The 108,803-nt window shown below is 71.3% G+C and carries 116 protein-coding genes (1 of these 116 only partly in view); 58 read left to right on the top strand and 58 right to left on the bottom strand.

The genetic code is table 11. From position 1 onward, the window contains the following. From HCU73_RS06865 to HCU73_RS06855, 3 genes are all read left to right on the top strand, one after another. Window positions 1–512: the final stretch of an FAD-dependent oxidoreductase gene (locus tag HCU73_RS06865; protein WP_168622688.1), read on the top strand. 790 nt of this gene lie to the left of the window's left edge; only the last 512 of its 1,302 coding nucleotides appear in the window; its start codon lies off the left edge, out of view; its stop codon occupies window positions 510–512. A 184-nt stretch (window positions 513–696) separates the two neighbouring features. Beyond that, window positions 697–1,938, top strand: coding sequence for a DegT/DnrJ/EryC1/StrS family aminotransferase (locus HCU73_RS06860; protein WP_239025472.1), 1,242 nt, complete (start codon window positions 697–699; stop codon window positions 1,936–1,938). Between the two features lie 159 nt (window positions 1,939–2,097). Then, window positions 2,098–3,465 (top strand): aminotransferase, encoded by a 1,368-nt coding sequence (locus tag HCU73_RS06855; protein ID WP_168622687.1) that lies wholly within the window; start codon window positions 2,098–2,100, stop codon window positions 3,463–3,465. A gap of 73 nt (window positions 3,466–3,538) precedes the next feature. On the opposite strand, the gene xseA is transcribed toward HCU73_RS06855, so the two are convergent. Together xseA and HCU73_RS06845 are read right to left on the bottom strand one after the other, a co-directional pair. Then, window positions 3,539–5,098, bottom strand: coding sequence for an exodeoxyribonuclease VII large subunit (gene xseA, locus HCU73_RS06850; protein ID WP_168622686.1), 1,560 nt, complete (start codon window positions 5,096–5,098; stop codon window positions 3,539–3,541). Between the two features lie 4 nt (window positions 5,099–5,102). Next, window positions 5,103–5,333, bottom strand: a complete 231-nt coding sequence (locus HCU73_RS06845; RefSeq protein WP_168622685.1) for a hypothetical protein — start codon at window positions 5,331–5,333, stop codon at window positions 5,103–5,105. A gap of 60 nt (window positions 5,334–5,393) precedes the next feature. Here HCU73_RS06845 and purD point away from each other — a divergent pair, with 60 nt between their 5' ends. Further along, window positions 5,394–6,656, top strand: a complete 1,263-nt coding sequence (purD, locus tag HCU73_RS06840) for a phosphoribosylamine--glycine ligase (RefSeq protein WP_168622684.1) — start codon at window positions 5,394–5,396, stop codon at window positions 6,654–6,656. 73 nt (window positions 6,657–6,729) lie between these two features. On the opposite strand, the gene HCU73_RS06835 is transcribed toward purD, so the two are convergent. Next, window positions 6,730–7,413 (bottom strand): D-lyxose/D-mannose family sugar isomerase, encoded by a 684-nt coding sequence (locus HCU73_RS06835; RefSeq protein WP_168622683.1) that lies wholly within the window; start codon window positions 7,411–7,413, stop codon window positions 6,730–6,732. A 151-nt stretch (window positions 7,414–7,564) separates the two neighbouring features. On the opposite strand from HCU73_RS06835, the gene HCU73_RS06830 reads away from it, so the two are divergent. Then, complete coding sequence (locus HCU73_RS06830) at window positions 7,565–9,547, top strand: monovalent cation:proton antiporter-2 (CPA2) family protein (RefSeq protein WP_168622682.1); 1,983 nt, start codon at window positions 7,565–7,567, stop codon at window positions 9,545–9,547. Window positions 9,548–9,589: 42 nt separating this feature from the next. Here the strand turns inward: HCU73_RS06830 and HCU73_RS06825 are convergent, their stop codons facing one another. From HCU73_RS06825 to HCU73_RS06800, 6 genes are all read right to left on the bottom strand, one after another. Then, window positions 9,590–9,862, bottom strand: coding sequence for a glycine zipper 2TM domain-containing protein (locus HCU73_RS06825; protein ID WP_168622681.1), 273 nt, complete (start codon window positions 9,860–9,862; stop codon window positions 9,590–9,592). A 123-nt stretch (window positions 9,863–9,985) separates the two neighbouring features. Next, window positions 9,986–10,498 carry a CarD family transcriptional regulator gene (locus HCU73_RS06820; protein WP_168622680.1) on the bottom strand — a complete coding sequence of 171 codons (513 nt, stop codon included), beginning with the start codon at window positions 10,496–10,498 and terminating at the stop codon, window positions 9,986–9,988. Between the two features lie 281 nt (window positions 10,499–10,779). Then, complete coding sequence (gene fdxA, locus HCU73_RS06815) at window positions 10,780–11,115, bottom strand: ferredoxin FdxA (RefSeq protein WP_168622679.1); 336 nt, start codon at window positions 11,113–11,115, stop codon at window positions 10,780–10,782. A 146-nt stretch (window positions 11,116–11,261) separates the two neighbouring features. Then, window positions 11,262–11,630, bottom strand: a complete 369-nt coding sequence (locus tag HCU73_RS06810) for an RNA-binding S4 domain-containing protein (protein ID WP_168623241.1) — start codon at window positions 11,628–11,630, stop codon at window positions 11,262–11,264. Further along, window positions 11,627–14,518, bottom strand: coding sequence for a helicase-related protein (locus tag HCU73_RS06805; RefSeq protein WP_168622678.1), 2,892 nt, complete (start codon window positions 14,516–14,518; stop codon window positions 11,627–11,629). The genes HCU73_RS06810 and HCU73_RS06805 overlap by 4 nt, the downstream gene beginning before the upstream one ends. Window positions 14,519–14,570: 52 nt before the next feature. Then, window positions 14,571–15,128, bottom strand: a complete 558-nt coding sequence (locus tag HCU73_RS06800) for a tetratricopeptide repeat protein (RefSeq protein WP_168622677.1) — start codon at window positions 15,126–15,128, stop codon at window positions 14,571–14,573. Between the two features lie 90 nt (window positions 15,129–15,218). On the opposite strand from HCU73_RS06800, the gene HCU73_RS06795 reads away from it, so the two are divergent. Both HCU73_RS06795 and HCU73_RS06790 read left to right on the top strand, forming a co-directional pair. Continuing rightward, window positions 15,219–15,509: an SCP2 sterol-binding domain-containing protein gene (locus HCU73_RS06795; RefSeq protein WP_168622676.1), complete on the top strand. Its 291-nt coding sequence runs from the start codon at window positions 15,219–15,221 to the stop codon at window positions 15,507–15,509. Next, entirely contained in the window at window positions 15,509–16,459 is a 951-nt protein-coding gene (locus HCU73_RS06790; protein WP_168622675.1) for an alpha/beta fold hydrolase, read from the top strand. The genes HCU73_RS06795 and HCU73_RS06790 overlap by 1 nt, the downstream gene beginning before the upstream one ends. A gap of 6 nt (window positions 16,460–16,465) precedes the next feature. Here the strand turns inward: HCU73_RS06790 and HCU73_RS06785 are convergent, their stop codons facing one another. After that, a complete protein-coding gene (locus HCU73_RS06785; protein ID WP_168622674.1) occupies window positions 16,466–17,149 on the bottom strand; it encodes an ABC transporter ATP-binding protein in 684 nt (227 codons plus the stop codon). Further along, window positions 17,142–18,431 carry a lipoprotein-releasing ABC transporter permease subunit gene (locus tag HCU73_RS06780; RefSeq protein WP_168622673.1) on the bottom strand — a complete coding sequence of 430 codons (1,290 nt, stop codon included), beginning with the start codon at window positions 18,429–18,431 and terminating at the stop codon, window positions 17,142–17,144. The genes HCU73_RS06785 and HCU73_RS06780 overlap by 8 nt, the downstream gene beginning before the upstream one ends. A gap of 141 nt (window positions 18,432–18,572) precedes the next feature. Here HCU73_RS06780 and HCU73_RS06775 point away from each other — a divergent pair, with 141 nt between their 5' ends. Continuing rightward, entirely contained in the window at window positions 18,573–19,700 is a 1,128-nt protein-coding gene (locus HCU73_RS06775; RefSeq protein ID WP_168622672.1) for a beta-ketoacyl-ACP synthase III, read from the top strand. A gap of 35 nt (window positions 19,701–19,735) precedes the next feature. Here HCU73_RS06775 and HCU73_RS06770 read toward each other — a convergent pair whose 3' ends face one another. Beyond that, the gene (locus HCU73_RS06770) at window positions 19,736–20,209 is read right to left on the bottom strand and encodes a hypothetical protein (RefSeq protein WP_168622671.1); all 474 of its coding nucleotides are present in this window, start codon (window positions 20,207–20,209) and stop codon (window positions 19,736–19,738) included. An 87-nt stretch (window positions 20,210–20,296) separates the two neighbouring features. Here HCU73_RS06770 and HCU73_RS06765 point away from each other — a divergent pair, with 87 nt between their 5' ends. Beyond that, window positions 20,297–20,887, top strand: a complete 591-nt coding sequence (locus tag HCU73_RS06765; RefSeq protein ID WP_168622670.1) for a thymidine kinase — start codon at window positions 20,297–20,299, stop codon at window positions 20,885–20,887. An 84-nt stretch (window positions 20,888–20,971) separates the two neighbouring features. Here HCU73_RS06765 and HCU73_RS06760 read toward each other — a convergent pair whose 3' ends face one another. From HCU73_RS06760 to HCU73_RS06745, 4 genes are read right to left on the bottom strand one after another with little or no spacing between them, the layout of a single operon-like run. Beyond that, window positions 20,972–21,919, bottom strand: coding sequence for a 2-hydroxyacid dehydrogenase (locus HCU73_RS06760; RefSeq protein WP_168623240.1), 948 nt, complete (start codon window positions 21,917–21,919; stop codon window positions 20,972–20,974). After that, window positions 21,916–22,257 (bottom strand): tRNA-binding protein, encoded by a 342-nt coding sequence (locus tag HCU73_RS06755; RefSeq protein WP_168622669.1) that lies wholly within the window; start codon window positions 22,255–22,257, stop codon window positions 21,916–21,918. The genes HCU73_RS06760 and HCU73_RS06755 overlap by 4 nt, the downstream gene beginning before the upstream one ends. Continuing rightward, window positions 22,254–23,066: a pyrroline-5-carboxylate reductase gene (proC, locus tag HCU73_RS06750; RefSeq protein ID WP_168622668.1), complete on the bottom strand. Its 813-nt coding sequence runs from the start codon at window positions 23,064–23,066 to the stop codon at window positions 22,254–22,256. The genes HCU73_RS06755 and proC overlap by 4 nt, the downstream gene beginning before the upstream one ends. A gap of 31 nt (window positions 23,067–23,097) precedes the next feature. Continuing rightward, on the bottom strand, window positions 23,098–23,601 hold the full coding sequence (locus HCU73_RS06745) for a type III secretion system chaperone family protein (protein WP_168622667.1): 504 nt from the start codon (window positions 23,599–23,601) through the stop codon (window positions 23,098–23,100). 317 nt (window positions 23,602–23,918) lie between these two features. Between HCU73_RS06745 and HCU73_RS18910 the strand changes: the two genes are divergently transcribed. Then, on the top strand, window positions 23,919–24,569 hold the full coding sequence (locus tag HCU73_RS18910) for an REP-associated tyrosine transposase (RefSeq protein ID WP_420853574.1): 651 nt from the start codon (window positions 23,919–23,921) through the stop codon (window positions 24,567–24,569). Here the strand turns inward: HCU73_RS18910 and HCU73_RS06740 are convergent. Together HCU73_RS06740 and HCU73_RS06735 are read right to left on the bottom strand one after the other, a co-directional pair. Continuing rightward, on the bottom strand, window positions 24,478–25,071 hold the full coding sequence (locus tag HCU73_RS06740) for a DUF2726 domain-containing protein (protein WP_168622666.1): 594 nt from the start codon (window positions 25,069–25,071) through the stop codon (window positions 24,478–24,480). The two genes, HCU73_RS18910 and HCU73_RS06740, sit on opposite strands and share 92 nt — an antisense overlap. 113 nt (window positions 25,072–25,184) lie before the next feature. Then, window positions 25,185–25,433 (bottom strand): accessory factor UbiK family protein, encoded by a 249-nt coding sequence (locus tag HCU73_RS06735; RefSeq protein ID WP_168622665.1) that lies wholly within the window; start codon window positions 25,431–25,433, stop codon window positions 25,185–25,187. A gap of 118 nt (window positions 25,434–25,551) precedes the next feature. Here HCU73_RS06735 and lgt point away from each other — a divergent pair, with 118 nt between their 5' ends. The 4 genes from lgt (at window position 25,552) to HCU73_RS18815 (ending at window position 28,728) form a co-directional block, all read left to right on the top strand. Further along, window positions 25,552–26,463 (top strand): prolipoprotein diacylglyceryl transferase, encoded by a 912-nt coding sequence (gene lgt, locus HCU73_RS06730; RefSeq protein WP_168622664.1) that lies wholly within the window; start codon window positions 25,552–25,554, stop codon window positions 26,461–26,463. Then, complete coding sequence (locus HCU73_RS06725) at window positions 26,460–27,536, top strand: class I SAM-dependent methyltransferase (protein ID WP_168622663.1); 1,077 nt, start codon at window positions 26,460–26,462, stop codon at window positions 27,534–27,536. Before lgt ends, HCU73_RS06725 begins: the two co-directional genes overlap by 4 nt. Before the next feature lie 8 nt (window positions 27,537–27,544). Next, the gene (gene pgeF / locus HCU73_RS06720) at window positions 27,545–28,300 is read left to right on the top strand and encodes a peptidoglycan editing factor PgeF (RefSeq protein ID WP_168623239.1); all 756 of its coding nucleotides are present in this window, start codon (window positions 27,545–27,547) and stop codon (window positions 28,298–28,300) included. 296 nt (window positions 28,301–28,596) lie between these two features. Continuing rightward, entirely contained in the window at window positions 28,597–28,728 is a 132-nt protein-coding gene (locus HCU73_RS18815; protein WP_275403009.1) for a hypothetical protein, read from the top strand. A gap of 77 nt (window positions 28,729–28,805) precedes the next feature. On the opposite strand, the gene HCU73_RS06715 is transcribed toward HCU73_RS18815, so the two are convergent. Then, entirely contained in the window at window positions 28,806–30,851 is a 2,046-nt protein-coding gene (locus tag HCU73_RS06715; protein ID WP_168622662.1) for a sulfotransferase family protein, read from the bottom strand. A 20-nt stretch (window positions 30,852–30,871) separates the two neighbouring features. Then, complete coding sequence (locus HCU73_RS06710) at window positions 30,872–31,372, bottom strand: Lrp/AsnC family transcriptional regulator (RefSeq protein ID WP_168622661.1); 501 nt, start codon at window positions 31,370–31,372, stop codon at window positions 30,872–30,874. Between the two features lie 209 nt (window positions 31,373–31,581). Between HCU73_RS06710 and trxB the strand changes: the two genes are divergently transcribed. Next, window positions 31,582–32,577 carry a thioredoxin-disulfide reductase gene (trxB, locus tag HCU73_RS06705; protein WP_168622660.1) on the top strand — a complete coding sequence of 332 codons (996 nt, stop codon included), beginning with the start codon at window positions 31,582–31,584 and terminating at the stop codon, window positions 32,575–32,577. A gap of 7 nt (window positions 32,578–32,584) precedes the next feature. Here trxB and HCU73_RS06700 read toward each other — a convergent pair whose 3' ends face one another. Next, entirely contained in the window at window positions 32,585–33,784 is a 1,200-nt protein-coding gene (locus tag HCU73_RS06700; protein WP_168622659.1) for a hypothetical protein, read from the bottom strand. Window positions 33,785–33,861: 77 nt separating this feature from the next. Here HCU73_RS06700 and HCU73_RS06695 point away from each other — a divergent pair, with 77 nt between their 5' ends. Beyond that, a complete protein-coding gene (locus HCU73_RS06695) occupies window positions 33,862–35,928 on the top strand; it encodes a bifunctional sulfate adenylyltransferase/adenylylsulfate kinase (RefSeq protein WP_168622658.1) in 2,067 nt (688 codons plus the stop codon). Between the two features lie 198 nt (window positions 35,929–36,126). Here HCU73_RS06695 and HCU73_RS06690 read toward each other — a convergent pair whose 3' ends face one another. Then, window positions 36,127–37,593, bottom strand: coding sequence for an MORN repeat-containing protein (locus tag HCU73_RS06690; protein ID WP_168623238.1), 1,467 nt, complete (start codon window positions 37,591–37,593; stop codon window positions 36,127–36,129). 195 nt (window positions 37,594–37,788) lie between these two features. Between HCU73_RS06690 and HCU73_RS06685 the strand changes: the two genes are divergently transcribed. Beyond that, window positions 37,789–39,456 carry an NAD+ synthase gene (locus tag HCU73_RS06685; protein WP_168622657.1) on the top strand — a complete coding sequence of 556 codons (1,668 nt, stop codon included), beginning with the start codon at window positions 37,789–37,791 and terminating at the stop codon, window positions 39,454–39,456. A 69-nt stretch (window positions 39,457–39,525) separates the two neighbouring features. Here the strand turns inward: HCU73_RS06685 and HCU73_RS06680 are convergent, their stop codons facing one another. Together HCU73_RS06680 and HCU73_RS06675 are read right to left on the bottom strand one after the other, a co-directional pair. Then, window positions 39,526–39,753 (bottom strand): DUF1150 family protein, encoded by a 228-nt coding sequence (locus tag HCU73_RS06680; RefSeq protein ID WP_168622656.1) that lies wholly within the window; start codon window positions 39,751–39,753, stop codon window positions 39,526–39,528. A 15-nt stretch (window positions 39,754–39,768) separates the two neighbouring features. Further along, on the bottom strand, window positions 39,769–40,191 hold the full coding sequence (locus tag HCU73_RS06675; protein ID WP_168622655.1) for an Hsp20 family protein: 423 nt from the start codon (window positions 40,189–40,191) through the stop codon (window positions 39,769–39,771). 186 nt (window positions 40,192–40,377) lie between these two features. Here HCU73_RS06675 and HCU73_RS06670 point away from each other — a divergent pair, with 186 nt between their 5' ends. The 3 genes from HCU73_RS06670 (at window position 40,378) to HCU73_RS06660 (ending at window position 42,229) form a co-directional block, all read left to right on the top strand. Continuing rightward, window positions 40,378–40,605, top strand: a complete 228-nt coding sequence (locus HCU73_RS06670; protein ID WP_168622654.1) for a YdcH family protein — start codon at window positions 40,378–40,380, stop codon at window positions 40,603–40,605. A gap of 72 nt (window positions 40,606–40,677) precedes the next feature. Next, the gene (gene purE / locus HCU73_RS06665) at window positions 40,678–41,166 is read left to right on the top strand and encodes a 5-(carboxyamino)imidazole ribonucleotide mutase (protein ID WP_168622653.1); all 489 of its coding nucleotides are present in this window, start codon (window positions 40,678–40,680) and stop codon (window positions 41,164–41,166) included. Further along, window positions 41,159–42,229 carry a 5-(carboxyamino)imidazole ribonucleotide synthase gene (locus HCU73_RS06660; RefSeq protein WP_168622652.1) on the top strand — a complete coding sequence of 357 codons (1,071 nt, stop codon included), beginning with the start codon at window positions 41,159–41,161 and terminating at the stop codon, window positions 42,227–42,229. Before purE ends, HCU73_RS06660 begins: the two co-directional genes overlap by 8 nt. 112 nt (window positions 42,230–42,341) lie before the next feature. Here HCU73_RS06660 and HCU73_RS06655 read toward each other — a convergent pair whose 3' ends face one another. Then, on the bottom strand, window positions 42,342–43,073 hold the full coding sequence (locus tag HCU73_RS06655; protein ID WP_168622651.1) for an esterase/lipase family protein: 732 nt from the start codon (window positions 43,071–43,073) through the stop codon (window positions 42,342–42,344). 78 nt (window positions 43,074–43,151) lie between these two features. Between HCU73_RS06655 and HCU73_RS06650 the strand changes: the two genes are divergently transcribed. After that, entirely contained in the window at window positions 43,152–43,598 is a 447-nt protein-coding gene (locus tag HCU73_RS06650) for an NUDIX domain-containing protein (protein ID WP_168622650.1), read from the top strand. Here HCU73_RS06650 and HCU73_RS06645 read toward each other — a convergent pair. From HCU73_RS06645 to HCU73_RS06630, 4 genes are read right to left on the bottom strand one after another with little or no spacing between them, the layout of a single operon-like run. Beyond that, on the bottom strand, window positions 43,568–44,434 hold the full coding sequence (locus HCU73_RS06645) for a DMT family transporter (protein WP_168622649.1): 867 nt from the start codon (window positions 44,432–44,434) through the stop codon (window positions 43,568–43,570). The genes HCU73_RS06650 and HCU73_RS06645 overlap by 31 nt on opposite strands. Beyond that, complete coding sequence (locus HCU73_RS06640) at window positions 44,431–45,564, bottom strand: alpha-D-ribose 1-methylphosphonate 5-triphosphate diphosphatase (RefSeq protein WP_168622648.1); 1,134 nt, start codon at window positions 45,562–45,564, stop codon at window positions 44,431–44,433. Before HCU73_RS06640 ends, HCU73_RS06645 begins: the two co-directional genes overlap by 4 nt. After that, a complete protein-coding gene (locus HCU73_RS06635) occupies window positions 45,557–46,513 on the bottom strand; it encodes an NAD(P)-dependent oxidoreductase (RefSeq protein WP_338052010.1) in 957 nt (318 codons plus the stop codon). Before HCU73_RS06635 ends, HCU73_RS06640 begins: the two co-directional genes overlap by 8 nt. Then, the gene (locus HCU73_RS06630) at window positions 46,470–47,612 is read right to left on the bottom strand and encodes a DUF8173 domain-containing protein (protein ID WP_168622646.1); all 1,143 of its coding nucleotides are present in this window, start codon (window positions 47,610–47,612) and stop codon (window positions 46,470–46,472) included. Before HCU73_RS06630 ends, HCU73_RS06635 begins: the two co-directional genes overlap by 44 nt. 148 nt (window positions 47,613–47,760) lie before the next feature. On the opposite strand from HCU73_RS06630, the gene HCU73_RS06625 reads away from it, so the two are divergent. After that, entirely contained in the window at window positions 47,761–48,153 is a 393-nt protein-coding gene (locus tag HCU73_RS06625; RefSeq protein WP_168622645.1) for an ACT domain-containing protein, read from the top strand. Window positions 48,154–48,207: 54 nt separating this feature from the next. Here HCU73_RS06625 and groL read toward each other — a convergent pair whose 3' ends face one another. Continuing rightward, on the bottom strand, window positions 48,208–49,839 hold the full coding sequence (gene groL, locus HCU73_RS06620; protein WP_168622644.1) for a chaperonin GroEL: 1,632 nt from the start codon (window positions 49,837–49,839) through the stop codon (window positions 48,208–48,210). A gap of 55 nt (window positions 49,840–49,894) precedes the next feature. Next, window positions 49,895–50,206 carry a co-chaperone GroES gene (locus HCU73_RS06615; protein WP_168622643.1) on the bottom strand — a complete coding sequence of 104 codons (312 nt, stop codon included), beginning with the start codon at window positions 50,204–50,206 and terminating at the stop codon, window positions 49,895–49,897. Window positions 50,207–50,442: 236 nt separating this feature from the next. On the opposite strand from HCU73_RS06615, the gene HCU73_RS06610 reads away from it, so the two are divergent. The 7 genes from HCU73_RS06610 to HCU73_RS06580 all read left to right on the top strand — a co-directional run bounded on the left by HCU73_RS06610 (window position 50,443) and on the right by HCU73_RS06580 (window position 57,781). Further along, window positions 50,443–52,326, top strand: coding sequence for a Hint domain-containing protein (locus tag HCU73_RS06610; protein WP_168622642.1), 1,884 nt, complete (start codon window positions 50,443–50,445; stop codon window positions 52,324–52,326). Window positions 52,327–52,427: 101 nt separating this feature from the next. After that, complete coding sequence (locus tag HCU73_RS06605; RefSeq protein ID WP_168622641.1) at window positions 52,428–53,351, top strand: manganese-dependent inorganic pyrophosphatase; 924 nt, start codon at window positions 52,428–52,430, stop codon at window positions 53,349–53,351. A gap of 410 nt (window positions 53,352–53,761) precedes the next feature. Continuing rightward, entirely contained in the window at window positions 53,762–54,634 is an 873-nt protein-coding gene (locus tag HCU73_RS06600) for a TIGR01459 family HAD-type hydrolase (protein ID WP_168622640.1), read from the top strand. Window positions 54,635–54,878: 244 nt separating this feature from the next. Then, entirely contained in the window at window positions 54,879–55,322 is a 444-nt protein-coding gene (locus HCU73_RS06595; RefSeq protein WP_168622639.1) for a MaoC family dehydratase, read from the top strand. Window positions 55,323–55,368: 46 nt separating this feature from the next. Beyond that, entirely contained in the window at window positions 55,369–56,295 is a 927-nt protein-coding gene (locus tag HCU73_RS06590) for a bifunctional riboflavin kinase/FAD synthetase (RefSeq protein ID WP_168622638.1), read from the top strand. Continuing rightward, window positions 56,292–56,738 carry a YcgN family cysteine cluster protein gene (locus tag HCU73_RS06585; protein WP_168622637.1) on the top strand — a complete coding sequence of 149 codons (447 nt, stop codon included), beginning with the start codon at window positions 56,292–56,294 and terminating at the stop codon, window positions 56,736–56,738. Before HCU73_RS06590 ends, HCU73_RS06585 begins: the two co-directional genes overlap by 4 nt. Then, complete coding sequence (locus HCU73_RS06580) at window positions 56,735–57,781, top strand: beta-eliminating lyase-related protein (RefSeq protein WP_168622636.1); 1,047 nt, start codon at window positions 56,735–56,737, stop codon at window positions 57,779–57,781. The genes HCU73_RS06585 and HCU73_RS06580 overlap by 4 nt, the downstream gene beginning before the upstream one ends. 72 nt (window positions 57,782–57,853) lie before the next feature. On the opposite strand, the gene HCU73_RS06575 is transcribed toward HCU73_RS06580, so the two are convergent. Both HCU73_RS06575 and HCU73_RS06570 read right to left on the bottom strand, forming a co-directional pair. Continuing rightward, on the bottom strand, window positions 57,854–58,621 hold the full coding sequence (locus tag HCU73_RS06575; RefSeq protein WP_168622635.1) for an alpha/beta fold hydrolase: 768 nt from the start codon (window positions 58,619–58,621) through the stop codon (window positions 57,854–57,856). Further along, window positions 58,618–59,220 (bottom strand): 2-hydroxychromene-2-carboxylate isomerase, encoded by a 603-nt coding sequence (locus HCU73_RS06570; protein ID WP_168622634.1) that lies wholly within the window; start codon window positions 59,218–59,220, stop codon window positions 58,618–58,620. The genes HCU73_RS06575 and HCU73_RS06570 overlap by 4 nt, the downstream gene beginning before the upstream one ends. 113 nt (window positions 59,221–59,333) lie before the next feature. On the opposite strand from HCU73_RS06570, the gene HCU73_RS06565 reads away from it, so the two are divergent. Further along, a complete protein-coding gene (locus HCU73_RS06565) occupies window positions 59,334–60,362 on the top strand; it encodes a ribose-phosphate pyrophosphokinase (RefSeq protein ID WP_168622633.1) in 1,029 nt (342 codons plus the stop codon). Between the two features lie 43 nt (window positions 60,363–60,405). Here the strand turns inward: HCU73_RS06565 and HCU73_RS06560 are convergent, their stop codons facing one another. The 6 genes from HCU73_RS06560 to HCU73_RS06535 form a co-directional block, all read right to left on the bottom strand. Next, window positions 60,406–60,756, bottom strand: coding sequence for an H-type lectin domain-containing protein (locus HCU73_RS06560; RefSeq protein WP_168623237.1), 351 nt, complete (start codon window positions 60,754–60,756; stop codon window positions 60,406–60,408). Between the two features lie 156 nt (window positions 60,757–60,912). Beyond that, the gene (locus HCU73_RS06555; protein ID WP_168622632.1) at window positions 60,913–61,329 is read right to left on the bottom strand and encodes a F0F1 ATP synthase subunit epsilon; all 417 of its coding nucleotides are present in this window, start codon (window positions 61,327–61,329) and stop codon (window positions 60,913–60,915) included. Between the two features lie 10 nt (window positions 61,330–61,339). Then, a complete protein-coding gene (gene atpD, locus HCU73_RS06550; protein WP_168622631.1) occupies window positions 61,340–62,764 on the bottom strand; it encodes a F0F1 ATP synthase subunit beta in 1,425 nt (474 codons plus the stop codon). 18 nt (window positions 62,765–62,782) lie between these two features. Then, window positions 62,783–63,661, bottom strand: a complete 879-nt coding sequence (locus HCU73_RS06545; RefSeq protein ID WP_168622630.1) for a F0F1 ATP synthase subunit gamma — start codon at window positions 63,659–63,661, stop codon at window positions 62,783–62,785. Between the two features lie 12 nt (window positions 63,662–63,673). Further along, window positions 63,674–65,212 (bottom strand): F0F1 ATP synthase subunit alpha, encoded by a 1,539-nt coding sequence (atpA, locus tag HCU73_RS06540; RefSeq protein ID WP_168622629.1) that lies wholly within the window; start codon window positions 65,210–65,212, stop codon window positions 63,674–63,676. Window position 65,213: 1 nt separating this feature from the next. After that, a complete protein-coding gene (locus HCU73_RS06535) occupies window positions 65,214–65,774 on the bottom strand; it encodes a F0F1 ATP synthase subunit delta (RefSeq protein WP_168622628.1) in 561 nt (186 codons plus the stop codon). A 386-nt stretch (window positions 65,775–66,160) separates the two neighbouring features. On the opposite strand from HCU73_RS06535, the gene HCU73_RS06530 reads away from it, so the two are divergent. After that, a complete protein-coding gene (locus HCU73_RS06530) occupies window positions 66,161–66,946 on the top strand; it encodes a hypothetical protein (RefSeq protein WP_168622627.1) in 786 nt (261 codons plus the stop codon). Window positions 66,947–66,950: 4 nt separating this feature from the next. Here the strand turns inward: HCU73_RS06530 and HCU73_RS06525 are convergent, their stop codons facing one another. Next, complete coding sequence (locus tag HCU73_RS06525; protein ID WP_168623236.1) at window positions 66,951–67,703, bottom strand: class I SAM-dependent methyltransferase; 753 nt, start codon at window positions 67,701–67,703, stop codon at window positions 66,951–66,953. 68 nt (window positions 67,704–67,771) lie between these two features. Here HCU73_RS06525 and gloB point away from each other — a divergent pair, with 68 nt between their 5' ends. The 3 genes from gloB to HCU73_RS06510 all read left to right on the top strand — a co-directional run bounded on the left by gloB (window position 67,772) and on the right by HCU73_RS06510 (window position 72,091). Then, complete coding sequence (gloB, locus tag HCU73_RS06520; RefSeq protein ID WP_168622626.1) at window positions 67,772–68,554, top strand: hydroxyacylglutathione hydrolase; 783 nt, start codon at window positions 67,772–67,774, stop codon at window positions 68,552–68,554. A gap of 196 nt (window positions 68,555–68,750) precedes the next feature. After that, the gene (clpA, locus tag HCU73_RS06515) at window positions 68,751–71,087 is read left to right on the top strand and encodes an ATP-dependent Clp protease ATP-binding subunit ClpA (RefSeq protein WP_168622625.1); all 2,337 of its coding nucleotides are present in this window, start codon (window positions 68,751–68,753) and stop codon (window positions 71,085–71,087) included. 56 nt (window positions 71,088–71,143) lie between these two features. Continuing rightward, entirely contained in the window at window positions 71,144–72,091 is a 948-nt protein-coding gene (locus HCU73_RS06510) for a M23 family metallopeptidase (protein WP_338052061.1), read from the top strand. A 4-nt stretch (window positions 72,092–72,095) separates the two neighbouring features. Here the strand turns inward: HCU73_RS06510 and HCU73_RS06505 are convergent, their stop codons facing one another. From HCU73_RS06505 to HCU73_RS06495, 3 genes are all read right to left on the bottom strand, one after another. Next, window positions 72,096–74,054 (bottom strand): peptidoglycan -binding protein, encoded by a 1,959-nt coding sequence (locus HCU73_RS06505; protein ID WP_168622623.1) that lies wholly within the window; start codon window positions 74,052–74,054, stop codon window positions 72,096–72,098. Window positions 74,055–74,060: 6 nt separating this feature from the next. Next, window positions 74,061–75,302 (bottom strand): biopolymer transporter ExbB, encoded by a 1,242-nt coding sequence (locus HCU73_RS06500; RefSeq protein ID WP_168622622.1) that lies wholly within the window; start codon window positions 75,300–75,302, stop codon window positions 74,061–74,063. A gap of 82 nt (window positions 75,303–75,384) precedes the next feature. Beyond that, entirely contained in the window at window positions 75,385–75,924 is a 540-nt protein-coding gene (locus tag HCU73_RS06495) for a gamma-glutamylcyclotransferase (protein ID WP_168622621.1), read from the bottom strand. Between the two features lie 86 nt (window positions 75,925–76,010). Here HCU73_RS06495 and HCU73_RS06490 point away from each other — a divergent pair, with 86 nt between their 5' ends. Then, entirely contained in the window at window positions 76,011–77,012 is a 1,002-nt protein-coding gene (locus HCU73_RS06490) for a DUF2125 domain-containing protein (RefSeq protein WP_168622620.1), read from the top strand. Window positions 77,013–77,015: 3 nt separating this feature from the next. Here HCU73_RS06490 and HCU73_RS06485 read toward each other — a convergent pair whose 3' ends face one another. The 4 genes from HCU73_RS06485 to HCU73_RS06470 all read right to left on the bottom strand — a co-directional run bounded on the left by HCU73_RS06485 (window position 77,016) and on the right by HCU73_RS06470 (window position 82,320). Next, window positions 77,016–78,047, bottom strand: a complete 1,032-nt coding sequence (locus HCU73_RS06485; protein WP_168622619.1) for an extensin family protein — start codon at window positions 78,045–78,047, stop codon at window positions 77,016–77,018. Further along, complete coding sequence (locus HCU73_RS06480; RefSeq protein WP_168622618.1) at window positions 78,044–78,979, bottom strand: prephenate/arogenate dehydrogenase family protein; 936 nt, start codon at window positions 78,977–78,979, stop codon at window positions 78,044–78,046. The genes HCU73_RS06485 and HCU73_RS06480 overlap by 4 nt, the downstream gene beginning before the upstream one ends. Then, window positions 78,976–80,061, bottom strand: coding sequence for a histidinol-phosphate transaminase (hisC, locus tag HCU73_RS06475; protein ID WP_168622617.1), 1,086 nt, complete (start codon window positions 80,059–80,061; stop codon window positions 78,976–78,978). The genes HCU73_RS06480 and hisC overlap by 4 nt, the downstream gene beginning before the upstream one ends. Window positions 80,062–80,127: 66 nt before the next feature. Beyond that, a complete protein-coding gene (locus tag HCU73_RS06470; RefSeq protein WP_168622616.1) occupies window positions 80,128–82,320 on the bottom strand; it encodes a primosomal protein N' in 2,193 nt (730 codons plus the stop codon). Between the two features lie 75 nt (window positions 82,321–82,395). Here HCU73_RS06470 and fsa point away from each other — a divergent pair, with 75 nt between their 5' ends. Genes fsa through HCU73_RS06450 form a run of 4 tightly spaced genes read left to right on the top strand, consistent with a single transcriptional unit; the run spans window position 82,396 to window position 85,507 of the window. Continuing rightward, a complete protein-coding gene (fsa, locus tag HCU73_RS06465) occupies window positions 82,396–83,049 on the top strand; it encodes a fructose-6-phosphate aldolase (protein WP_168622615.1) in 654 nt (217 codons plus the stop codon). 52 nt (window positions 83,050–83,101) lie between these two features. Continuing rightward, window positions 83,102–83,833: a DUF484 family protein gene (locus HCU73_RS06460; protein ID WP_168622614.1), complete on the top strand. Its 732-nt coding sequence runs from the start codon at window positions 83,102–83,104 to the stop codon at window positions 83,831–83,833. A gap of 1 nt (window position 83,834) precedes the next feature. Further along, window positions 83,835–84,758, top strand: a complete 924-nt coding sequence (locus tag HCU73_RS06455; protein WP_168622613.1) for a tyrosine recombinase XerC — start codon at window positions 83,835–83,837, stop codon at window positions 84,756–84,758. A 59-nt stretch (window positions 84,759–84,817) separates the two neighbouring features. Continuing rightward, window positions 84,818–85,507, top strand: coding sequence for a CDP-alcohol phosphatidyltransferase family protein (locus tag HCU73_RS06450; protein ID WP_168622612.1), 690 nt, complete (start codon window positions 84,818–84,820; stop codon window positions 85,505–85,507). A gap of 9 nt (window positions 85,508–85,516) precedes the next feature. On the opposite strand, the gene HCU73_RS06445 is transcribed toward HCU73_RS06450, so the two are convergent. After that, window positions 85,517–86,311 (bottom strand): inositol monophosphatase family protein, encoded by a 795-nt coding sequence (locus tag HCU73_RS06445; RefSeq protein ID WP_168622611.1) that lies wholly within the window; start codon window positions 86,309–86,311, stop codon window positions 85,517–85,519. Window positions 86,312–86,456: 145 nt separating this feature from the next. Continuing rightward, a complete protein-coding gene (locus HCU73_RS06440) occupies window positions 86,457–87,365 on the bottom strand; it encodes a LysR family transcriptional regulator (protein WP_168622610.1) in 909 nt (302 codons plus the stop codon). 93 nt (window positions 87,366–87,458) lie between these two features. On the opposite strand from HCU73_RS06440, the gene metF reads away from it, so the two are divergent. The 6 genes from metF to HCU73_RS06410 all read left to right on the top strand — a co-directional run bounded on the left by metF (window position 87,459) and on the right by HCU73_RS06410 (window position 93,317). Next, window positions 87,459–88,325, top strand: coding sequence for a methylenetetrahydrofolate reductase [NAD(P)H] (gene metF, locus HCU73_RS06435; protein ID WP_168622609.1), 867 nt, complete (start codon window positions 87,459–87,461; stop codon window positions 88,323–88,325). Between the two features lie 109 nt (window positions 88,326–88,434). Beyond that, a complete protein-coding gene (locus tag HCU73_RS06430; protein ID WP_168622608.1) occupies window positions 88,435–89,625 on the top strand; it encodes an aspartate aminotransferase family protein in 1,191 nt (396 codons plus the stop codon). Between the two features lie 126 nt (window positions 89,626–89,751). Next, the gene (gene argF, locus HCU73_RS06425) at window positions 89,752–90,678 is read left to right on the top strand and encodes an ornithine carbamoyltransferase (protein ID WP_168622607.1); all 927 of its coding nucleotides are present in this window, start codon (window positions 89,752–89,754) and stop codon (window positions 90,676–90,678) included. Window positions 90,679–90,688: 10 nt separating this feature from the next. Further along, window positions 90,689–91,642 (top strand): alpha/beta hydrolase, encoded by a 954-nt coding sequence (locus tag HCU73_RS06420; RefSeq protein WP_168622606.1) that lies wholly within the window; start codon window positions 90,689–90,691, stop codon window positions 91,640–91,642. Then, on the top strand, window positions 91,639–92,577 hold the full coding sequence (locus HCU73_RS06415) for a DMT family transporter (protein ID WP_168622605.1): 939 nt from the start codon (window positions 91,639–91,641) through the stop codon (window positions 92,575–92,577). Before HCU73_RS06420 ends, HCU73_RS06415 begins: the two co-directional genes overlap by 4 nt. 122 nt (window positions 92,578–92,699) lie before the next feature. Then, window positions 92,700–93,317 carry a GcrA family cell cycle regulator gene (locus HCU73_RS06410; RefSeq protein WP_168622604.1) on the top strand — a complete coding sequence of 206 codons (618 nt, stop codon included), beginning with the start codon at window positions 92,700–92,702 and terminating at the stop codon, window positions 93,315–93,317. 64 nt (window positions 93,318–93,381) lie between these two features. Here the strand turns inward: HCU73_RS06410 and HCU73_RS06405 are convergent, their stop codons facing one another. After that, complete coding sequence (locus tag HCU73_RS06405) at window positions 93,382–94,200, bottom strand: hypothetical protein (RefSeq protein WP_168622603.1); 819 nt, start codon at window positions 94,198–94,200, stop codon at window positions 93,382–93,384. Beyond that, on the bottom strand, window positions 94,187–94,654 hold the full coding sequence (locus tag HCU73_RS06400; RefSeq protein WP_168622602.1) for an ABA4-like family protein: 468 nt from the start codon (window positions 94,652–94,654) through the stop codon (window positions 94,187–94,189). Before HCU73_RS06400 ends, HCU73_RS06405 begins: the two co-directional genes overlap by 14 nt. Before the next feature lie 100 nt (window positions 94,655–94,754). Between HCU73_RS06400 and HCU73_RS06395 the strand changes: the two genes are divergently transcribed. Beyond that, window positions 94,755–95,426 carry a TetR/AcrR family transcriptional regulator gene (locus HCU73_RS06395; RefSeq protein ID WP_168622601.1) on the top strand — a complete coding sequence of 224 codons (672 nt, stop codon included), beginning with the start codon at window positions 94,755–94,757 and terminating at the stop codon, window positions 95,424–95,426. Here HCU73_RS06395 and HCU73_RS06390 read toward each other — a convergent pair. Continuing rightward, window positions 95,392–95,877 carry a transglycosylase SLT domain-containing protein gene (locus tag HCU73_RS06390; RefSeq protein WP_168622600.1) on the bottom strand — a complete coding sequence of 162 codons (486 nt, stop codon included), beginning with the start codon at window positions 95,875–95,877 and terminating at the stop codon, window positions 95,392–95,394. The genes HCU73_RS06395 and HCU73_RS06390 overlap by 35 nt on opposite strands. A 14-nt stretch (window positions 95,878–95,891) precedes the next feature. Further along, window positions 95,892–97,886, bottom strand: coding sequence for an AsmA family protein (locus HCU73_RS06385; protein WP_168622599.1), 1,995 nt, complete (start codon window positions 97,884–97,886; stop codon window positions 95,892–95,894). A gap of 114 nt (window positions 97,887–98,000) precedes the next feature. Between HCU73_RS06385 and rimO the strand changes: the two genes are divergently transcribed. Both rimO and cutA read left to right on the top strand, forming a co-directional pair. Beyond that, a complete protein-coding gene (rimO, locus tag HCU73_RS06380) occupies window positions 98,001–99,368 on the top strand; it encodes a 30S ribosomal protein S12 methylthiotransferase RimO (protein WP_210730526.1) in 1,368 nt (455 codons plus the stop codon). 32 nt (window positions 99,369–99,400) lie between these two features. Further along, the gene (gene cutA / locus HCU73_RS06375; RefSeq protein ID WP_168622598.1) at window positions 99,401–99,706 is read left to right on the top strand and encodes a divalent-cation tolerance protein CutA; all 306 of its coding nucleotides are present in this window, start codon (window positions 99,401–99,403) and stop codon (window positions 99,704–99,706) included. A gap of 6 nt (window positions 99,707–99,712) precedes the next feature. Here cutA and HCU73_RS06370 read toward each other — a convergent pair whose 3' ends face one another. From HCU73_RS06370 to HCU73_RS06360, 3 genes are all read right to left on the bottom strand, one after another. Beyond that, on the bottom strand, window positions 99,713–100,000 hold the full coding sequence (locus HCU73_RS06370) for a DUF6455 family protein (RefSeq protein ID WP_168622597.1): 288 nt from the start codon (window positions 99,998–100,000) through the stop codon (window positions 99,713–99,715). Then, window positions 99,997–100,251, bottom strand: a complete 255-nt coding sequence (locus tag HCU73_RS06365; RefSeq protein WP_168622596.1) for a DUF6455 family protein — start codon at window positions 100,249–100,251, stop codon at window positions 99,997–99,999. Before HCU73_RS06365 ends, HCU73_RS06370 begins: the two co-directional genes overlap by 4 nt. Window positions 100,252–100,337: 86 nt before the next feature. Further along, window positions 100,338–101,054, bottom strand: coding sequence for a M48 family metallopeptidase (locus HCU73_RS06360; protein WP_168622595.1), 717 nt, complete (start codon window positions 101,052–101,054; stop codon window positions 100,338–100,340). Window positions 101,055–101,176: 122 nt separating this feature from the next. On the opposite strand from HCU73_RS06360, the gene HCU73_RS06355 reads away from it, so the two are divergent. Then, complete coding sequence (locus HCU73_RS06355; protein ID WP_168622594.1) at window positions 101,177–101,569, top strand: thiol-disulfide oxidoreductase DCC family protein; 393 nt, start codon at window positions 101,177–101,179, stop codon at window positions 101,567–101,569. 10 nt (window positions 101,570–101,579) lie between these two features. Then, the gene (locus HCU73_RS06350; RefSeq protein WP_168622593.1) at window positions 101,580–101,822 is read left to right on the top strand and encodes a hypothetical protein; all 243 of its coding nucleotides are present in this window, start codon (window positions 101,580–101,582) and stop codon (window positions 101,820–101,822) included. Here HCU73_RS06350 and HCU73_RS06345 read toward each other — a convergent pair. Beyond that, window positions 101,819–102,076, bottom strand: a complete 258-nt coding sequence (locus tag HCU73_RS06345; RefSeq protein WP_168622592.1) for a DUF167 domain-containing protein — start codon at window positions 102,074–102,076, stop codon at window positions 101,819–101,821. The genes HCU73_RS06350 and HCU73_RS06345 overlap by 4 nt on opposite strands. A gap of 101 nt (window positions 102,077–102,177) precedes the next feature. Between HCU73_RS06345 and HCU73_RS06340 the strand changes: the two genes are divergently transcribed. The 7 genes from HCU73_RS06340 to HCU73_RS06310 all read left to right on the top strand — a co-directional run bounded on the left by HCU73_RS06340 (window position 102,178) and on the right by HCU73_RS06310 (window position 107,216). Further along, on the top strand, window positions 102,178–103,284 hold the full coding sequence (locus tag HCU73_RS06340) for a class II histone deacetylase (RefSeq protein ID WP_168622591.1): 1,107 nt from the start codon (window positions 102,178–102,180) through the stop codon (window positions 103,282–103,284). 84 nt (window positions 103,285–103,368) lie between these two features. Beyond that, window positions 103,369–104,070: a CoA transferase subunit A gene (locus HCU73_RS06335; RefSeq protein ID WP_168622590.1), complete on the top strand. Its 702-nt coding sequence runs from the start codon at window positions 103,369–103,371 to the stop codon at window positions 104,068–104,070. Between the two features lie 58 nt (window positions 104,071–104,128). After that, window positions 104,129–105,121 (top strand): GSCFA domain-containing protein, encoded by a 993-nt coding sequence (locus HCU73_RS06330; protein WP_210730525.1) that lies wholly within the window; start codon window positions 104,129–104,131, stop codon window positions 105,119–105,121. Further along, complete coding sequence (locus HCU73_RS06325; RefSeq protein ID WP_168622588.1) at window positions 105,118–105,924, top strand: hypothetical protein; 807 nt, start codon at window positions 105,118–105,120, stop codon at window positions 105,922–105,924. Before HCU73_RS06330 ends, HCU73_RS06325 begins: the two co-directional genes overlap by 4 nt. 5 nt (window positions 105,925–105,929) lie before the next feature. Next, window positions 105,930–106,553 (top strand): CoA transferase subunit B, encoded by a 624-nt coding sequence (locus tag HCU73_RS06320; RefSeq protein ID WP_168622587.1) that lies wholly within the window; start codon window positions 105,930–105,932, stop codon window positions 106,551–106,553. Next, a complete protein-coding gene (locus tag HCU73_RS06315) occupies window positions 106,546–106,938 on the top strand; it encodes an acyl-CoA thioesterase (RefSeq protein WP_168622586.1) in 393 nt (130 codons plus the stop codon). The genes HCU73_RS06320 and HCU73_RS06315 overlap by 8 nt, the downstream gene beginning before the upstream one ends. Further along, entirely contained in the window at window positions 106,935–107,216 is a 282-nt protein-coding gene (locus HCU73_RS06310) for a GNAT family N-acetyltransferase (RefSeq protein ID WP_168622585.1), read from the top strand. Before HCU73_RS06315 ends, HCU73_RS06310 begins: the two co-directional genes overlap by 4 nt. Window positions 107,217–107,220: 4 nt before the next feature. Here the strand turns inward: HCU73_RS06310 and HCU73_RS06305 are convergent, their stop codons facing one another. After that, window positions 107,221–108,075: a lytic transglycosylase domain-containing protein gene (locus HCU73_RS06305; RefSeq protein ID WP_168622584.1), complete on the bottom strand. Its 855-nt coding sequence runs from the start codon at window positions 108,073–108,075 to the stop codon at window positions 107,221–107,223. 252 nt (window positions 108,076–108,327) lie between these two features. On the opposite strand from HCU73_RS06305, the gene HCU73_RS06300 reads away from it, so the two are divergent. After that, window positions 108,328–108,570, top strand: a complete 243-nt coding sequence (locus tag HCU73_RS06300) for a hypothetical protein (protein WP_168622583.1) — start codon at window positions 108,328–108,330, stop codon at window positions 108,568–108,570. Window positions 108,571–108,803: the final 233 nt, after the last annotated feature.

The following is a 108,803-nucleotide window of genomic DNA, read 5'->3' as shown; positions in this document are numbered from 1 at the left end:
TCATCGCCGCGACCGAGCCCCTGTCCGACCGCTGGCAGGACGTGCTGGCCGAGGACATCGCGGTGTCGGACAGCAAGTTCGTGGTGAACTATTACCGCTTCTCGGCCGACCGCCGGTTCCTGTTCGGCGGCCGCGAAAGCTATGGCCTCGGCTTCCCGCGCGACATCGCGGGGCCGCTGGTCGCCCGGATGCAGCGGCTGTTCCCGCAGCTGGGCGGCGTGGGCGTCGACCATGTCTGGGGCGGCTCGCTCGGGATCACCATGACGCGGCTGCCGCACGTGGTGCGGGTGGCGCCCAACATCCTGTCGGGGGCGGGGTTCTCGGGGCATGGCGTGGCGCTGTCGGGGATGGCGGGCCGCGTGATGGCCGAGGCCGTGATGGGGCAGGAAGACGGGCTGGCGAGTTTCGAGGCGCTGCCGGTGCCGCGCTTTCCGGGCGGCACGGCGCTGCGCGCGCCGCTCCTGACGCTGGCGATGACCTGGTACGCGCTGCGCGACCGGCTGGGGGTCTGAGGCCAGACGCCGGCCACCGGGAAGATGCCGAAAACCCGAGTTTTTCGGCGCGGAAAACTCGAGTTTTCCGCGCCCCGCCGCATCCCGCCGCACGAAGCTTTCGTGACACCGGCACAGCGCGCTGGATTCCCCGCGCTTAACAGGATAAGATTCTTGAAAGACTAGATTTCAAAAAGGTGAAACCATGGCGAGCAACATGGCCACGGCCCCCGCCCCGAACGTCTACGACGCGGAACCGATCCCCGAGGCCGCCCGGGCCGAGATCGACCGCCTGCTGCAGTCGGGCGACCTGTTCCGCTACACCGCCCCCGCAGACGCGCCCGTGGCTCTGCTGGAGCGCGAATTCGCCGACCTGATGGGCGCGAAATACGCGCTGGCCGTCTCGTCCTGCTCGGCCGCGATCTTCCTGTCGCTGCGCGCGCTGGACCTGGCGCCCGGCGCCCGCGTGCTGATCCCGGCCTTCACCTTCGCCGCCGTGCCCTCGGCCGTCGTCCACGCCTTCTGCCAGCCGGTGCTGGCCGAGGTCGGCGAGAACTACCGCATCGACATGGCCGATTTCGAGGCCAAGCTCGACGACGGCATCGAGGCCGTCATCATCAGCCACATGCGCGGCCACACCAGCGACATGGACGCCATCATGGCGCTCTGCGACGCCCGCGGCATCCCCGTGATCGAGGACGCGGCCCATTCGCTCGGCACCCTCTGGCACGGCCGCAAGATCGGGACCATCGGCAAGATCGGCTGCTTCTCGTTCCAGTCCTACAAGATGGTGAACGCGGGCGAGGGCGGCATCCTGATCACCGACGACGCCGACCTGGTGGCGCGTGCGGTCATCATGTCGGGTGCCTACGAGCACAACTGGAAGAAGCACAAGGGCCCCGAGGGGCAGAACGACCCCGAGCTGGCGCTGGCCTTCGCGCGCTGGCAGAACCGGCTGCCGCTCTACAACATGCGGCTGCAGAACCTGTCTGCCGCGGTGATCCGCCCGCAGCTGCCCGAGCTGGAACGGCGCGTGCGCGACGGCCTGAAGAACCACGACTACGTGGCCGACCTCCTGAACGCGACGCCCTGGCTGCACGTGCCCCCGCCGCTGGCACCCGAGACCCGCGCGCCGGACTCGATCCAGTTCAACCTCGTGGGTTTCGAGACCGACGCCGAGGCCCGCGCCTTCGCCGCCGCCGCCGAGGCGCGCGGCGTCAAGGTGCAGATCTTCGGCCTGTCCACCGACAACGCGCGCGCCTTCTGGAACTGGCAGTTCATCCCGGGCGACCGGCCCGACCTGCCGCAGACCCGCGCGATGCTGATGCGCGCCTGCGACGTGCGCCTGCCCGTGCGGCTGACCAAGCCCGAGCTCGACGTGATCGCCGACGCGCTGATCGCGGCCGCCGAGGACGTGAAGGGCGAGACCCGCGCCTACGGGACCTGATCCGCACGTCTTTCAGAAGACCTGGCCGCGGGCAGAGTTTTCAGGAAAACTCTGCCCGCTTCGCATTTCTGACGATGGCCGCAGTCACTTCGCCGGCCCCGATTGCAGCGGCGCCTCCGCCCGTCTAGCCTGCGCGCCAGACCCGAACAGGAGACCGCCATGAAGGACCACGCCCCGAATTCCTGGGAAGCCCGCGCCGAGGCGCATTCCCTCTACGGTTTCACCGACCTGCCCTCGGTCCGCGAGCGCGGCACCGTGGTGCTGACCCATGGCGAGGGGCCCTACGTCGTCGACACCAACGGCAAGCGGTACCTCGACGCCAACGCCGGCCTTTGGAACATGATCGCGGGCTTCGACCACAAGGGGCTGGCCGAGGCCGCCAAGGCGCAATACGACCGGTTCCCGGGCTACCACGCCTTTTTCGGCCGGATGTCGGACCAGACCGTCGCGCTGTCCGAGAAGCTGGTCGAGGTCTCGCCCTTCCCCCGCGGCAAGGTGTTCTACACCAACTCGGGGTCCGAGGCGAACGACACCATGGTCAAGATGCTGTGGTTCCTGAACCGCGCCGAGGACCGGCCGCAGGCGCGCAAGATCCTGACCCGCTGGAACGGCTACCACGGCGTCACCGTGGTCTCGGCCTCGATGACCGGCAAACCCTACAACAGCGTGTTCGGCCTCCCGCTGGAGGGCTTCCTCCACCTCGGCTGCCCGCATTACTGGCGCTACGGCGCGGAGGGCGAGACCGAGGCGGAGTTCACCGCGCGGCTGGCGCAGGAGCTGGAGGACGTCATCGCGCGCGAAGGCGCTGACACCATCGCGGGCTTCTTCGCGGAACCGGTGATGGGCGCGGGCGGCGTGATCCCGCCCAGCGCGGGGTATTTCCAGGCGATCCAGCCGATCCTGAAGAAGCACGGAATTCCCCTGATCGCCGACGAGGTGATCTGCGGCTTCGGGCGCACCGGCAACACCTGGGGCTGCCAGACCTACGACTTCGTGCCCGACGCCATCATCTCGTCCAAGGCGCTGACGGCGGGGTATTTCCCGATGGGCGCGGTGATCCTCGGCCCCGAGCTGACCGACCGGCTGCAGGCGGCCATCGACCCGATCGAGGAGTTCCCGCACGGCTTCACGGCGTCCGGCCACCCGGTCGGCTGCGCGGTGGCGCTCAAGGCCATCGACGTGGTGATGAACGAGGGGCTTATGGACATGGTCCGCGCCGGCGCCCCGCGGATGGAGGCGGGGCTGCGCGAGATCGCCAAGCACCCCAACATCGGCGAGCTGCGCGGCATCGGCTACATGTGGGCGCTGGAGGCCGTGAAGAACCGCGAGGGCAAGGTGCCCTTCGACGGCAAGCTGTCGGTATCCGAGCGGATCGCCAACACCTGCACCGACCACGGGCTGATCTGCCGTCCGCTGGGGCAGTCGATCGTGCTGTGCCCGCCCTTCACCCTGACCGACGCGCAGATGGACGAGATGTTCGAGAAGCTGGACGCGGCGCTGAGGAAGGTGTTCGCCGAGGTGGGGTGAGGTAGCGCCGCGGGGGGCCAGCCCCCCGCACCCCCCGGAGTATTTTTGAAGCAAAGATGAGGGGGGGGGGTGGTCAGAAGAGGCTGCCCTGCCCCGGTTCGCTGGGGCCGCTCTGGCGTTTCGGGGCGGGGCGCGGCGTGGCGCCCGTGGGGGTGACCGCGAGCTTGCCGTCGGCGAACTCGATCTCGAGCGCGGCGTGGGTTTCGGCCTCAGTCTTGCGGGTCAGGACGGCCTCGCCGGCGCGGACGACGGCGTAGCCGCGGCGGAGGGTTTCGGTGTAGCCGAGCGTCTGGTGCAGCCGGTCGAGCGCGGCGAGGCGGTCGCGGCGGGCGGCAAGGCCGGTCTCGGCCACCCGGGCGAAGCGGGCCGACAGGTCGTCGAGCCGGGCGCGGGCGTCCGCGAGGCGGCGCTGTTGCCGGGCGGGGTCGAGCCGCCGGTCGAGCGCCGCAAGATCGCGCCGGCCCTGCCGCACCAGCCCCTGCAGCGCGGCGGGGCTGAGCCGCGCCGCCCCCTGCCCCAGCGCAAGGCGTTTCCTGCCCACCGCGCGGTCCAGCGCCGGGGCCAGCCGCGCCGCGGCGCCGTCGAGGCGGCCGCGCGCCGTCGCCGCCCGGTGGCGCAGCGCGGGCGCGAGGCCGGCCGCGGCGAGGTCGAGGCGCTGGCGGGCCTGGTCGAGCAGGCTCTCGGGCCGGGGCAGCGCGCGGGAGAGGTCGGCAAGGCGCTGCCGCCGGCGGTCCAGCGCCTGCGTCATCCCGCGGGTCAGGATGCCGTCCTGCGTGCGGAGCCAGTTCAGCAGGTCCAGCCGCACCGGCACCGCCTTTTCGGCCGCCGCCGTCGGCGTGGGCGCGCGCCAGTCGGCGGCGTGGTCGATCAGCGTGGTGTCGGTCTCGTGGCCCACCGCCGAGATCAGGGGGATCGCGCTGTCGGCGGCGGCGCGGACCACGATCTCCTCGTTGAAGCCCCAGAGGTCCTCGAGCGACCCGCCGCCGCGGGCGACGATGAGCAGGTCCGGCCGCGGGATGCGCCCGCCCTCGGGCAGCGCGTTGAAGCCGCGGATGGCGCGGGCGACCTCGGGGGCGCAGTTGGCGCCCTGCACCGCGACCGGCCAGATCAGGACGCGGCGCGGGAAGCGGTCGCGCAGGCGGTGCAGGATGTCGCGGATGACGGCGCCGGACGGCGAGGTGACGACGCCGATCACCTCGGGCAGGAACGGCAGGCGTTTCTTGCGGCCGGCGTCGAACAGCCCCTCGGCGGCCAGCATCGCCCGGCGTTTTTCCAGCATCGCCATCAGGGCGCCAGCGCCGGCGGGGCGCAGGTCCTCGATCACCAGCTGGTATTTCGACTGGCCGGGGAAGGTTGTGAGGCGGCCGGTGGCGATCACCTCCATCCCCTCCTCGGGCGGGTGGGCGAGGCGGGTGGCGGTGCCCTTCCAGATCACGGCCGCCAGAACGCTGCGGTCGTCCTTGAGGTCGAGGTAGACATGGCCCGAGCGCGGCATCGACAGGCGGCCGACCTCGCCCCGCACGCGGACATGGGAAAAGCCGCTCTCGATGGCGCGCTTTACGGCGCCCGAGATCTCCGAGACGGTGAATTCGGGGGCGTTGCCGGGGCCGGCGTCCTCGATCAGGTCGTCCATGCGCTCAGCGGCCCTTGCGGCGTTCGCGCAGCAGGTCCCAGCCGGCGGCCAGCACGGCGACGCCGAGGACGGCGAAGATCAGCGGCGGCGCCTGCATCCGGCCCGTCGCCTGCAGCAGCGCGAAGGCGGCCAGCGCGAGCAGGGCCACCGCGAAGAGCGCCACGGCCGTCGTGACCGAGCCCGCGCTGGACCGCGCAAAGGCCCCGAGGCGTGACGAAGGGTCCGGGTTGCGCATGTTGTGCCTGCCTCTGCCGCTTTGTATTGCGGGGGCAGACTAGCAAGCCGGGAGACCCGCGTGAATATCCTGATCCTCGGTGGCGGCGGGCGCGAACACGCGCTGGCCTGGGCGGTGCTGCAGAACCCCAAGTGCGACCGGCTGATCGTGGCGCCGGGCAATGCCGGGATCGACCAGATCGCGGAATGCGCCGACCTCGACGTCACCGATGGCGAGGCCGTGGTGGGCTTCGCGGTGGAGGAATCGATCGACTTCGTCATCGTCGGGCCCGAGGCGCCGCTGGCCGCCGGGGTGTCGGATGCGCTGGTGGCAGCGGGGATCCTGGTGTTCGGCCCCTCGGCCGAGGCCGCGCGGCTGGAGGCGTCGAAGGGCTTCACCAAGGAGATCTGCGACGCCTGCGGCGCGCCCACGGCGGGCTGGGCGCGGTTCACCGACGCGGCGGCCGCCAGGGCCCATGTCCGGGCCGCGGGCGCGCCCATCGTGGTCAAGGCCGACGGGCTGGCGGCCGGCAAGGGCGTGGTCGTGGCGATGACGGTCGCCGAGGCGGAGGCCGCCATCGACGAGATGTTCGGCGGCGCCTTTGGCGCAGCCGGCGCCGAGGTGGTGATCGAGGAGTTCATGGCCGGCGAGGAGGCGTCGTTCTTCGTGCTGTCGGACGGCGAGACGGTGCTGCCCATCGGCACCGCGCAGGACCACAAGCGCATCGGCGAGGGCGACACCGGGCCGAACACGGGCGGCATGGGGGCCTATTCGCCCGCGCCCGTGCTGACCGACGCGGTGGCCACGGCGGCGCTGGAGCGGATCGTCAAGCCGACCGTGGCCGAGATGGCGCGGCGGGGGACACCGTTCCGGGGCGTGCTCTATGCCGGGCTGATGATCGCGGACGGGCAGCCGCGGCTGGTGGAATACAACGTCCGCTTCGGCGACCCGGAATGCCAGGTGCTGATGATGCGGCTGGGGGGGCAGGCGCTGGACCTGATGCTGGCCTGCGCCGAGGGGCGGCTGGCCGAGATGCAGGTGACCTGGGCCGACGACCACGCGCTGACCGTGGTGATGGCGGCAAAGGGGTATCCGGGCAGCTATGCCAAGGGGTCCGAGATCCGGGGCCTCGAGGGGCTGCCCGAGGATTCGCACCACATGGTGTTCCACGCCGGGACGGTCGTCACCGAGGGCACCCTGCGGGCCAACGGCGGGCGGGTGCTGAACGTCACCGCCCGGGGCGAGAGCCTGCAGGAGGCGCGGGACCGGGCCTACGGGATGGTCGAGGCGATCGACTGGCCCGAGGGGGTCTTTCGCCGGGATATCGGGTGGCGGGCGCTCTAGCGCGTTTTCCTCAAGGAAAACGCACGGGAAACCTCGAGGTTTCCCATGCGGAAAACCCGGGTTTTCCGCTCCGCTACAGCCAGCGCGCGTAGTCCGACACCAAGAGGTGCGTCGGCGCCACGTCCTCCTCGATGGCGGCGAAGCGGCCGATGGGCTCGCGGAACCAGTTGTCGGTCTCGTCGTCGTTGACGGTCGACACCTCGCCGATCAGCACATCGCCCCCCTCGCCCCAGAAGGCGTGCCAGTCGCCGGGCATCAGCGTCACGCTTTCCCCGGGCGCCAGCCTGAGCACGTCGCCGGGTGCGAAGTCCCGCGCGATGCCGTCGCACATCACGCGCCCGCCCGCATCGCCGTCGAAGGAGCCGTCGGGCGCCGAGCCGTAGAGCTCCACCGCCAGCGTCGCGCCGCCGCGGTTGATGATGTCCTCGGCCTTGAGGTAGTGCCGGTGCATCGGCGACAGCTGGTTCTTCTTGGAGATCAGCAGCTTCTCGGCATAGCACATGCCCCCGCCCCGCTGCAGGTCGGCCAGCCGGCCGTTGCGCAGCGTGAACAGGAACAGCCCCATCTCGGCATAGCGCCCCTGCCCGTAATCGGTGATGTCCCAGCCCATGCGCCCGTCGATGATGGCGCGGGCCGCGTCCTTGCGGGCCAGCATGTCGTCGGGTGTCCAGTAGGCGAAGGGCGGCAGCACGAAGCCGAAGGCGGCCATGAAGGCCTCTGCCTCCGCCATGATTGCGTTGATCTCCGACCGTTTCATCGCCCGTGACCTCCTGAGGCTGACGGCCCAGTTGCGCCGATTCCGGGGTGCGGCTCAAGGGGCTCGCGCACCCTGCCGCACGGGGCTGGGCATGGACGCCCCGGGAACGGCCCCCTAGGGTGGGGACGGACACCCATCACGCGGAGCCGCCATGGAAGGCATCCTTCTGCAGGCCACCATCTACCTGACCGCCATGGTCATCGCCGTGCCGTTGTCGGTGCGCTTCGGCCTCGGGTCGGTGCTGGGCTACCTGATCGCGGGCATCGCCATCGGGCCGGTGCTGGGTCTGGTCGGGTCCGAGGCCGCGGACCTGCAGCATTACGCCGAGTTCGGCGTCGTCCTGATGCTGTTCCTGATCGGGCTGGAACTCGACCCCAAGGGCCTGTGGGAGATGCGGCGCAAGCTGTTCGGGCTGGGCGGCGCGCAGATCGTCGTGACCATCGCGGTGCTTGCGGCGGGCGCCGTGGCGATCGGCCTGCCCCTGCCGCTGGCCGTCGCCATCGGCATGACGCTGGCCCTGTCCTCCACCGCCATCGTGCTCAAGACGCTGAACGAAAAGCAGCTGATGCAGACGAACGGCGGGCGCTCGGCATTTTCGGTGCTGCTGACCCAGGACATCGCCGTGATCCCCTTCCTCGCGCTCCTGCCGCTGCTGGCCAGCGCCGCGGTGTTCCCCCGCTTTGCCCAGGACGGCTCGATCCAGCGCCACGCCGAGGAGGACGCCCACCACGCCATCTCGCTGGTCGAGGGGCTGCCCGCCTGGGGCGTGACCCTCGTCACCCTCGGGGCCGTCGCCGCCGTGATCCTCGCCGGGCGTTACCTGTCGCCGCACCTGTTCCGCTTCATCCACATGTCGCGGCTGCGCGAGATGTATACGGCCGTGGCGCTGGTGATCGTGGTCGCCATCGCGGTGCTGATGATCCTCGTCGGCCTCAGCCCCGCGCTGGGGGCCTTCGTCGCCGGCGTGGTGCTGGCCAACTCCGAGTTCAAGCACGAGCTCGAGGCCAACATCGAGCCCTTCAAGGGCCTGCTCCTCGGCCTGTTCTTCATCACCGTGGGCGCCGGCATCAGCTTTGGCACGCTGTTCGCCAACCCCGTGCTGATCCTCGGTCTGACCCTTGCGGTGATGGTGCTGAAGGGGCTCGTGCTCCTCGGCATCACGCTCGCCTTCGGGCTCAGGGGCGGGGACCGCTGGCTGTTCACCCTCGGGCTCGCGCAGGCCGGCGAATTCGGCTTCGTTCTGATCGCCTTCGGGGTGCAGCAGCTGGTGTTCCCCGACCGGGTGGCCGAGATCCTGCTCCTCATCATCGCGCTGTCGATGCTGCTGACGCCGCTCAGCTTCATCGCGTCCGACTACCTGCGCAAGCGGCTGGTCGAGGCGCCCGAGACGCCGGAGCCCGACGAGATCGCCGAGGAGGCGCCGATCATCATCGCCGGCATCGGGCGCTTCGGGCAGGTGGTGATGCGGATGGTGCAGGCGTCGGGCTTTCGCACCGTGGTGCTGGACAGCGACCTTGCCACGATCCAGCTGATGCGGCGCTTCGGCTTCCACGGCTATTTCGGCGACCCGACCCGGCCCGAGCTTCTGGCCGCGGCGGGGCTGGACACGGCGCGGGTGCTGGTGGTGGCGGTGGACGACCGCAAGGCGGCGGTGAACCTTGTGCGCTACGCCCGCAAGCTCCGCCCCGACCTGTCGATCACCGCCCGCGCGCAGGACCGGCTGCATGTCTACGAGCTGTACGAGGCCGGCGCCGACCACATCGTGCGCGAGATGTTCGACTCGAGCCTGCGCGCGGCGCGCTACGTGCTGGAGGACATGGGCCTCAGCGACTACGAGGCGCACGAGCTGGAGATGGCCTTCTACCGCCACGACCGGCAGACCCTGCGGGAACTGGCCGAGCTGTGGAAGCCCGGCGTGCCGGTGACCGAGAACGAGGCCTATGTCGCCCGGGCCCGGGAGCTGAACGCGAACGTGGAACTGGCGCTGGTGTCGCAGCTGGACGAGATGGCCCGCACCGCGGCCGAGCCGGGGGCGGAGGCCGCGCCACCGCGCCGGCCGGGCGACGCGGGTGCGCTCCGCGGCACGATGGACAGCCGCGTGCCGCCGCGCCGGCCGGGCGGGCGGGAGGCCTGAGGCAAGGCCCGCGCCCACCGGGCACGGGCCGCGCGGGCGGTGTCAGCGGCAGGGTGCCGTGTAGTAGCCGCCGCGCCCGTCGGCGTAGGCGCATTCGCGGGTGGTCTGGTTCTGGGCGATGACAGAACCCGCGGCGGCGCCGCCGATGACGGCCACGGCCGTCCACTGCGGGTTCGCGTCGGTCAGTTCCGCGATGGCAAGGCCGGTGGCGCCGCCGACGACGGCGCCGAGCGCCGCCTGGTTCTGCGGCGTCGGCTGGCAGGCCGCGAGGGCAAGCGCGGCCGTGAACAGGGCGGCGGTGATCTTGAGCTTCATGGTCAATCCTTCGTCAATGCCGGCCGGGGGCCGGCGCATCTGGGTCAGGTCCCGGGGGCGAGCATAACAGAAAACCCGCCGCACCAAAGGTACGGCGGGCCATACTTTCTGACGCAGGCGGGATTACGCCGCGCGGGCGGTCAGGACGGCGTCGACCTGTTTCTGGGCGCCGGCCTCGTCCATGCCCTTGACGGCGGCCAGCTCGCGGGTCAGCCGCTCCAGCGCGGCCTCGTAGAGCTGGCGCTCGGAATAGGACTGCTCGCGCTGGTCGTCGGCCCGGTGCAGGTCGCGGACCACCTCGGCGATCGAGATCAGGTCGCCCGAGTTGATCTTCTGCTCGTATTCCTGCGCGCGGCGGGACCACATGGCGCGCTTGACCCGGGCCTTGCCCTTGAGCGTGTCCATCGCCTTCGACACGATGTCGGGAGAGGACAGCGACCGCATGCCCACCTCGGCCGCCTTGGCGGTCGGGACGCGCAGCGTCATCTTGTCCTTCTCGAAGGAGATCACGAAGAGTTCCAGCTTGAGGCCAGCGATTTCCTGCTCCTCGATCGACACGATCTTGCCGACCCCGTGGGCGGGGTAGACGACATAATCATTGGGGCTGAACTCTTGCGACTTCCGGGCCTTCGTCATTCCTGGTTCCTTTCCTTCCCCCGGTCACACGCGACAAAAAGGGCCCGCGGAAAACGGATGTTTTCCACCAGGGCTTTGCGGTCGCGTTGAGAACCGGGCAGGTTGGCAGACCTGCTGTTGGGTGCCGACAGACAGATTACAGTGCCCAATACATAGCACAGGCCGCACCTCATTTCCAGATGCGTGCCATGCAGCAGGCCCAAACCCCTGCATTTGCAGACGTCAGCCGTGCAGGATGCTGCCCCGCAGCGGCCCGCGGGCCGCGAATCGGGGGCCTTGGATCAGCCGCCCTCGCCGGCGGCCTCCGAGAAGACGTCCATCTTGCCGGGCTTGCCGTCATTGGCGTCGGCGTCCGGCAGCGGGTCCTTCTTGGTGATGATGACCGGCCACAGCTCCGAGTACTTGCGGTTGAACTCGACCCATTTCTCCATGTCCGGCTCGGTGTCGGGCCGGATCGCGTCGGCGGGGCACTCGGGCTCGCAGACGCCGCAGTCGATGCACTCGTCGGGGTGGATCACCAGCATGTTCTCGCCCTCGTAGAAACAGTCCACGGGGCAGACCTCCACGCAATCGGTGTATTTGCAGGCGATGCAATTCTCCGTCACGACGTAGGTCATCGGTCATCCTCGGCTGGTCGGTCTGTCAGTCTGTCTGCTACAGGGCGGGCAAGGCCAGTGCAAGACCGGGCCCGCCCCTTGATCTGTCATCCAAGTGTAAACTTGAGTTGACACATTTCAAGCGGATTCTCTGCGGCGTTTTCGCCTTATGCGGGCCCGTCCTCGGGGTCGCGCAGCGCGTCGAGCGCGCGACGGTCCTTTTTCGTCGGGCGCGGGCCGGTGCGCGGGGTCTCGGGGGCCTCCGGCGGCGTCAGGTCCTCGTAGAGCGCCTGCGCCTCGGGCGCGGGGCCGCGGCGGGTGGCCAGCGCCAAGATGCGGATCACGCGGATGCGCCCGCCCTGGGCGAAGGTCAGCACGTCGCCCGGCCCCACCGCCGTCGCGGGCTTGACCGCGCGGGCCGCGTTGACCCGGACCTGCCCGTCGGCGACCAGCCGGGTGGCGAGGCTGCGCGTCTTGAAGAAACGCGCCTGCCAGAGCCACTTGTCCAGCCGGTCGGTGGGGCGAGGGTCGGTCAGCGCTTGTCCCTGAGGCCGGCCAGCGCCTGGGCGAAGGGGTTGTCGGGGTCGATCCGGTCCTTCTTCTCGGGCCGTGCCGAGAAGCTCCGCGGGGTCTCCTCGCGCGGGGGCTTGCCGCCCTTGCCGCGGCTGGGCTTGCCGCCCTTGCCGCGCGGCTTGCCCTCGTCCTGGCGCGGGCCGTCGCCGCGGGCCTTCTGGCCCTCGCCGCGGGGCTTGCCGCCCTCGGCCCGGCGCGGGCCGCGGTTGCCGCCGCCCTGCCGCCGCGGTGCCCAGGTGAAGGTGTAGAACACCTCCATCTCGGCGGGCGCGGCCTCGGCCGGCGCGGGGCCTTCCTCCTCGGCCGGCGCGTCGGCCTCGGCGGGCGCATCCGCCACGACCTCGGGCGCAGCCGCCGCTTCCGGCGCCTCGGCCGTCTCCAGCCCGGTGGGCGGGGCCGAGTCGATCACCGTCTCGTCGACCGTTTCCGGCGCGTCCGTCGCCGCGGGCTCGGCCGCCGGTGCCGGGGCCGCCTTGACCTTGGCCCGCTCGCCGCGCTCGGCGCGGTAGCCGAGGCCGCCCATCAGGTCGGCAAACTGCTCCAGCGTCAGGCCGGTGATCGACAGCATGTCCGCCGTCGCCTCGAAGCCGCCGCGCGTGTCCTTGGACCGCAGCATGTCGGCCAGCCGCTCCAGCATGTCGATGCGGATCGCGCGGGCCGCGGCGGGCCGGTAGCCCGACATCGCGTAGTAGCCCTGCGGCTGCTGCGCGTCGTGGGGGATCGTCACGAGGCCCGGCGGCGGGCTTTCGGGGAACGCGTCCAGCCCCTGCCACAGCCCCCACAGCACCAGCCGCAGCCGCGTCGGCGCGGGCTTGAGCAGCAGCGGCTGGAAGATCGTGAACTGCCCGAAGCGCACGCCATGCTTGCGCAACAGCCCGCGGGCGTCCTGGTCCAGCGCCTTGATGTCGTCGGCGATCTCGGCCCGCGGCACGATGCCGAAGCCCTCGAGCAGCCGGAACGCCACCCCGCGCGCCAGCCCCGTGATCGCCTCGTCGCGCGACAGCGCGAGCAGCGGCTCGAACTGGGCCGCGATGCGGCGGTCGATGAAATGCTGCAGCCGGCGCTGCACCTTGGTGATGACCTCGGGGCCGGCCTCATCGTCGGCGAAGGCCTCGGCCGTCGGCTTGAGCGGGTCGTCGCCCTTGACCAGCTTGCCCACGGCCTGGTCGCCCCACATCAGCCCGCCCTGCTCGGTCAGGTCGAACTCGGTGTCGGGGGCGTTGTAGAACCGGTCGGCCCGCAGGTGGAACTCGGGGCGGAGCGCGGCCATCGCGGCCTGCCGCAGGGTCTTGGCCTCGTCCGGGCTCGCCGTCTTGTCCTGGCGGAAGCGGAAGCCCTCGATCCGGCCGAGGACTTGCCCCTCGACCGTCACCTCACCCTTGTCGTTCACGTCGGCCACAAGGCTCTCCTTCTGTTTCAACCGGCGGAGCAGGACGCTGGTCCGCCGGTCGACAAATCGCTGTGTCAGCGCGCCGTGCAGCGCGTCGGACAGGCGGTCTTCTACGGCACGGGTCGCGCCGCGCCAATGGGCAACATCGTCCACCCAGCCCTCGCGCTGGGCGACGTAGGTCCAGGTGCGGATATAGGCGAGACGTTTCGACAATGTGTCGATGTCGCCCTCGCTGCGGTCGATCCGCTTGACCTGGCGGGCGAGCCAGTCGTCGGGCACCCGGCCGAGGTCGTGCAGGAACTCGAAGATCCGGCCCAGCAGCTCGGCGTGCTCGGTGTGGCTGATGCCGCGGAAGTCGGGGATGCGGCAGACGTCCCACAACAGCCGCACGTCGCGCGCCGATTGCAGCCGTCCGGTGACATCGTCGCGCCCCGAGATGGTCTTGAGCGCCATCAGGTCGTCGGCCTCCCGCGCGCGGGTGAGCCACTCGTCGTCGGTCGGCGCCTCGAGCGAGGCGATCAGCCGCCCGGCCGAGCCGAAGTCGAGCTCGGCGTTGCGCCACTGCAGCTTGCGCACGGGGGCAAAGCGGTGCTCCTGGATCGCCTGGGCGAGGTCGTCGGGCAGCGGCGGCGCCTCGCCGGTCACGCCGAAGCTGCCGTCCTGGGTGTAGCGCCCGGCGCGGCCGGCGATCTGGGCCAGCTCGTTCGGCTGCAGGTCGCGCATCCGGCGGCCGTCGAACTTGCGCAGGCCGGAAAAGGCGACGTGCCGGATGTCGAGGTTCAGGCCCATGCCGATGGCGTCGGTCGCCACCAGCACGTCCACGTCGCCGTTCTGGTACAGCTCCACCTGCGCGTTGCGGGTGCGGGGGGACAGCGCGCCCATCACCACCGCCGCCCCGCCCTTCTGGCGCCGGAGAAGCTCCGCGGTGGCGTAGAGATTTTCGACCGAAAAGCCCACGATGGCGCTGCGGGGCGGCATCCGGCTGATCTTTTTCGAGCCTGTATACACAAGCTGTGAATATCTCTCCCGGCTCAGGAACTGCGCCCGCGGCACCAGCGCGGCGATGGCGTTGCGCATGGTGGCCGCCCCGAGGAACAGGGTTTCGTGCAGACCGCGGGCATGGAGCAGCCGGTCGGTGAACACGTGCCCCCGCTCGGGGTCGGCGCAGAGCTGGATCTCGTCCACGGCCAGGAAATCGGCGCCGATGCCCACCGGCATCGCCTCGACCGTGCAGACCCAGTACTGGGTCCGCTCGGGGACAATCCGCTCCTCGCCCGTCACCAGCGCCACCACCGAGGGGCCGCGCAGGCCGACGATCCGGTCATAGACCTCGCGCGCCAGCAGCCGCAGCGGCAGGCCGATCACGCCGGTGCGGTGGGCCAGCATCCGTTCGATGGCGTAATGGGTCTTGCCGGTGTTGGTCGGGCCCAGAACCGCGGCGATGCGGCCCTTGCCGGTCATGCTGCCGTCCATCCTCGGGGCCCCCGTCCCCTCGCCCGCAGGCAGCCGTGCGTCAGAGCGCCTGGCCGCCCAGCGCCCGCTCGATCCGGGCCACGGCCTCGTTTATTTCTTCGCGGTGGGGATGTATAGCCTGCGCCGCCCGGAACGCCTCCAGCGCGCGCTCGGGCTCGCCCATCTCCTCCAGCATGAAGCCCAGGCCCGTCAGCGCCCCGAAATGCCGCGGCTCCAGCGCCAGGACGCGCTGGATGTCGGCGATCGAGGGGCCGTAGCGATTCGACTGGAAGAACAGGGTGGCCCGCGCGTTCCAGCCCTCGGCGAAGTCCGGGGCGTGGTCGGTCAGCGCGGTGAGGTGCTGGTAGGCGTCGTCCATCTCGCCCGCCGCCAGCGCCTCGCGGCCACGGTCGAGCAGGTAATCCGCCGAGGCCGAGCCCGAGCGCGACCACAGCATCAGGAGTTCCTCCTCGACCACCTGCCAGTTGCGCAGGTCGGGCTGGGCCAGCCGGTCGAGCAGCTCGTCGGCGCGTGCGGAATGCTGTGCCGAGGCAAGTAAGGGAACCCCGCAGAGGAGTGCCGCAAGGGCATTGTTGTGAAGGGCGCGCAGGAACCTCATGTTGGGCAAGCTAGCATGTTCGCGCGGGGGGTCCATATCAATCCCGTGCGAGCGTTCCGGGACATGGATTGGGAAAGGAAACGAGGCGATATGAGCGTGATTGATGCGGCGGTTGCGGCCCTGTCGGAGAAGCTGTCGGACGGCTTCGACGGGTCGGTCAAGTTCGTCATCTCCGGCGAGGGCGCGGTGATGGTCGACGGCGGCGGCGTGCGCGCCGCGACCGAGGACGACGAGGCCGACGTGACGATGACGGCCGATGTCGACACCTTCCAGGGCATCCTGTCGGGCGACGTGAACCCGACCACCGCCTTCATGACCGGCCGGCTCAAGCTCGACGGCGACATGGGCACGGCGATGAAGCTCGGATCGGTGCTGGGCTGATGCAGGCCGCCGCGCGCCCCCTCCCGGCCCTCGAGCCCGCGCCCTTCTTCGACGACGTCGCCGAGGGGCCCGAGGGCGCGCGCGCCTGGTGGGTCGAGAGCGCGGACCGCACCCGGCTGCGGTTCGCGGTCTGGCCGGGCGGGGCGCGGGGCACCGTGCTCCTGTTCCCGGGCCGCACCGAGTATTGCGAGAAATACGGGCGCGTCGCGGCCGAGTTCGCGGCGGCGGGCTATGGCATGGTGGCCTTCGACTGGCGCGGCCAGGGGCTGGCCGACCGGCCGCAGCACCGCCGCGACATGGGCCACGTGGTCAGCTTCGACGAGTACCGCGAGGACGTGGCGGCGTTTCGCGCCGCGCTCGACACGCTCGACCTGCCCCGGCCCTGGTACCTGATCGGCCATTCGATGGGCGGCGCCATCGGCCTGCGCGCGCTGCACGACGGGCTGCCGGTCGTCGCCGCGGCCTTCACCGGGCCGATGTGGGGCATCCAGATGACCCCGTTCCTCAAGTCGATCTCGGGGATCGTGCTGGGGCTGGCCGGGCCGCTGGGCTTCGGCCGCAGCTTCGCGCCGACCACCGGCCCCTACGTGCCGATGGAGTTCGACGACAACCCGCTGACCACCGACCGCGACCAGTTCGACTACATGTCGCGGCAGATGCGCGCCTACCCCGAGCTGACGCTGGGCGGCCCCTCGACGCTCTGGGTGCGCGCCGCGCTGCGCGAGACCGAGGCGCTGATGCGCCGGCCCGCCCCCGACCTGCCGGCGCTGGGCATCGTCGGCAGCCGCGAGAAGATCGTCGAACCCGGTGCGGTGGCGCAGCGGATGCAGCGCTGGCCGCGCGGGCGCCTGCTGGTCATCGAGGGCGCCGAGCACGAGGTGCTGATGGAAAGCCCCGCCCGGCGGCGGCAGACCCTCGACGCGATCCTGGCGCTGTTCGCCGACGCCTGAGCGGGCTCAGCCCGGCACCAGCCGCCCCGCCTCCAGCCGCACGACCCGGTCCATCCGGGCCGCGAGGTCGAGGTTGTGGGTGGCGATCAGCGCCGACAGCCCGGTCTCGCGCACCAGCCCCATCAGCGTGCCGAACACCGTGTCCGAGGTCGCGGGGTCGAGGTTGCCGGTGGGCTCGTCGGCCAGCAGCAGGCGCGGCGCGTTCGCCAGCGCCCGGCAGAAGGCGACGCGCTGCTGCTCGCCCCCCGACAGGGCCGCGGGCCGATGGTCGGTGCGCGCCGCAAGGCCGACGGCGGACAGCAGCGCCACCGCGCGCGCCTCGGCCTCGGCCGGCCCGGCACCGTTGGCCAGCTGCGGCAGCACGATGTTCTCGGCCGCGGTGAACTCGGGCAGCAGGTGGTGGAACTGGTAGACGAACCCCACCATCCCCCGCCGCGCCGCCGTGCGGGCCCGGTCGGAGGCCGCAGACAGGTCCTGGCCGCCGATCTCCACCCGCCCTGCGTCGGGCGTGTCCAGCAGACCCGCGATGTGCAGGAGCGTGGACTTGCCCGCCCCCGAGGGCGCCACCAGCGCGACCACCTCGCCCGCCGCCAGCGTCAGGTCGGCGCCGCGCAGCACCCGCACCTCGTTCGGCCGGCCCAGCTTGTAGCCCTTTTCGATCCCCGTCAGGCGCAGCACCGTCTCACTCATAGCGCAGCGCCTCGACCGGGTTCATCCGCGCCGCCCGCCGCGCCGGGAAGATCGTCACGACGAAGCTGAGGCCCAGCGACAGGGCGACGGCCGACAGCACGTCGCCCGCCTCGAGCCGCGCCGGCAGCCGCGAGATCAGCCGGATCGAGGGGTCCCAGACCCCGCCGCCGGCGATGAAGTTCACGAACTCGAAGATCGGGTCGATCCAGATCGCGAAGGCGCAGCCCAGCGCCACGCCCGCGATGGTGCCCGCCACCCCGATGGAGGACCCGCAGAGGAAGAACACCCGCAGGACCGAGCCTTCGGACAGGCCCATGGTCCGCAGGATGCCGATGTCGCGCGACTTGTTCTTCACCAGCATGATCAGGCCCGACACGATGTTCAGCGTGGCGATCAGCACGAGGATCGACAGGATGATGAACATGATGTTGTCCTCCATCTGCAGCGCCTGGAGGAAGGCGCCCGAGCTGTCCCGCCAGGTCCAGACCGACACGTCGCCCGCGGCCATCAGGACGGGCAGCACCATGCCGTCGACCGCCTCGGGGTCGTCGAGGAACACCTCGATCTCGTCGGCCACCCCGTCGCGGTTGAAGTAGCTCTGCGCCTCGGCGAAGGGCATGTAGACGCGCACCCGGTCGATGTCCCAGCGCCCGACCTGGAAGATGTAGACCACCTCGTAGGCCGACACCCGCGGCGAGGTGCCGAAGGGCGTGCGCGCCCCGTCGGGCGAGATCAGCCGCACCCGGTCGCCGACCGACAGGCCCAGCTCGCGCGCGACCCCCATGCCGATGGCCACGCCCTCGCCCTCGCCGAAGCGGGCCAGGTCGCCCATGGCGGCCTCGGGCTCGGCCACCAGCGGAACGGTGGCAAGGTCCGCCGCCTCGATCCCGATCACCTCGACGCCCGCATTGCGGCCGGCGTTGGTGGCCATCACCTGCCCGCGGATCACGGCGGCCGCATGGGCCACGCCCGGCACCGCGGCGACCGCGGCGGCGGCGGCCTCGTAGTCCTCGAAGCTGCGGTCGCTGCGGCCCGCGTCGTCCACCTCGATGCGGTCGTAGACGCTGATGTGCGGGTTCGCGCCCAGGATCGTGCCGACGAACTCGTGCCGGAACCCCGACCGCACCGCCAGGGTGGCGATCAGGGCGGCGACGGCCAGCATGATGCCGAGGAAGCTGATCACCGTCATGGTGCTGACCCCGCCCTCGGCGCGGCGGGCGCGCAGGTAGCGCCAGGCGATCATCAGCTCGAAACGGGCAAACGGCGGGGGGGTGCGGGTCACGCCGGGGTCTCCTCTGCGGTCCGGGGGCACCGTGGCGAGTTTGCCGCCCCTGTCAAGCCGCGCCCGGGCCGTGACGCAGGGGCGCGGCTTGACCTCTGCGCGGTTTCACGCGCAAGTGACGCGACGTAGGGGGAGAGTGAGATGCATCAGCCCGCCATCACCGGAACCGGGGTCTTCACCCCGTCGCAGGTCATCACCAACGACGAGCTGGTCGCGGCCTTCAACGCCTATGCCGACCGCTGGAACGCGGACCATGCCGCCGCCATCGCCGCCGGCGCGGCCGAGCCGATGCAGCATTCCTCGGCCGAGTTCATCGTCGCGGCCTCGGGGATCGAACGGCGCTACGTGCTCGACAAGTCGGGCGTGCTCGACCCCGCGGTGATGCACCCCTGGCTGCCCGAGCGCCGCGACGAGGAGCCGGGCGTGATGGCCGAGATGGGCGTCGACGCCTGCCGCCAGGCGCTGGCCATGGCCGGGGTCGAGGGCGCGGAGGTCGACCTGATCCTCTGCGCCGCGTCGAACCACGAGCGCGCCTACCCGGCGATCGCGGTGGAGATCCAGCAGCTCCTCGGGGCGGGCGGCTTCGCCTTCGACATGAACGTCGCCTGTTCGTCGGCCACCTTCGGCATTCAGGCCGCCGCCGACATGATCCGGGCGGGATCTGCGCGCAAGGCGCTGGTCGTCAGCCCCGAGATCTGTTCGGCGCACCTGGAATGGCGCGACCGCGACTGCCACTTCATCTTCGGCGACGTGGCGACCGCGGTTTTGATCGAGCGCGAGGAGGACGCGACCGGCCCCCGCTTCACCATCCGCTCCACCCGCTGCGCGACGCAGTTCTCGAACAACATCCGCAACAACAACGGCTTCCTCCGCCGGACGCGGCCGGGCCACATGGAGGACCGGCGCGACATGCAGTTCATGCAGAACGGGCGCAAGGTGTTCAAGGAGGTGCTGCCGCTGGTCTCGGCCCATATCGCGGCGCACATGGAGGCCGAGGGCGTGGCCGCGGCCGACCTGAAACGGCTGTGGCTGCACCAGGCCAACAAGACGATGAACGACTACATCGGCAAGAAGGTGCTGGGCCGCGAGCCGCTGCCCGGCGAGCAGCCGAACATCCTGCAGGACTATGCCAACACCTCGTCGGCGGGGTCGATCATCGCCTTCGCCCAGCATTCGGCCGACATGACCGACGGGCAGATGGGGCTGATCTGCTCCTTCGGGGCGGGGTATTCGGTGGGCTCGGTGATCGTGGAGCGGCGGCTGGGGTGATCCGTGGCCGGTGCGCCTGAAGGCGCGCCATGGCCTCACCCCGCGCTGTCGGCCTCGAGGCGCAGCTTCATCTCGACCAGCACCTTCTGCAGCTCCAGCGTCTCCTCCAGTAGACGCCGCGCCTCGTTGACCGAGATGATGCCGTCGCCGATGGCGCTGTGATACTCGGCCATCAGGATCGCGAAGCGCTGGCTGAGCGCGATCACATGGCCGTTGACGCCGCGCTCGTCCGCGCCCCTGGGCGCGTTGCGCCGGTCGCGGCCATGGGCGATCTGCCCGCCGTTCAGCTCGGCCAGCGCGGCGGTGACATGGGGAAAGCTCGCCGCCGCCTCGAGCGCGGCCACTGCGTCGACCGGCATGAAGCGGTCGGCGTGGTCGCCGTCCTCGGAGAAGTAGCGCCCGAGCGTCGCCTTGGACCGCCCGGTCAGCGCGCAGGCCGCGGCATAGCCCACGTCCTTGATCAGCCGCTCGGTGTGCCGCTTGAGGTAGAGTTTCGCCGCGTCGCCCATGCCGCCCCCGCCGTTTTCCCCAGCAAACGCGGTTTGCCGCGCGCGGTCAATCTTGCCCGTCCCGCGGGGCTGGGGCAGAACCGGGCCATGGCCAAGCTCTACTTCCACTACTCGACGATGAACGCGGGGAAATCGACCCTGCTGCTGCAAGCCTCCTACAACTACATCGAGCGGGGGATGCGGACCTACCTGCTGACCGCCGATTTCGACGACCGCGCGGGGCCGGGCCGGATCGCCAGCCGCATCGGGATCGACGCCGAGGCGGATACCTACACGCAAGGCACCGACCTGTTCGCCAAGATCGCCGCGCGACTGGAGGCCGGGCCCTGCGCCTGCGTGCTGGTGGACGAGGCGCAGTGGATGACGCGCGAGCAGGTCTGGCAGCTGGCGCGTGTGGTCGACGACCTGGACGTGCCGGTGATGTGCTACGGGCTGCGCGTGGATTTCCGGGGCGAGCTGTTCCCCGGGTCGGCGGCGCTGCTGGCGCTGGCCGACGAGATGCGCGAGGTGCGCACGATCTGCCATTGCGGGAAGAAGGCGACCATGGTGATCCGGGTGGACGCCGCGGGCCGCGCGCTGACCGAGGGGGCGCAGATCGAGGTGGGGGGGAACGACCGTTACGTATCGCTCTGCCGGCGGCATTTCCGCGAGGCGACGGGGGATCGGAGTCTTTCGTAGGGATCGCCGCCTTTGGCGGCGACCCGCCGGGGGGCCAGCCCCCCGGACCCCCCGGAGTATTTTCGAAGCAAAGATGAGGGGGGGTCAGACCCTGTTGGGGAGGGCTTTCCCCTCGGCGAAGGCGATGCAGTTGGCAAGCGCCATCCGGCCCATGGCTTCGCGGACCTCGAGCGCGGCGGTGCCGAGGTGGGGGAGAAGGGTGACGTTCTCCATCCGCATGAGCGCCGCGGGGACCTGCGGCTCGAACTCGTAGACGTCGAGGCCCGCGCCGGCGATCGTGCCCGCTTCAAGGGCCGCGACCAGTGCCGCCTCGTCCACCACGTCGCCGCGGGAGATGTTGACGAAGATGGCGTGGGGCCGCATCGCCGCGAACTCGGGCGCGCCCATCAGGTGGTGGGTGTCCGCGCCGCCGGGGGTGGCCAGCACCACGATGTCGGCGGCGGCGAGCGCGGCGGGAAGGTCCATCTGCTCGGCGGGGAAATCCATCGCTTTCGGCGAGCGGTTGGCGTAGACGATGCGGCAGCCGAAGCCATGGTGGCAGCGCCGGGCGATGGCCTGCCCGATGCGGCCCATGCCGACGATGCAGACCGTCTTGCCCGAGACGTGGAGGCCCAGCATCTGGGTCGGGTGCCAGCCGGTCCATTGGCCCGCGCGCAGCATCCGCTCGCCCTCGCCGGCGCGCCGCGCGGTCATCAGGATCAGGGTCAGCGCGATGTCGGCGGTGGCGTCGGTGACGGCGCCCGGCGTGTTGGTGACCTCGAGGCCGGCCGCGCGGGCGGCGGCGACGTCGATGTGGTTGTAGCCGACGCCGAAGTTGGCCAGCAGCCGTGCCCGCGGCGACGGGACGGCGGCGAAGGCGGGGGCGCGGAAGGCGTCGCCCAGCGTGGGCAGGATCAGGTCGTGGTCCTGCAGGGCGGCGACGCATTCGGCGTGGTCCATCGGCGTCGTGACCGGCCGGCAGGTGACGGCGAAGCGGGCCTCGGCCTCGGCCATCACGGCCTTGGGCAGGGGGCGGGAGATCAGGAGGCTCAGCACATCTTTTCTCCGTTCGGGACGGGATGGTCGGGGGCGATCAGCACGACGCGGCCGTTTTCGTCGTGCAGGCCGAGGACGAGGGCCTCGGACATGAAGGGGCCGATCTGGCGCGGGGGAAAGTTCACCACGCCCAGCACCTGCCGGCCGACGAGCGCCTCGGGCGCGTAGTGGGCAGTGATCTGGGCCGAGCTTTTCCGGGTGCCGATGTCGGGGCCGTAGTCGACCCAGAGCTTGATCGCGGGCTTGCGCGCCTCGGGGAAGGGTTCGGCGCGGATCACGGTGCCGACGCGGATGTCGACCTTGAGGAAGTCGTCGAAGCCGATGGTGTCGCTCATCCGCGCAGCTCCCGGCTGCGGCGGGTGGCGGCGGCGACGGTGGCGCGCATCAGCGGCATCAGGCCGGTGCCCGCGTCCATCAGCACGCCGAGGCCGGCCTGCGTGGTGCCGTTGGGCGAGGTCACGTTGATGCGCAGCTGTTCAGGGGTCTCGCCCGCCTGTTCGGCGAGCGCGCCGGCGCCCGCGACGGTTGCCTTGGCGAGCTGCATGGCCAGCGCGGGGGGCAGCCCCTCGGCCTCGCCCGCCGCGGCGAGCGCGTCGATCATGTAGAAGATGTAGGCGGGGCCGGAGCCCGAGACGCCGGTGACGGCGTCGATCTGGTCCTCGGTCTCCAGCCGGACGACCTGGCCGATGGCGCTGAGCAGGCTTTCGGCGGTGTCGAGGTCGGCGGCCGTCGCCGCGCCGTTACCGATGATCGCGGTGATCCCCTTGCCCACGGCGGCGGGCGTGTTGGGCATGGAGCGCACGACGCGGGTGCCCGCGCCGAAGGCCGCCTCGTAGGCCGCGATGGGGGTGCCGGCCGCGACCGACAGGACCAGCGTGCCGCCGCCGCCGAAGCCCGCCACCTGCGGCAGCGCGGCCTGCATCATCTGCGGCTTGACCGCGATCATCAGGACGGCGGGGGCGTCGGGCAGCGCCGCGTTCACCGACACGCCCTGCGCGCGCAGCCAGTCGGAGGGGTGGGGGTCGATCACGTGCACCGCTGCGGGGTCCAGCCCGCGCTTCAGCCAGCCCTCCAGCATGGCCGATCCCATCTTGCCGCAGCCCAGCATCACCAGCCCGCGGCGCGAGATATCCTCGAACCCCATCGCGTCCCCCGTTTCGTTCCGGGGGCGGAGGTTAGGCGCGGCCGTAGCTCTCCGCAATGGCGACCTGCAGCGCGTCGGCGGGCGTGCGGCCGCCCCAGCAGGCAAGCTGGAAGGCGGGGTAGTAGCGCTCGGAGGCGAGCACGGCGGTTTCCACCATGCAGGCGATCTGGTCGGGGCTGGCGAGCTGCTCGCCGGCCAGCACGAGGCCGTAGCGGTAGACCATCAGCTTCTGCGCGGGCCAGTAGGTGAAGGCGCCGGCCCAGCAGCGGTCGTTGGCGAGGTTGAGCGTCTCGTAGAGGGTCGGCAGCGTGTCGGCCGGCGGCTCCATGTCGAAGGTGCAGATCATCCGCAGCGTCTCGTCGTAGGCCGACCAGGCGAGCGTGACCGAGTAGGTGCGCCACTGCCCCTCGATCGCCATGGCGATCTGGTCATCGGCGATGCGGTCGAAATCCCAGTCGTGGTGGCTCGCCAGCGTCTCCACGATGTCGATGGGATGCAGGTCCTCGATGTCCAGATACTGCTCGGAATGCGACATTGCCCAGGCCTCATGTTGTGGCAGCCGTGCGGGCCTTGGGTCACTGTCCAAGACGCCCGCTATTGGCTGGGTGTCTTTCAATTGGGTGGGGAAGGATGTCCCTCACCTACGAAATATGGTGCGGCGGTTGGGCCTTTCTGTAAAGCAGTATTTTTGTGACCGAAAGGCGGGCGTCCGCGAGAAAACGGGGTATCCACAAGATATCGCGGTTTGGGCGAAACGGCCCACAGGCGGCTGTGGGGTGCCGCGCTGGGGCCCGGCGATGGCCCGTGGCGGCGTAAACCATGCCTTAACCAAGTGGGGGCAGGCTGGCGGGCATGTCGTGCTCTGTCAGCCCCAGCCTGCCCGGCGCCACCCTCTTCTTAACCGCCGCCCTGGCCCGGCGCGGGGCCGACACGCTGACCCGGCAAGTCGAGGCGCTGCGGGTCGCGCTGCGGCAGACCATGGCCGAGCGCCCGTTCGTCATCGACGCGGGCGTGGTGCTGCCCGATCATGTGCACATGATCTGGACACTGCCCGCGGGCGACAGCGATTATGCTACGCGGTGGGACATGATCCAGTCCCGGTTCCTCGCCGCCTTGCCCGAGGGGCGGGCGGCGGGGCTCTGGCGCCCCGGGGTCAGGGCCCGGCGGGTGGAGGACGCGGCGGGGCGGGACAGGCTGACGCGATGGTGCTGGACCGACCCGGTGCGCCACGGGCTGGTGTCGGACCCGTTCGACTGGCCGCAGTCCTCGATCCACCGGGACGGGGTGCGGGGGATGGACGTGGGCGGCGGCCGGCGCAACCCTGCCCAGGGGGGTGAGCCGGCGCACCCCGTGGCGACGACCGACCGCACAGACGTGTCGGCCGGTCGATTTGCACCGCCCGCGTGCGACGCTACTCGGCCGCCAGAGACGACGCTGCCCCGAGGTGGCGCCGCAGAAGCTGGGCCTGTTCCTCCGAAAGCCCCTGCTGGTCGATCTCGATGAAGGGCAAGCCGGCCGAGCGGCAGGCAGCCCGCTTGATGGCATCCCTCTTTTCCGCGTCGCCACGGAAGTGCCCGGAGCCATGGTATTCCAGGGCCACTTTCGGGGTCCAATCCCGGTCCACGATCAGGAAATCCAGCCGCTTGGCATTGATCTGGTTGAACGTGCTCTGGCGAACCGAGCGATCGGCCTCGCGGGCGTCCACCCTGATCACTTCTCCGAGGGCAACCTGTGCAAAGAGGCGATAATCGCCGCCGACCTGCCGGATGAGCGTCTCGACCGAGGTGAAGACCCGGCGTTCAGACGCGTTCAGGAGCGGTTCGAGGCGCGTGCGAACCTGCCCCGTCAGGAGCGGCTCGGACCCGCGCCCCGCCTTGCCGGGCGCTTTGGATCTGCGCTTCTTCCGCCCCTGGACGGCCGCAAGAAAGGCAAGCAGGAGGATGACGACCCCCGCCACGGCAACAGGTGCGAAACCGGGCAAGGGGAACGCGGGGGAATCAAACATGGGCACCTCCGTACGAAACCGCACGCAGGACTGCCGACAGATCTGGGAACGCTCGGGAAAAACCCGGGACGAAAGTAGGGCGCCGGCGCAAGCCTCGGGCGCACCCTACCCCGTCACGCCCCCGTCTTGCCCTCCAGCGCCGCGAGGCGTGCCTTCAGGGCCTCGTTCTCCTCGCGGGCCTTCTGGGCCATGGCGCGGACCGCCTCGAACTCGTCGCGGGTCACGAAATCGCGGTCGGCGAGCCAGCGGTCCATCATGGACTTCATCGCCGTCTCGGCCTCTTGCTTGGCGCCCTGCGCCACGCCCATCGCGTTGGTCATCAGCTGGCTGATGTCTTCCATGATCTTGTTGCGCGTCTGCATGGGCTGGCTCCTCGGCTGTCGGACCGGATATGGCCCCCGCACCGGCCCGGATCAAGGTTGACTTCGCCGCAGGCCCCGCCCACCCATGGCCGCGACCGACCGATGCCGGACCCGAGCCATGCCCTTCGCCATCCCCTTTCCCGATCTCAGCCCCGAGATCTTCACCCTCACCATCGGCAACTTCCAGTTCGCCCTGCGCTGGTACGCGGTGGCCTATATCGCGGGGCTCGTCGCGGGGTGGTGGCTCATCGTGCAGGCGGTCAAGCGCCCCGCCCTCTGGCCCGGCGACAGCGCGCCGATGCGCCCCGAACAGGTCGAGGGCCTGCTGACGGCGGTGGTGCTGGGCGTCATCCTCGGCGGGCGGCTGGGCTTCGTGCTGTTCTACCAGCCCGGCTACTACCTGCAGAACCCCGCCGAGATCCTGCGGATCTGGCAGGGCGGCATGGCGTTTCACGGCGGTCTGATCGGGGTCGCGGTGGCGGCCTTCCTCTTCTGCCGCATGAACCGCATCCCGCCGCTGCAGGTGGCCGACGCCATGGCGATGGTGGTGGCCATCGGCCTCGGCCTCGGGCGGCTCGCCAATTTCGTCAACGCCGAGCTCTGGGGCCGGCCGACCGACCTGCCCTGGGGCGTGATCTTCCCGGGCGAGGCGGCGCAGGCCTGCCGCGGGCCGGTGGGCATCGTGATGACCGACCTCGGCGAGATGTGCGCGCGCCACCCCTCGCAGCTCTACCAGGCGGGGCTCGAAGGGCTCCTGATGGGCGCCGTGCTCCTGTGGCTGGCCTGGGCGCGCGGCTGGCTGAAAACGCCGGGGGCGCTGACGGGGATGTTCTTCACGATCTACGGCCTCGCCCGCTTCGCCGTGGAGTTTGTCCGCCAGCCGGACGCGCAGTTCGTGGGGCCGGACAACCCGGTCGGCTTCGCCCTCGCCCTGTCGCCGTCCCTCGGCCTGACCATGGGCCAGCTCCTGTCGCTGCCGATGATCGCGCTGGGGCTCTGGCTCGTGGTGACGCGGCGGCGCGCGGCATGACGGCGCTGAAGGACCGGCTCCTCGCCCGCATCGCCCGGACCGGGCCGATGACGGTGGCCGACTACATGGCGGACTGCCTGCTGCACCCGGCGCACGGCTACTACGCCACCCGTGATCCGCTGGGGGCCGGGGGCGACTTCATCACCGCCCCCGAGATCAGCCAGATGTTCGGGGAACTCGTCGGCCTCTGGCTCGCGCAGGTCTGGATGGATCAGGGCGCGCCGGCGCAGGTCGTGCTGGCGGAGCTGGGGCCCGGGCGCGGCACGCTGATGGCCGATGCGCTTCGGGCGACGCGGGGCGTGCCGGGCTTCCACGCGGCGCTGCGGCTGCACCTTGTCGAGGCCTCGCCGACGCTCAGGGCAGCGCAGGCCGATCGGCTGGCCGCCCATGCGCCGAGATTTCACGACAGCGTGGCCGACCTGCCCGACGGGCCGCTGTTCCTGATCGCCAACGAGTTCTTCGACGCCCTGCCCATCCGCCAGTTCCTGAAGGCCCGCGGCGCCGACTGGTCCGAGCGGATGATCGGCGCGGACGGCGGCCGGCTGGTCTGGGGCCTGGCGCCGCCGGCCCCGGTGGCGATGCTGGCCCACAGGGCGGCCAGCGTGACCGAGGGCCAGATCGTCGAGACCTGCGCGCCGGCCGAGGCCATCGCGGGCGAGATCGGGCGGCGGATCGCGGCCCATGGCGGCGCCGCGCTGATCGTCGACTACGGCGGCTGGGAGAGCCGTGGCGACACCTTCCAGGCGCTCCGGGCCCACGTGCCCGTCGATCCCCTCGAAACACCGGGGCAGGCCGACCTGACCGCGCATGTCGCCTTTGCCCCCCTCGCCCGGGCCGCCGCGCCGGCGCGGGCCAGCGCGCTGACCCCGCAGGGCGTGTTTCTCGAACGCCTGGGGATCACGCAGCGGGCGCAGGCGCTCGCCCGCGGGCTGGCCGGCCCCGCGCTCGACGCCCATGTCGCCGCCCACAGGCGGTTGACGCACCCCGACGAGATGGGCCACCTTTTCCGCGTGCTCGCCCTGACGCCGCCGGGTGGCCCGCTGCCCCCCGCCCTTGACCCCGGCCCCCCATGACCGTGACGCTGACCCTCGACATCCAGACCTCGCCGCTCCTCGACGGCGTGCGCCACGGCTTCTTCGGCCGGCGCGGCGGTGCGTCCTCGGGCATCTTCGAGGGGCTGAACTGCGGCGGCGGATCGTCCGACCAGGCCGAGATCGTGGCGATGAACCGCGACCGGGTGGCCGACGCGATGGGCGTTCCGGGCGACAGGCTGGTCACGGTGCACCAGGTCCATTCCGCGACCGCCGTGACGCTGGACGCCGCGCCGGGCGACAGGCCGCGGGCGGATGCCATCGTCACGACCACGCCGGGGCTGGCCATCGCGGTGCTGACCGCCGATTGCCAGCCGGTGCTGTTCGCCGACCGCGAGGCGGGGGTGGTCGCCGCCGCCCATGCCGGCTGGCGCGGGGCGCTCGACGGGGTGCTCGAGGCGACGGTGGAGACGATGGTGGCCGCGGGCGCCGACCGCGGGCGCATCCACGCCGTGATCGGGCCGACGATCAGCCAGCGCAACTACGAGGTCGGGCAGGAGTTCTTCGAGCGCTTCCTCGACGCCGATCCGGCCAACGGCCGCTACTTCGTGAACGGGGTCGACGGGAAATACCTGTTCGACCTGCCGGGCTACGGGCTGATGCGGCTGCGCGCGGCCGGCGTGGCGGGCGCGGAATGGACGCGGGCCTGCACCTATGCCGAGGCGGCGCGCTATTATTCCTACCGCCGGTCGGTCCACCGGGGCGAGGCGGATTACGGCCGGCTGATCTCCGTGATTCGTCTCTGAGGCGTGGAAAATCGGGCGGTTCGGCCCGAATTGTTCCCCGACATTCCCGATCTGGGCACGGGCAGGGCGACAGATGCCCCGGACTTGCCCCAATCCGCCCGCGCCGGTCGCGCGGATTTTCGGAAAACCCAAGGAAACAGGCCCGGGATCGCCCCGCCCCCTGCCACAAAAACGCCGCGAGAATTTACCGGGCGTTGAGGGTTTTGCCGTATCCCTGCCGGAAAGCCGGTGCAGGTTCTGTTCAAGCCCGGAAGCGGGCAGGCACCAGAAACAACACGGCAAAAAGGACGAGGCAGATGAAGACGCGGCGCTGGATGAAGGCGGTTCTGGAAGAGGCCAAGAAGGAACAGGTCGAGATGCCCTGGTCCCGGGCGAAACGGGCCAAGCGGCGGGCGGCGAAGCCGGCGCCGGTCAAGGCCGCCGGATAAGGCGGGCCGGACACGCGACAGATCGCGGATGCTTGCAGAAGGGCGGCCAGAACGGCCGCCTTTTCTATTTCGGGGCGTCAGGCACCGAGGTCGATCCGCGTCTCCTCCAGCGCCCGGATCAGCGGCGCAAGCTCCGCCTCGTGCCGCCGCCAGCCCGCCACCGCCTGCCGCCCGATGGGCGCGCGGACCTGTGCGAAGCTGAGCGTCTCGACCCGCCGCTCGGCCCGCTCGGGCGCAAGGCAGGCGTCGTCCCAGGGCAGACCGCAGAAGTCCACCAGCGCCCGGATCTGCGGCCCGGGGTCCGCCGTCAGCGCCTCGTAGTCGATGACATGCACCCGGTCGGGCAGCGCCTGCGCCCAGAACGCCACCAGCGCATCGTGCAGCCGGATGTAGCGCCCCATCGCGGCCAGGTCGTAGGCGTAGCGGTGCAGCCCCTCGGGAAACAGGTTGCGGTAGAGCGACAGGCCCACGTCGCGCGGGTCGCGGCGCAGGATGACGACGCGCGCGCCGGGCAAGGCGGTGACCACATGGCCGACGCGGGAAAAGGTCGAGATCGCCTTGTCGGTGAAGATGCCGTCCGTCCCCGTCCGCCGCCGGGCCGCGCGCAGGTAGCGGCGCCCGGCCTCGGCGAAGCCGGCGGCGTCCCCCTGCCCCGCCCGCAGCCGCTCCAGCGCCGGCGCCATGGCGCGCGACAGGAAGGGCAGCTCGCCCCCCGCCGTCACGGCCGGGTGGGCGGCCAGGATGGTTTCCACCAGCGTGGTGCCCGAGCGCGGCAGGCCCGTGACGAACAGCACCGGGTCGGCCGGGCCCTCGGGCGCCCAGCCTTTCAGCGTCTGCCAGTCGGCGACGAGGCGGCGGGCCTCGGCGAGGTCGGCGTCGAAGCCGTAGGGAAAGGCCTCGGCGGTCAGGCGGTTGGCGGTGTGGAGATGGGTGAAGGCGTCGGGCGCCTTGCGGTCGAGCGCGGCCTTGGCGGCGGCGAAGTGGAGCACCCGGCGGGCGGCGCGCGGCAGGTCGGGGCGGGCGAGGCGCGCGGCAATCTGCGCCGCGACGGGATCGCCCGCAGCGATGGTGCGGCCGTTGACATAGGCGCGATACGCCTCGGCGGCGTCGGGGTCGGCGGCGATGGCCGCCTGCAGGTCGGCCTCGGCACCGGCAAGGTCGCCCGCCGATTGCCGGTACTGCGCCCGGTGGGTCAGGAGGCCCGCGTCGCGGGGGCGTTCGGCCAGCGCGGCGTCGATGGTCGCCTCGGCCTCGGCGATGGCGCCCGCGCCCTGCAACCCGTCGGCGACGCGGCGCATCAGGTGCAGCCGGGCACCGCCGGTGGCGGCCTTGCGGGCGGCGGCGCGGGCGGGCTCGCCCTGCCCCAGATCGGCCAGCGCCAGCGCCAGCTCCTCGTGCAGTGCGCGGTCCTGCGGGGCCTCCGCGACCGCCCGCTGGAGGAGCGGCGCGGCATCCTCGGGGCGGAGCGTGCGGCGCAGGAGGCGGGCAAGTGGCAGTTTCGCGGGCCTGCGCCCCTCGGCCAGTTCCGCCAGCAGCGGCTCGGCCCGGGCGAACAGCTCCAGCTGCAGCAGCGTCTCGCCCAGCGCGGCGCGGGCGCGGGGCAGGTCCGGCGCGCGTTCCACCGCCTTGTCGAGCGGCCCGAGCGCCCCGCCCCAGGCCCCCCGCGCCATACGCGCCTCGCCCAGCGCCAGCGCGGGCCAGGCGGCCTCGGGCGCGGCCTTGACCAGCGCCAGCGCCAGCGCCTCGGCGCGGTCGGGGTTGCCCGCCTTGAGGGCCGCGTAGACCGGCGCGCAGTCGGCCTCGGAGCCCAGCGTCACCCGCGCCTTCGCCGCGTCCCGCTCCAGCCGCCGCCGGGCGTCGCCGGTCAGCACAAGGTGCAGCACATGCCAGATCGCGGGCTCCTTCGGCCTGAGCGCCAGCGCCGCCCGGAGCGCGGCCTCGGCGGCGTCCGCACGCCCCCCGGCGGCCTCCAGCCGGCCGATCTGGAACAGGATTTCCGGGCTGTCGGGCCGGGCCAGCCGCAGTGCCGCGAGGATCGACAGGGCGCCGGCCCGGTCGCCTTGCGCGGCCAGCGTCAGCGCCTGCTGGTAACGCTCGGTCAGGCTGCCCGCGGCAGGCGGCATCGCGCGGTCCCCCCGGCGGTTCAGGCGGTCTGGTTCAGCCGCTCTTCCATCACGTCGAAGGGCACGCCGGGCGTGTCCTTGGACGGGCGGATCACCAGCGAGGTGCGCACGCTGGCCACGTTCGGCGCGGCGGTCAGCTGGCCGGTCAGGAAGCTCTGGAAGGTCGACAGGTCCGGCGCGACGCATTTCAGGATGAAGTCGATCTCGCCGTTCAGCATGTGGCACTCGCGCACGAGCGGCCAGGCCCGGCAGCGGTCCTCGAAGGCCAGCAGGTCGGCCTCGGCCTGGCTGTGCAGCCCGACCATGGCGAAGACCTGCACCTCGAAGCCCAGCATCCGCGGGTCGACGTCGGCGTGGTAGCCGCGGATGTAGCCCGCTTCCTCCAGCGTGCGCACGCGGCGCAGGCAGGGCGGCGCCGAGATGCCGACTCGCTTGGCCAGCTCGACGTTGGTCATGCGGCCGTCGTCCTGCAGCTCGGCAAGGATCTTGCGATCGATCGGGTCGAGCTTGGTCTGTGGCATCTGGTCCGGTCCCCCTCGCGCGGTTTGCGATTCAAACCGCGGCACTCCTGCTCGCGCAACTTTATTTCGCACCCGCGCAATAAATGGAACATTCCAGCCCGGCGTGCAACCCCGTGCCGCAGGGCTTTCACCCGGGGCTTGCCGGAAATATATCCGGAAGGCAACCGCCGCCCGCCTGCCCGGGCCCGGACCATCGAAGGAGGGACACGATGACCGACGGAAACCGCCACACCCGGCTGCTCATCATCGGGTCGGGCCCGGCCGGCTACACGGCGGGCGTCTACGCCTCGCGGGCCATGCTGAACCCGATCCTGGTGCAGGGAATCCAGCCCGGCGGGCAGCTGACCATCACCACGGATGTCGAGAACTGGCCGGGCGACGCCACCGTCATGGGCCCCGACCTGATGGTGCGCATGGAGCACCACGCCAAGGAGATGGGCTGCGAGATCATCTCGGACCACATCCAGTCGCTCGACCTGTCGCGGCGGCCCTTCGTGGCCAAGGGCGACAGTGGCACGACCTACACCGCCGACGCGGTGATCCTGGCGACGGGGGCGCAGGCGAAGTGGCTGGGCCTGCCGTCGGAGGAGCATTTCAAGGGCTTCGGCGTGTCGGCCTGCGCGACCTGCGACGGGTTCTTCTACCGCGGGCAGGAGATCGTCGTGGTCGGCGGCGGCAACACCGCCGTGGAAGAGGCGCTGTTCCTGACCAACTTCGCGTCCAAGGTGACGCTGATCCACCGGCGCGACTCGCTCCGGGCGGAAAAGATCATGCAGGACCGCCTGTTCAAGAACCCCAAGGTCGAGATCCTGTGGAACCACGAGATCGCCGAGGTGGTGGGCGGCGACAACCCGCGCGGGGTCGAGGCCGTGCGCGCGCGCCACGTCGAGACCGGCGCGATCACCGAGGTGCCCTGCAAGGGCTTCTTCGTGGCCATCGGCCATGCGCCCGCCAGCGACCTGGTGAAGGACCAGCTGGAGCTGCACAACGGCGGCTACGTCAAGGTCGAGCCGGGCACGACGCGCACCAGCATCCCCGGCGTCTTCGCCGCGGGCGACCTGACCGACCACGTCTACCGGCAGGCCGTCACCAGCGCCGGCATGGGCTGCATGGCCGCGCTCGACGCCGAGAAGTGGCTGGCCGAGCACGAGGCCGAACCGGCGGCCGAGGTTGCCGCCGCGGCCCCGCTGGACACCGTGAGATAGACCGGCTTCAGACGCGGCGCCCCGAGCGCGACCAGGGCCAGATCCGGGCTCCGAGGGCCCGGCTCGCCTTGCCGAGCGCGGACGCGCCTTGCCCGGGCGGTTGGCGGCCCAACACCGCCATGGCCGCGGCGACGGCGTCCGGGTCGTCCTTCATCTGCGCCGGGGCCACACCCGTCTGCGCCCCGAGCCAGTCCAGGGTGTCCGGCGCAAGGGTCAGGAAGTCCGCCTCGGCGCCGACGGCGTGGGGTTGATCCTCGGGGGGATCGGTCGGCATCCGCCATCCCGTGCGCCGCTCCACCCACTCCGCCTGAGCCCGGATCGTGGCGCGAAACGGGTCGACGACCCGGTTGGCCAGCACGAAGCCCGGCCCTTCCAGCGTCTGCAGGAGGCGGATGCGGTGCTCATCGCCCTGCCCCTTCCGAGGCTGGCGTTGCCGCCAGATCCAGAGCAGACGCACCGCCTCGGCGCTGAGCCCGGTATTCGCGTGCGAGGCGGGATCTTGAATCGGCCCCAGCGAAAGCCGGGCAGCGATGTCGCCGAGGACCGAGCCGCCCGGAAAGCGCTGGCGCTCGAAGGGCACCAAGGTCACGGCCGCCTGCCCCAGCGCCGCGTCCCACACGCCGAAGCGCTGGTCATAGGCTATGGCCTTCGGACGCACCGCGTCGGCGAGCGCGACACGCCCCCCCTTCAGGCGCTGCTGGAAGCTGCTGTCGATGTAGGACTGGATGGGACGGACATAGCCGATCGCCGCGACGGCCAGGTCCGCGGCCTGCAGGATTTCGACGATCGTTGCCACCCGCGGTGCGGACAGCGTCGACATGGTTTCGCCGGAGAAGATGGCGCGGCGTTCGGCGACCAGGCGGAAGGCCTCGATGAACCGCGCGCGCGCTTCGGCGGGCGGGAAGGGAAGGGTGTGATGCCCGCCTGCCTCTCCATCGAGGACGGCCTTGACCCAGAACGACCCGTTCGGCGACCCCTGCCAGACATAGCGCCAGCCGGGTCCGGCCCCGGCCCGTGCCAACGCGCCCTGGATCGTGCTCGATCCGGTCTTGTGCATCCCGATATGGAGGATCGCTTGTTCAGCCAGCTGTCCGTCTCCGGTCAGGTCGGACCAGACGGCGGCGGGCCCGTGTTGCCGAAACGATAGACCGGCGGTCCCCGCGCGGCAAGGACGTGCCCGAAGCCGCGCCGAGGGGGCGTTCACCATATTTGTTCATCCGTGAACATTCCTCTTTTCAAGACCGCCCGGACCAGGTATGTTCATTCCCGAACAAAGGTACAGGCATGACCCGACTCCCCTCCCTGTCGCTTCCGGAAGACGAGCTGCTCTTCCGCCTCCTGCGCCAGCTCGACCTGGCGCCCGAGGCGTCGCAGCGCGCGACCGCCGAGGCGCTGGGGATCAGCCTCGGTCGGCTCAACGCGCAGCTGCGCGCGGTGACCGAGGCGGGGCTGGTGCGCGTCACCGGCCGCGACAGCGTCGACCGCCGGAGCCGCTTCGCCTACGCCCTCACCCCCCACGGCGCCGCCGAGAAGGCGCGCCTGACCGACCGCTTCCTCGCCCGGAAGCTCGCCGAATACGACGCCCTGCACGCCGAGCTGACCGGCGTGTCGAGCGGCCTTCTTTCCACCAAGCACAGGACACAAGTGATGCAGCCCCACCTCGCCCCCATTCAGGAGCTCTACGTTTCCCCCGACAGCGCGCAGAAGCTGAAGCGCGAGGCGGCGGACCTGGTGTCCTGGGACCTCACGCAGCGCCAGGTCTGCGACCTGGAACTGCTGATGAACGGCGGGTTCAACCCGCTGAAGGGCTTCCTCGGCAAGGAGGATTACGAGAGCGTGGTGGAAACCATGCGGCTGGCCGACGGCACGCTGTGGCCGATGCCGATCACGCTGGACGTGTCCGAGGACTTCGCCGCCAAGGTCGAGCCCGGCCAGGACATCGCGCTGCGCGACGCCGAGGGGGTGATCCTCGCGATCCTGTCGATCAGCGACAAGTACATCCCGAACAAGGCGCGCGAGGCGCAGATGGTGTTCGGCGCCGACGACATCGCGCACCCGGCGGTCTACTACCTGCACCACCGCGCGGGGCCGGTCTACCTGGGCGGCGCGATCACCGGCATCCAGCCGCCGGTGCATTATGACTTCCGCGCCCGCCGCGACACGCCGAACGAGCTGCGCGCCTATTTCCGCAAGCTCGGCTGGCGCCGCATCGTCGCGTTCCAGACCCGCAACCCGCTGCACCGCGCACACCAGGAGCTGACCTTCCGCGCCGCCAAGGAGGCGCAGGCCAACCTGCTGATCCACCCCGTGGTCGGCATGACCAAGCCCGGCGACGTGGACCATTTCACCCGCGTGCGCTGCTACGAGGCGGTGCTGGACAAGTATCCGTCGGCCACCACCACCATGAGCCTCCTGAACCTCGCCATGCGCATGGCCGGCCCGCGGGAGGCCGTGTGGCACGGCCTGATCCGCAAGAACCACGGCTGCACCCATTTCATCGTCGGCCGCGACCATGCCGGCCCGGGCAAGAACAGCCAGGGCAAGGATTTCTACGGCCCCTACGACGCGCAGGAGCTGTTCAAGCAGCACGAGGCCGAGATCGGGCTCGAGATGGTCGACTTCAAGCACATGGTCTACGTGCAGGAGAAGGCGCAGTACTACCCCGCCAACGAGGTGCCCGAGGGCGATACCGTGCTCGACATCTCGGGCACCGAGCTGCGCCGCCGGCTGCGCGAGGGGCTGGAGATACCGGAATGGTTCTCCTTCCCCGAGGTGGTCAAGGAGCTGCGCCGAACCTCGCCGCCGCGCTCGAAGCAGGGCTTCACGGTGTTCTTCACCGGCCTGTCCGGGTCGGGCAAGTCGACCATCGCCAACGCGCTGATGGTCAAGCTGATGGAGATGGGCGGGCGCCCGGTGACGCTGCTCGACGGGGACGTGGTGCGGAAGCACCTGTCGTCCGAGCTGGGCTTCTCCAAGGAGCACCGCGACATCAACATCCGCCGCATCGGCTATGTCGCCTCCGAGATCACCAAGAACGGCGGCATCGCCATCTGCGCGCCGATCGCGCCCTACACCGCCACCCGGCGCGCCGTGCGCGAGATGGTCGAGGCCTACGGCGCCTTCGTCGAGGTGCACGTGGCGACCTCGATCGAGGAATGCGAGCGGCGCGACCGCAAGGGGCTCTACAAGCTGGCGCGCGAGGGCAAGATCAAGGAGTTCACCGGGATTTCCGACCCCTACGAGGCCCCGACCAACGCCGAGCTGGTGGTGGATACCGAGGGCACCGAGGTGGACTACTGCGCGCAGCAGGTGCTGCTGAAGCTGGAGAGCATGGGGCTGATCGCGGCCTGATCGCCCCTGCCGGGGTTACGCCGGCTTCGCCGGCGCCCGGGCGCGCCCCGCTGACGCGGGGCGCGCGCGTGCGTGTTTCTGGGGGAGAGCCTGTCGGGCCTCGCGCGGGTTGGGCGTGCGGGAGCCTCCGGCGGGAGTATTTCTGAAGCAAAGATGAGGGGGTTGGAGCGCCCCTATCGCGCCGTCAGCCGCGCCGCGTCACTGGGTGGGGGCCGGCGCGGTGCCCTCGCCCGGGGCCGGTTCGGTCGTGTCGGGGTCGGCGGCCGGCGCGGGGCCGTCCACCGCGCCGCCCTCGGTCGGCAGCCCGTTTTCCCAGGTGCCGCGCAGCACCTCGCCCGAGGCGTAGCGCATGGTGCCCTCGCCCTGGCGGCGGCCGTTGACGAAGCGGCCCTCGTAGACGTCGCCGTTGGAATAGGTGGCGATGCCGAAGCCGTTGATCTCGCCGTCGGCCCATTCGCCGATGTAGGAGAAGCCGTCGGTCATGGTCAGCCGGCCCTGGCCCGCGCGGTCGCCCGCGACGAAGGTGCCGTCGTAGACCGAGCCATCGGAATAGGTCGCGCGACCCTGCCCGTGGCGCAGCCCGTCCTCCCACTGGCCTTCGTAGCGGTAGCCGTCGGGGTGGCTCATCACGCCCTGCCCGTGCTGGCGGGCATTGAGGAACTGGCCGACGTAGGTCAGCCCGTTGGCGTAGGTCGCGGTGCCGGTGCCCTGGATCACGCCCTCGACCCAGTCGCCCGCGTAGCTGGAGCCGTCGGGGTAGGTGATGGTGCCGGTGCCGTGGGCGAGGTCGTTCTGGAACGCGCCCTCGTAGACCGAGCCGTCGGGATAGGTGACGCGGCCCTGCCCCGAGATGCGGCCCTCGGCCCATTGCCCGACATAGGTGTAGCCGTCGGTCGCGGTGAAGGTGCCGGCGCCGTGGCGCTGGTCGTCGGCGAACTCGCCTTCGTAGACGTCGCCGTTGGCGTAGCGCACCGTGCCCGTGCCCTGGCGCTGGCCGTTCACCAGCGTGCCGGTATAGACGTCACCGTTGGGCTGGGTCAGGGTGCCGGTGCCGTTGATCTGGCCGTTGGCCCATTCGCCCTCGTAGGTCACGCCGTCGGGCATCACGAGGCGCCCGGTGCCCGAGCGCTGCCCGGCCGCGAAGCCGCCGGTGTAGGTCGCGCCGTCGGGGTAGGTGATGGTGCCCTGCCCCTGTTTCAGCCCGGCCTCCCACTGGCCCTCGTAGCGGTAGCCGTTCGGCCCCGTCATCACGCCCTGGCCGTGGTGCAGCGCGTCCTGGAACTGGCCGGTGTAGCCGACGCCGTTGGAATAGGCCGCGGTGCCGGTGCCCTGGATGCGGCCCTCGACCCATTCGCCCTCGTAGGTGGACCCGTCCGAGAAGGTGATCCGTCCGGTGCCCTGCGGGCGGCCGGCGACGAACTCGCCCTCGTAGACCGAGCCGTCGGGGAAGGTCGCGCGGCCGGTGCCGCGGATCTCGCCGTCGACCCACTGGCCGGTGTATTCGTAGCCGTTGGGAAGGCGGTAGGTGCCCTGCCCGTGCTGCACGCCGTTGCGGAACTCGCCCTCGTAGATGCCGCCGTTGTCGTATTGCTGGATGTCGACGACGGTCTCGGTGTCCTGCGCCAGCGCGACGGACGCGGAGAGGATCATGGCGGAGGCCGCCATGGCGTGGGTGAACCTGGACACGGGTCTTGCCCCCCTGTTGCTCGGAGCAGCTGTTGATCTTGTTGCCGCAAAGCTAGGGGGTCGGGCGCGCCCGCGCAACGGCTTTGGAGGCAGGCGGCGGGGCGCCGCCCGGCCTTGGCCTCGGGGCGCATTCTGTTACATGTGCCCCCGGACCACCTGACGAAAGGGCGCCCCATGGCCGAGCGGTTCCGCCTGAGCCTCGCACAACTGAACGCCACGGTCGGAGACCTGGAGGGCAACGCCGCGCTCGCGCGCGCCGCCTGGGCCGAGGCGAAGGCTGCGGGCGCCGACATGGTGGCCTTCCCCGAGATGTTCCTGACCGGCTACCAGCTGCAGGACCTGGTGAAGAAGCCCGCCTTCGACGCCGACGTGAGCCGGGTGCTGGCGCGGCTCGCAGCCGACTGCGCCGATGGCCCGGCGCTGGGGATCGGCGGGCCGCTGCCGGGCGGCGACAAGCCCTTCAACGCCTATTTCGTGCTGCAGGGCGGCAAGGTCGCGGCGCAGGTGCTGAAGCATCACCTGCCGAACTACAACGTCTTCGACGAGAAGCGCTATTACCACGCCGGCGACCCGGCCGGCCCGGTGCGGGTGGGGCCCGTGCGCATCGGCATCCCGATCTGCGAGGACGCCTGGTTCGAGGACGTGACCGAGACGCTGGCCGAGACCGGGGCCGAGATCCTGCTGGTGCCGAACGGGTCGCCCTACCACCGGGGCAAGATGCACCAGCGCCAGGCGATCATGGTGTCGCGGGTGATCGAGACCGGGCTGCCGCTGGTCTACCTGAACCTGATCGGCGGGCAGGACGACCAGGTGTTCGACGGGGCAAGCTTCGTCCTGAACCCGCACGGCGTGCTGACGCACCAGATGCCCGCCTTCGCGCCCTGCCTGACCCACGTCGATTTCGAGAGCGGGCCCGGGGGCTGGCAGGCGGTGCCGGGCGACAAGGTCGCGCTGCCCGACGACTGGGAGGCGGACTACCGCGTCATGGTCGAGGCGCTGCGCGACTACTTCGGCAAGACCGGGTTTTCCAAGGCGGTGCTGGGCCTGTCGGGCGGGGTGGATTCGGCGCTGGTGGCGGCGCTGGCCGCCGATGCGCTGGGCCCCGACAACGTACGCTGCGTGATGCTGCCCTCGCGCTTCACCTCCGCCGTCTCGCTGGAGGACGCGGCCGAGGTGGCGCGGCGGCTGGGCACGCGGCTGGATACCGTGCCGATCGCGGCGGCGCACGCCACCGTGCTGGACACGCTGGCGCCGCTGTTCGCCGGCACCGAGCCCGGTCTGACCGAGGAGAACATCCAGTCGCGCCTGCGCGGCGTGATGCTGATGGCGCTGTCCAACAAGTTCGGCGAGATGCTCCTGACCACGGGCAACAAGTCCGAGGTCGCGGTGGGCTACGCCACGATCTACGGCGACATGGCGGGCGGCTACAACCCGATCAAGGACCTCTACAAGACCCGTGTCTTCGAGACCTGCCGCTGGCGCAACACCCATCATTTCGACTGGATGAAGGGCCCCGCGGGCGAGGTGATCCCGCCCCGCGTGATCGACAAGCCCCCCACCGCCGAGCTGCGCGAGAACCAGAAGGACGAGGACAGCCTGCCCCCCTACGAGGTGCTGGACGTGATCCTCGAGATGCTGATCGACAAGGAGGCGTCGGTCGCGGACGTGGTGGCGATGGGCCATGACCGGGCCACGGTGAAGAAGGTCGAGCACCTGATCTACATCAGCGAATACAAGCGCTTCCAGTCCGCGCCCGGCGCGCGGCTGACCGAGCGGGCGTTCTGGCTCGACCGCCGCTACCCGATCGTGAACCGCTGGCGCGACGGGTCAGGCGAAAGCTGACATCCGCCCGAAGGCTGTGCGGGACGGCAGGGGCCCTGCGCCCGACAGGGGCACCTGCCGCGCCGCGGGTCAGTGCACGCTGACCGGCTCCATGTCGTTCTGGCGCGCCACCACAAAGGCCAGCTGGCGGTCCTTGACCAGCGCCAGCTGCTCGCCGGTCTCGCTGCCGATGGCGTAGAGCGTGTCGACCCCCCGGGCCTGCTGGCGCAGCTCGGCGGGCAGGTCGGCCACGGCGACGGGCCGGATATAGACGATGGGCCGGCTCTGGACGGCGGCCGCGTCGTGTTCGTTGGTCATGCTGTCACCCTCCTCTCAGCCCTTCCGTCCGCCATTGATGCGGATGGTCTGCACCACGGTCTCGGGCAGGCTGCGCTTGAGGTCGATGTGCAAGAGCCCGTTTTCCATCGACGCGCCCGACACCTCCACGCCCTCGGCCAGCACGAAGCTGCGCTGGAACTGCCGCGCGGCGATGCCCCGGTGCAGGAACACGCGGTCGCCGGCCTCGTCGCGCTGCCGGCCGCGGATCACCAGCTGCCGGTCCTCCAGCGTGATGGCCAGATCGTCCTCGGCGAAGCCCGCCACGGCAAGCGTGATGCGGTAGGCATTTTCGCCGTATTGTTCGATGTTGTAGGGCGGGTAGCCGTTGGCGTCGGACTTGGCCGTCCGTTCCACCAGGCGCTCCAGCTGGTCGAACCCCAGAAGGAAGGGATGCGAGCCAAGGGTCAGTTTCGTCATGCGGGGCACATCCTTGCATCAAGCGATCTGCACGATGGGCGGACCCCGGTCGCGGCGGCCCGTCCTCGGCACCGATATGGGGCGCGGTCCGGCCCCCTGCAAGTCTTGGCGGGCTGGGGCAAGCGCGCTAGACTGCAGCGCCCGCGGGTCTGCCCGGGCCATGGACAGCGCGGGGATCGCAGCCAGATGAACGCCCCCAAGGGCCCCACCGAGATGACGCACGAGGACGTGCTGCGGGTGAAGCTGGAGGTCCTCCGGCGCGAACACCGCGACCTCGACGACGCCATCGCCGCGCTGCACGACGCGGTGAACCCCGACCAGCTGACGCTGCGACGGCTGAAGAAGCAGAAGCTTCAGCTCAAGGACCGGATCGCCCGGATCGAGGACGAGCTGACCCCCGACATCATCGCCTGAGGGCGGATTGCGCCCGGGCCGCGCGCGGCTATAGTGCGGCGCTCCATCCGGGGCGGCGCGAGGGCAAGGGCCATGGCAGAGATCGAGGTCGGCATCATCATGGGCAGCCAGTCGGACTGGCCCACGATGCGCGAGGCCGCCGCCATCCTCGACGAGCTGGGCGTGCCCTACGAGGCGCGCATCGTCTCGGCCCACCGCACCCCCGACCGGCTTTGGGACTACGGCCGCACCGCCGCGGACCGCGGCCTCAAGGTCATCATCGCGGGTGCCGGCGGCGCGGCGCACCTGCCGGGCATGATGGCCTCCAAGACGCGCGTGCCGGTGATCGGTGTGCCGGTGCAGACCAGGGCGCTGTCGGGCGTCGATTCGCTCTACTCCATCGTGCAGATGCCCAAGGGCTACCCGGTCGCCACCATGGCCATCGGGGCCGCGGGCGCGGCCAACGCCGGGCTGATGGCCGCGGCGATCCTGGCCACCTCCGACCCCGCGCTGGCCCAGCGCCTCGACGCCTGGCGCGCGGCGCTCTCGGCCTCCATCCCCGAGACCCCGTCCGATGACTGAGCCCCTCCCCCCCGGATCGACCATCGGCATCCTCGGCGGCGGCCAGCTCGGCCGGATGCTGTCGATGGCCGCGGCCCGCCTCGGCTACCGCTGCCACATCTATGAACCCGGCGCGGCGCCCGCCGCCGACGTGGCCCACGCCCGGACCCAGGCCCCCTACGAGGACCTCGACGCGCTCCGGCGCTTCGCGGAATCCTGCGACCTCATCACCTACGAGTTCGAGAACATCCCCGCCGCCTCGCTCGACGTGCTGGCCGAGACGACGCCGCTCTTCCCCGACCGCCGCGCGCTAGAGGTCAGCCAGGACCGGCTGACCGAAAAGACCTTCCTCGCCGGCCTCGGCCTCGCCACCGCCCCCTTCGCCCCGATCGACACGCCCGACGACCTGCCCGCGGCGCTGGCCGCCACCGGCACGCCCGCGATCCTCAAGACCCGCCGCTTCGGCTACGACGGCAAGGGCCAGGCCCGCGTGATGACGCCGGAGGACGCCCCCGCGGCGCTCGCCACCCTGCAGGGCGCCCCCGCCATCGCCGAGGGCTTCGTCCGCTTCTCCCGCGAGATCAGCGTCATCGCCGCCCGCGGCCGCGACGGGTCGGTCGCCGCCTATGACCCGGGCGAGAACGTCCACGTCGACGGCATCCTGTCGACCACCACGGTCCCCGCCGCCCTGCCGCTCAAGCTGCGCACCGACGCCGTCCTCGTCGCCTCGCGCATCCTGACCGCGCTCGACTACACCGGCGTGATGGGGGTGGAGCTCTTCGTCACGCCGCAGGGCCTCGTGGTAAACGAGATCGCCCCGCGCGTGCACAACTCGGGCCACTGGACGCAGGCGGGTTGCGCCGTCGACCAGTTCGAGCAGCACATCCGCGCCATCGCCGGCTGGCCCTTGGGCAACGGCGCGCGCCACGCCAACGTGGTGATGGAGAACCTTATCGGCGCCGATGTCGCCCGCGCAGTCCCGCTCGCCGCCGAACCCGGCGTGCAGGTCCACCTCTACGGCAAGGCCCAGGCCCGCCCGGGCCGCAAGATGGGCCACGTCAACCGCGTCACCGGCCCGGCCTGAGCCCGGCCCCTCCCCTTCATCTTTCCCCAAATACGCATGACCCGCCCCCCGCCCCGCGCCCGGCCGGGGGGACGGCGCGCCCGCCTCCGCCGCCGAGGGCCCGAGAAGGCGCCTACTCCACGATCGTCTCGATCGCGCCGAAGATCCCCATGTCCGGGTCGAAGGCGCCATCGCGCAGAAAGGCGATGGTCTGCGCGATCACCAGCGGGTTGTTCATCATGAAGGTGTGGGTCACCGGCAGCACGATGTGATCCGCCATCCCCTCCACGCGCGTGCTCTCCACCGCCACCTTGCCGTCGTCCTCGCCCGGGATCAGCGCGGAATAAAGCGGGTTCATCGTCTGGTTGCCCGCGATCACCCCCAGCTCGAAATCCACCGGCGGCAGCCGGTTCGGCAGGCCGGCAGGCCCCGTGCCCAGCTCCTGCCCGGCGGGCCCGTTGATCCACTCGAAGGGCTCGAGCGGCCCCAGCACGTCCACCAGCGCCGAGCCCGAATTCGGCGGCGCCAGCATCACCACCCGGCCCAGGTTCGCCGGCCGGTGCCGCGCCAGCCAGTAGCGCAGCAGGATGCCGCCCATGGAATGGGTGACGAAATTCACCCGCTCCGCGCCGCAGCGCGCCATCGCCGGCAGCAGCGTCACCGGCGCCAGCTCCGCGATCGAGGCCCGCGTCGACGGGTAGCCGCGGTTCACCACCCGGTAGCCCTCGGCCTCCAGCGCCTCCTCCATGACAAGGAGCGACACCTCGCTCCGCGCCAGCCCGTGCAGCAGGATCACGCACTCCTCCGCCCGCGCCGGGGCGGCGAGGACGAGGACACCGAGCAGGGAGAGAACCACGCGACGCATGATCCCAAGATAGGCGGCGGCCGGCCCCGGCGCGAGGGGGGATTGCCCCCGCCCGCAGCCCACGCCACTGTCGCGCCCATGTCGACGCCCCGCATCCGCCTCGCCGTCCGCGGCCTCCTGCTGGTCGAGAACCGGCTTCTGCTCGTCAACGCCTGGGGCGGGGGCAAGAGCGATCTCCTTTGCGCGCCCGGCGGCGGGGTCGAGCCGCACAGCTCGCTGCCCGACAACCTGGTGCGCGAGTTCCACGAGGAAACCGGCCTGACCGTGGCCGTGGGCGCGCCCTGCCTCGTCAACGAGTTCCACGCGCCCGGTCACGGCTTCCACCAGGTCGACATCTATTTCCGCGTCACGCTGCTGGCCGGCGACCCGACCGCGCCCTGGACCGACCCCGAGGGCATCGTCACCGAGCGCCACCTGATCGCGCGCCAGGACATGGGCCGCTACCGCTACAAGCCCGACAGCCTGCCCGACGTGGCCTGGTCCGACATCATCTACTACGACGCGCTGGAACCCCTGGTGCGCTGAGGCATCAGCCCCCAGGCGATCCCGCCCAGCACCAGCGCGCCGGCGGCCAGCATCCTGAGGCCCGGCGCCTCGGCCAGCAGCACAGCCCCGCCCAGCGCCGCGATCACCGGCACCGACAGCTGCACCAGCCCCGCGACCGAGGCCCCGAGCCGCGGCAGCACCGCGTACCAGAGCGCATAGCCCAGCCCCGAGGTCACCGCGCCCGAGATGACCGCCAGCGCAAGGCCCAGCGCCGTCGCGTCGTTCGCCGTCGCGCCCCCGGTCTGCACCAGCACGGCGAGGAAACAGGCGGCCGTCGCCCAGACGAAGGCCGCCCCGGTGTCGCCCAGCGGGTCCGCCGAGCCGCGCCCGAGGAGCGAGTAGACCCCCCATCCCGCCGCCGCCGCCCCCATGGCGGCAACCGCCCAGAGGGGTGCGGCCACGTCGCCCCCCGGCCAGACCAGCCAGCCGAGCCCCGCCAGCGCCAGCCCCGCCCCGACCCAGCGCCGCGCCGGCGGGCGTTCACCCAGCGCCAGCGCGCCCGCGAACATCGTCACCTGCACACCGCCGAACAGGATCAGCGCGCCGAGGCCGGCATCCATGGCGAGGTAGGCCAGCGAAAAGCCCACCAGATAGGTGGTCAGCATCAGCCCGCCGAGCGCCCGGCGCGGCTCCAGCAGCGGGACGCGCGCGTGGCGGAGGCGCAGGAGCAGCACCAGCACCGCCGCGCCCGCCACCGCGCGGACCAGCGCGAAGTCGAGCGCGCCGATCTCCCCCGCCCCCACTGCGGCCCGGTTCAGCACGGAATTGGCCGCGAAGGCGACCATGACGAGGGCGGTCAGCCCGATCAGCCTCATGCCAGCATCCTCGCGGCCAGCGCGCCCGACAGGAACGAGACCCGCCCGCCGCAGATGGTGCCCTCGACGCGGCCCGACGGGCCAAGGAGAGCGAGGTCCGCGCGCAGCCCCGGCGCGATCCGCCCGCGGTCGTCCCAGCCCATCAGCCGCGCGGGCCCCCCGGACACGAGTCGCCACGCGGCGGCCCAGCCCATGCGGTCGCCCAGCTTCGCCGCGGCGCGGACAAGCGTGGGGTAGTGGTAGTCCGACACCAGCGCATCGACGAGCCCCGCCTCGACCAGCCGCTCGGCCGGCACCTTGCCGCTGTGCGAGCCGCCCCGCACCACGTTGGGCGCGCCCATGATCACCGGCTCGCCCGCCGCCTTCGCCGCCTCGGCGGCGGCCAGCGTCTCGGGAAACTCGCAGATATCGGCCCCAAGCGCCCGATACTTGGCCCGATCCTCCGCGGTGTGGTCGTCATGGCTGCCCATCCGCACGCCCCGGGCCGCCAGCCGCGTCGCCAGCGAAGCGAGCGCGTCGATCACGCCCGGCCCCCGCTCGTGCAGTGACCTGAGCAGGGCGGCATGGGCCTCGGGCGAGCGCCCGGCCTTCAGCGCCTGCCCGGTCAGGCCCGGGGGGCGCTTGCCCGCCGCCAGCTCCTTGTGCGGCAGGTGGTCGTTCCAGACGACATAGGTCACGCCCGCCCGCGCCACGAGATCGGCCAGCGCGTCGAAGCTGTCGGTCATGTGCGTCTCCACCCGCAGCTGCAGGTGCAGGTCGGTCAGCGTGTCCGCGCCCGCCAGCGTCTCGGCCAGCACGGCGGAGAACTCGGGGCTGCGCATCCCGCCCTCCCAGCTCCAGAACTGGGCGAGGACGGCGGTGGTGATCCCGCTCGCCCCGCATTCGGCGTCGAGGCCCGCCAGACCCGCGGCGGGCGTGTCGACGGCGCCGCGGCGGGGCGCCATGTGGCGCTCGAACCCGTCGCCGTGCAGGTCGACGATGCCGGGCAGGATGCGGTAGCCGGTCAGATCGATCTCGCGCCCGCCACCTTCGACGATCAGGCCCCCGGCAATCGACAGCGCCTCGCGCGCGAAGCCCTCCGGCAACAGGATTTCGGCCCCGGTGAAGCGGAGCGGCGGCAGGTCAGGCATCGCGGTACGCCCGGCGCATGATCGCCGCGATGTCGTCGCCCGCCAGCCCGTCGTCCATCGCCCCGGCAAGGATCGCGGCGAAGGCGTCGAGCGTCGGGGCCGCCACCCCGGCCTCGGCAGCGACGCGGCGAAAGACGGCGTTGTCCTTGGCCACGCCGCTGACCGGAAAACCGACGCTCGGATCGTCCCCGAGGATGCGGGGCACCCGGTCGCGCACCATCGGCAGGCCGGCGGGGCCGCCGCAGAGGATCGTCAGCGCGGTCTCGAGCGGCAGGCCCGCGCGGGCCGCGATCCGCAGCTGTTCGACGAGGCCCGCCGTGTAGCTCTGCATCAGCGCGTTGTTCACGGTCTTCATCACCAGGCCCGTGCCGAGCGGCCCGACGTGGAAGATGCGGGCCGACAGGGGCGCCAGCGCCGCCTCGGCGCGGGCCGCGGCCTCGGGCGTGCCGCCGATGAAGACGCCACAGGTGCCCGCCGCGACCATCTCGGGCCCGCCCGAGACCGGCGCGTCGACCAGCATGGCCCCGGCGCGGGCGAAGCGGTCGGCGCGGGACGTGACGTGGCCGGGCACGACGGTGCTGGTGTCGGCGACCAGCCGGCCCGACAGGTCCATGTCCAGCAGCCGGTCCAGCATCTCGGCCACGGCGGCATCGTCGAAAAGGCTGAGCACGAGCACGTCGGAGACCGCGACCAACGCCGCGAGATCGGGCGCGGCGGGCACCCTGTCGACGGCGCGGCCGCTGCGGGTCCAGCCGGTCACGGGAACGCCCTGCGCGACGAAGCGCGCCGCCATCGCGGCCCCCATCCGGCCCAGCCCGATCACCCCGATCCTGTCCATGCGCAGCCCCCTGTCCGGTCGCGGCGGACCTTGGCACGGGGCCGCGCGGGCGGCAACCGCCCGGGGCTCAGGCGGCGCGCGCCTCGCGGGTGTGCAGCGCGATGGCGCCAAGCCCGCCGAGCGACAGCGCGAGGACGACGAGCCAGCCGAGAAGCGGGATCAGCCCGATCAGCCCCGCGACGAAGGCCCCCAGCGCAGCGAGCGCGGCCTTCTGCACCACGCCCTCGGGCGCGGCGTTGCCGAAGCGGAGCCAGAGACCGACGCCAAGGATGTAGCTGCCGAGCACGTAGCCCGCGTAGCCGGCAAGCCCCGCCGCCAGCAGGAAGGCCGGCAGGAGCGGCAGGCCGATCAGGGTGAGGGCGAGGACGAAGCCCGCGCCGACCAGCGTGGACAGGAGCAGGAACCCCGCCCCGAGGCTGCGGCCGGGGCGCGCCAGCGCGGTCTCGCGCCAGTGGGCGACGCGGTCGGGCGCGACGGCCACGGCGGCGGTTGCGAGTGCGGCGACGACCAGCACGCTGACCAGGAAGCCCAGCACCGCGCTGCGCACGGCGCTCCGGCGCACGTCGGTGAGCGAGGGGCCGACATCGCCGCGGAACTCGGCCATCTCGCGCTCCTCCACGCGCTCGGGCGGAGCGACGAAGGCGGGCACGGCAAGGGCGCCCGGTTCCTCGACGTAGAGGATCAGGCGGCCGTCGACGCGGGCGTCGCGGCCCCAGTCGATCTCGTCGGCCGACAGCATCAGGTCGCCCGCCACCGGGGCGTCGAGCCGCAGCTCCCGCGCGGCGACCAGCGCCGAGCCTGCGACGGCGCCGGTGATCTCGGCCTCCTGCGCGAAGAGGCGCAGGTTGCCGCCGACGGCGCCCGCGACGGTGACCTCGGCGCCAAACAGGGTCGCGGCGCCCGGCAGGTCGGCGCGGACGGTGACGGCGTAGCCCGCGGCGTAGAGGGCGCCGCCGGGGGCGGCCTCGACCTCGACCCGGCGGCCGGCAAGATGCATGGCGCCACCGGCGGGGGCGGTCAGCTCCAGCACCTCGCCCGCGGCGAAAAGGTCGCCCTCGGTCGCGGTGTCGAGGCGCAGGTCGTCGCCCGCGGCGTAGCTGTCGCCGCCGAAGGTCAGGCGGGCGGTGTCGTCGACCTCCTGCGCCGGCGCGGGCAGCGCGGCGAGGGCGGCGGCGAGGGCAAGCGCAAGGGTAAGTCCGGCGGTGCGCATGGGACGGTCTCCTGTCCGGGGCATGGGGTCGGGATGGCCGCAATCTGGCGGCGCGGCGGCGGGGCCGCATTGACCGGCCGCAACAGCGGGCTTGCCGGCGGCGCGCCGGTGCGGACAGGATGGCCCGGCCCGAACCGGGGAGGACGCCATGCCCGATATCGCCCGCAGCGCCGCCGAGATGATCGGCGGCATGTCGCCCGAGTTGATGCCGGAGACCTGGGTCTTCGCCAGCATCCCCGACCCCGAGCTGGCCGAGCGGCTGTACCCGCATTCGCTGGCAAGTTTCGCGGAAGCCGAGGGCACGTCGATGATCCTGCCGGTCTGGGCGGCCGAGGGGCTGGCGATGCGGCAGATCACCCTGACGGTGCACTCGGCGCTGGACGGGGTGGGCTTGACCGCGGCGGTGTCTGGCGCGCTGGCCGCGGCAGGCATCCCCTGCAACATGGTGGCGGCGTTCCACCACGACCACGTCTTCGTCCCCGAGGCGATGGCAGAACGTGCGCTGGAGGTGCTCCACGCCCTGCAGGCGGGCGCGCAATAGAAAAGGGGCCGCGCAAGGCGGCCCCTTTCCGGGATCTCGTCAGGACGGGCCTGATTACATCATGCCGCCCATGTCGGGCATGCCGCCGCCGGCGGGCTCGTCCTTCTTCGGCTTGTCGGCCACCATCGCCTCGGTGGTGATGAGCAGGCCGGCGACCGAGGCCGCATCCTGCAGCGCGGTGCGCACCACCTTGGCCGGGTCGATCACGCCGAACTTGAACATGTCGCCATATTCCTCGGTCTGCGCGTTGAAGCCGAACTTCAGGTCGTTCGATTCGCGGATCTTGCCCGCGACGACCGAGCCGTCGACGCCCGCGTTGTCCGCGATCTGGCGCAGCGGGGCCTCGAGGGCGCGACGGACGATGGCGATGCCGGCGTCCTGGTCGGGGTTGTCGCCCTTGACGCCGCTCAGCGACTTGGCGCCCTGAACCAGGGCCACGCCGCCGCCGACCACGATGCCTTCCTGCACCGCGGCGCGGGTCGCGTTCAGCGCGTCATCGACGCGGTCCTTGCGCTCCTTCACCTCGACCTCGGTCATGCCGCCGACGCGGATGACGGCGACGCCACCGGCGAGCTTGGCCACGCGCTCCTGCAGCTTCTCGCGGTCGTAGTCCGAGGTGGTTTCCTCGATCTGCTGGCGGATCTGCGAGACGCGGGCCTCGATCTCGGCCTTCTCGCCGTTGCCGTCGACGATCGTGGTGTCATCCTTCTTGATGACGACCTTCTTGGCGCGGCCGAGCATGTCGAGCGTGACGCTCTCCAGCTTCATGCCGAGGTCTTCCGAGATCACCTGGCCGCCGGTCAGGATCGCGATGTCCTGCAGCATGGCCTTGCGACGGTCACCGAAGCCCGGCGCCTTGACGGCGGCGATCTTGAGGCCGCCGCGCAGCTTGTTGACCACCAGGGTGGCCAGCGCCTCGCCCTCGACGTCCTCGGCGATGATCAGCAGCGGCTTGCCCGACTGGATCACCGACTCGAGCAGCGGGACCATCGGCTGCAGCGACGAGAGCTTCTTCTCGTGCAGCAGGATGAACACGTCTTCCAGCTCGACGGCCATCTTGTCGGGGTTGGTCACGAAGTAGGGCGACAGGTAGCCGCGGTCGAACTGCATGCCTTCCACGACTTCGACGTCGGTCTCGAGGCCCTTGTTCTCCTCGACGGTGATGACGCCGTCGTTGCCGACCTTCTGCATCGCGTCGGCGATCATGCGGCCGATCTGGACCTCGCCGTTGGCGGAGATGGTGCCGACCTGCGCGACCTCGTCGCTGTCGGTCACGTCGCGGGCGGCGGCCTTGATGTGCTCGATGACCTTGCTGACGGCGAGATCGATGCCGCGCTTGAGGTCCATCGGGTTCATGCCGGCCGCGACCGACTTCATGCCTTCCTTGACGATGGCCTGGGCCAGAACCGTCGCGGTGGTGGTGCCGTCGCCGGCCTCGTCATTGGTGCGCGAGGCGACTTCCTTCACCATCTGCGCGCCCATGTTCTCGAACTTGTCCTCGAGCTCGATCTCCTTGGCGACCGACACACCGTCCTTGGTGATGCGGGGCGCGCCGAAGCTCTTCTCGATCACGACGTTGCGGCCCTTCGGGCCGAGGGTCACCTTCACCGCGTCGGCGAGGATGTTGACGCCGCGCAGCATACGGTTGCGGGCATCGGTGGAAAACTTGACGTCCTTAGCAGCCATCTCTGATAGCTCCCTTCACATGTATCTTGTGTCTGGTGGTTCGGCCTGGGCCGGATCAGGCGGCCTTGGCGGCCTTGGCGCCTTCGATGATGCCGAGGATGTCCGACTCCTTCATGATCAGGAGCTCCTCGCCATCGATGGTGACCTCGGTGCCCGACCACTTGCCGAACAGGATGCGGTCGCCGGCCTTGACGGCCATCTCGATCAGCTCACCGGAATCCTTGCGCGCGCCGGGGCCGCAGGCGATCACTTCGCCCTCGGACGGCTTTTCCTTGGCGCTGTCGGGGATGATCAGACCGCCCTTGGTCTTCTCGTCGGACTGGATACGGCGGACCAGAACACGGTCGTGCAGCGGTTTGAATGCCATCTCTCGAACTCTCCTCTCGGGTTCGGTTATGTCTGTGCCGTTAGCACTCGGCGTTGGCGAGTGCTAGCAGCGGGGACATAGGCAGGCCGCGCCGGACTGTCAACGGGGCAGGTGCCGCCACCGGCGCCGAAACCGGGCACCCCCTATGAAATGGGGCGATTTGGTGTCATGATGCCGGCCAAGCGCGGAACCACCCGAAAAACGAGCCGCGCACGAGGCAGGACGACGCAGCGCCCATGGCGACGATCAACGGAGGCTCCGGCAACGACCGGCTGACCGGCACGTCCGGCAACGACGAGATCAACGGTCTCGGCGGCAACGACCGGATATCGGGCCGCGACGGCAACGACACCCTGCGCGGCGGCGCGGGCAACGACGAGCTGAACGGGGACGCCGGCAACGACCTGCTGGACGGCGGCACCGGCGACGACAAGCTGGACGGCGGCGACGGCAACGACACGCTTCTGGGTGGCGCGGGCAACGACGACCTCAAGGGCGGCGCCGGCAACGACAGCATCGACGGCGGCGACGGCAACGACGACATCGACGGCGAGGACGGGAACGACACGCTGCTCGGCGGGGCCGGCGTGGACAAGATCGACGGCGGCCATGGCAACGACCTGATCGACGGCGGCGCGGGCGACGACGAGCTCGACGGCGAGCACGGCGACGACACCATCTTCGGCGGCGACGGCAACGACCAGATCGACGGCGACCACGGCAAGGACGCGATCTACGGCGGGGCCGGCAACGACACCATCGACGGCGGCCACGACGATGATTTCATCGACGGCGGCGACGGCAACGACGTGCTGGAGGGCGACCACGGCGACGACACCATCCTCGGCGGCGCGGGCAACGACGAGATCGACGCCGGGCACGGCGACGACTTCGTCGAGGGCGGCGACGGCGACGACACCATCGAGGGCGACCACGGCGACGACACGCTGGAGGCGGGCGCGGGCGACGACCTTGTCGAGGGCGACAAGGGCGACGACCAGATCTTCGGCGACGACGGCAACGACACGCTGGACGGCGGCGACGACGACGACCTGATCGACGGCGGCACCGGCGACGACCTGATCCTCGGCGACAAGGGCGACGATTCCCTGTTCGGCGCGGCCGGCAACGACACCCTCGACGGCGGCGACGGCGACAACTGGCTGTCGGGCGGCGCGGGCGACGACCTGCTGATCACCAGCAACAAGGGGGCGGACACCATCGTGTTCGGCCCCGGCTTCGGGAACGACACGGTCGACGGCTTCGACCCCGAGACCGATTCCATCTATGTCGGGAACATCCCGCTCGAGGACGTGATCCTGACGCCGACGTCGAACCCCGATCTCTGGGTCCTCACGGTCAAGGGAAAGCCCGGCATTTCCCTGACCATCGACCTCAACGGCAATTCGTCGAACGGCCTGACCGCGCAGGACCTGCTGGACCGGGTGATCACCGACGCGGACGCGACGATCCCCGACAACCCCTACGATGTTCCGATCTGCCTGACGGCGCGGGTGCGCGTCACCACCGCGCGCGGGCAGGTTCCGGCTGCGAGGTTGCGGGCCGGTGACCTGGTGCGGACGCTCGACGCCGGCTGGCAGCCGGTGCGGGCGGTGCTGCGCCACACCGTGCCCGCACACGAGATGCCCGGCAACAAGGCCCTGCGCCCGGTCACGATCCCGGCCGGGGCCTTCGGCGGCGGCCTGCCGCACGCCGAGATGAAGGTCTCGCGCCAGCACGCCTTCCTCGCCGCCGACACGCGCCCCGGCGGGGGCGAGGTGCTGATCCGCGCCGCGCATCTGGCCGAGGACCTGGGCTGCGCCGATCTCGGCCCCGAGGCCCCGGGGCGCTCGGCGACCTATGTCCACCTGCTGCTCGACGCCCACCACCTGATCGAGGCCGAGGGCGTCTGGACCGAGACCATCTTCACCGGGCCGCAGGCCATCGCCTCGGACCCGCTCTTGGCGCTGATGCTGGCGGAGCGGACGCTGCCCGAGATGCGGGAGCGCGCCCGCCCGCTCCTGCTGCGGCGGGACCTGCGGGCCTGGTCGAGCTACCGCATCGGGGTTCCCGCGACCGGGACCGACACGGGTGCGACGCCGCCGCGCCGGGCCGCCTGACCGGCCGCCGGGCTTCCGCGACCGCCTGACCCCGTGACACCGCCCCCGCCGTTTGCTAAGCGGCCCGCGATCCGACGCACCGATCGCCAAAAGGGTTCCGCATGTCCACGCTCGTCTTCGGCCACAAATCCCCCGACACCGATTCCACCGGCTCGCCCATCATCTGGGCCTGGTACCTGACCGAGGTCAAAGGCGAGGCCGCCGAGCCCGTCCTGCTGGGCGAACCCAACACCGAGGCCGCCTTCATGCTGGCCCGCTGGAACCTGCCCAAGCCGCGCATCATCGACGGCGTCGAGGCCGGCCAGCCGGTGGTGATCGTCGACACCAACAACCCCGCCGAGCTGCCCGAGGGCATCAACGCCGCCGACATCCGCGCCATCATCGACCACCACAAGCTGGTCGGCGGGCTGGAGACCAAGGGCCCGATCGACATCCGCATCGAGCCGCTCGCCTGCACCGCCACGCTGATGCGCAAGATGATGGGCGACGACCTGGCCCGCGCGCCCGAGGCCGTGAAGGGCGCGATGCTGTCCTGCATCCTGTCCGACACGCTGGAGTTCCGCTCGCCCACCACCACACCCGAGGACCGCGCCGTGGCCGAGGCGCTGGCCGCCGACCTCGGCGTCGACATCCCGTCCTACGCCGCCGAGATGTTCGCGGCGAAATCCGACGTGTCGGCCTTCTCGGATGCGGAACTGCTGCGGATGGACAGCAAGACCTACGAGGTGGGCGGCAAGACCTTCCGCGTGAGCGTGCTGGAAACCACCTCGCCCGAGACCGTGCTGGCGCGCAAGGACAGCCTCGTCGCCGCCATGCCCAAGGTCGCCGAAGAGGACGGCGCCGACCAGGTGCTGCTGTTCGTCGTCGACATCCTGCGCGAGCAGTCGACGCTGCTGGTGCCGAACGCGCTGGTCAAGCAGGTCGCGGAAAAGAGCTTCGCCACGCTCTGCGGCGACGCCGACACCGTGGTGCTGCCGGGCGTCGTCAGCCGGAAGAAGCAGATCATCCCGAACCTCGCGCTCTGAGGCCGGGCCACGCGGACCGGGACAGGGGCGGCCTTTTCGGGCCGCCCTTTTCCTTTGCGCGCGACCCCGCCGGCATCCCGGCCCCGGTGCGCGCAGGCAGACGCAGGATAGCGGATCCCGACCGCTTCGCCCGCTCCCGCATCGCGCCCTGACCGGACGGCGCGCCGCCACCGAGGTGCCCCTGCCATCTTTGCTTCCGAAATACTCCGGGGGAGGCGCGGCCCTGCAGGGGCCGCGGCGGGGGCAGCGCCCCCCTGCCCCAGCCCCAGCCGCGCGCATCGCCTGTCAGGGAGATGCGATTTTTCGTACGAAAAATCGCGCCCGGGCGACGCCGCAGGCGGCGCAATCCCTCGACGCCCCGCGCACGACCGCCTAAACCGCCCCTGACCCCAGCACAGGAGCGCGCGCCCATGACCCGCATCATCGACAGCCTCGCCGAGATCTCCGAGCGCTACGACGCGCTGTTCTGCGACCTCTGGGGCTGCGTCCATGACGGCGTCCGCGCCTTTCCGGCTGCGGTCGAGGCGCTCCGGGCCTTCAAGGCGCAGGGCGGCGCCGTGGTGCTGCTGACCAACGCGCCCCGGCCGCGGGCAAGCGTGGCGAAGCAGCTCGACCGGCTGGGCGTGCCCGAGGATTGCTGGGACGTGATCGCCACCTCGGGCGACAGCGCGCGGGCGGCGATGTTCGAGGGCGTGGTCGGCCGCCGCGTCTGGCACATCGGCGAGGCGCACGACGCCCCCTTCTTCGAGAAGATGCAGCTGCTGGAACACCCGGTCGAGATCGAGCGCGTGGAGCTGGCCGAGGCCGAGGGCATCGTCTGCACCGGCCCCTTCGACCCCCATGCCGACCCCGCCGTGATGCGGCCGCAGTTCCTGCTGGCCAAGACCCGCGGCCTGAAGCTCCTCTGCGCAAACCCCGACATCGTGGTCGACCGCGGCGAGACGCGGGAATGGTGCGCCGGCGCGCTGGCGCAGCTCTATGCCGAGATGGGCGGCGAGAGCCTCTATTTCGGCAAGCCGCACCCGCCGATCTACGACCTCGCGCGGCGCCGGCTGCAGCAGATCGGCCGGCCGGTGTCCGACGACCGCATCCTGGCCGTGGGCGACGGCATCCGCACCGACGTGCTGGGCGGCATGGGCGAGAACATCGACACGCTGTTCATCACCGGCGGCCTCGCGCGGGAGGAGACCGGGACGGCGGAGCAGCCCGATCCCGCAAAGCTCGCGCGGTTCCTGACCGACGCGGAGCTGGAGCCGAGCTACTGCATCGGGATGCTGCGCTGAGAGGGGTTTCGCCGCCCGCGGGCGGCGACCGGGGGGCGGGCCGAGGCCCGCCCTACGGCGATGGGCGGGCGTCGCGTCCTGGGGTGAGCGTGCTCCCGAAGGGCGTATTTGAGGAAAGATGAAGGAGGGGCTGCGCAACATAGTTGCGGCATTTGCGGTTTTTCACGCAGCTTTGTTTCTTTCTGCATTGCAGAATACCCCCGGAATCGCGTAGAAGGGCGGCAGGATGCAGCAGGAGCCCCCCATGCTCGACAACATCATGACCGGCACGATCGTCATCGAGGATCTCGAGATCGGGATGAAGCGGTCGCTTCAGAAGCTGATCACCGACCATGACATCGAGCTCTTCGCGCAGGTCTCGACCGACCGGAACCCGGTGCACCTGGACGACGACTACGCGCGCGACACGATCTTCGAGGGGCGCATCGCGCACGGGATGCTGACCGCGGGGCTGATCTCGGCCGTGATCGGCGAGCAGCTGCCGGGGCATGGCACGGTCTACCTGGGCCAGACGCTGAAGTTCATGGCCCCCGTGCGGCCGGGCGACATGGTCCATGCCGAGGTCGAGGTGATGGAGATCGACCATTCCCGTCGCCGGGTGACGCTGGCGACCCATTGCAAGGTCGGCAACACCGTCGTCCTCAAGGGCGAGGCCGTGGTGCTGGCCCCGTCGCGCAAGTTCGACTGACGCCGCCCGCTTGCGCATCGCCGCGGGGGCGGCTACGCCCTGCGCCATGCGGATCCTGCGCGACCCCCAGTATACCCGTCCCCAAGACCGCGGCGCGAGTGCCGCGATCGGGAATTTCGACGGCGTCCACCGCGGCCACCGGCATGTGATCGGCCTGGCGCGACGGCCGGGCGTGCCGCTGGGCGTCGTCACCTTCGAGCCGCATCCGCGGGAGCATTTTGCCCCCGACGCGCCGCCCTTCCGGCTGATGAACGCGGCCGCGCGGGCGCACCGGCTGGAAAAGCTGGGGGTGGAGGTGCTGGCCGAGCTGCCCTTCGACGCGCGGCTGGCGGGGCTGTCGGCCGAGGCCTTCGCGCGCGACGTGCTGGCGGGGGGGCTGGGCCTGTCCCACGTTGTCGTGGGCGCGGATTTCTGTTTCGGCCAGGGGCGGCAGGGAACCGCCGCGATGCTGCGGGAGTTCGGGGCGCGCTACGGGTTCGAGGTCACGGTGGCCGAGCTGCTGACGGCCGAGGCCGGCGCCGTATCCTCGACCGCGATCCGGGCCGCGCTGTCCGAGGGGCGGCCGCGCGAGGCCGCCGACATGCTGGGCCACTGGCACCGGATCGAGGGGCCGGTGCTGCATGGCGACAAGCGGGGGCGCGAGCTGGGCTATCCGACCGCGAACATGGGGCTGCAGGGGCTGCATGTGCCGAAGCTGGGCGTCTATGCCGTGCTGGTCGACGTGCTGGAGGGGCCGCACAAGGGCACCTACAAGGGGGTCGCGAACCTTGGCATCCGGCCGATGTTCGAGCGGCAGACGCCGAACCTCGAGACCTTCCTGTTCGACTTCAAGGGCGACCTCTACGGCTGCCCGCTGTCGGTGGGGCTGGTCGAGTACCTGCGCGGCGAGGCGAAGTTCGACGGGCTGCCCACGCTGATCGCGCAGATGGACCGCGACAGCGCCGCCGCGCGCGAGGCGCTGGCACGGTCATGAGGGAGCGGTTCTGGGAGCGCGTGCCGATGGCGCGGATGACCCCCGAGGAGTGGGAGGCGCTCTGCGACGGCTGCGGCAAGTGCTGCCTGAACAAGCTGGAGGACGAGGAGACGGGCGAGGTGGCGCTGACCCGCGTGGCCTGCCGCCTCCTCGACGACGAGACCTGCCGCTGCGGGCAATACGCGATCCGCAAGACGCTGGTGCCGGAATGCATCCGGCTGACGCCCGAGACCATGGGCGATGTCGCCTATTTCATGCCCCGGACCTGCGCCTATCGCCTACTGCACGAGGGTAAGCCGCTGTTCTGGTGGCACCCGCTGGTGTCGGGCGACCCGGAAACGGTGCACACCGCCGGGGTCAGCGTGCGCGGCCTTTCGGTGCCCGAATTCGAGGTGCCGGAGGAGGAGTGGGAAGACTACATCATCGAGGAGCCGGGGACGTGATCTTTGCCAGCGACAACACCGGGCCGGTGCATCCGAAGATCATGGCCGCCGTGATGGCGGCGAATGACGGCTACGCCATGCCCTACGGCAACGACGACGTGACGCGGGCCGCGCGCGACGCGGTGCGGGCGCTGTTCGAGGCGCCGGACGCGGCGGTGGAGTTCGTGGCGACGGGCAGCGTGGCGAACGCGCTGGCGCTGGCCTGCCTCGCCAAGCCCTGGGACGGGGTGTTCTGCCACCGCATCGCCCATGTCGAGGAGGACGAGTGCGGCGCGCCGGATTTCTACTCGGGCGCCAAGACGATCCTGATCGACGGGGCGGACGCGAAGTTCTCGCCCGAGGCGCTGGAGGCGGCGATCCAGCAGTGCCTCGCCCGCGGGGTGCATGGCGCGCAGCCGGGGCCGGTCACGATCACCAACGTGACCGAGCGCGGGACGGTCTACACCCTGCCCGAGATCCGGGCGCTGGTGGAGGTGGCCCGCGCGCATGGGCTGCCGGTGCATCTGGACGGGGCGCGGTTCGCCAATGCCTGCGCGGCGCTGGGGTGCAGCCCGGCCGAGATGACGTGGAAGGCGGGCGTCGATGCCGTCAGCTTCGGGGGCACCAAGAACGGCTGCATGGGGGTCGAGGCGGTGATCCTGTTCGACCCCGCCAAGGGGCGCGAGCTGGAGCTGCGGCGCAAGCGCGGCGGGCACCTGTTCTCGAAACACCGCTACCTGTCGGCGCAGATGGCGGCCTATGTCGCGGACGACCTGTGGCTGGAGATGGCGCAGGCGGCCAATGCGCGGACGGCGCAGCTGGTGCAGGGGCTGGCGCGGGTCGACGGCGCGCGGGTCTGCCACCCGGCGGCGGGGAACCTGGCCTTTATCGACCTGCCGCGGGCGGCCCATGCGCGGGCTTTCGCGGCGGGGGCGCAGTATTACCTGTTCGGGGGCACGGTCGAGGACGGGGCGCCCGAGGCGCCGCTGCGCTGCCGGATCGTGTGCGACTGGGCCAAGCCGGCCGAGGACGTGGAGCGGTTGCTGGCGGCCTGGGCGGGGTAGCGTTTTCCTCGAGGAAAACGCACGGGAAACCTGGAGGTTTCCCGTGCGGAAAACCCGGGTTTTCCGCTTGGCTCAGGACAGCAGGCCCCGGATCTCGGCCGCGACCTCGGCCGGGTGGGTGATCGGCGCCATGTGGCCCGCGCCGGGGATGACGGCGCGGCGGGCCTGCGGGATCGCGGCGGCGAGGGCCGACTGGATCTCGGCGACGACCGCGGGCGAACGCTCGCCCTCGATCAGCAGCACGGGACAGGCGAGCCCCGGCAGGCGCGGCAACAGGCCGGCGCTGTCCTCCTCCAGCGCCGGCGCGCTGGCCGGCACCACCCAGATGCGGTCGATCATGTAGCGCCGCTGCGCCTCGGGCATGGCATCGAGCGGGACGCCGCCGCCCCATGCGGACAGGAACAGGCGGGCGGCGGCCTCGGTGTCGCCGGCCTCGACCAGCGGGTCTATGCCCGCCATCGCGGCGCGGTGGGCGTGCCAGCCGGGGCTGCCCCGGGTGGCGGGGAACAGGACGGGTTCGATCAGCGTGAGGCTCGCCACGCGGGCCGGGTGATCGAGCGCGAGGCGGAGCGCGACGGTCGCGCCGAAGCTGTGGCCGACGAGGTGGCAGGGCGCGGCGGGCAGATGGGCCTCGGCCAGCGCGGTGCACTGGTCATGGTAGTCGGCGCGCGGGTCGCGGGCGGGGCCGCGGCCGTGACCGACCATGTCAGGCGCCGTCAGCGTCAGCCGGTCCGCCAGCGCGCGCGCCACGCCGTCCCACGCCCCGGAATGGGCGAGGGAGCAGTGCAGCAGCAGGGCGGCATCGCCCCCCTGCCCCCAGCGGCGGGCGAACCCCGTCACAGCTTGCCGGACAGGAACAGGTCCAGATCCTCGATGCGGTCCTGGCCCCAGAACTTCTCGGTGCCGTCGACGATATAGAAGGGCGCGCCGAAGACGCCGGCGGTCACCGCCTCCTCGCTGTTGCGGACGTACTGGTCGGCGCCGGCCAGCATCGCCATGCCGGCCAGCCCGCGGTCGAAGCCCGCGGCGGCGAGGCAGTCGGCGATGACGTCGTCCTCGGCGATGTCGCGGCGGTCACGCCAGACCGCGCCGGTGAATTCATGCACCAGCTGGCCGAGATCGCCGCCGCCCGCGCCGATGGCGGCGATGAAGGCGTAGGACGAGGGCGCCGCGTTCACCGCGCGGAACGGCGGGTCGAGGTCGAGCGGCAGGCCGTATTTCTTCGACTGGCGGTGCAGTTCCTGCAGGCGGTAGTCGAGGCGCGCGGGGTGCCGGTCCTTGACCGCGAGGCCGCCGGTGCGGGGGAAGATGCCGCCGGTCAGGTCGATCGGCTTGTAGGCGATCGTCGCGCCGTGGCGGGCGGCGACCTCCTCCATCCGGGTGCCCGCGAGGTAGGTGTAGGGCGATACGGTCGAGAAGTAGTAGTCGATGTGGGCCATGCTGGCGCCTCTCCCCTTTTCGGCTTTGCGCGGAGCCTAGACGGGTGCTAGGGGGTGTCAACATCCGCCCGAGGGGACCGGGCGGGACGGCTGCCACGAGGGACACCATCACCATGCCTGCACAAGACCCGAAACTCATTTCCGGGAACGCCAACCGCGCGCTTGCCGAGGCGATCTCGCGCCGGATGTCGATGCACCGGGGGATGCAGGTGGGGCTGGTCGACGCGCGGGTGGAGCGGTTCAACGACGGCGAGATCTTCGTCGAGGTGTTCGAGAACGTCCGCGGCGAGGACATGTTCATCATCCAGCCGACGTCCAAGCCCGCCAACGACAACCTGATGGAACTGCTGATCATCACCGACGCGCTGCGGCGGTCGTCGGCGGCGCGGATCACCGCGGTGATCCCCTATTTCGGCTATGCCCGGCAGGACCGGCGGACCAAGGCGCGCACGCCGATCTCGGCCAAGCTGGTGGCCAACATGATGGTCACGGCGGGGATCGAGCGGGTGCTGACGCTGGACCTGCACGCGGCCCAGATCCAGGGCTTCTTCGACATCCCGGTGGACAACCTCTATGCCTCGCCGGTCTTCGCGCTGGACATCCTGCACCAGTTCAACGGCGACATGTCGGACGTGATGGTGATCTCGCCCGACGTGGGCGGCGTGGCCCGCGCGCGGGAGCTTGCCACCCGGATCGGCGCGCCGCTCGCCATCGTGGACAAGCGCCGCGAGAAGGCGGGCGAGGTCGCGGGGATGACCGTGATCGGCGACGTTTCCGGCCATAAATGCGTGATCGTCGACGACATCTGCGACACCGCCGGCACGCTGTGCAAGGCGGCCGACGTGCTGATGGAGGCCGGCGCGACCGAGGTCCATGCCTACACCTCGCACGGCGTTCTGTCGGGGCCGGCGGTGGAGCGGATCACGGGGTCGGTCCTGAAATCGCTGGTCATCACCGACACGATCGAGGCCACCGCGGCGGCCAAGGCCTGCCCCAACATCCGCGTGGTGCCGACGGCGCCGATGTTCGCGCAGGCGATCGTGAACATCTGGAACGGCACCAGCGTGTCGTCGCTGTTCGACACCGCGTCGCTGGTGCCGATCTACGAGGGCCTGTATCCCAAGGGCATGTGGGGGCGGTAAACGCCCATCACCCCGGGGCGCGTGATGGCGGGCGGTGCCCCGCTCAGGCGATGTCCCAGTCGTCGGCGGCCCGGAGCTCGCCCAGCGCCATCCAGTCGGCGCGGATGCGGGCGACGCGGCTGTCGCCCCAGGTGCGGAACACTAGGCTGAACCCCTCGGGCGTGATGTCCTCGGCGCGGAGGTCGGCGCGCTGGTTGGTGTCGCCGCCGGTGTCCCACATCGAGATGCCCACCTGCACCAGCGGCGCGGCGCGGAACGGCTCGGAAAAGCGCACCGGGCGGCGCGCCTCGCGCGGGCCGTCGCCCGTCCACATCGGGCCGTTCTCCTCGAAATCGCTGAACAGCACGAGGGACCCCTGCTCGGCCCCGATCAGGTGATGGCTCAGGCGCTTCATGCGGTTGGTCGTGCCCATCTTGTGGGAGCCCGCCGGCTCCGGTCTCCTGCCTCTGTGGCGGAGTGATACCGGGAAATCCGGCGGAAACACCATGAAAAAGACCCCCGCGGGCGGGCCGCGGGGGTCACTCTGTCGTCATGTCGCCCCGGCGGGGCGTCAGCCCATGATGTGGCCCTTTGCGGCCTCCATGTCGGCCAGCAGCTTGGCCGCCGAATCGGCGACGCCCTGCGGCTGGTCCGCGGCGCGGGCCTTGTCGTGGGCCTCGCGGGCCTCGGCGATGAAGCCGTCCATCATCTCGGCGGTCACTTCGCTGACCGGCAGGGCGCGCTCGGCCAGCACGGTGACCGAGGGGCCCGCCACGTCGGCGAAGCCGCCGGTGACGAAATACGCCGTCTCGGCCCCGCCGTCGGCGCCCTCGACCTTGAGGACACCGGGGCGCAGCGTGGTGATGAGCGGCGCGTGATCGGCCATCGCCGTCATGTCCCCGTCGGCGCCGGGGATCTGCACGGCATCCACCGCCATCGAGGCGAGACGCCGTTCGGGCGAGACCAGATCGAACTGAAGCTTAGCCATGACGGCCCCCTTACGCGGCCTCGGCCGCCATGCGTTCCGCCTTGGCGATCACCTCGTCGATGCCGCCGACCATGTAGAAGGCGGCCTCGGGCAGGTGGTCGTACTCGCCGGCGACCACGGCCTTGAAGGACGAGATCGTGACGTCGAGCGGCACCTGCACCCCGTCCGAGCCGGTGAACACCTTGGCCACGTCGAAGGGCTGGCTGAGGAAGCGCTGGATCTTCCGGGCGCGGGCCACGGTCAGCTTGTCCTCTTCCGACAGTTCGTCCATCCCGAGGATCGCGATGATGTCCTGCAGCGACTTGTAGCGCTGGAGGATCCCCTGCACGTCACGGGCGACCTGGTAGTGCTCCTCGCCGAGGATCTGGGGGTCCATCAGGCGCGAGGTGGAGTCGAGCGGGTCCACGGCCGGGTAGATGCCAAGCTCGGAGATCGCGCGCGACAGCACGGTCGTGGCGTCGAGGTGGGCGAAGGTGGTGGCCGGCGCGGGGTCGGTAAGGTCGTCCGCGGGCACGTAGACGGCCTGGATCGAGGTGATCGAGCCGGCCTTGGTCGAGGTGATGCGCTCCTGCATCGCGCCCATGTCGGTGGCCAGCGTCGGCTGGTAGCCCACGGCCGAGGGGATCCGGCCCAGAAGCGCCGACACCTCGGAGCCCGCCTGCGTGAAGCGGAAGATGTTGTCGACGAAGAACAGCACGTCGGTGCCCGACTGGTCGCGGAACTGTTCGGCCAGCGTCAGGCCGGTCAGCGCGACGCGGGCGCGGGCGCCCGGGGGCTCGTTCATCTGGCCGTAGACCAGCGCCACCTGGCTTTCCGACAGGTTGTCGGGCTTGATCACGTTGGATTCGATCATCTCGTGGTAGAGGTCGTTCCCCTCACGGGTCCGCTCGCCCACGCCGGCGAACACGGAGAAGCCCGAGTGCACCTTGGCGATGTTGTTGATCAGTTCCATGATCAGAACCGTCTTGCCCACGCCGGCGCCGCCGAACAGGCCGATCTTGCCGCCCTTGGCGTAGGGGGCCAGCAGGTCCACGACCTTGATGCCGGTCACGAGGATCTCGGACTCGGTCGACTGGTCGTTGAACTCGGGCGCGGGCTGGTGGATGGCGCGGTATTCGTCTGCGACGACCGGCCCGCCCTCGTCCACGGGCTCGCCGACCACGTTCAGGATGCGGCCGAGCGTGGCGTTGCCCACGGGCACCATGATCGGGCCGCCGGTGTCGGTGACCTTCTGGCCGCGGACCAGACCCTCGGTCGCGTCCATGGCGATGGTCCGCACGGTGCCCTCGCCGAGGTGCTGGGCGACCTCGAGCACGAGGCGCTTGCCGCCGTTGTCGGTTTCCAGCGCGTTCAGGATCTCGGGCAGATGGTCGTCGAACTGCACGTCGACGACGGCGCCGATGACCTGGGTGATTTTTCCGACTGCATTTGCCATGTGTCGTGTCTCCGGTTCTTAGAGCGCTTCGGCGCCCGAGATGATTTCGATCAGCTCGTTGGTGATGACGGCCTGACGCGAACGGTTGAATTCGATGGTGAGGCGCTCGATCATGTCGCCCGCGTTGCGGGTCGCGTTGTCCATCGCGGACATGCGCGCGCCCTGCTCCGAGGCGGCGTTCTCCAGCAGCGCGGTGAAGATCTGGGTCGCCACGCCGCGCGGCAGCAGGTCCTCGAGCACCGCCTCTTCGGAGGGCTCGTAGTCGTACTGCGCCCCGCCCTCCTCGGCGCCCTCGGGGGCGTCGAACTGGGCCGGGATGATCTGCGTCGCGGTCGGAACCTGGCTGATCACCGACTGGAAGCGGTTGTAGAAGATCGTCGCGACGTCGAATTCCCCGGCGTCGAAGCGGCCAAGCACGTCGCGCGCGATGTCGGCGGCGTTGGAATAGCCGAGGCGCTTGACGTCGCTCAGGTCGATATGTCCGACGATCTTGTCGGCATAGTCGCGCCGGAGCTGCTCACGCCCCTTCTTGCCGACGGTCAGGATCTTGACCGTCTTGCCGTCGCGCAGCAGCGCGGCGATCCGGGTGCGGGCCAGGCGCACGATCGTCGAGTTGAAGCCCCCGCAGAGGCCCCGCTCGGCGGTCATGACGACCAGCAGGTGCACGTCGGACTTGCCCGTCCCGGCGAGAAGCCGCGGCGCGCCTTCGGCATTGCCGACGGCGCGGGCGAGGCCGCCCATGACGGCCTCCATCTTCTCGGCGTAGGGGCGCGCCATCTCCGCCGCTTCCTGCGCACGGCGCAGTTTCGCGGCGGCGACCATCTGCATCGCCTTGGTGATCTTTCGGGTCGACTTGACCGACCCGATCCTGTTCTTGAGGTCCTTGAGACTGGGCATCGCTCAAATCCCTCAGGCGAAATCGGCGGCGTATTCGTCGATCACGGCCTTGAGCTTGTCGGCGGCATCCCCCTTGATCTTGGGGTCGGCGGTGGTGATCCAGTCGAGCACGTCCTGCTTCTTGGTGCGCAGGAAGGTGACGAGGCCCCGCTCGAAGCGGCCAACGGCCGAGACCGGCAGCTTGTCGAGGTAGCCCGAGATGCCGGCGAAGATGACGCAGACGATTTCCGCGTTGGTCAGCGGCGAATACTGCGGCTGCTTCATCAGCTCGGTCAGGCGCGCGCCGCGGTTCAGCAGGCGCTGGGTGGCGGCGTCGAGGTCGGAACCGAACTGTGCGAAGGCCGCCATCTCGCGGTACTGCGCCAGCTCCAGCTTCACCGAGCCCGCGACCGACTTCATCGCGTTGGTCTGGGCCGAGGAGCCCACGCGCGACACCGACAGACCGGTGTTCACGGCCGGGCGGATGCCCTGGAAGAACAGTTCGGTCTCGAGGAAGATCTGGCCGTCGGTGATCGAGATCACGTTGGTCGGGATGAAGGCCGACACGTCGCCGCCCTGGGTTTCGATGACCGGCAGCGCGGTCAGCGAGCCCGAGCCGTTGTCCTCGTTCAGCTTGGCCGACCGCTCCAGCAGGCGGGAGTGCAGGTAGAACACGTCGCCCGGATAGGCTTCGCGGCCCGGCGGGCGGCGCAGCAGCAGCGACATCTGACGGTAGGCCACGGCCTGCTTGGACAGGTCATCGTAGATGATCAGGGCATGACGGCCGTTGTCGCGGAAGTATTCCGCCATCGCGGTCGCGGCGTAGGGGGCGAGGAACTGCATCGGCGCGGGGTCCGAGGCGGTCGCGGCGACGACGATGGAGTATTCCATCGCGCCGGTTTCCTCGAGCTTCTTCACCAGCTGCGCCACGGTGGACCGCTTCTGGCCCACGGCGACGTAGACGCAGTAGAGCTTCTTGCTCTCGTCGCTGCCGGCGCGCTCGTTGTAGACCTTCTGGTTCAGGATGGTGTCGAGCGCCACGGCGGTCTTGCCGGTCTGGCGGTCGCCGATGATCAGCTCGCGCTGGCCGCGGCCGATCGGGATCATGGCGTCGATGGCCTTGAGGCCGGTCGCCATCGGCTCGTGCACCGACTTGCGCGGGATGATGCCGGGGGCCTTCACGTCCGCGATGCGGCGCTCGGTGGCCGCGATCGGGCCCTTGCCGTCCAGCGGGTTGCCGAGGCCGTCGACCACGCGGCCGAGCAGCGCGTCACCGGCGGGCACGTCCACGATGGACTTGGTCCGCTTGACGGTGTCGCCTTCCTTGATGTCCCGGTCCGAGCCGAAGATCACGACGCCGACGTTGTCGGCTTCGAGGTTCAGCGCCATGCCGCGGATGCCGCCGGGGAATTCCACCATCTCGCCGGCCTGCACGTTGTCGAGGCCGTAGACGCGGGCGATCCCGTCCCCGACCGACAGCACGCGGCCGACCTCGGCCACTTCGGCGTCCTGGCCGAAATTCTTGATCTGGTCCTTGAGGATCGCAGAGATTTCTGCAGCTTGGATCGCCATGTTAACCGACCTCTTTCATCGTGTTCTGGAGTGCGTTGAGCTTGGACTTGATCGAGGTGTCGATCATCGTCGAGCCAACCTTGACGACAAGACCGCCGATGAGGCTTTCATCCACGGTCGCATTGAGAATGACATCGCGGCCGACGGTGGCGGCCAGAACCTTGGCCAGCTTGTCGGACTGCGTCTTGGTCAGCGCCTTGGCCGACACCACCTCGGCGGTGACCTCGCCCTTGTGGGCCGAGATCTTCTCGCGCAGCGTGCGCAGCAGCGCGGGCAGCACGAACAGACGGCGCTTGGACGCCATCAGCTGCAGGGTGTTGCCGGTGACGGGGTTCAGCGCCATCGCCGCGGCCAGCTTGCCCATCGCCGCGGAGGTCGCCTCGCGCCCGTAGAGCGGCGAGGTGATGACGTCGCGCAGGTCGGCGCTGGCGGCCAGTGCGGCCTCCAGGGTGCCCACATCGGCCTCGAGCGCGGCCAGAGCGCCCTCTTCTTCGGCGAGGTCGAACATCGCGGTCGCATAGCGGGCGGCGATGCCGGTCGAGATTGAAGCAGGTTCGCTCACGTCCACCCTTTCTCACATAGGTAGCCCGGGCAGGGCGCGGGCGCGCCCCCGGGCAAGTCGCGTCTCGGCAGCGGATGGCAGCCGTATTCCGTTAAATCGCGGGTGATGTAGCAGAGGGCCTGTCATGCTGCAACCGCGATAGACCCGCGCCCCTTCGGTGAAAAATCGTTTGGTGTCAATCGGAAGGCCGCTTCGGCGCGAAATGCGACGCTTTGAAGCTAGCGATTGCGACGCTTTGCCCTGCGTCTGTCACGATTCTGAACTGTGGCGCAAATGCGGCCGGTTTCCACGATCCGGGAACACTCCTTTTCGACACGCGCTGTGGATGGATTTCCGAAAAGATGCCTAGACTTGACCCTGGGGGAGTCCGGGCCCGAGGCAGTGACATGATTGAACTTGCGGCACTTCTGCCCCTTCTGCTGATCGCGGGTGCCGCGGTGGCGCTGTTCGGCGACGGCGACGATGCGGCCCCGGCCGAGGACGCGCCCGACCTGCAGCCCGACCCGCCGCCGGTCGAGGAACCGCCCCCCGAGCCCGAACCGCCGGTGAACGATCTCGACGCCGCGTCCGCCGCGCCCGACCCGGCGCCGCCCGAGGACCCGCCGGTGACCGACCTCGGCGGCGGCAGCGCCTTCGAGGTGCTGGCCGCCCTGGTGGCCGCGCCGATGTCGGCGGCCCCTGCCCTGCCCGCGCTGACCACCTCCGACGACGACATGGACGTGATCGAGCTGGAGATCACCGAGGCCGCCTTTGCCCGGATCGTCGACGACCCGATGGACGGCGAGGACGACGGGTTCGTCGCGCGGCTGGACGGGTCGGACGTGATGGAGATCACGCTGTCGGACGAGGTGAAGGGCGACCTGCTGGTGCTGGAGACCGCCAACCACCTCCCCAGTGGCGCGGACGGCGCCATGGAGACGCAGTTCGCGCTCGGCCTCTACATCCTGCCCGAGGACCAGGCCCTGCCCGACGCCCTGCCCGAAGGCAGCGAGGAGGATCTCGTGGCCGAGCTGGGCCTGATCAAGATCGGGACGGTGGATCTCGGCCATGTCACGGTCGCGGTGGACGCGGTGACCGGCGAGGAGATCATCGTCGAGGACGCACGCCAGCTGGACCTGCCCGAGATCGTGTCGAACCGGGCGGTGGTGACGGCCTCGGCGATCTTCGCCTGACGCCTCAGCCGCGGTTGCGCAGGCCCGCGGGCGTCGGCGTGCCCTCCAGCACCTTCAGCGGCTGGCGCACCCGTTCGGCCAGGCCCGGACGGGTCGGCGCGTAGACGCGCTTGGACACCTCCAGCAGGATCACGCCGCCGGCGAAGCGGCTGGAGATGCGGGCGCCGAAGCGCTCCATCAGGTCGGCCGAACGCAGCCAGAACCGGTGGTCCGACGGCGGCGCGAACAGCGCGGCGGCATGGCGTTCGGGCATGAAGTCGTGGCGCTTCATCTGCGCCTCGAGCTGGCCCAGCGAATAGGGCCGGCCAAAGCCGAAGGGCGTCGCGTCGCGCCGGGCCCACATGCCCGACCGGTTCGGCACGATGAACAGCGCCTTGCCCCCCGGCCCCAGCACGCGCTGGCATTCCTCCAGCACGGCGGCGGGGTGTTCCGAGGTCTCCAGCCCGTGCAGGCAGACGATCTTGTCGGCGACGCCGGTCTGCAGCGGCCAGAGCCCCTCGCGGCACAGCACCGACACGTTGTCGAGCCCCGCGGGCCAGGGCATCACGCCCTGCTCGGCCGGCATCAGCCCGATCACCCGCCGCGCCTGCCCGAGATAGGGGCGCAGCAGCGGCACCGCAAAGCCGAAGCCCACCACCGTCTGCCCCTGCGCCTCGGGCCAGAGCGACAGCATCCGGTCGCGCACGGCCTTCTGCGCGATCCGGCCCAGCCGGGTGCGGTAATAGAACTGGCGCAGGTCGGTGACGTCGAGGTGCATTGCGCTCGCTTGATCCATGCGCGAGGGTGGCTGTCCTGCCGACTGTACCCAACCGAGGAGCGAAAGCCATGCCCGAGACCGGCCCCCGCCCCGAAATCGTGACCGTCCCCTGCCTGCAGGACAACTACGCCTTCCTGCTGCACGACCCCGCCACCGGGGCGACGGCGGTGGTGGACGTGCCCGAAGTCGCCCCGATCCAGGCGGCGCTGACCGCGCGCGGCTGGTCCCTGACCGACATCCTGATCACCCACCACCACGGCGACCACATCGGCGGGGTCGCCGCGCTTAAGGCCGCGACCGGCGCGCGGGTCTGGGGCGCGGCGGCGGACGCGCACCGGCTGCCGCCGCTCGACCGCGCGCTGGCCGAGGGCGACACGGTGACGGTCGGGGCGCTCGAAGGCCGGGTGATCGACGTGTCGGGGCACACGCTGGGGCATGTCGCGTTCCATTTCCGCGATGCGGGCGCGGTGTTCACCGCCGACAGCCTGATGGCGCTGGGCTGCGGGCGGCTGTTCGAGGGCCGCGCGCAGCAGATGTGGGCGAGCCTGTCGAAGCTCGCCGCGCTGCCGCCGGACACGCTGGTCTGCTCGGGGCACGAATACACCGCGGGCAACGCCCGTTTCGCCCTCACCATTGACCCGGACAACGCGGCGCTTATCTCCCGTGCAGAGGCGGTGCAGGCCGCCAGAGACGCGAACCGGCCGACCGTGCCCTCGTCCCTGCGCGAGGAGCTGGCCACCAACCCGTTCCTCCGCGCAGCCGATCCGGTCCTCGCCCGCCGGCTCGGGATGGAGGGTGCCGACCCCGCCGACGTGTTTGCCCGGATCCGCAGCCTCAAGGATTCGTTCTGAGACGGAACGTGGCGTTTGCACAAGAATTAGGCAGACCCGTCCGGGCCAAGGGATAGAGGGCCGCGCGGGCATCGCACACGAAACCTTGCGAAGTTTCTCCTTGAAACGCGCGGACAGAAAGCAAAGCTTAACACCATGAGGCCATGATCGGGGACAGGCCCTGCCTGGCCCGATGCACGAGGAAAGGAGCACGCCCGTGCCGTCTTTTTCGCCCACACTGGAGCAGGCCATTCACGCGGCGCTGGCCAACGCGAATGCACGCCGCCATGAACTCGCGACGCTGGAGCACCTGCTCCTCGCGCTGATCGACGAGCCCGAGGCGCGCAAGGTGATGCTGGCCTGTTCGGTCGACATCGAGGCGCTGCGCGAGACGCTGGTGACCTTCATCGACGACGACCTGTCGACGCTGGAAACCGATGTCGAGGGCTCCGAGGCGGTGCCGACCGCCGCCTTCCAGCGCGTGATCCAGCGCGCCGCGATCCACGTCCAGTCCTCGGGCCGGACCGAGGTGACCGGCGCCAACGTGCTCGTCGCCATCTTCGCCGAGCGCGAGAGCAACGCCGCCTACTTCCTGCAGGAGCAGGACATGACCCGCTACGACGCGGTCAACTTCATCGCCCATGGCGTCGCCAAAGACCCGTCCTACGGCGAAAGCCGCCCGGTCACCGGCGCCTCCGAGGCCGAGGAAGAGAAACAGACGCGCGCCAGCGCCCCCGGCGAGGGCGGCGAGCAGAAGGAATCCGCGCTTGCGAAATACTGCGTCGACCTGAACGCCAAGTCGCGCAAGGGCGATGTCGACCCGCTGATCGGCCGCGCGCAGGAGGTGGAGCGCTGCATCCAGGTGCTGTGCCGCCGGCGCAAGAACAACCCGCTCCTCGTGGGTGACCCCGGCGTCGGCAAGACCGCCATTGCCGAGGGCCTCGCCAAGAAGATCGTCGAGGGCGAAACGCCCGAGGTTCTAGCCCATTCCACGATCTACTCGCTCGACATGGGCGCGCTGCTTGCCGGCACGCGCTATCGCGGCGACTTCGAGGAGCGGCTGAAGGCCGTCGTGAAGGAACTGGAGGAGCATCCCGACGCGATCCTCTTCATCGACGAGATCCACACGGTGATCGGTGCCGGCGCGACCAGCGGCGGGGCGATGGACGCCTCCAACCTGCTGAAACCCGCCCTGCAGGGCGGCAAGCTGCGCTGCATGGGCTCCACCACCTACAAGGAATACCGCCAGCACTTCGAGAAGGACCGCGCCCTGTCCCGCCGGTTCCAGAAGATCGACGTGAACGAGCCCTCGGTGGAGGACGCGGTGAAGATCCTCAAGGGCCTCAAGCCCTATTTCGAAGAGCATCACCACGTGAAGTACACCGCCGAGGCCATCAAGACGGCTGTGGAACTGAGCGCGCGCTACATCAACGACCGCAAGCTGCCCGACAAGGCCATCGACGTGATCGACGAGGCCGGCGCGGCGCAGCACCTCGTGGCCGAGAGCAAGCGGCGCAAGACCATCGGCGCCAAGGAGATCGAGGAGGTCGTCGCCAAGATCGCGCGCATCCCCCCCAAGAACGTCTCCAAGGACGACGCCGCCGTGCTCAAGGACCTCGAGGTCACGCTCAAGCGCGTGGTCTTCGGGCAGGACGCCGCCATCGAGGCGCTGTCCTCGTCCATCAAGCTGGCGCGCGCCGGCCTCCGCGAGCCGGAAAAGCCCATCGGCAACTACCTGTTCGCGGGCCCGACCGGCGTCGGCAAGACCGAGGTTGCGAAACAGCTGGCCGACACGCTGGGTGTGGAACTCCTGCGCTTCGACATGTCGGAATACATGGAAAAGCACGCGGTTTCCCGCCTCATCGGCGCGCCTCCGGGCTATGTCGGCTTCGACCAGGGCGGCCTGCTGACCGACGGGGTCGACCAGCACCCGCACTGCGTGCTCCTGCTCGACGAGATCGAGAAGGCGCACCCGGACGTGTTCAACATCCTGCTGCAGGTGATGGACCACGGCACGCTGACCGACCACAACGGCCGCAAGGTCGACTTCCGCAACGTGATCCTGATCATGACGTCCAACGCGGGCGCGGCGGACATGCAGAAGGCGGCGCTCGGCTTTGGCCGTGACCGGCGCGAGGGCGAGGACACGGCCGCCATCGAGCGGACCTTCACGCCCGAGTTCCGCAACCGCCTCGATGCCGTCATCAGCTTCCGCCCGCTGCCGAAGGAGGTCATCCTCCAGGTGGTCGAGAAGTTCGTCCTGCAGCTGGAGGCCCAGCTGATGGACCGCGGCGTCACCATCGAGCTGACCCGGCCCGCTGCCGAGTGGCTGGCCGACAAGGGCTACGACGACAAGATGGGCGCCCGCCCGCTGGGCCGCGTGATCCAGGAGAACATCAAGAAGCCGCTCGCCGAGGAGCTTCTGTTCGGCAAGCTGCTCAAGGGCGGCGCGGTCAAGGTCGGGCTCAAGGACGACAAGATCGACCTGCGCATCGAGGCGCCGGCCAACCCGCGGATCGGCACCAAGAAGCCGCCGCTGCTGACCGCCGACTGACCGGCATGAGCGACACAAGGACAAGGCCCGGCCCCGCAAGGTGTCGGGCCTTGTCCGTGCTGGCGGGCGCGGTCGCGCTCGCCCTGCCCGCGCTGGCGCAGGACGCGCCGCGGCTGGCCTTTCCCGTCGACTGCACGCTCGGCGAGACCTGTTTCCTGCAGCAGTTCGTCGACCGCGACCCGGGGCCGAGCGCGCGGGCCTTCGACTGCGGCCCGCAAAGCTATGACGGCCACGAGGGCACCGACATCCGGCTGGCCGACATGGCGGCGCTGGCCGAGGGCGTGGCGGTGCTGGCCGCCGCCGACGGCGTGGTGCGGGCGTTCCGCGACGGGGTGCCCGACGGCGGCACGGCGGCCGCGCCCGAGGGGCAGGGTTGCGGCAACGGGGTGGTCGTGGACCATGCCGGCGGCTGGCAGACCCAGTATTGCCACCTGCTCGAGGGCAGCATCGCGGTGGCCGAAGGACAGGCCGTGGCGCCGGGCGATGTGCTGGGCCTGATCGGCTATTCGGGGACCACCGAGTTCCCGCATCTCGAATTCCTGCTGCGCCACGAGGGCCGCGTGGTCGACCCGTTCGACCCCTCGGACCCCGCAAGCTGCGGCGGTGCGGCGCCGGCGCTCTGGGCCGACCCGGTGCCGAACCCCGGCGGTGGCATCCTGTCGGTCGGCTTTTCCACCGGCATCCCCGGCCTCGACACCATCGCGGCGGGCGCGGCCGGCACCGGGGCGATCCCGGCGGGGGCCGAGGCGCTGGTGGTCTGGGCCTTCGTCCACGGCGGGCGGGCGGGCGACGTGGTGGCGCTGCGCATCCTCGACGCGGACGGGGCCGAGGTGCACGCGCAGGACGCGGTGCTGGAACGCACCCAGGCGCAGCTTTTCCGCGCCTCGGGCCGGCGCACGCCGCAGGGCGGCTGGGCGCCGGGGCTCTACCGGGGCGAGGCGCGGCTGATCCGCGACGGGCAGGAGGTGGACCGGGGCACGACGGTGGTGGCGATCACGCGCTGACGGCTCAGCGCTCGGTCAGCTTCAGCTCGATCCGGCGGTTCTGCGCCCGGCCCTCGGCAGTGGCGTTCGAGGCGATGGGGCTGAATTCCCCGAACCCCGTGGGCGCCAGCCGGTCGGGGGGAAAGCCCAGCTGCTCGGACATGTAGAGCACGACCGACAGGGCGCGCGCCTGGCTCAGTTCCCAGTTCGAGCCGAAGGCGCCGCCGGGCCGGATCTGCTGGTCGTCGGTGTGGCCGTCGACGCGGACGATCCAGTCGATGGTGTCGGGAATGTCGTCCGCGATCTCGGACAGGAGCTCGGCCACGTTGCGGATCTGGTCCAGCCCCTCGGGCGCAAGGTCGGCCGAGCCCACCTCGAACAGCACCTCGGAGGAAAAGACGAAGCGGTCGCCCTCGATCCGCACACCCTCGCGGCCTTCCAGCAGCTCCCGCAGGCGGCCGAAGAACTCGGACCGGTAGCGCTCCAGCTCCTGCGCCTCGGCGGCGAGGCGGGCGGCCTCGGCGGCCTCGAACTCGGCCACGCGGCTCTGTTCGGCGGCCAGCAGGCGCTGCTCCGAGGCGACCCGCGCCAGCGCGGCGTTCAGCTGCGCGCCGAGGGTGGCGATCTGCACCTCGGCGGCGGCGTCCCTTTCGGCGGCGTCATCGAGCAGCGCCTGCAGCACGCCGAGCTGCTGGCGGAGCGCCGCGACCTGTTCGTTCAGGAGCGCGACCTGCCGCTGGCTTTCGGCCGAGGCGGCCTCGGCGGTTTCCATGTTGCGGTTGGCCTCGGCCAGCAGCGCGGCGCGGCGCTCGGCTTCGGTCAGGGCCTCGGCGCTGGCGGCTTCGGCGGCAAGGCGGGCGGACAGCGCGTCCTCCAGCTGCTGCTGCAGCGTCGCAAGCTCGGTGCCGCGGCTGGTCGCGGTGTCGGCCTGGGCGGCGGCCTCGGCCTCCAGCGCGGCGATGCGGGCCTGCAGCTCGGCCAGCCGCGCGGCGGCGCTGGCCTCGGCGCTTTCGATCCGGGCCAGCGCGAGGGCGAGGGCCTGTTCGGCCTCGGTCAGGCTGCGGGCGGTGTCCCCGGCCTCGGCCTCCAGCCGGGCGGCCTCGGCCTCGGCGGCGGCGAGCTGCGCCTCGAGGTCGGCCCGGCCCTCGGTGGCGGCCAGCGCGGCGGCAAGGCGGGTCGTGAGATCCTGCTCGGCGGCGCGGGCCGCGGCCAGCAGCGTCAGCGTCTCCTCGGCGCGGCGGCGCTGTTCCTCAAGCGCCAGCGTCATCGCGGTCAGCTCGGCGTCGGCGTCCTGCAGGCGCTGGCGCAGCAGCTCCGCCGCGGCGGCCTCGGCCAGCCGCCCGGCCTCCTCCTCGGACAGCTGCGCCTCGAGCGACGCGATGGTACTCGCCTGCGTGTCGCGCTCGGTCTCCAGGTCGGCGATCAGCGCCTCCAGCGCGGCGCGGCGGGCGGCGGCAAGGCGGGCTTCCTCGGCGGCCGCGTCGATCTCGGACCGCGCGGTGGCCAGCGCCAGCTGCAGCGCCTCGGCGGCCGACAGGCTTTGGGCCAGTTCGGCGGCGGTGGCGTCGCGTTCGGCCGATAGCTCGGTGTTGGCCGCGATGAGCGAGGCGACCTGCGCCTCGAAATCGGCGATGCGGGCGGCCTGCGCCTCGGCCTCGGCGGTCAGCGACCCGATCAGCGCGGCCTGGGCCGCGATCTCGTCCTGGGCGCCGGCGAGCGAGCCCGACAGGGTAGCGACCCGGCTTTCCAGCGCGGCGGCGCGCGCCTCCTCCAGCCCCAGCGCCTCGGACAGCGCGTTCAGCTGCGCGTTCAGCGCGTTCAGCTCGTCATCCTGGCTGGTGATCTCCTCGGACAGGACGAACTGCACGACCATGAAGATCGTCAGCACGAAGATCATCACCATCAGGAGCGAGGTGATCGCGTCGACGAAGCCCGGCCAGATCGAGGCGGAGAAGCGGTTTCCGGCGCGGCGCTGGAAGGCCATCGCGCGTCACTCCCCGCCCGGCGCCGGGGGGGTGACGGGCCGAGGCGCCGCGGCGCGCGGCTGGCGGGCGGGCGCGCGGGCGGCGGCGACGAGGTCGCGCAGCGCCTGGGTCAGGTCGGTGATGTCGGCGCGCAACAGCTGGATTTCGGCGTCGCGGGTGGCGCCCAGATCCTCGTAGATCTTCAGCAGCTGCACGTCGATCGAGCGCAGGCGCATCCGGCTTTCCTCGTCGATGCCGCCCGTGGACTGTCCGGCCTCCAGCACCTCGGACAGCCGTTCCTGCGCGGCGGCCAGGCGTTCGGTCGCCTCGACCGGGCCGGGGCCGAGCTTGTCGGTCAGCGCCCCGACGGCGGCGGTCAGCTGCACCAGGCGCGCCTCGGTCTCGGCGCGGCGGGTCTCGGCGCGGGAAAACAGCGACTGCAGCGTCTCCATCTGGTCGACCATGTGGTCGAGCACCGTGGCGATGGCGGTGCGGTCGACACCGCCCCCCTCGCCCTCGCCGCTGGCGAAGCTGACGCGCGTGATCGAGGCCAGCCATTCCTCCAGCTCGCGGTAGAACCGGTTCTGGCCATGACCGGCGTAAAGCTCCAGAAGGCCCACGACCAGCGACCCGGCCAGCCCGAGCAGCGACGAGGCAAAGGCCGTGCCCATGCCGCCCAGCTGGTCCTCGAGCCCGTTCATCAGCCGGCCGAACACGGCCATCCCCTCCTCGCCCTCGGTCGGCTGCAGCGAGCGGATGGTGTCGACCACCGCCGGAACGGTCGTGGCGAGGCCGAAGAAGGTGCCGAGAAGCCCGAGGAAGATCAGCAGGTTGCCGATGTAGCGGGTGATGTCGCGGCTTTCCTCCATCCGCGCACCGACGGAATCGAGGATCGACCGCGCCGCGGGCCCGGTGACCTGCATCCGGCTGCCGCGCACCCGCGCGATCCCGGTCATGGCAGCCAGAAGGCGCGGCGGGCCGTCGCCGGGATCCTGCGGGGCGCCGCTGGCGATGGCCTCGATCCAGGTGATCGACGAGAACAGCTGGAACACCTGGAAGAAGCAGGCGAGCACGCCCACCACGAACACGACGCCGATGGTGCCGTTCAGGAAGGGCGAGGACAGGAACACCGGCTGGACCCGCGGCCAGATCAGCACCGCGCCCGCCGCGACGGCGGCGCAGATGATCAGCATCAGCACGATCTGCTGGGTCGGTCGGGTGATCCGCGGGGCGCGCGCCTCGGCGCCCGTGTCTGGTCTGCTCGCCATGGCTCCGGCCCGGTTCTTGCCTTGTGGGCGGCAATCTACAGGCGCTGGCGGCATAAGCCAATGCCGCAATGCCGCGTGGCCGTCAGCGTCCCTTGAGCTGGCGGACGCGGTCGAGCAGCCAGTCGAGGTCGGGGTCGGGCAGGCCCAGCTCGTGCAGGTGCAGCGCGGTGTTCTCGAGGTATTCGTCGTTGGGCCCGCGGCCGCCGACGGCATCGGCGATGATGCGGGCCTGGTCCTCGAGGCTGAGGTCGCCGCGGTATTGCTCGTGGTCGGGGTCGATGACGTAGGTCAGCACGTCGCCCTGCCCGCCGCCGTCGGCAAAGGCGATCTCCTGCCGGGTCTCGAGATAGGCCGACGAGATCAGCTCGCGTTCGCGCAGGTAGAGGACGGTCGCCTCGGCGTGCTCGGGCGCGACGCGGAAGGCGAGGCCGTGGCACACCGCGCCCGGCTTGGCGTCGAGCGCCAGCACCAGCCCCGGCGCCTCGGGCGTGCCGCGGTGGTGGATCGACGACATGCAGAAGCTGCGGTGCCAGTCGTGGAGCCGCGCCACGCGCCGCTCGGCCACCGGAAAGCCCGGGTTCCACAGGAGCGAGCCGTAGCCGAAGACCCAGAGATCGCCCATTCGCCGTCCTGTCGCCTCCTGCATGGTCAGCCGCGCGCAGGGCGGCTATAGCGGGGCGCGCGCGCGGAGGATAGGGGATCGGCGGGATGAAACGGCTGTTGGGCGGTCTGGTGGGGGGTCTGGCGCTGGCCGCGGCGGCGTGGGTCGGCTGGGCCATGCTGACCGAGCGCACGGTGGTGGCCTGGCTCGACGCGCGCGAGGCCGAGGGCTGGGTGGTCACGCGCGAGGCGGTGTCGGTCGGCGGCTTCCCCACCGCCTTCGTGACACGGTTCGACGGGCTGTCGCTGGCCGATCCGGCCACCGGGCTGGTGTGGTCGGCGCCGGTCTTCACGGTGCGGCAGGCGGCCTGGGACCTGTCGCGGATGGAGGCGGTCTGGCCCGCCGAGCACGCGCTGGCCTCGCCCTTCGAGCGGCTGACGATCCGGGCGGCCGAGCTGGCCGCGGTGCTGGACGTGCAGCCGGCGGCGCAGCTGGCGCTCGACGCCTCCGAGACGCGGATGCGCGACCTGAGCGTGGACAGCACGCTGGGCTGGCGCGCGCACCTGGCCGCGGGGCGGATCGAGATGCTGCGGCAGGAGGGGACCGAGGCGACCTACAGCCTCCGCTTCGAGGCGACCGAGCTGACCCCGCCCGAGGATGTCGCCCGCGCGCTCGACCCCGCCGGCGTACTGCCCGCGGCGATCCCGGTGGTGCGGTCGGACGCGGTCGTCACCTTCGACCGGCGCTGGGACCTGTCGGCGATCGAGGTGTCGCGGCCGCAGCCGGTGCGCATCGAGCTGTCCGAGGCGCGGGCCGAGTGGGGCACGCTGATGCTGCGGATGTCGGGGACGGTGGACGTGGACGCCGAGGGGCGGCCCACGGGCGAGGTGGCGATCCGGGCCGAGAACTGGCCCGAAATGCTGGCGATGGCGGAACGCGGCGGGCTCCTGACCGAGACGGCGCGGCGCGCGGCGGAACGGGCGCTGGGGTTCCTGTCGGGCCTGTCGGGGCGGGCCGAGGACCTCGACGTGACGCTGCGGATGGCGGACGGGTTCCTCTACCTCGGGCCGCTGCCGATCGGCGAGGGGCCGCGGCTGCGGCTGCGCTAGCCGTCAGCGGCAGTAGGGCCCCGACCGGTAGGACGCCGTGTCGAAATGCAGGTGGTCCTGGTGGAAGCGGTCCGAGTTCGGCCCCAGCACGGTGCCGAAGGGCCCGCAGGCGCCGCGGTGCAGCTCGCGCAGGATCGGCCCGGTGCGGTTGTCGCGCCAGCCGCCCAGCACGGTCAGCTCGGTGCCGTTGGCGAGGCCAATGCCCGCGATGTCGATGGCGTTGCCGCGCCCGTGCTCGGAAATCCGCGCGCCCGCCTGGTTGTTGCGGGTCCGGCAGGCGTAGGAGGCCACCACGCGCAGCGACGAGACCCCGCCGCCGCGCCGGCCGACCGTGGGCACGAGGCTGCGCTGCACCCATTCCTGCAGGGCGCGGGCGGTCTGGCAGTTGACGGTGGCGGGCGTCGACAGGGCGATGCCGTCGACCTCGCGCAGGCGGACGGGGTCGGCCACGCCGCAGCCGCTGATGCGGCCGGTGATCGGCTCCAGCCGGTCGCCCACCAGCCCCGGCACCCCGCAGAGCGCGCCGCGCGTGCCCGACTGGGCGACGCGGCTGGGGGTCTGGCGGGTGGCGGCGGCGCGCACGCGCTGTTCCAGGCCGTCCGGGCGGACCTCGGGGCGCGGCGAACGGTCGGCGGCGAAAGTGCCGGCGACGGCGGGGACGCCGGGCCGGGGCTGGTCCTGCGGGCGGAAGATGCCACCGAAGAGCCCGCGCCGTTCGATCGCGGGCGGCGGGGCGACGGCGGCCACGGCGGCGGGTGCCGGCTCCGGCTCGGCGATGCCGCTGCCGGGGCGGCCCGCGGGGCGCAGGGACGCGCGGGGCGCGAGCGCGGTGGCGGTCACCACGACGCGGGCGACCCCGGGCTGGACGTCGGCGGCGGGGTCGGCCGTGACGGGGGCGGGCGCGGCCGCAACCGGGGCCGCGGCGGGGCCGGGCCGAAGGTCGGGCCGGGGGGATCGGTCGGGCGCATCGGCCGCCGCGGACAGGGCGCAGAGAAGCCCCGCCAGTGCCGCGACATATGCCGCCCCCCGCCTCACGTGGCGGGCGTCTCGCGCTTGCGCTGGACGCGGCCGAAGTCGGGGGCGTCGGTGTCCTGCCCGGCCTCGATGATGCCGCGCCGGATCGCGCGGGTGCGGGTGAAATAGGCGTGCAGATGGTCGCCGTCGCCGGTGCGGATCGCGCGCTGCAGCGCGAAAAGCTCCTCGGTGAAGCGGCCGAGGATCTCCAGCGTCGCGTCCTTGTTGGTCAGGAACACGTCGCGCCACATGGTCGGGTCCGACGCCGCGATGCGGGTGAAGTCGCGGAAACCGGCGGCGGAATACTTGATGACCTCGCTGTCGGTCACGCGGCGCAGGTCGTCGGCCACGCCCACCATGGTGTAGGCGATCAGGTGCGGGGTGTGCGAGGTGACGGCCAGCACGAGGTCGTGGTGGTCGGCGTCCATCTCCTCGACCTTGGCGCCGCAGCCTTCCCACAGCGCGCGAAGCCGGGCGATGGCGTCCGCGTCGGTGCCCGGCTCGGGCGTCAGCAGGACGTAGCGGTTGTCGAACAGCTCGGCGAAACCGGAGCGGGGGCCGGAATGTTCCGTGCCGGCCAGCGGGTGGCCGGGCACGAAATGCACGCCCGCGGGGATGTGCGGGCCGACCTGGGTGATGACGTCGCGCTTGACCGAGCCGACATCGGTGACGGTGGCGCCGGGGGCGAGATGCGGGGCGATTTCCTCGGCGACCGCGCCCATCGCGCCCACGGGCACGCAGAGCACGACCAGGTCGGCGCCCGCGACGGCCTCGGCCACGGTGTCGGTGATGCGGTCGCAGAGCCCGATCTCGCGCGCCACGGCGCGGGTGTCGGCCGAGCGGGCATAGCCGGTGATCTCGCCCGCGAGCCCCGCGCGGCGCATGGCGTGGGCCATGGACCCGGCGATGAGGCCGAGGCCGATCAGGGCGACGCGGGTGTAGATCACGCTCATGCCGCCCCCCGGAAACTGGCCAGCGCGTCGAGCACGCGCGCGGTGTCCTCGGGCCGGCCGACGGTGATGCGAAGGGCCTCGGGGAAGCCGTAGGATTTCGGGTGGCGCACGATGATCCCCCGCGATTTCAGGTGGGTGTCGACGGCCAGCGCCTCGGCCGGGTCGGCGAAGCGGGCCAGCACGAAATTCGCCGCGCTGTCGTCGCAGCCGATCCCGAGCTGGCGCAGGCCCCCCGTCAGACGGGCGCGCTCGGCGGCGTTGACGCGGATGCATTCGGCGACCCAGGCGCGGTCGCGGATCGCGGCCTCGGCGCCGGCCAGCGCCACGCCCGACAGGTTGAAGGGGCCGCGGATGCGGTTCAGCACGTCCACGATGTCCCGCGGCGCATAGCCGTAGCCGACGCGCAGGCCGCCCAGACCATAGGCCTTGGAGAAGGTGCGGGTCATCACGACGGTCTCGCGCTGGTCGACGAGCGCCGCGCCGCCGTCGTAGCCCTCGGCGAACTCGGCATAGGCGCCGTCGAGCACCAGCAGGCAGGTCTCGGGCAGCCCGTCGGCCAGCCGCGTGATCTCCTCCATGGGCAGGAAGGTGCCGGTGGGGTTGGCGGGGTTGGCGATGAACACCAGCCGCGTGTCGGGCCCGACGCGGTTCAGGATGGCGTCGACGTCGACCACGCGGTCGCGCTCGGGCACCTCGACGGGCGTCGCGCCCGCGGCCAGCGCGCTGATGCGATACATGGCGAAGCCGTGGGCGGTGTGCAGCACCTCGGTCCCCGGCCCGGCATAGGCCTGGCAGAGGAAATGGATGATCTCGTCGGAGCCGACGCCGCAGACGATGCGGCCTTCGTCCAGCCCCTCGACCTCGGCGATGGCGGCGCGCAGGCTGGCGTGGTCGGTGGACGGGTAGCGGTGGCTGTCGGGCAGCGCGCGGGCCATGGCTTCGAGCGCGGCGGGGGACGGGCCGAAGGGGTTCTCGTTGGAACTCAGCTTCAGCGGATGGGCCACGCCTTCCAGCGCGGACTGGCCGCCCTGGTAGAGGGCGATGTCGAGGATGCCGGGCTGCGGACGGATCGGAGCGGACATGGGGTGCACCGGGGTCTGGTCTGGTCGGGTTTCTCTAGCGGGGTTCTCCGCCCGAGAAAACCGCAATCAGTAGAAGCTTTGCGGGTCGATATCGACCGCGAGGCGGAGCTTTGCCGATGTCCTGACCGGCGCCAGCCAGCGGGCGATGGCCGCCTGCAGGGGCGCGCCCTTGGGCGCCTTGACCAGAAGGCGCACCCGGTGCTTGCCGCGGACCCGCGCGATGGGGGCGGGCGCGGGGCCGTAGACCAGGGCGCCGATCTCGCGCAGGGGGGCATCGTTGCGCGCAAGCTGCGTGCCGAGGTCGAAGGCGGCCGCCGCCTCGTCGGCGGTGACGATGATGCCGGCCAGCCGGCCATAGGGGGGCATTCCGGTCGCCTCGCGTTCCGCGGCCTCGGCGCGCCAGAACCCCTCCTCGTCGCCCGACAGGATCGCGCGGATCACCGGGTGCTCGGGCTGGAAGGTCTGCAACAACGCCAGGCCCCGCGCCTCGGCCCGGCCCGCCCGGCCCGAGACCTGCCGCATCAGCTGAAAGGTGCGCTCGGCGGCGCGCAGGTCGCTGCCCTGCAGGCCGAGGTCGGCGTCGATCACGCCCACCAGCGTCAGCCGGGGAAAGTTGTGGCCCTTGGCGACCAGCTGCGTGCCGATGATGATGTCGGTCTCGCCCTGCGCGATCTCCTCGATCTGGGCCTTGAGCGCGCGGGCGGAGCCGAACAGGTCGGAACTGAGGATCGCCAGCTTCGCGTCGGGAAAGACGCGCGCGGCCTCCTCGGCGATGCGTTCGACGCCGGGGCCGACGGCGGCCATCTTGCCCTCCACCCCGCAGGCCGGACAGGCGGTGGGCAGGGGCTTCGTCTCGCCGCACTGGTGGCAGACGAGGCGTTTCTGGAACCGGTGTTCCACCATCCGCGCGTCGCAATGGTCGCAGCCCACCTGCGCCCCGCAGGCCCGGCAGAGGGTCACGGGCGCATAGCCGCGGCGGTTGAGGAACAGGAGCGCCTGTTCGCCCTGCTGCAGGCGGCGGCCGACCTCTGATTGCAGGGTGGGCGAGATCCAGGCCTGCCCCGGCAGGTCCTCGGCGCGCATGTCGATGGCGCGCATCTCGGGCAGCACGGCCTCGCCGAAACGGGCGGTCAGGTCGAGGCGGGCGTATTTGCCGGCCTCGGCATTGGCCCAGGTTTCCAGCGACGGGGTGGCCGAGGCCAGCACCACCTGCGCCGAGGTGAGCGAGGCGCGCAGCACGGCCATGTCGCGGGCGTTGTAGAGCGCCCCCTCCTCCTGCTTGTAGGAGCTGTCGTGTTCCTCGTCGACGACGATCAGGCCGAGGTCGCGGAAGGGCAGGAACAGGGCCGACCGCGCGCCGACCACCAGCTGCGCGTCGCCCTGCCCGATCATCTTCCACGCCCGGCGGCGTTCGGTCATCGTCACGCCCGAATGCCATTCGGCGGGCCGCGCGCCGAACCGCGCCTCGACGCGGGTCAGGAACTCTGAGGTGAGCGCGATTTCAGGAAGCAGGACAAGGGCTTGCCGGCCCACGCGCAGGGTTTCGGCGACCGCCTCGAGGTAGACCTCGGTCTTGCCCGACCCGGTGACGCCCTTCAGCAGCGTGGTTCCGTAGCGACCGCTTCGCACCGCCTGCCGCAGGCTGTCGGCGGCGGCGGACTGGTCGCCGGTCAGGGCCTTGCCGGGCAGGTCGGGGTCGAGCGGCAGGAACGGCGCGTCGCGGGGGGTGTCCGCCTCCTCGACCGCGCCCTGCTGCGCGAGGCCCTTGACCACCGAGGGGGTGACGCCCGCGAGGTCGGCCAGTTCCTTGAGCGTGAAGCCGAGGCCGCCGTATTCGACCAGCGTGTCGATCACGCGGCGGCGCGCGTCGGTCAGGCGGTCGGGCGCCCCCTGCCCCAGCCGGTAGATCTTGCGCATCGACGGCGGGTCGCTGAGGCCCGGCACGCGGGTGGCCAGCCGCAGCATCTGCGACAGCGGCGTCAGCGTGTAGGCGCCCGCGCGTTCGAGGAACACCCGCAGTTCCTCGCGCATCGGCGCGGCGTCGAGCACGCGGGAGACGGCGCGGACCTTGGAGGGATCCCAGTCGCCGCGCCCCGGCCCCCAGACCACGCCCAGCACGCGGCGCGGGCCCAGCGGCACCTCGACGAAGGCCCCGAGCCAGCAGCCGCCCTCGGGCGCGCGGTAGTCCAGCACCCGGTCCAGCGGCTCGGGCGTCAGGACGCCGACGAGGCTGCCTTCCTCGAAATAGCTGTCGCTCATGCCTTCACGCCCGGGGGTCGCTGCGGTAGAAGGCCCGCAACTCACCATGACCACCGATGGAAAGGAAGGGCGCAGATGAAATTCTTTGTGGATACCGCCGACGTGGACGCGATCCGCGAGCTGCACGAGCTCGGCATGGTCGATGGCGTGACGACGAACCCGTCGCTGATCGCCAAGTCGGGACGCGACATCAAGGAAGTGACCCGCGAGATCTGCGAGATGATCCCGGGGCCGGTGTCGGCCGAAACGGTGGCGCTGGACGCCGACGGCATGATCGCCGAGGGCCGGGAGCTCGCCAAGATCGCCGACAATATCACCATCAAGGTGCCGCTGACCTGGGAAGGGCTGAAGGCCTGCAAGGTGCTGACCGGCGAGGGGCGCATGGTGAACGTGACCCTGTGCTTCACGGCGAACCAGGCGCTGCTGGCGGCCAAGGCCGGCGCGACCTTCATCTCGCCCTTCGTGGGGCGCTTGGACGATATCAACCTCGACGGCATGGAACTGATCGCCGAGATCCGGGAGATCTACGATAATTACGATTTCTCCACAGAGATCCTCACAGCCTCGATCCGCACGCTGAACCACATGAAACAGGCCGCCCTGATCGGTGCCGATGTGGCCACCGCGCCACCCAGCGTGATCAAATCCATGGCCGCCCACCCGCTGACGGACAAGGGGCTGGACGGGTTCCTGAAGGATTGGGCAAAAACGGGGCAGAAAATCCTGTAACCTTGGTGTAAGGTCGCGGGAACACGAAAAAGAGCACCAAGAGGCAAGCCCCGTGAGCAGCGTTGAAGCCCAAGACCTTGCATCCTACGACCTGGACGACTGGCGGGACCGGATCCTTGCCGATCCCGACCTGATCCTCGACGACCGCGACCTGATGCGCGCGCTGATCGCGGCGAACGACCGCCAGATGGGCGGCAACATCGTCGACATGCGCGGCATCGCGATGGAGCGGCTGGAAAACCGGCTCGACCGGCTGGAGGACACCCACCGCTCGGTCATCGCCGCGGCCTACGAGAACCTGGCGGGGACCAACCAGATCCACCGGGCGATCCTGCGGCTGCTGGACCAGGGCGAGTTCACGGGGTTCCTCAAGGTGCTGGCGACCGACGTGGCCGCCACCCTCAGGGTCGACCGCATCCGTCTGGTGCTGGAAAGCCCCGAGGCGACGGCCACCGCCGCGCCCCATGTGCAGAAGCTGGAGGACGTGCTGACCATCGTCGCGCCCGGCTTCGTCGAGGGCTACGTCACGGGCGGCCGGCCGGTGCCGCACCGGCAGGTCACGCTGCGGCAGGTGGGCGACGGCAGCGCGTTGATCTTCGGGGCCGATGCGGACTGGATCAAGTCCGAGGCGCTCCTGGTGCTCGACCTCGGGCGCGGGCGTCTGCCGGCGATGCTGGTGATGGGCGCGGAAGACCCGCACCAGTTCCGCCCGAGCCAGGGCACCGACCTTTTGACCTTCTTTGCCGGCGTGTTCGAGCGGCTGATGCGGCGCTGGCTCGACTGAGATGAGCCTCGCGCTCAGCCCCGCGCTGCGCGACCTGATGCAGGGCTGGCTGACGACGCTGGCCAGCCTGCGCGCGGCCTCCGACGCCACGGTCGACGCCTACGGGCGCGACCTGGCCGATTTCCTCGACTTCCAGGCCCGGCACGCGGGCGAGACGCTGGGGCCCGCCGCGCTGCGCGGCCTGACGGCGTCCGACATGCGGGCCTGGATGGCCGCCCAGCGCGACCGCGGCGTCGGATCGCGGTCGCTGGCGCGGCGGCTGTCGGCGGTCAAGGGCTTCTACCGCTGGTGGGCCGAGCGCGAGGGCTTCGACGCGACGCCGGTGCTGTCGATGCGGGCGCCGAAGCACGGCCGCCGCCTGCCCCGCCCCCTGTCGGTCGAGGGCGCGGCGCGGATGCTGGAGACGGTGGGCGAACAGGACGCGCGCGACTGGGTGGCTGCGCGGGATGTGGCGATCGTGACGCTGCTCTACGGCTGCGGCCTGCGGCGGTCCGAGGCGCTGACGCTGGATGCCCGCGCCCTGCCCCTGTCCGACACGCTGCGCATCCGCGGCAAGGGCGGCAAGGAGCGCGAGGTGCCGGTGCTGCCCGCCGCGCGGGCGGCGGTGGCGCGCTACGCGGCGCTCTGCCCGCACGACCTGGCGCCCGGAACGCCGCTGTTCCGCGGCATCAGGGGCGGGCCGCTGAACGGGCGGCTGGTGGCCAAGGTGATGGAGCAGGCGCGGATGCAGCTGGGCCTGCCCGCCACGGCCACGCCGCACGCGCTGCGCCACAGCTTTGCCACGCACCTGCTGGACGCGGGCGGCGACCTGCGCGCCATACAGGAGCTGCTCGGCCACGCCTCGCTGTCCACCACCCAGGCCTACACCGCCGTCGACACCGCGCGGCTGCTGGAGGTCTACGCCGCCGCCCACCCCAAGGCCTGACGTCACAAAACGGTCACGACCCTGTTGCCAAGCGATCCCGAACCCGTCAATTGAGCCGCATGACCAAACGGGCCTATTCCGTCCACCTTTTCACCGCGATCGGGGCATCGCTGGCCATGCTGGCGCTGCTGGAGGCGGTGCAGCACGACTGGGCGATGATGACGATCTGGCTGACCGTGGCCTTCATCGTCGACGGCATCGACGGGCCGCTGGCCCGCAAATATGCGGTGACCGAGAACGCGCCGGTGATCGACGGGGTGCTGCTCGATCTCATCATCGACTTCCTGACCTACGTCATGATCCCGGCCTACGCGCTCTACGGCTCGGGTCTGTTGCCGGGGTGGTCGGGCTGGATCGTGGTCCTGCTGATCCCCTTCGCCTCGGCGCTCTATTTCGCGGACACGCGGATGAAGACCGAGGACAAGTCGTTCCGCGGCTTTCCCGGCTGCTGGAACATGGTGACGCTGGCGCTGCTGGTCATCGTGCCGCCCTGGGAGGTGATCCTGGGGCTGGTGGTGGCGCTGTGCATCGCGCAGTTCCTGAACCTGAAATTCGTCCACCCCGTGCGCACGAAGCGCTGGCAGGCGGTGACGCTGCCGGTGGCGCTGGTCTGGACCTTCGCCATCGCCTGCGCCGCCTGGACGGGGTTCACGTCGAACCCGCTCCTGACCGGGGTGGTGACGGCGACGTCGCTCTACCTGCTGCTCGCCGGCATCGCCCAGCAGCTGGTGCCGCCGCGGCGCGCATAGGCCGGCGGGTCACTCGCGGTCGCGGATGATCGCGGCGAACTGGTCGAAGATCGGCTCGGCGGCGGCGACGACATGGCCGTCCACCAGCATGTCCTGCCCCTCGCGGATCGGCTGCACGAAGCCCCCCGCCTCGCGCACCAGCAGGATGCCGGCGGCGATGTCCCAGGCGTGCAGCCCGCGTTCCCAGTAGCCCTCGTAGCGGCCCGCGGCCACATAGGCGAGGTCGAGCGCGGCCGAGCCCCAGCGCCGGACGCCGGCGCAGGTGGGCATCAGCCGGGCCAGGTCCTGCAGCGTGGCGGGCAGGTATTTCCCGCCGCCATAGGGCACGCCGGTGGCGAACACGCTCTCGATCAGGCGGGTGCGGCCCGAGACGCGCAGGCGCTGGCTGTCGTTGAGCCAGCAGCCGGCGCCCTTCTCGGCGTAGAACATCTCGTCCTTGGCGGGGTCGTAGACGACGCCGGCGACGATCTCGCCCTTGTGCTCCAGCGCGATCGACACGGCCCAATGGGGCATCCCGTGCAGGAAGTTGGTGGTGCCGTCGAGCGGGTCGACGATCCAGCGGCGGGTCGGGTCCTTGCCCTCGATCACGGTGCCTTCCTCGCCGAGGAAGCCGTAGTTGGGGCGCGCCTCCATCAGCTCGGTCTTGAGGATCTCCTCGGCGGCGCGGTCGGCGCGGCTGACGAAATCGCCGGGGCCCTTGGCCGAGACCTGCAGGTTCTCCACCTCGCGGAAATCCTTGACGAGGCTGCGCCCGGCCTTGCGGGCGGCCTTGAGCATGATGTTGAGGTTGGCAGAGCCTTGCATCGGGACTTCCTCGGGTGCGGGGACAGGGGCGAGCCTATAGACCCCGCGCCCCGGCGTGCCAAGGGGGCCAATTCCTTGCAAGGAATTGGCCAGAGGCTTGCAAGCCTCTGGCAACAGCCTTGCAAGGCTGTTGCGCGGGCCGGGGTCAGGCGCGGCGCTGCAGCTTGGGCGGCTCGGTCCGGCACAGCTTCAGCATCTGCGCCATGAAGGGTTTGCCCGTATCCTCGGCCCGCGTCGCGCCGTAGAGCCTGCGGGTGATGCCGGTCTCGGTCAGGCGCCGCGTCACCAGCGAGGGGTGCCGCGCGCTGTCCCGCACCACCCAGTCGGGCAGCACCGCCACCCCGCGCCCCGAGGCGACAAGCAGCAGGATCACCGCCGACAGCTCCACCTGCCGGATCGATTTCGGCTCCACCCCGGCGGCGAAGAGGAGCTGGCTGAACACGTCCAGCCGCGACCGTTCCACCGGGTAGGTGATCAGCGCCTGGTCGACGAAATCCTGCGCCTCGATCCAGGGTTTCGCGGCCAGCGGGTGGTCGGCGGCGCAGACGAACACGGGCTCGTAGTCGAACAGCGGCGTGAAATCGACGCCGGCCAGCTTCTCGGGGTCGGAGGACACCACCAGGTCCACCTCCTCGCGCATCAGCGCCGGCAGCGCCTCGAACTGGAGGCCCGGGCGGATGTCGACGTCCACGTCCGGCCAGGCGACCCGGAACGCCTCCAGCACCGGCAGCAGCCAGTCGAAACAGGCGTGGCACTCGATGGCGATGTGCAACCGCCCCGATTTCCCCTTCCGCAGCGAGTCGAACTCTTCCTGCAGCGCGTCGATGCGCGGCAGCACCTCTTCGGCCAGCCTGAGCAGCTTCAGCCCCGCCGCCGACAGGCGCATCGGCTTCGACCGCCGCACGAACAGCTCCAGCCCCGCCTGGTCCTCCAGCCCCTTGATCTGGTGGCTCAGCGCCGACTGGGTGATGTGCAGCCGGTCGGCCGCGCGCGCCAGCCCGCCCTCCTCGTGGATCGCCTTGATCGTCCTCAGGTGGCGGAACTCGAGATGCATGTGAGACTCATATTGATCTTGAGGATTATGAATTTGTCGCAAGGCCCACTCTATGCGACATCCGATCCCGACACATCAAGCATCGGAATCGCCATGGCCTCCCCCCGCGTCTCCTTCGAGTTCTTCCCGCCCAAGTCGCTCGAGGCCTCCTTCCGCCTGTGGGAAACGCTGAACGTGCTGGCGCCGCTGGCGCCCAGCTTCGTGTCGGTGACCTACGGCGCGGGCGGCACCACGCGGGCGCTGACCCATGACGCGGTCAAGACGATCCACGCCAACTACGGCGTCGCGGTCGCGGCCCACCTCACCTGCGTCGACGCCACGCGCGAGGAAACGCTGGCCATCGCCGACAGCTACGCCGCGGCCGGCGTGACCCAGATCGTCGCGCTCCGCGGCGACCCGCCCAAGGGCCAGGGCCGCTTCACCGCGCATCCCGAGGGCTTCGCCTCCTCGATCGAGCTGATCGAGGCGCTGGCCGCCACGGGCAAGTTCCACCTGCGCGTGGGCGCCTACCCCGAGCCGCACCCCGAGGCCGCGTCGATGCAGGACTGCGTCGACTTCCTCAAGCGCAAGATCGACGCCGGCGCGTCCTCGGCCATCACCCAGTTCTTCTTCGAGGCCGAGACCTTCTTCCGCTTCCGCGACGCCTGCGCCGCGGCCGGCATCACCGCGCCGATCATCCCCGGCATCCTGCCGATCAACAGCTGGTCGGGCGTGCGCAAGTTCGCCGCCGCCTGCGGCACCTCGATCCCCGCCTGGCTGGACGAGGCCTATGACAAGGCCGCCCGCGACGGGCGCGAGGCGCTCCTGTCCACGGCGCTCGCCACCGAGCTCTGCACCGACCTGATCGAGGGCGGGGTCGAGGACCTGCACTTCTACACCCTGAACTCGCCCGACCTGACCCGCGACGTCTGCGCGGCCCTCGGCGTCGCCCCGCGCGTCTCGCTGTCCGAGGTCGCCTGAGGTAGCCGCCCATGAAGATGGGCACTTGACCCCATCACCGCTCCTGAATTGACATGGGGGTGGCCCTGCGCCAATGCAGGGCCTTCCTTTTTTCCCATGGGAGACGGAGATGATCTCGCCTGTCCTGCCGAGCTACAACCGGTCGAAACTGTCCTTCGTGAAAGGCGAGGGCTCGTGGATGATCGAGGCCGACGGGCGACGCTTCCTCGATTTCGGCTCGGGCATCGCGGTCATGGCGCTCGGCCACGGGCACCCCGCGCTGGTCCGCGCCCTGACCGAGCAGGCCGGCAAGCTTTGGCACACCTCGAACCTCTACACCGTCCCCGAGCAGGAGGCGCTGGCGAGCCGGCTGGTGGAACACACCTTCGCCGACACGGTGTTCTTCTGCAATTCCGGCACCGAGGCGACGGAACTCGCCGTCAAGATGGCCCGGAAATACTGGTACGAGAGCGGCGCGCCCGAGCGCACCACGATCCTGACCTTCGAGGGTGCCTTCCACGGCCGCTCCATCGCCGCGATCTCGGCCGCCGGGTCCGAGAAACTGACCAAGGGTTTCGGCCCGCTCCTGCCCGGCTTCCGGCAGCTGCCCTTCGGCGACCACGACGCGCTGCGCGAGGCGGCCAGGGACCCGAGCGTCGGCGCGATCATGGTCGAACCGCTACAGGGCGAGGGCGGCATCCGCCTCCTGCCCGATGTCTGCCTCAAGGGCCTGCGCGACCTCTGCGACGAGCACGGGCACCTGCTGATCCTCGACGAGATCCAGTGCGGCGTCGGCCGCACCGGGCGGCTCTTCGCGCATGAATGGGCGGGCATCGCGCCCGACATCATGATGGTCGCCAAGGGCATCGGCGGCGGCTACCCGATCGGCGCGCTGCTGGCGACGGAGAACGCCGCCAAGGGCATGACCGCGGGCACGCATGGCTCCACCTACGGCGGCAACCCGCTCGGCTGCGCGGTCGGCGCCGCCGTGATGGACGAGATCACCCGCGACGGCTTCCTCGAGGAGGTGCGCGCCAAGTCGGGCTTCCTGCGCCAGAAGCTCGAGGGCCTCGTCGCCGCCCACCCCGACGTGTTCGAGGGCGTCCGCGGCGCCGGCCTGATGCTGGGCCTCAAGTGCAAGGCGCCCAACACCGACATCGTGGCCGCCGGCTACGACGCCCAGGTCCTGACCGTGCCCGCGGCGGAAAACGTGCTGCGCATCCTGCCCGCGCTGACCATCACCGAGGACGAGATCGCCGAGGGCGTGGCGCGCCTCGACACCGCCGCCGTCGCCGTCAGCCGAAAGATCGCGGCCGCCTGACCCCGCCCCATCTTTGCTTCTGAAATACTCTCGGGGGGGTCGCCATTGTCGCGCCATTGGTCCGAGAGACAATGGCGACGGGGGCAGACAGCCCCCCTCGCCGCCGCCCGCAGAAAGGCCCCGCCGATGACCCATTTCCTCGACATCAACAAGACCGACCCGGCCGACCTGCGCGCCATGATCGACCAGGCCGCGGCGATGAAATCCGCCCGCGCGGGCCGACCCAAGGGCGCGCCCGACGACGACCAGCCGCTCGCCGGGCGCATGGTGGCGCTGATCTTCGAGAAGCCGTCCACCCGCACCCGCGTGTCCTTCGACATGGGCGTGCGGCAGATGGGCGGGCAGACCATGGTCCTGACCGGCTCCGAGATGCAGCTCGGCCACGGCGAGACCATCGCCGACACCGCCCGCGTCCTCAGCCGCTACGTCGACCTCATCATGCTGCGCACCTACGAGGAGGACGTGCTGCTGGAGATGGCCGACCACGCCAGCGTGCCGGTCGTGAACGGGCTGACGAACCGCACTCACCCCTGCCAGATCATGGCCGACATCCTGACCTACGAGGAACACCGCGGCCCGATCGCCGGGCGCAAGGTGACCTGGTGCGGCGACGGCAACAACGTGTTCGCCAGCTTCGCCCATGCGGCGGGGCAGTTCGGCTTCGACCTCACCTTCTGCGGGCCCGAGACGCTCGACCCCGAGCGCGTGTTCCTCGAGGAGGCCCGCGCCAAGGGCGCAAGCGTCGAGATCATCCGCGATCCCGTCCGCGCGGTGCAGGGCGCCGACCTCGTCGTCACCGACACCTGGATCTCGATGCACGACAGCCAGTCCACCCGCGAGCGGCGCCACAACCAGCTGCGCCCCTACCAGGTGAACGAGGCGCTGATGAAACACGCGAAACCCGACGCGCTGTTCATGCACTGCCTGCCCGCGCACCGGAACGAGGAGGTGACGGACGCGGTGATGGACGGGCCGCAGTCGGTGGTGTTCGACGAGGCGGAAAACCGGCTCCACGCGCAGAAGGCGATCCTGCGCTGGTGCCTCGGCGTCTGACCCCAACCCGATGCGCCGCGCCGCGCTGATCCTTGCGCTGTCGGCCCTGCCCGCCGCGGCGGAGCCCGTGGCGCTGTCGGTCGACCGCCCTTTCGGCGCGCTGCACGGCACGCTGGAGACGGCCCCGGGCCCGGCGCGGGCCGCCGCGGTCATCCTGCCCGGCTCCGGGCCGACCGACCGCGACGGCAATTCGCCCCTCGGCCTCAGGACCGACGCCTACCGCCTGCTGGCCGAGGCGCTGGCGGCGCAAGGCATCGCCACGCTGCGGATCGACAAGCGCGGGATCGGCGCCAGCGCCGGCGACCCCGACGCCGTCAGCCTCGCGGCCTATCGCGCCGACACCGAAGCCTGGATCGCCGCGATCCGGGCCGAGACGGGGGCGCCCTGCGCCTGGCTGATCGGCCATTCCGAGGGGGGCCTCCTGGCGCTCGACGCGGCCGGCCTGCCCGGGGTCTGCGGTCTCGTGCTGCTCGCCGCGCCGGGCCGCGACCTCGGCGCGCTGATGCGGGACCAGGTCGCGCAGCAGCCCGCGCTGGCCCCCGCCCTGCCCGCCTTCGAGACGGCGCTGGCGGCGCTGGTGGAAACCGGCGCGCCCGACACCGCCGGCCTGCCGCCGCCGCTGGCCGCGATCTTCGGCCCGGCCACGCGCGGCTACCTGCGCGAGCTTGTGACGACGGACCCCGCCGCGCTCCTGGCGGCGACGGACCTGCCCGTGCTGATCCTCGACGGCGACGCGGACATCCAGGTGCCGCCCTCCGAGGGCGACCGGCTCGCCGCCGCGCGGCCCGACGCCCCAAGGATCACGCTGCCGGGCATGACCCACACGCTCAAGCGCGCGGCCCCCGCCGACGACAGCGCCGCGGCGCTGACCGCGGCAAGCCTTGCGACCTACGCCGACCCGTCCCTGCCGCTGCATGACGTGCTCGTGCCCGCCATCGCCGGGGTCCTGCTGGCCCCGCGATGACCGCGCCCTTCACCCCGCAGGGGCAGGTGCCGCCCGCCGCCCTGCCGCCGCCGCTGCACCGGCCCGCGCCCGGCCTCGCCGTCGGGCTGATGATCTGCGCGACCGCGCTGATCGCGGCCACCACGCTGATCGCCAAGGCGCTCGGCACCGACACGCTGGGGCCCGCGCTGCACCCGCTGCAGGTGAGCTTTGGGCGGTTCCTCTTCGCCTGGGTCGCCATCCTCGCCACGGCCGCGGCGCTCCGGCCCCGGCTGACGCGGCCCGACCTCAAGGCCCACGCGCTGCGGACGGTCTGCGGCTGGTCCGGCGTCACGCTGATGTTCGCCGCCGCCGCCGCGATCCCGCTGGCCGAGGCGACGGCGATCTCCTTCGTCAACCCGGTCTTCGCGATGCTGCTGGCGATCCCGCTCTTGGGCGAACGGGTGGGCCCCTGGCGCTGGGCCGCGGCGGCGATCGCGCTGGCCGGCGCGATGATCCTGATCCGGCCCGGCACCGCGGCGATGCAGGCCGGCGCGCTCCTGGCGCTGGGGGCGGCGCTGGCGCTTGGGATGGAGCTGATCTTCATGAAACGGCTGTCCGGGCGCGAGCGGCCGCTGCAGATCCTGCTGGTCAACAACTCCATCGGCCTGTGCCTCGCCACGGCGGCGGTGGTCTGGGTCTGGCAGCCGCCGACGCCGGCGCAATGGGCGGGGATGGTCGGCATCGGGCTGGTGATGGCGGGGGCGCAGGGCTTCTTCATCAGCGCGCTGGCGCGGGCGGACGCCAGTTTCGTCACGCCCTTCTCCTACCTGACCCTTGTCTTCGCGGCGGCCTACGACGCGGCGCTGTTCGGGGTGGTGCCGACGCCCGTGGGCCTTGTCGGCGCGCTGACCGTCGTGGCGGGGGCGGCGCTGCTGGCCTGGCGCGAGGCCGTGGCGCGGCGAAGGCGGCGCTGAGGGTCGCGCGCCCTTGCGCGGGGCGGGGTCGCGGCTAGAATGGGGCTTCAATTCCAGCGCGGAAACGGCCATATGGGTGGGCTCAGGATGGGCCGTGCCGGCCCCATGATCAGGAGACGGGCATGTCCTGGACCGACGAACGCGTCGAGCTGCTGAAGAAGATGTGGACCGAGGGGCAATCGGCCAGCCAGATCGCCAAGGAGTTGGGCGGCGTCACCCGCAACGCGGTGATCGGCAAGGTGCACCGCCTGGGCCTGTCGAACCGCGTCGGCGGCGCCCCGGCGCCGGCGGCCGCGGCCCCCGCGCCCGCCAAGCCCGCGCCCGCGCGCGAGGCCGCCGAGGCCAAGCCGGCGCCGAAGCCGAAGAAGGACGAGCCGCAGGCCGACCCCGAGCGTCCCGAGGCCGCGGTCGAGGTCGAGGCGGATCCCGCGCCGCGCCCGTCGAACGTGACGCCCCTGCGCAAGCCGATCGTGCCGGCGGGCCAGCCCCTGCCGCCGCAGCCCTCGGCCAACGAGATCAGCCCCGAGGCGCTGGCCAAGGTGCAGGAGGTGGAAAAGACCGCCAAGCGCATCAGCCTGATGGAGCTGACCGAGCGCACCTGCAAATGGCCGATCGGCGACCCCGCGACCGAGGATTTCTATTTCTGCGGGCTGCCGGTGCAGCAGGGCAAACCCTACTGCGAGGCGCATGTGGGCGTGGCGTTCCAGCCGATGTCCTCGCGCCGCGACCGCCGCCGCTGAGGCCGCCGCGAGACATGGCAAAGCCCCGGCCGCGAGGACCGGGGCTTTTTCTTTTCGCGGGGGATCAGGCCAGCGGGATCAGCGGCAGGCCCATGAGCGCCTGGACGAAGACGGCCAGCGTGACCGCCGCGTAACCCGCCGCCGCAAGGCGCACCGTGCGCACCGCACCCACCGTGCCGCGCCGGTCGAGCCAGAGCCCGAGCAGCGGCAGCACCTGCATCGCGTGAAGCGCGGCGAAATGCGCCGGCCGCAGGTCGCCGGTGACGCCCGACCAGCCCATCAGCGGCAGGGTCGGCGCGCCCTCGCGGTGGAGGCCCACGAAATGGCCGGTGCCGCCCGACATGTAGCCCGCCACGACCAGCGTCAGCACGAAGCTGAGGCCGAAGCCCAGCCAGACCCCTTCCCGCAGCGCGGGCCCGAGGTCGGCGCCACGGTCGCGGCGGGCGATCCAGCCGATCACCCCCACCGCCACCACCAGCGACACCGCGCCGGCGGCCATGACGACCGTGTACATGAACTCGTGGAACGGCGTGGACATGTTGAAATGCGACGGCTCGGCCCGCGCGCCCTGGTACATCATGTAGGCCATTTCCGACAGGAAGGCCGCCGCCATGACCCAGCCGGTGATCCGCAGCGGCCAGCCGTCGCGGACGGCGGGCGACAGGCGGGCCTCGACCAGCGCAAGGGTGCCGAAGAGGACGGCGAAGCTGAGCGCGAACTTGAGCGGCTTCATCCAGACCGGGGCGCCGTCGACGAGGCGGGGGTCGACCAGCCCCCAGGCGGCCGACAGCGCCAGGAGAACGACCGCGACCACCGTCAGGACGTGAAACTGCGACGGCACCTCGGTACGGACCGCGGGAAGGTTGGCATCAAGCAGCGACATGGGAAGCTCCTTTCAGGGCATGGATCTGCGTGGGGACGAGGCGGGCGCGCAGCCCCAGTTCGGTCAGCCCCGCGATCAGGAAGCCGAGCGGGCCGAGCAGGAAGATCGCGGCGAGGATCGGCGCCTGCACGATGCGGCCCACGGCGGCCCGGTCCATCCGCGCGGCCATCACCGCGCCGACGAAGAGGTCGAAGGCAAGGTAGTGCACCCAGCCCGCCAGCAGCGCCCAGTCGTCGGACAGGAGCGTCGCCACCGAGGCCAGGCTGTCGAAGCCGCCGCCGATGCCGGAGAACCGGCTGAAGACGAGCAGGCCGTAGACGGCCGACAGGCCCGCCGGGATCACCCAGAGCGGGATGGCGTTGAGCCAGCCGAAGCGGCGCGGGCCGAGGATGAGCAGCGCCCACCCCGTCATCGCGGCCGTCCCGGCGAGGGAGAAGAGGTCTTCGGGGGTCATCGGAATATCTCCGCTGTAAATTTCCACTGGTGATTTATGGGCACCGATCCCTTGCGGAGTCCAGCAGAAAAATTTACATTGGAAACATGGAAGGGACATCATGCTGAAAGAAAAGAGAAAGACCTACCATCACGGCGACCTGAAGCCGGCGCTGATCGCGGCGGGGCTTCGGCTTCTGGAGGATCGGGGGCTGGAGGCACTCTCGCTCCGGGCGATCGCGGCGGAGGTCGGGGTCAGCCACACGGCGCCGAAGAATCACTTCGACGGGCTCAAGGGCCTCCTGACCGCCATCGCCACCGAGGGGTTCCGCCGCCACGCCGCCGAGATGCGCCGGGGTGCCGAGGCCGAGCCGCCCGGCAAGGCGCGGCTGCAGGCCGCCTGCGACGGCTACCTGCGCTTCGCCCTCGCCCACCCCGAGCTGTTCCGGCTGATGTTCTCGCGGACGCTGTGCAACCACGACGACCCCGAGCTGCGGCGCGCCTCCCGCGCCAGCTACGAGGTGCTGCGCGGCATCGCCCACGGTCTCGATTGGGACAAGGCCGGCGCGCCCGGCGCGCCCTGGCGCACCGAATGGATGCTCTGGAGCCTGGTGCACGGCTACGCGATGCTGCTGATCGAGGGGCAGATCGCCCGCGCGCCCGATGGCGGCGCGCCCTTCCCGGCCTCGGGGCTGATGCCCGATTTCGGCTATCTCGCCGGCGTGGACCTGTCCGCGCCCCCCGCGATGGCCGACCCCGTCAGCGACAGTGCCGCGCGATCTCGCGGTCGTTGAGGCCGGTTTCCACCAGCAGGCAGCGGTCGCGCGCCTCGTAGTAGTAGCCGCTCGCGTACCAGCGCACCGCCTCGTCCATGTCGCCGTCGCTGACCAGCCACGCGCCGCGCAGGTAGCGGCCGGCGTATTGCAGGTTCACCTCGGGGTCGAGCAGCCGCTCGGGCGGGCCGTCGAAGCCCATGGTCCGCGCGGTCTGCGGCAGGATCTGCATGAGGCCGTAGTAGGGCCCGTTGCGGGCATCGGCGCGGTAGTCGCTCTCACGCTGGATCACCCGGTGCAGGAGCGGCTCGGGGATGTCGTGGATGCGGGCGTAGCGCTGCACCAGCGCGCGCATCTGCGGCGTCTCGCCGGGGTAGAGCCCCGCCGAGGTGGAGGCCGAGGGCGCCCGCCCGCCGCATCCCGCAAGCAGGAGGGCCATCGCCCCCGCGACCAGCGCCGTGGTGATCCGCATGTCCCTGACCCCCGTCAGTTGCCCTGCCCGAGCAGGCGCAGGAGTTGCTGTTCCGCCTCCTCGCGCAGGCGGCGCTCGATCTCGTCGCGGGCGGCGTCGCCCGTGGTCCCGGCGTCGAACTGGGTGCCGAGCAGCTCGTTTGCCCGCGTGCGCGCCTCGTTCTCCAGCCGCGCCGCCTCGGCGTCAAGGCGGGCCTGCGCCTCGGCCTCCAGGCGGGCGCGTTCCTCGGCAAGGTTCTGCTCGGCCAGGTATTCGAGGTCGGGCCGGATCGACGGGTCGGCCCAGGACCCGCGCACGAGGATCGGCACCCGGATCGCTGCGCCCTCGGCGCCCGTGATCACGCCCGGGATCAGCCGGTAGTCCAGCGTCTGCGCGCCCAGGTCCACGCTGCCCGCGCCGCGCACCTCGCCCCAGGGCGCGTCGAGGAACAGGTCGTCGTTCCGCAGGATGCCGTCCGCGATGGTGAAGTTGCCCGACACCTGGTCGTAGACGGTGCGCGCGCCCTCGCCCTGGTAGGAGGTGTCCAGCGTGCGGATCATGCCGGCCAGGTCCAGGCCCCGGATCGCGCCGGCGCCCAGCGCCAGGTCGCCCTCGCCGCTCAGCCCGTCCATGATCGTCGACATGTCGTTGCCGACGCCGAGGAACTGCAGGCTGGCGCTGCCGGTGCCTTCCAGCCGGTCGTAGTCAGCCAGATCGGTCAGGAGCGGCGCCAGCTGGACCCCGGCCAGCAGCAGGTCGCCGCCCACCGACAGGCCGCCGCGCCCGTTCACCACGAACTGCCCGGTCAGCGTGCCGCCGTAGGCGCCGACCCGGTCGATGTCGAGCACGAGCCGGCCCCGGGTCAGCGTGGCGCGCAGGTCCACCGGGCCGACGGTGACGCCGGCGCCCTGCAGCTCGGCCACCGCCAGCGCGACCTCGGCATCCGCGGCGAACAGGCCCGACACGTCGATCGGTGCGCGGGACCAGCCCGGGGTCGCGGCGGCCGGGGCGCCGCCCGCCGATCCCCCGCTGTCGGGCAGGGCCAGCCGCGTGCCGGTGACGGTGCCGCGGATCAGCGGGCGCTCGGCGCCCGGTGTCACGTCGAGCGCCAGCGCAAGGTCGGTGTCGTCCAGCCTGAGCCGCCCGTCGCGCAGATGCGCGCTGCCCTCGCTGGTCAGGGTGGCCCGGCCCGTCAGCGCGATTCGGTCGCGGCCGTAGCCCTGCGGCAGGTCGGGCATGGCGGCCCCCAGCAGCGCAAGGAGCGGCCCGGGGTCGGTGGTGTCGACCGCGATCGTGCCGTCGAGGGCCGGGGCAAGGCCCAGCTGCCCATCGAAGCGCGCGGTGCCGCCCGGCCAGTCGAGCGCGGCGGTGACGGCGCTGAGCGCCCCGTCGAGCAGGGCGGGCAGCGCGGCGACCTCGGCCTCGAGGCCCAGCGCGGTGCCGTTCACCACGGCGCGGCCCGACAAGGTGGCGGGGCCGCCGGTGGGCAGGCTCAGCTCCGCGTCCAGACCCGAGATGCGCAGGGCCTCGCCGGTGCCGGCGTCGAGGTAGGTGAGCGCGCCGTCGCGGATCTGGGCCGCGGTGATGCCGATGGCGGGCGCGGCACCGCCGCCCGCCCCGCCGTCCGCGGCCGGCGCGGCGGCGTTCCCGCCCATCGCCCAACTGACGCGGCCATCGGCGGCGCGGACCAGCGTGATCTCGGGGGCGATCAGCGTCACCTCGTCGATCTGCACGGCCCCCGACAGCGCGGCGGACCACGGCACCCGGATCGACAGCGCCTCGGCCGCGATCAGCGGGCCCTCGGCGACCCAGTCGGGGTTGCCCACCCGGAGCCCCTCGGCCCGGACGCCGAGCGCGGGCCAGAGCGTCGGGCGCACCTCCCCGGACAGGCTGACCTCGCGGCCCAGCGCCTGACCCAGCCGGTCGGCCGCCAGCGCGGCGATCCGCTCGGTGGGCATCACCACCAGCGCGACAAGCCCCAGCGCGGCGACCAGCACCACCACACCGACGATCCGGATGATCCACCGCATGGGAACCGCCTCTGCCCGTTGTTTTGCACCACTCTAGCGCGAAGCGGGCGGGCTTGTGCACCCGTTTTCGCGGCCTCCCTTCCCCTCCGGCCCGCCAAGGGCTATCTGCCGCGCATGAGCCAGAACCCGCCCGACCTGCGCCCCGACCTCGCGCGCGCCCAAGTTCCCGATGCCGCCCGCCCCGGCCAGCCCCGTATCGGGATGGTCTCGCTCGGCTGCCCCAAGGCGCTGGTCGACAGCGAGCGCATCCTGACGCGGCTGCGCGCCGAGGGCTACGCGATCTCGCCGGACTATGCCGGCGCGGACGCGGTGATCGTGAACACCTGCGGGTTCCTCGACAGCGCCAAGGCCGAAAGCCTCGACGCCATCGGCGAGGCGCTGCGCGAGAACGGGCGCGTGATCGTGACGGGCTGCCTCGGCGCCGAGCCCGACTACATCACCGGCGCGCACCCCAAGGTGCTGGCCGTGACCGGCCCCCAGCAATACGAGCAGGTGCTCGACGCGGTGCATGGCGCCGTGCCGCCCGCGCCCGACCCGTTCATCGATCTCCTGCCGCCCGCCGGCATCAAGCTGACGCCGCGGCACTACAGCTACCTCAAGATCGCCGAGGGCTGCGACCACAAGTGCCGGTTCTGCATCATCCCCGACATGCGCGGCCGGCTGGTCTCGCGCCCGGTCAAGGCGGTGATGCGCGAGGCCGAAAAGCTGGTCGAGGCGGGCGTGAAGGAGATCCTGGTGATCTCGCAGGACACCTCGGCCTATGGCACGGACTGGAAAGGGAGGGACTCGAAGTTTCCGATTCTCGATCTATCCAGAGAGTTGTCCACATTGGGCGCATGGATTCGCTTGCACTATGTCTATCCCTACCCGCATGTGCGCGAGCTGATCCCGCTAATGGCCGACCCCGCGAACGGCCTCCTGCCCTACCTCGACATCCCGTTCCAGCACGCCCACCCCGAGGTGCTGAAGCGCATGGCCCGCCCCGCCGCGGCGTCGCGCACGCTGGACGAGATCGCGGCCTGGCGGCGCGACTGCCCAGACATCACGCTGCGCTCCACCTTCATCGTCGGCTACCCCGGCGAGACCGAGGCCGAGTTCCAGACGCTGCTTGACTGGCTGGACGAGGCGCAGCTCGATCGGGTGGGCTGCTTCCGCTACGAGAACGTCGCCGGCGCCCGGTCGAACGCGCTGCCGGACCACGTGCCCGACGAGGTGAAGGAGGAGCGGTTCCATCGCTTCATGGAAAAGGCGCAGGCCATCTCCGAGGCCAGGCTGGCCGCCAAGGTCGGGCAGCGCATGACGGTGCTGGTGGACACGGTCGACGACGAGGGCGCGACCTGCCGCACCAAGGCCGACGCGCCCGAGATCGACGGCAACCTCTACATCGACGCGGGCTTCGAGGGGCTGCAGCCCGGCGATCTCGTCGAGGTCGAGGTGGAGGAGGCGGGCGAGTACGACCTCTGGGGTCGCCGGCTGGCTTGAAGGCCGCCCCGCGCCGCGGCTAGGCTGGCGCCATGATCCACGTCACCACCACCTGCCCCGACCGCGCCAGCGCCGAGCGGCTGGCCCGCGCCGCGCTGGCCGAGCATGTCACCGCCTGCGCCAACATCCTTGGCGGGGTGCGCAGCCTCTACCACTGGCAGGGCGAGATCGCCGAGGACGACGAGGTGATGGTGATCTTCAAGACCTCCGAGGCAGCGCGGCCGGCGCTGGTCGCCTTTCTCGAGGCGGAACACCCCTATGACGTGCCGGTCATCACCTGGGAGCGGCTGGACACCACGCCCGACGCGGCGGCCTGGCTCGCCCGCGAGACCCGCTGAGCGCGGTCAGCCGCCCTGCGACGCCAGGACCCGGGCGAAGACATCGGCGTTGGGGCAGGCCGCGGGCGGGTCGGCCGCGCCGTCCTCCTGCCGCGCCATCCAGCAGTCGCAGCCCTCGGTCCAGCCGCAGCCGCGGCAGGCCTGCACCAGCCCGGCCCAGTCGCCGGACGAGATCACGCCGGCCTCCAGCGCCTGCTGCATGTCGGCGCCGGTCCTGTGGGCCATGGTGACGGCAAGCCAGTAGTGCCGCTTCTCGTCGCCGAGCGGCTGCGGGCGGGGATCGGGGCCGGTCATTCGGCGGCGAGGCCGCGCAGGAGGTCGCCGTTGCGGCAGTAGCCCGGCGCGGCGTCGGCCTCCTTGTGGCGGTCGAGCCAGTGGGCGCAGCCGGTCGGGTCGGCGCAGCCGGTGCAGGCCAGCAGCATCTCCTCGCGCAGCTCGGGCGGCAGGTCGCCGCGCAGCTCCGCATCGTCGAGATCGGCGCCCAGCGTCCGGGCCATCCGGGTCATCAGCGCCTCGTGTCGGTCGCGCGTGGTCTTGCCCTGCATGGGCGCATCCCCTCTGTTGTCGGTGCCAAGGGCTCCCTTCCCGACCCCCACGCTACGCGGGCCGCCAAGGGGCGCCTTGACGCAGATCAAGTGCCGGGGGCGGCGAGCGCGCGGAGGGTGCGGCGGACGACCTCGATCCGGGCGGCGTTCGGCGGGTGCGTCGACAGGAACTCGCGCGCCGGGTCGGGGATGCGGGTGAAGAACTCGGCGCCCACCAGCGGGTCGTAGCCGGCGCGGACGGCGATGATCGTGCCGACTGCGTCGGCCTCCAGCTCGGCCTGCTGGCCGAACTCGCGGCTGGCGACGAAGGCGCCGATCTGGGCGGCCTCGCCGATCTCGGCGGCGCTGGCGCCGCCCGAGCGGGCCAGTTCCGCGAAAACGCGGGCGCCCTCGGCCGCGCGGGCCTGCGCCTGCGGGATGTGGCGGGCGATGTGGTGGCCGGCCTCGTGGCCCATGATGAAGGCCAGCTCGTCGGTGTTCCGCGCCACCGCGATCAGGCCGAGGGTAAAGATGATGGCCGGCTGCCCGTTGGGGTCGATCAGGTGGAAGGCGTTCACCCCGCTTTCCGGCGCCCGGTCGACGTAGATGGCGAAATCGCACGGCTGGTCGGGGGTTTCCTCGCGGCAGACCTGTTCGGCCACCGGTTCCACCCGGGCCACCACCTCGTCGAAGTTGCGCACCGCCTGCCGGGCGCGGGCGGCCAGCTCCGCCTCGCTGGGCGGGCCGGGCGGCGGCGGGGACAGGGCCGGGACGCAGGCCGACAGGGCGGCGGCGGCCACGAGAATCAGGGCGGGGAGGCGCATGGGGCCCTCTTGTCTGCTCGGGCGGACCGTAGAGGCGCGGCCGGCGGGGTCCAGCCCCGATCACGGGCTTGTGGCGCGGCGTCGCGGTTGACGGCGGGTCACCGCCGCATAGGTGCCATGGCATGAGCCAGACCCGCATCCTCTACAACGACCGCTGCCCGATCTGCCGGGCCGAGATCGCCCATTACCGCCGCCGCGCCGAGACGACGGGCGCCGCGCTGGTGTTCGAGGACCTGAACCGCGCCGACCTGGGCGGCTGGCGTCTGACCCCCGACCAGGCCAGGCGCCGGATGCACGCGGCCCTGCCCGACGGGACCATCGTGAGCGGCATCCCGGCCTTCGCGGCCATCTGGGCGGCGCTGCCCGGCATGGGGTGGCTGGCGCGGCTGGTGATGCTGCCGGGGGTGCGGGGGGTGGCCGACCTGCTGTACAACCGGGTCGCGGCGCCCTGGCTCTACCGCCGCCAGATGCGGCGCGAGGCGCGTGGGCTTGCGGGGACGGGCGGCGGGGCCTAGGCTCGGCCCCATGTTCACCATCGAGCACGAGTTCGACGCGACCGTGATCACCCTCGTCGACGACGGCGAGGCCGGGCAACCCCTGCAGGAAGACGTGACCATCGCGGCCTTCGCCGAATGCGTCACCGTCACCCAGTACGACGCCCGCACCGACCGCGAGCAGGTGGTGACGCTGTCGATGGCGCAGCTGCGCGACCTCGCCGCGGCGCTGGATCTGCCCGAAGGGGTCTACCGGCTGGAGCGCGGCGACTAGTCGAGCCGGATGGCCTTGTCGCGGCCCGTCGCGCCCCGGATCAACGTCAACCGCGACTTTGACACGCCCAGCGCCTCGGCCATCAGCGCGAGGATCGCGGCATTGGCCGCGCCCTTGTCGGCGGGGGCGGTGACATGGATGCGGAGGGGCGTGCCGGGCTCGATCCGGTCGCGCGAGGCCTTGGGGGTGGCGCGTATCAGGAACACCGCGCCGGGCACGGCAAGCGCGCTGAGATCCGGCAGATCCCTTTTCATTCCGCAACCTTTCCCCAGACCTGTCCACACCCCCGCATCGGCCATGGACAGCGCCCTGCGGCGCCCGCCATACTGTGGCCGAACGGGACGGGGAGGGCCAGATGGCGACCGGGTTCTACGTCAACGAGCGCTGCTTCTGGCATTCGGGCGGCAACTACAGCTTTCTGGTCCGGGTCGGCGGGCTGATGCAGCCCCCGGCGGCCGGCGGCCTGCCCGAGAACCCCGAGACCAAGCGGCGCTTCAAGAACCTCGTCGAGGTGACCGGGCTGATGGCCGAACTGGCCACGCCCAGCGCGCAGCCCGCGACCGAGGAGGACCTGCTGCGCATCCATCCCCGGAGCTACATCGACCTGTTCCGCCAGAAAAGCGCCGAGGGCGGGGGCGAGCTCGGCCTGCGCACCCCCTTCGGCCCCGACGGCTTCGAGATCGCGGCGCTGTCGGCGGGGCTGACCAAGGCGGCGCTGTTCGACGTGCTGCAGGGGCGGCTCGACAACGCCTATGCCCTGTCGCGCCCGCCGGGGCACCATTGCCTGCCGGATTTCCCCAACGGCTTCTGCCTGTTGAACAACATCGCCATCGCGCTGGAATCGGCCCGGGCCGCGGGGCTGACCGACCGGGTTGCGGTCATCGACTGGGACGTGCACCACGGCAACGGCACCGAGGCGATCTACTACGAGCGGCCCGACACGCTGACGATCTCGATCCACCAGGAACGCAACTACCCCCGCGACTCGGGCGATTTCGAGGACCGCGGCGCGGGCGCGGGCGCGGGCTGCAACCTCAACATCCCGCTGCCGCCGGGCGGGGGGCACGCGACCTATCTCGAGGCGTTCGAGCGGCTGGTGATCCCGCAGCTCTACGCGTTCCAGCCCGACGCGATCGTGGTCGCCTGCGGCTTCGACGCCTCGGGGGTCGACCCGCTGGGCCGCATGATGGCGGGGTCCGACACCTTCCGCGCGCTGACCGAGATGACGATGGAGGCCGCCGGCGACCTGTGCGAAGGCAAGCTCGTGCTGACCCACGAGGGCGGCTATTCCGAGGCGCATGTGCCGTTCTGCGGCCACGCGGTGCTCGAGGCGCTGTCGGGCAGCGACATCACCGCCCCAGACCCGCTGAAGGAACGGCTCGACAGCCAGCAGCCCGGGCCGCGTTTCGAGGCCTATTGCTCGACCCTTCTGGCCGAGATGGAGGCCGCGCTCGACCCCTGAGCGCCGCACCGCGGGCCGCGTTGACTTCGCCCGCCCCGGACGGCAGGTTGCGGCCCAACATCGGACAAGCAGAGGATCGCCCAGATGAAAAAGGTCTACGGCTCGGCGAAAGAGGCGCTCGACGGGGTTCTGTTCGACGGCATGTTGATCGCCTCGGGGGGCTTCGGCCTCTGCGGCATCCCCGAGCTGCTGATCGAGGGCATCGTCGAGTCGGGCGTCAAGGACCTGACCGTCGCCTCGAACAACGCCGGCATCGACGGCTTCGGCCTCGGCAAGCTGCTGGCGACCCGGCAGGTGAAGAAGATGATGTCGTCCTACGTGGGCGAGAACGCGGAATTCATGCGCCAGTACCTGTCGGGCGAGCTGGAGCTGGAGTTCAACCCGCAGGGCACGCTGGCCGAGCGCATGCGCGCGGGCGGCGCGGGCATCCCCGGCTTCTACACCAAGACCGGCGTCGGCACCGTCATCGCCGAGGGCAAGGAGCACAAGGACTTCGACGGGCAGACCTACATCCTCGAGCGGGGCATCTTCGCCGACCTGTCCATCGTCAAGGCGTGGAAGGCCGACGAGACCGGCAACGCGGTGTTCCGCAAGACTGCCCGCAACTTCAACCCGCCGGCGGCCATGTGCGGCAAGGTCTGCATCATGGAGGTGGAGGAGATCGTCCCGACCGGCAGCCTCGACCCCGACACCATCCACCTGCCGGGCATCTACGTGCACCGCCTGATCCAGGGCGAGCACGAGAAGCGCATCGAGCAGCGCACCACGCGGCCGCGCGCCGCCTGAGCCCGTGGGCGCCTCCCCCTACAGCGGCCGGCCCCAGCGTGCCTTCTGGCGCGGGGGCGTGGCCGGGGTGGGGCCCCTCGACCTGCCCGACCTCTACCGCCCGCGCTTTCCGATCACGCCCGAGACCCGCGTCTTTACCGCGGGCTCCTGTTTCGCAAGCCATGTCGGCGCGGCGCTGAAGGGCGCGGGGCTCAAGGTGATCGACGCCGAGCCCGCCCCGCGCGGGATGCCGCCCGAGGTGGCGCGGCGCTTCGGCTACGGCGTCTACGCGGCGCGCTTCGGCAACATCTACACGGTGCGGCAGTTCCGCCAGCTGGTCGAGGAGGTGCTGGGCCTGCGCACCCCCGCCCTGCCCGTCTGGGAAAAGGACGGCCGCCACTGGGACGCGCTGCGCCCCGGGGTGGAGCCCGAGGGGCTGGCGTCGCCCGAGCAGGTCGCCGAGATGCGCGCCCAGCACCTTGCCGCGCTGGCCGGCGCGCTGCGCGAGGCCGAGGTGATCGTCTTTACCCTGGGCCTGACCGAAGCCTGGGAGCACCGCGAGACCGGCACCGTCTACCCCACCGCCCCCGGCACCATCGCGGGGGCGTGGGACCCCGACACCATCGCGTTCCGCAACCACGGCGTGGCCGAGGTGCTGGAGGATTTCACGGCGCTGGAGGGGCTGCTCGCGCAGGTGAACCCGGATCTGCGCTGGCTCCTGACGGTGTCGCCGGTGCCGCTGGCCGCGACGGCCACCGACGACCACGTGCTGACCGCCACGGCGCGGTCCAAGGCCGTGCTGCGGGTGGTCTGCGACATCCTCCGCGACAGCTCGGAGCGGATCGACTACTTCCCCTCCTACGAGCTGGTCATGTCGCCCGCCCACCCGTCGGGCGCCTTCACGGGCGACCTGCGCAGCGTGCGGCCCGAGGTGGTGGAGGGGATCATGGGCCTGTTCCTCGCCGCCCACGGCCTTGCGCCGCTGCCCGAGGCCGGGGCACCCGCCGGGACGCCGGACGCCGCCGACGCGGCGATCTGCGAGGACATCCTGCTGGATGCCTTCCGCCCATGACCGCGCCGCGCCGGATCGCCGTCGTCGGAACCTCGAACACCGGCGCGCTGAAATACGCCGCCGACACCATCGCGGCCGAGTTTCCCGACCTCGCCGTGACCTTCTACGGCCTGCCCGGCGGCAAGTTCGCCGAGGCCGCGGTGGATGCCGAGGGGCGGTTCCGCCCCGCCCCCGGCGACGCCGAGACCGCCCGCCTCGCCGCGCGGATCAACGGCACCGAGGCGCTGGACCTGACCGAAATCGACGCGACCTTCGTCATCTCGGACACGCTGGGCATGGCGCAGACCCTGTTCCTCGCGGCCCGCTGCGACGTGGTCGACTGGCCGACGCGGCGCGACCTGCCGCTGATCTCGGCCGCCTGCTTCCAGGCCGCGATGGAGACCGCCATCGCCGACCGCGTCGACCTCCTCGCGCGGCAGTTCCGCGGCGTCGCGCCCCTCTATGCCGCGCTGGCCCCCTACCCGTCTGTCGCCGTCACCCGCACCGGGCCGCACCGGCAGGAACCCTATGCCTCGGCCGCCCGCGCGCCCGAGATCGGGCGCGTCCACACGCTCTACCGCGCGGCGCTGACCCACGCGCTGGCGCGGCGCGGCATCACCTTCGTGCCGCAGCCCGAGGAGACCGTGGCGGCGCCGTTCCTGACCAAGCCCGCCTACGCGGTGGGCGCGATGGATTTCCGCGCCGAGGGCCGCATTCTTGACGATCACCGGCACATGAACGCGGCGTTTGGCGCTTCGCTTTTCCGCGCCTTTGCGCTAGCCCTTGCCGCGACAGAATTCCCGACCCCGGATACCAAGGAGTGACGCCCATGTGGGACCGCAACCAGATGGCCGCCCGCGCCGCGCAGGAGCTGCGCGACGGCATGTACGTGAACCTCGGCATCGGCATCCCGACGCTGGTGTCGAACTACATCCCCGAGGGGATGACGGTGACGCTGCAGTCGGAGAACGGGATGCTGGGCATGGGCCCGTTCCCGTATGAGGGCGAGGAGGACCCCGACCTGATCAACGCCGGCAAGCAGACGATCACCGAACTGCCCCACACCGCCTATTTCGACAGCGCGACGTCCTTCGGCATGATCCGCGGCGGCAAGATCGCCATGGCGATCCTCGGCGCGATGGAAGTGTCGGAAAAGGGCGACCTCGCCAACTGGATGATCCCCGGCAAGCTGGTGAAGGGCATGGGCGGGGCGATGGACCTCGTTGCCGGCGTCGGCCGCGTGGTGGTGGTGATGGACCACACCAACAAGCATGGCGAGAGCAAGGTGCTCAAGGACTGCACCCTGCCGCTGACGGGCACCGGGGTGGTGGACCTCATCATCACCAACCTCGGCGTGCTGGAGGTGGTCGAGGGCGGCCTGAAGCTCCTGGAACTCGCCGACGGCGTGACCGAGGCCGAGCTCCGCGCCGCCACCGAGGCGACGCTTGTCTGAGCGCCGCCCGGCGGGCACCCTGACGTTGCAGACCGTGCCGATGCCGGGCGACACCAACTCGGGCGGCGACGTGTTCGGCGGCTGGGTCGTCAGCCAGATGGACATCGCCGCCGGCGTCACCGCGACCGACCGCGCGCAGGGCCGCTGCGCCACCGTCGCCATCGAGGCGCTGCGGTTCCACGCGCCGGTGCTGGTGGGCGACCTGTTCAGCGTGTTCACCCAGGTGACACGGACCGGGCGCACCTCGATCACCATGCATGTCGAGGCCTGGGTGCGCCGCCAGCGCACCGGCCAGCAGATGCTGGTGACCGAGGGCGACTTCACCTTCGTCGCCATCGCCGAATCGGGTGTGACCCGCCCCCTGCCCCCGGAGACCCCCGCATGACCGAGATCGCGCGCGAGATCACCGGCACCAAGGGCCGCTACGTCCTGCGCGCGGACGGCGCCGAGGCCGAGCTGACCTATTCCATCCTGTCGCCGACCCGCATCATCGCCGACCACACCGGCGTGCCCGACGCGATGCGCGGCACCGGCGCGGGCCGGCAGCTGGTCGAGCGCCTCGTGGCCGACGCCCGCGCCGAGGGGGTCAAGATCGTGGCGCTCTGCCCCTTCGTGAAGGCGCAGGCGCGGCGGCACCCCGAATGGGCGGACGTGTTCGACTGATCCGTCAGTTCACCGCGATGGGCGTGAAGACGCAGCCGTCCGACACCCGTTCCGGCGGGGTCCGGCACAGGGTGCGCGCCATCATCCAGGTCGCCAGCACCTTGGGCACGTAGTCGCGTGTCTCGGCATAGGGCGGCACGCCGCCGGCCTGCCGCACCGCGCCCTCGCCCGCGTTGTAGCCGGCCAGCGCCAGCAGCGGGTCGCCCCCGAACTCGCCCAGCAGCCAGTCGAGATAGGCGACGCCGCCGGCGATGTTCTGGGACGGGTCGAAGGGGTCATCGACCCCGAATCGCTCGGCCGTGGCCGGGATCAGCTGCATCAGCCCCTGCGCGCCCGCGTGACTGACCGCCTCGGCCCGGCCGGCCGATTCGACGGCCATGACCGCCAGCACCAGCGCGGGCGACACCTCGGTGCCGATGCTGGCCATCAGGATCTCGGTGCCGTGGCGCTCGACGATGCCGTGCAGCGTGGCCAGCCGCGGCACGCGCAGGCCCGCGGTCTCGGGGGCGGCGGCCAGCAGCTCCTGCGCGGTGTGGAACCGCCCGGGATCGGCGGGCAGCGCGGGCGAGATCGCCGACCAGAACCAGGCCGCGGTGTCCGTCGCCGCGGCCCGTGGCGCGTCGTCGGGCGGGGGCGTGAGGGGCGACACCGCCCGCGGCCCGGGCGGCGTGGTGTTCCGCGCGTGCTCCTCGGCGGTGATCTGGATGGTGATGCGCGGCCCGGTCTGGCCCGCCGTGGGGGCCACGACGCGGCGAATCCCCGGGGACGCCCCGGGCGCGGCCGCCTCCTGCGCCGCGGCACCGCCGCCCAGCGTCACGGCCAGAAACATCGCGCCAAGCCGCGCGGATAACATGCCCATTCGTCTGCCTGCCTGCTCGATCCTGCCCGCAGGGCCCTTGTTTTCTTGGTGTCGGACTGCCTGCGAGGCGCAAGATAGCACATCCCGGACGGCCGATCTGCCCCGAAACTTCCGCACACAATTCCCAAACATTTCCCGGCGCAGCCCAATTCCCGCCCCGATCCGAGGGGAAAACAGGCTCATCCGAACCGGCGCAGACACGCAAGAGACCGGTGAGGCAAACGCAGAACGCAAAACCTGGAGAGTAGACAAATGACCAACCTGATCAAGAACTTCGCCAAGTCCGAGTCCGGTGCCGTGACCGTTGACTGGGTCGTGCTGACCGCCGCCCTCGTGGGCCTGGGCCTGGCCGTGATGGCCGTCGTCTCGGGCGGTGTGCAGGACCTCTCGGGCGAAATCCAGACCGCCCTGGGCGCCCAGAACCCCGGTGGCACCGATGGCGTCCCCGCCTTCGGCACCGCGATCATCGGTGGCGGCGACACGCTGGCCGACTGATCCCGGACGGGCTGGCCCAACACCAGTTCACGAATTGGCCGCGAGCACCGCTCGCGGCCTTTTCGCGTCCGGGATGCGCCCGCGCGCCCCGCGGCGCGGCCGTCCCGGGCGCAGGCGCAGCTCGCGCCCCGGACGTGTCTCCGCCGCCCGCCCGCGCGCCTGGCCCCCGCGCGCGCCGGTCAGCCCCGGGGCCTGTCGGACAGGCCCGGCGGCAGGGCAAACGCCCCGAAACA

It is taken from the genome of Roseicyclus persicicus (assembly GCF_012395815.1).
Lineage (GTDB): Bacteria > Pseudomonadota > Alphaproteobacteria > Rhodobacterales > Rhodobacteraceae > Roseicyclus > Roseicyclus persicicus.
Note: the sequence above shows the minus strand (reverse complement) of the source record. Positions and strands in the feature narration are given on the sequence as shown.

Bases quoted from the DNA above. Each gene is read 5' to 3' on its own strand.
- HCU73_RS06625 (WP_168622645.1), top strand. From the start codon at position 47,761: ATGCCCGATATCGCCCGCAGCGCCGCCGAGATGATCGGCGGCATGTCG.
- HCU73_RS06390 (WP_168622600.1), bottom strand. From the start codon at position 95,877: ATGCGGATCACCACGGCGCTGGTCGCGGGGGCGATGGCCCTCCTGCTT.
- HCU73_RS06470 (WP_168622616.1), bottom strand. From the start codon at position 82,320: ATGAGCGACAGCTATTTCGAGGAAGGCAGCCTCGTCGGCGTCCTGACG.
- HCU73_RS18910 (WP_420853574.1), top strand. From the start codon at position 23,919: ATGTCGTGCTCTGTCAGCCCCAGCCTGCCCGGCGCCACCCTCTTCTTA.
- HCU73_RS06555 (WP_168622632.1), bottom strand. From the start codon at position 61,329: ATGGCTAAGCTTCAGTTCGATCTGGTCTCGCCCGAACGGCGTCTCGCC.
- HCU73_RS06490 (WP_168622620.1), top strand. From the start codon at position 76,011: ATGAAACGGCTGTTGGGCGGTCTGGTGGGGGGTCTGGCGCTGGCCGCG.
- HCU73_RS06805 (WP_168622678.1), bottom strand. From the start codon at position 14,518: ATGACCGGCAAGGGCCGCATCGCCGCGGTTCTGGGCCCGACCAACACC.
- HCU73_RS06610 (WP_168622642.1), top strand. From the start codon at position 50,443: ATGGCGACGATCAACGGAGGCTCCGGCAACGACCGGCTGACCGGCACG.
- HCU73_RS06325 (WP_168622588.1), top strand. From the start codon at position 105,118: ATGACCGCGCCGCGCCGGATCGCCGTCGTCGGAACCTCGAACACCGGC.
- HCU73_RS06320 (WP_168622587.1), top strand. From the start codon at position 105,930: ATGTGGGACCGCAACCAGATGGCCGCCCGCGCCGCGCAGGAGCTGCGC.
- rimO (WP_210730526.1), top strand. From the start codon at position 98,001: ATGAGCCAGAACCCGCCCGACCTGCGCCCCGACCTCGCGCGCGCCCAA.
- HCU73_RS06690 (WP_168623238.1), bottom strand. From the start codon at position 37,593: ATGGCGGCCTCCGCCATGATCCTCTCCGCGTCCGTCGCGCTGGCGCAG.
- trxB (WP_168622660.1), top strand. From the start codon at position 31,582: ATGACCGACGGAAACCGCCACACCCGGCTGCTCATCATCGGGTCGGGC.
- hisC (WP_168622617.1), bottom strand. From the start codon at position 80,061: ATGTCCGCTCCGATCCGTCCGCAGCCCGGCATCCTCGACATCGCCCTC.
- HCU73_RS06660 (WP_168622652.1), top strand. From the start codon at position 41,159: ATGACTGAGCCCCTCCCCCCCGGATCGACCATCGGCATCCTCGGCGGC.
- HCU73_RS06300 (WP_168622583.1), top strand. From the start codon at position 108,328: ATGACCAACCTGATCAAGAACTTCGCCAAGTCCGAGTCCGGTGCCGTG.
- HCU73_RS18815 (WP_275403009.1), top strand. From the start codon at position 28,597: ATGAAGACGCGGCGCTGGATGAAGGCGGTTCTGGAAGAGGCCAAGAAG.
- HCU73_RS06410 (WP_168622604.1), top strand. From the start codon at position 92,700: ATGTCCTGGACCGACGAACGCGTCGAGCTGCTGAAGAAGATGTGGACC.
- HCU73_RS06450 (WP_168622612.1), top strand. From the start codon at position 84,818: ATGACCAAACGGGCCTATTCCGTCCACCTTTTCACCGCGATCGGGGCA.
- HCU73_RS06860 (WP_239025472.1), top strand. From the start codon at position 697: ATGGCGAGCAACATGGCCACGGCCCCCGCCCCGAACGTCTACGACGCG.
- atpA (WP_168622629.1), bottom strand. From the start codon at position 65,212: ATGGCGATCCAAGCTGCAGAAATCTCTGCGATCCTCAAGGACCAGATC.
- HCU73_RS06695 (WP_168622658.1), top strand. From the start codon at position 33,862: ATGACCCGACTCCCCTCCCTGTCGCTTCCGGAAGACGAGCTGCTCTTC.
- HCU73_RS06650 (WP_168622650.1), top strand. From the start codon at position 43,152: ATGTCGACGCCCCGCATCCGCCTCGCCGTCCGCGGCCTCCTGCTGGTC.
- HCU73_RS06310 (WP_168622585.1), top strand. From the start codon at position 106,935: ATGACCGAGATCGCGCGCGAGATCACCGGCACCAAGGGCCGCTACGTC.
- HCU73_RS06770 (WP_168622671.1), bottom strand. From the start codon at position 20,209: ATGGGCGACGCGGCGAAACTCTACCTCAAGCGGCACACCGAGCGGCTG.
- HCU73_RS06735 (WP_168622665.1), bottom strand. From the start codon at position 25,433: ATGCAGACGCGCAACAAGATCATGGAAGACATCAGCCAGCTGATGACC.
- HCU73_RS06370 (WP_168622597.1), bottom strand. From the start codon at position 100,000: ATGACCGGCCCCGATCCCCGCCCGCAGCCGCTCGGCGACGAGAAGCGG.
- HCU73_RS06525 (WP_168623236.1), bottom strand. From the start codon at position 67,703: ATGCACCTCGACGTCACCGACCTGCGCCAGTTCTATTACCGCACCCGG.
- HCU73_RS06785 (WP_168622674.1), bottom strand. From the start codon at position 17,149: ATGAGTGAGACGGTGCTGCGCCTGACGGGGATCGAAAAGGGCTACAAG.
- HCU73_RS06615 (WP_168622643.1), bottom strand. From the start codon at position 50,206: ATGGCATTCAAACCGCTGCACGACCGTGTTCTGGTCCGCCGTATCCAG.
- HCU73_RS06430 (WP_168622608.1), top strand. From the start codon at position 88,435: ATGATCTCGCCTGTCCTGCCGAGCTACAACCGGTCGAAACTGTCCTTC.
- HCU73_RS06480 (WP_168622618.1), bottom strand. From the start codon at position 78,979: ATGAGCGTGATCTACACCCGCGTCGCCCTGATCGGCCTCGGCCTCATC.
- HCU73_RS06440 (WP_168622610.1), bottom strand. From the start codon at position 87,365: ATGCATCTCGAGTTCCGCCACCTGAGGACGATCAAGGCGATCCACGAG.
- HCU73_RS06505 (WP_168622623.1), bottom strand. From the start codon at position 74,054: ATGGCCTTCCAGCGCCGCGCCGGAAACCGCTTCTCCGCCTCGATCTGG.
- HCU73_RS06655 (WP_168622651.1), bottom strand. From the start codon at position 43,073: ATGCGTCGCGTGGTTCTCTCCCTGCTCGGTGTCCTCGTCCTCGCCGCC.
- HCU73_RS06355 (WP_168622594.1), top strand. From the start codon at position 101,177: ATGAGCCAGACCCGCATCCTCTACAACGACCGCTGCCCGATCTGCCGG.
- argF (WP_168622607.1), top strand. From the start codon at position 89,752: ATGACCCATTTCCTCGACATCAACAAGACCGACCCGGCCGACCTGCGC.
- HCU73_RS06835 (WP_168622683.1), bottom strand. From the start codon at position 7,413: ATGAAACGGTCGGAGATCAACGCAATCATGGCGGAGGCAGAGGCCTTC.
- cutA (WP_168622598.1), top strand. From the start codon at position 99,401: ATGATCCACGTCACCACCACCTGCCCCGACCGCGCCAGCGCCGAGCGG.
- HCU73_RS06335 (WP_168622590.1), top strand. From the start codon at position 103,369: ATGAAAAAGGTCTACGGCTCGGCGAAAGAGGCGCTCGACGGGGTTCTG.
- metF (WP_168622609.1), top strand. From the start codon at position 87,459: ATGGCCTCCCCCCGCGTCTCCTTCGAGTTCTTCCCGCCCAAGTCGCTC.
- HCU73_RS06775 (WP_168622672.1), top strand. From the start codon at position 18,573: ATGCATCAGCCCGCCATCACCGGAACCGGGGTCTTCACCCCGTCGCAG.
- HCU73_RS06445 (WP_168622611.1), bottom strand. From the start codon at position 86,311: ATGCAAGGCTCTGCCAACCTCAACATCATGCTCAAGGCCGCCCGCAAG.
- fdxA (WP_168622679.1), bottom strand. From the start codon at position 11,115: ATGACCTACGTCGTGACGGAGAATTGCATCGCCTGCAAATACACCGAT.
- HCU73_RS06800 (WP_168622677.1), bottom strand. From the start codon at position 15,128: ATGAGGTTCCTGCGCGCCCTTCACAACAATGCCCTTGCGGCACTCCTC.
- HCU73_RS06385 (WP_168622599.1), bottom strand. From the start codon at position 97,886: ATGCGGTGGATCATCCGGATCGTCGGTGTGGTGGTGCTGGTCGCCGCG.
- HCU73_RS06395 (WP_168622601.1), top strand. From the start codon at position 94,755: ATGCTGAAAGAAAAGAGAAAGACCTACCATCACGGCGACCTGAAGCCG.
- HCU73_RS06790 (WP_168622675.1), top strand. From the start codon at position 15,509: ATGCAGGCCGCCGCGCGCCCCCTCCCGGCCCTCGAGCCCGCGCCCTTC.
- HCU73_RS06500 (WP_168622622.1), bottom strand. From the start codon at position 75,302: ATGGCGAGCAGACCAGACACGGGCGCCGAGGCGCGCGCCCCGCGGATC.
- HCU73_RS06605 (WP_168622641.1), top strand. From the start codon at position 52,428: ATGTCCACGCTCGTCTTCGGCCACAAATCCCCCGACACCGATTCCACC.
- HCU73_RS06755 (WP_168622669.1), bottom strand. From the start codon at position 22,257: ATGAGCGACACCATCGGCTTCGACGACTTCCTCAAGGTCGACATCCGC.
- HCU73_RS06360 (WP_168622595.1), bottom strand. From the start codon at position 101,054: ATGCGCCTCCCCGCCCTGATTCTCGTGGCCGCCGCCGCCCTGTCGGCC.
- HCU73_RS06420 (WP_168622606.1), top strand. From the start codon at position 90,689: ATGCGCCGCGCCGCGCTGATCCTTGCGCTGTCGGCCCTGCCCGCCGCG.
- fsa (WP_168622615.1), top strand. From the start codon at position 82,396: ATGAAATTCTTTGTGGATACCGCCGACGTGGACGCGATCCGCGAGCTG.
- HCU73_RS06845 (WP_168622685.1), bottom strand. From the start codon at position 5,333: ATGCGCAACCCGGACCCTTCGTCACGCCTCGGGGCCTTTGCGCGGTCC.
- HCU73_RS06340 (WP_168622591.1), top strand. From the start codon at position 102,178: ATGGCGACCGGGTTCTACGTCAACGAGCGCTGCTTCTGGCATTCGGGC.
- HCU73_RS06675 (WP_168622655.1), bottom strand. From the start codon at position 40,191: ATGACGAAACTGACCCTTGGCTCGCATCCCTTCCTTCTGGGGTTCGAC.
- atpD (WP_168622631.1), bottom strand. From the start codon at position 62,764: ATGGCAAATGCAGTCGGAAAAATCACCCAGGTCATCGGCGCCGTCGTC.
- HCU73_RS06745 (WP_168622667.1), bottom strand. From the start codon at position 23,601: ATGTCGCATTCCGAGCAGTATCTGGACATCGAGGACCTGCATCCCATC.
- HCU73_RS06680 (WP_168622656.1), bottom strand. From the start codon at position 39,753: ATGACCAACGAACACGACGCGGCCGCCGTCCAGAGCCGGCCCATCGTC.
- HCU73_RS06590 (WP_168622638.1), top strand. From the start codon at position 55,369: ATGCGGATCCTGCGCGACCCCCAGTATACCCGTCCCCAAGACCGCGGC.
- HCU73_RS06495 (WP_168622621.1), bottom strand. From the start codon at position 75,924: ATGGGCGATCTCTGGGTCTTCGGCTACGGCTCGCTCCTGTGGAACCCG.
- HCU73_RS06710 (WP_168622661.1), bottom strand. From the start codon at position 31,372: ATGCCACAGACCAAGCTCGACCCGATCGATCGCAAGATCCTTGCCGAG.
- HCU73_RS06585 (WP_168622637.1), top strand. From the start codon at position 56,292: ATGAGGGAGCGGTTCTGGGAGCGCGTGCCGATGGCGCGGATGACCCCC.
- HCU73_RS06685 (WP_168622657.1), top strand. From the start codon at position 37,789: ATGGCCGAGCGGTTCCGCCTGAGCCTCGCACAACTGAACGCCACGGTC.
- HCU73_RS06645 (WP_168622649.1), bottom strand. From the start codon at position 44,434: ATGAGGCTGATCGGGCTGACCGCCCTCGTCATGGTCGCCTTCGCGGCC.
- HCU73_RS06600 (WP_168622640.1), top strand. From the start codon at position 53,762: ATGACCCGCATCATCGACAGCCTCGCCGAGATCTCCGAGCGCTACGAC.
- HCU73_RS06400 (WP_168622602.1), bottom strand. From the start codon at position 94,654: ATGACCCCCGAAGACCTCTTCTCCCTCGCCGGGACGGCCGCGATGACG.
- HCU73_RS06830 (WP_168622682.1), top strand. From the start codon at position 7,565: ATGGAAGGCATCCTTCTGCAGGCCACCATCTACCTGACCGCCATGGTC.
- HCU73_RS06670 (WP_168622654.1), top strand. From the start codon at position 40,378: ATGAACGCCCCCAAGGGCCCCACCGAGATGACGCACGAGGACGTGCTG.
- HCU73_RS06405 (WP_168622603.1), bottom strand. From the start codon at position 94,200: ATGTCGCTGCTTGATGCCAACCTTCCCGCGGTCCGTACCGAGGTGCCG.
- HCU73_RS06415 (WP_168622605.1), top strand. From the start codon at position 91,639: ATGACCGCGCCCTTCACCCCGCAGGGGCAGGTGCCGCCCGCCGCCCTG.
- HCU73_RS06795 (WP_168622676.1), top strand. From the start codon at position 15,219: ATGAGCGTGATTGATGCGGCGGTTGCGGCCCTGTCGGAGAAGCTGTCG.
- HCU73_RS06560 (WP_168623237.1), bottom strand. From the start codon at position 60,756: ATGAAGCGCCTGAGCCATCACCTGATCGGGGCCGAGCAGGGGTCCCTC.
- HCU73_RS06700 (WP_168622659.1), bottom strand. From the start codon at position 33,784: ATGGTGAACGCCCCCTCGGCGCGGCTTCGGGCACGTCCTTGCCGCGCG.
- lgt (WP_168622664.1), top strand. From the start codon at position 25,552: ATGCCCTTCGCCATCCCCTTTCCCGATCTCAGCCCCGAGATCTTCACC.
- HCU73_RS06350 (WP_168622593.1), top strand. From the start codon at position 101,580: ATGTTCACCATCGAGCACGAGTTCGACGCGACCGTGATCACCCTCGTC.
- HCU73_RS06640 (WP_168622648.1), bottom strand. From the start codon at position 45,564: ATGCCTGACCTGCCGCCGCTCCGCTTCACCGGGGCCGAAATCCTGTTG.
- HCU73_RS06570 (WP_168622634.1), bottom strand. From the start codon at position 59,220: ATGGCCCACATCGACTACTACTTCTCGACCGTATCGCCCTACACCTAC.
- HCU73_RS06530 (WP_168622627.1), top strand. From the start codon at position 66,161: ATGATTGAACTTGCGGCACTTCTGCCCCTTCTGCTGATCGCGGGTGCC.
- HCU73_RS06630 (WP_168622646.1), bottom strand. From the start codon at position 47,612: ATGCGCACCGCCGGACTTACCCTTGCGCTTGCCCTCGCCGCCGCCCTC.
- gloB (WP_168622626.1), top strand. From the start codon at position 67,772: ATGCCCGAGACCGGCCCCCGCCCCGAAATCGTGACCGTCCCCTGCCTG.
- HCU73_RS06565 (WP_168622633.1), top strand. From the start codon at position 59,334: ATGCCTGCACAAGACCCGAAACTCATTTCCGGGAACGCCAACCGCGCG.
- HCU73_RS06715 (WP_168622662.1), bottom strand. From the start codon at position 30,851: ATGCCGCCTGCCGCGGGCAGCCTGACCGAGCGTTACCAGCAGGCGCTG.
- HCU73_RS06455 (WP_168622613.1), top strand. From the start codon at position 83,835: ATGAGCCTCGCGCTCAGCCCCGCGCTGCGCGACCTGATGCAGGGCTGG.
- HCU73_RS06365 (WP_168622596.1), bottom strand. From the start codon at position 100,251: ATGCAGGGCAAGACCACGCGCGACCGACACGAGGCGCTGATGACCCGG.
- HCU73_RS06820 (WP_168622680.1), bottom strand. From the start codon at position 10,498: ATGACGAAGGCCCGGAAGTCGCAAGAGTTCAGCCCCAATGATTATGTC.
- HCU73_RS06740 (WP_168622666.1), bottom strand. From the start codon at position 25,071: ATGTTTGATTCCCCCGCGTTCCCCTTGCCCGGTTTCGCACCTGTTGCC.
- HCU73_RS06825 (WP_168622681.1), bottom strand. From the start codon at position 9,862: ATGAAGCTCAAGATCACCGCCGCCCTGTTCACGGCCGCGCTTGCCCTC.
- proC (WP_168622668.1), bottom strand. From the start codon at position 23,066: ATGGGGTTCGAGGATATCTCGCGCCGCGGGCTGGTGATGCTGGGCTGC.
- HCU73_RS06345 (WP_168622592.1), bottom strand. From the start codon at position 102,076: ATGAAAAGGGATCTGCCGGATCTCAGCGCGCTTGCCGTGCCCGGCGCG.
- purE (WP_168622653.1), top strand. From the start codon at position 40,678: ATGGCAGAGATCGAGGTCGGCATCATCATGGGCAGCCAGTCGGACTGG.
- HCU73_RS06725 (WP_168622663.1), top strand. From the start codon at position 26,460: ATGACGGCGCTGAAGGACCGGCTCCTCGCCCGCATCGCCCGGACCGGG.
- xseA (WP_168622686.1), bottom strand. From the start codon at position 5,098: ATGGACGACCTGATCGAGGACGCCGGCCCCGGCAACGCCCCCGAATTC.
- groL (WP_168622644.1), bottom strand. From the start codon at position 49,839: ATGGCTGCTAAGGACGTCAAGTTTTCCACCGATGCCCGCAACCGTATG.
- HCU73_RS06855 (WP_168622687.1), top strand. From the start codon at position 2,098: ATGAAGGACCACGCCCCGAATTCCTGGGAAGCCCGCGCCGAGGCGCAT.
- HCU73_RS06305 (WP_168622584.1), bottom strand. From the start codon at position 108,075: ATGGGCATGTTATCCGCGCGGCTTGGCGCGATGTTTCTGGCCGTGACG.
- HCU73_RS06595 (WP_168622639.1), top strand. From the start codon at position 54,879: ATGCTCGACAACATCATGACCGGCACGATCGTCATCGAGGATCTCGAG.
- HCU73_RS06765 (WP_168622670.1), top strand. From the start codon at position 20,297: ATGGCCAAGCTCTACTTCCACTACTCGACGATGAACGCGGGGAAATCG.
- HCU73_RS06545 (WP_168622630.1), bottom strand. From the start codon at position 63,661: ATGCCCAGTCTCAAGGACCTCAAGAACAGGATCGGGTCGGTCAAGTCG.